The organism is Thermogemmatispora tikiterensis (assembly GCF_003268475.1).
In the GTDB taxonomy this organism is placed as follows: domain Bacteria; phylum Chloroflexota; class Ktedonobacteria; order Ktedonobacterales; family Ktedonobacteraceae; genus Thermogemmatispora; species Thermogemmatispora tikiterensis.
The window spans coordinates 2,692,654-2,775,420 of record NZ_MCIF01000002.1 but is presented as its reverse complement, the minus strand read 5'-3'; the positions used below and the strand labels follow the sequence as shown (position 1 = coordinate 2,775,420).

57 protein-coding genes, 2 tRNA genes and 1 pseudogene (1 of these 60 only partly in view) are annotated in these 82,767 nt (G+C 59.9%); 19 read left to right on the top strand and 41 right to left on the bottom strand.

Annotation, left to right across the window (positions count from 1 at the left end; all coding sequences use genetic code 11):
• From A4R35_RS24295 to A4R35_RS11205, 6 genes and pseudogenes are all read right to left on the bottom strand, one after another.
• Positions 1-343: pseudogene (locus A4R35_RS24295) on the bottom strand (ABC transporter substrate-binding protein); the annotation flags it as partial.
• A gap of 257 nt (positions 344-600) precedes the next feature.
• Positions 601-1,473 carry an SAM-dependent methyltransferase gene (locus A4R35_RS11225; protein ID WP_112429377.1) on the bottom strand — a complete coding sequence of 291 codons (873 nt, stop codon included), beginning with the start codon at positions 1,471-1,473 and terminating at the stop codon, positions 601-603.
• A gap of 289 nt (positions 1,474-1,762) precedes the next feature.
• A complete protein-coding gene (locus tag A4R35_RS11220; RefSeq protein WP_146747190.1) occupies positions 1,763-1,993 on the bottom strand; it encodes a hypothetical protein in 231 nt (76 codons plus the stop codon).
• Between the two features lie 229 nt (positions 1,994-2,222).
• Positions 2,223-3,113, bottom strand: coding sequence for an ABC transporter permease (locus tag A4R35_RS11215; RefSeq protein WP_112429373.1), 891 nt, complete (start codon positions 3,111-3,113; stop codon positions 2,223-2,225).
• Positions 3,110-3,901: an ABC transporter ATP-binding protein gene (locus tag A4R35_RS11210; RefSeq protein WP_112429371.1), complete on the bottom strand. Its 792-nt coding sequence runs from the start codon at positions 3,899-3,901 to the stop codon at positions 3,110-3,112. Before A4R35_RS11210 ends, A4R35_RS11215 begins: the two co-directional genes overlap by 4 nt.
• Before the next feature lie 371 nt (positions 3,902-4,272).
• Entirely contained in the window at positions 4,273-5,136 is an 864-nt protein-coding gene (locus A4R35_RS11205; protein ID WP_112429369.1) for a class I SAM-dependent methyltransferase, read from the bottom strand.
• Between the two features lie 523 nt (positions 5,137-5,659).
• On the opposite strand from A4R35_RS11205, the gene A4R35_RS11200 reads away from it, so the two are divergent.
• From A4R35_RS11200 to A4R35_RS11185, 4 genes are all read left to right on the top strand, one after another.
• A complete protein-coding gene (locus tag A4R35_RS11200) occupies positions 5,660-6,166 on the top strand; it encodes a hypothetical protein (protein ID WP_112429367.1) in 507 nt (168 codons plus the stop codon).
• 194 nt (positions 6,167-6,360) lie between these two features.
• Complete coding sequence (locus A4R35_RS11195) at positions 6,361-7,476, top strand: methyl-accepting chemotaxis protein (RefSeq protein ID WP_112429365.1); 1,116 nt, start codon at positions 6,361-6,363, stop codon at positions 7,474-7,476.
• Between the two features lie 302 nt (positions 7,477-7,778).
• Positions 7,779-8,708 carry a J domain-containing protein gene (locus A4R35_RS11190; protein ID WP_112429363.1) on the top strand — a complete coding sequence of 310 codons (930 nt, stop codon included), beginning with the start codon at positions 7,779-7,781 and terminating at the stop codon, positions 8,706-8,708.
• Between the two features lie 106 nt (positions 8,709-8,814).
• Positions 8,815-9,768, top strand: coding sequence for a dihydrodipicolinate synthase family protein (locus A4R35_RS11185; protein ID WP_112429361.1), 954 nt, complete (start codon positions 8,815-8,817; stop codon positions 9,766-9,768).
• A gap of 162 nt (positions 9,769-9,930) precedes the next feature.
• Here A4R35_RS11185 and A4R35_RS11180 read toward each other — a convergent pair whose 3' ends face one another.
• Together A4R35_RS11180 and A4R35_RS11175 are read right to left on the bottom strand one after the other, a co-directional pair.
• Entirely contained in the window at positions 9,931-10,839 is a 909-nt protein-coding gene (locus tag A4R35_RS11180; RefSeq protein ID WP_146747189.1) for a zinc ribbon domain-containing protein, read from the bottom strand.
• Positions 10,840-11,225: 386 nt separating this feature from the next.
• The gene (locus A4R35_RS11175; RefSeq protein ID WP_146747188.1) at positions 11,226-12,047 is read right to left on the bottom strand and encodes a hypothetical protein; all 822 of its coding nucleotides are present in this window, start codon (positions 12,045-12,047) and stop codon (positions 11,226-11,228) included.
• Positions 12,048-12,659: 612 nt separating this feature from the next.
• On the opposite strand from A4R35_RS11175, the gene A4R35_RS11170 reads away from it, so the two are divergent.
• Both A4R35_RS11170 and A4R35_RS11165 read left to right on the top strand, forming a co-directional pair.
• Positions 12,660-14,795 (top strand): GAF domain-containing protein, encoded by a 2,136-nt coding sequence (locus A4R35_RS11170; protein WP_146747187.1) that lies wholly within the window; start codon positions 12,660-12,662, stop codon positions 14,793-14,795.
• Positions 14,796-14,928: 133 nt separating this feature from the next.
• A complete protein-coding gene (locus A4R35_RS11165; protein WP_189361676.1) occupies positions 14,929-15,429 on the top strand; it encodes a response regulator transcription factor in 501 nt (166 codons plus the stop codon).
• Here the strand turns inward: A4R35_RS11165 and A4R35_RS11160 are convergent.
• The 3 genes from A4R35_RS11160 to A4R35_RS11150 form a co-directional block, all read right to left on the bottom strand.
• Positions 15,426-16,580, bottom strand: coding sequence for a serine/threonine-protein kinase (locus A4R35_RS11160; RefSeq protein WP_112429351.1), 1,155 nt, complete (start codon positions 16,578-16,580; stop codon positions 15,426-15,428). The genes A4R35_RS11165 and A4R35_RS11160 overlap by 4 nt on opposite strands.
• 258 nt (positions 16,581-16,838) lie before the next feature.
• Positions 16,839-18,167: an FHA domain-containing protein gene (locus tag A4R35_RS11155; RefSeq protein ID WP_112429349.1), complete on the bottom strand. Its 1,329-nt coding sequence runs from the start codon at positions 18,165-18,167 to the stop codon at positions 16,839-16,841.
• A gap of 107 nt (positions 18,168-18,274) precedes the next feature.
• A complete protein-coding gene (locus A4R35_RS11150) occupies positions 18,275-19,489 on the bottom strand; it encodes a protein kinase domain-containing protein (protein ID WP_112429347.1) in 1,215 nt (404 codons plus the stop codon).
• Positions 19,490-19,872: 383 nt separating this feature from the next.
• On the opposite strand from A4R35_RS11150, the gene A4R35_RS11145 reads away from it, so the two are divergent.
• Entirely contained in the window at positions 19,873-20,691 is an 819-nt protein-coding gene (locus A4R35_RS11145; protein WP_189361674.1) for a TIGR01458 family HAD-type hydrolase, read from the top strand.
• Between the two features lie 39 nt (positions 20,692-20,730).
• Here the strand turns inward: A4R35_RS11145 and A4R35_RS11140 are convergent, their stop codons facing one another.
• The 8 genes from A4R35_RS11140 to A4R35_RS11100 form a co-directional block, all read right to left on the bottom strand.
• A complete protein-coding gene (locus A4R35_RS11140) occupies positions 20,731-22,017 on the bottom strand; it encodes an FHA domain-containing serine/threonine-protein kinase (RefSeq protein WP_189361672.1) in 1,287 nt (428 codons plus the stop codon).
• Positions 22,018-22,089: 72 nt separating this feature from the next.
• Positions 22,090-23,406, bottom strand: coding sequence for a glycosyltransferase 87 family protein (locus tag A4R35_RS11135; protein WP_112429341.1), 1,317 nt, complete (start codon positions 23,404-23,406; stop codon positions 22,090-22,092).
• Between the two features lie 8 nt (positions 23,407-23,414).
• Entirely contained in the window at positions 23,415-24,566 is a 1,152-nt protein-coding gene (locus A4R35_RS11130; protein ID WP_112429339.1) for a glycosyltransferase family 4 protein, read from the bottom strand.
• A 4-nt stretch (positions 24,567-24,570) separates the two neighbouring features.
• On the bottom strand, positions 24,571-25,737 hold the full coding sequence (locus A4R35_RS11125) for a glycosyltransferase family 4 protein (RefSeq protein WP_112429337.1): 1,167 nt from the start codon (positions 25,735-25,737) through the stop codon (positions 24,571-24,573).
• Positions 25,721-26,911, bottom strand: a complete 1,191-nt coding sequence (locus tag A4R35_RS11120; RefSeq protein ID WP_112429335.1) for a glycosyltransferase family 4 protein — start codon at positions 26,909-26,911, stop codon at positions 25,721-25,723. Before A4R35_RS11120 ends, A4R35_RS11125 begins: the two co-directional genes overlap by 17 nt.
• 453 nt (positions 26,912-27,364) lie before the next feature.
• A complete protein-coding gene (locus tag A4R35_RS11115; protein ID WP_112429333.1) occupies positions 27,365-27,709 on the bottom strand; it encodes a histidine triad nucleotide-binding protein in 345 nt (114 codons plus the stop codon).
• 93 nt (positions 27,710-27,802) lie between these two features.
• On the bottom strand, positions 27,803-28,342 hold the full coding sequence (locus tag A4R35_RS11110; RefSeq protein WP_112429331.1) for a hypothetical protein: 540 nt from the start codon (positions 28,340-28,342) through the stop codon (positions 27,803-27,805).
• Positions 28,343-29,259: 917 nt separating this feature from the next.
• On the bottom strand, positions 29,260-32,364 hold the full coding sequence (locus A4R35_RS11100) for a helicase C-terminal domain-containing protein (RefSeq protein ID WP_189361670.1): 3,105 nt from the start codon (positions 32,362-32,364) through the stop codon (positions 29,260-29,262).
• Between the two features lie 410 nt (positions 32,365-32,774).
• Here A4R35_RS11100 and A4R35_RS11095 point away from each other — a divergent pair, with 410 nt between their 5' ends.
• Positions 32,775-33,485: an NUDIX hydrolase gene (locus tag A4R35_RS11095; protein ID WP_170293056.1), complete on the top strand. Its 711-nt coding sequence runs from the start codon at positions 32,775-32,777 to the stop codon at positions 33,483-33,485.
• Positions 33,486-33,587: 102 nt separating this feature from the next.
• Here A4R35_RS11095 and A4R35_RS11090 read toward each other — a convergent pair whose 3' ends face one another.
• The 3 genes from A4R35_RS11090 to prfA all read right to left on the bottom strand — a co-directional run bounded on the left by A4R35_RS11090 (position 33,588) and on the right by prfA (position 37,336).
• A complete protein-coding gene (locus tag A4R35_RS11090; protein WP_112429323.1) occupies positions 33,588-34,424 on the bottom strand; it encodes an HAD family hydrolase in 837 nt (278 codons plus the stop codon).
• 353 nt (positions 34,425-34,777) lie between these two features.
• Positions 34,778-36,016, bottom strand: a complete 1,239-nt coding sequence (locus A4R35_RS11085) for a pyridoxal-phosphate-dependent aminotransferase family protein (RefSeq protein WP_112429321.1) — start codon at positions 36,014-36,016, stop codon at positions 34,778-34,780.
• A 219-nt stretch (positions 36,017-36,235) separates the two neighbouring features.
• Positions 36,236-37,336, bottom strand: a complete 1,101-nt coding sequence (gene prfA, locus A4R35_RS11080; protein WP_112429319.1) for a peptide chain release factor 1 — start codon at positions 37,334-37,336, stop codon at positions 36,236-36,238.
• Positions 37,337-38,323: 987 nt separating this feature from the next.
• On the opposite strand from prfA, the gene A4R35_RS11075 reads away from it, so the two are divergent.
• Positions 38,324-39,004: a YtxH domain-containing protein gene (locus tag A4R35_RS11075; protein WP_112429317.1), complete on the top strand. Its 681-nt coding sequence runs from the start codon at positions 38,324-38,326 to the stop codon at positions 39,002-39,004.
• Between the two features lie 157 nt (positions 39,005-39,161).
• Here the strand turns inward: A4R35_RS11075 and A4R35_RS11070 are convergent, their stop codons facing one another.
• Positions 39,162-39,863: a histidine phosphatase family protein gene (locus A4R35_RS11070; RefSeq protein ID WP_189361668.1), complete on the bottom strand. Its 702-nt coding sequence runs from the start codon at positions 39,861-39,863 to the stop codon at positions 39,162-39,164.
• A gap of 2 nt (positions 39,864-39,865) precedes the next feature.
• Positions 39,866-40,912 carry a phosphotransferase family protein gene (locus A4R35_RS11065; RefSeq protein ID WP_189361666.1) on the bottom strand — a complete coding sequence of 349 codons (1,047 nt, stop codon included), beginning with the start codon at positions 40,910-40,912 and terminating at the stop codon, positions 39,866-39,868.
• Positions 40,913-41,357: 445 nt separating this feature from the next.
• Here A4R35_RS11065 and A4R35_RS11060 point away from each other — a divergent pair, with 445 nt between their 5' ends.
• Positions 41,358-43,589 carry an ATP-dependent Clp protease ATP-binding subunit gene (locus A4R35_RS11060; RefSeq protein ID WP_112429311.1) on the top strand — a complete coding sequence of 744 codons (2,232 nt, stop codon included), beginning with the start codon at positions 41,358-41,360 and terminating at the stop codon, positions 43,587-43,589.
• Between the two features lie 156 nt (positions 43,590-43,745).
• Here A4R35_RS11060 and A4R35_RS11055 read toward each other — a convergent pair whose 3' ends face one another.
• Together A4R35_RS11055 and A4R35_RS11050 are read right to left on the bottom strand one after the other, a co-directional pair.
• On the bottom strand, positions 43,746-43,925 hold the full coding sequence (locus A4R35_RS11055) for a hypothetical protein (RefSeq protein ID WP_112429309.1): 180 nt from the start codon (positions 43,923-43,925) through the stop codon (positions 43,746-43,748).
• Between the two features lie 34 nt (positions 43,926-43,959).
• Complete coding sequence (locus A4R35_RS11050) at positions 43,960-45,363, bottom strand: MmgE/PrpD family protein (RefSeq protein WP_112429307.1); 1,404 nt, start codon at positions 45,361-45,363, stop codon at positions 43,960-43,962.
• A 126-nt stretch (positions 45,364-45,489) separates the two neighbouring features.
• Here A4R35_RS11050 and A4R35_RS11045 point away from each other — a divergent pair, with 126 nt between their 5' ends.
• Both A4R35_RS11045 and A4R35_RS11040 read left to right on the top strand, forming a co-directional pair.
• Positions 45,490-45,903, top strand: coding sequence for an ArsR/SmtB family transcription factor (locus A4R35_RS11045; RefSeq protein WP_112429305.1), 414 nt, complete (start codon positions 45,490-45,492; stop codon positions 45,901-45,903).
• A 174-nt stretch (positions 45,904-46,077) separates the two neighbouring features.
• Entirely contained in the window at positions 46,078-47,310 is a 1,233-nt protein-coding gene (locus A4R35_RS11040; protein WP_189361664.1) for a sensor histidine kinase, read from the top strand.
• A gap of 199 nt (positions 47,311-47,509) precedes the next feature.
• On the opposite strand, the gene A4R35_RS11035 is transcribed toward A4R35_RS11040, so the two are convergent.
• Positions 47,510-47,890, bottom strand: coding sequence for a hypothetical protein (locus tag A4R35_RS11035; protein ID WP_112429301.1), 381 nt, complete (start codon positions 47,888-47,890; stop codon positions 47,510-47,512).
• Between the two features lie 327 nt (positions 47,891-48,217).
• Positions 48,218-50,908: an ATP-dependent DNA helicase RecG gene (gene recG / locus A4R35_RS11030; protein WP_223258299.1), complete on the bottom strand. Its 2,691-nt coding sequence runs from the start codon at positions 50,906-50,908 to the stop codon at positions 48,218-48,220.
• Between the two features lie 303 nt (positions 50,909-51,211).
• Here recG and A4R35_RS11025 point away from each other — a divergent pair, with 303 nt between their 5' ends.
• The gene (locus A4R35_RS11025; RefSeq protein ID WP_112429300.1) at positions 51,212-51,889 is read left to right on the top strand and encodes a hypothetical protein; all 678 of its coding nucleotides are present in this window, start codon (positions 51,212-51,214) and stop codon (positions 51,887-51,889) included.
• A 264-nt stretch (positions 51,890-52,153) separates the two neighbouring features.
• Here A4R35_RS11025 and A4R35_RS11020 read toward each other — a convergent pair whose 3' ends face one another.
• From A4R35_RS11020 to A4R35_RS11010, 3 genes are all read right to left on the bottom strand, one after another.
• Entirely contained in the window at positions 52,154-53,038 is an 885-nt protein-coding gene (locus A4R35_RS11020; RefSeq protein ID WP_189361662.1) for an NAD-dependent epimerase/dehydratase family protein, read from the bottom strand.
• Between the two features lie 266 nt (positions 53,039-53,304).
• Complete coding sequence (locus A4R35_RS11015; RefSeq protein WP_112429296.1) at positions 53,305-54,498, bottom strand: ArsA family ATPase; 1,194 nt, start codon at positions 54,496-54,498, stop codon at positions 53,305-53,307.
• A gap of 389 nt (positions 54,499-54,887) precedes the next feature.
• Entirely contained in the window at positions 54,888-55,124 is a 237-nt protein-coding gene (locus A4R35_RS11010) for a hypothetical protein (RefSeq protein WP_146747185.1), read from the bottom strand.
• A 641-nt stretch (positions 55,125-55,765) separates the two neighbouring features.
• Here A4R35_RS11010 and speE point away from each other — a divergent pair.
• Entirely contained in the window at positions 55,766-56,698 is a 933-nt protein-coding gene (speE, locus tag A4R35_RS11005; protein ID WP_112429292.1) for a polyamine aminopropyltransferase, read from the top strand.
• Positions 56,699-56,930: 232 nt separating this feature from the next.
• Here the strand turns inward: speE and speD are convergent, their stop codons facing one another.
• The 7 genes from speD to A4R35_RS10970 form a co-directional block, all read right to left on the bottom strand.
• The gene (speD, locus tag A4R35_RS11000) at positions 56,931-57,293 is read right to left on the bottom strand and encodes an adenosylmethionine decarboxylase (protein ID WP_069804310.1); all 363 of its coding nucleotides are present in this window, start codon (positions 57,291-57,293) and stop codon (positions 56,931-56,933) included.
• A gap of 588 nt (positions 57,294-57,881) precedes the next feature.
• Entirely contained in the window at positions 57,882-60,356 is a 2,475-nt protein-coding gene (gene leuS, locus A4R35_RS10995) for a leucine--tRNA ligase (RefSeq protein ID WP_112429290.1), read from the bottom strand.
• Positions 60,357-60,799: 443 nt separating this feature from the next.
• Positions 60,800-60,872, bottom strand: a tRNA-Ala gene (locus A4R35_RS10990).
• Positions 60,873-61,223: 351 nt separating this feature from the next.
• Positions 61,224-61,296 (bottom strand) — tRNA-Ala (locus A4R35_RS10985).
• A 92-nt stretch (positions 61,297-61,388) separates the two neighbouring features.
• Positions 61,389-62,792, bottom strand: coding sequence for a polysaccharide deacetylase family protein (locus tag A4R35_RS10980; RefSeq protein WP_189361660.1), 1,404 nt, complete (start codon positions 62,790-62,792; stop codon positions 61,389-61,391).
• 477 nt (positions 62,793-63,269) lie between these two features.
• The gene (gene gnd, locus A4R35_RS10975) at positions 63,270-64,289 is read right to left on the bottom strand and encodes a phosphogluconate dehydrogenase (NAD(+)-dependent, decarboxylating) (protein ID WP_112429286.1); all 1,020 of its coding nucleotides are present in this window, start codon (positions 64,287-64,289) and stop codon (positions 63,270-63,272) included.
• A 585-nt stretch (positions 64,290-64,874) separates the two neighbouring features.
• Entirely contained in the window at positions 64,875-65,369 is a 495-nt protein-coding gene (locus tag A4R35_RS10970) for a hypothetical protein (RefSeq protein WP_112429284.1), read from the bottom strand.
• Positions 65,370-66,312: 943 nt separating this feature from the next.
• Between A4R35_RS10970 and A4R35_RS10965 the strand changes: the two genes are divergently transcribed.
• Positions 66,313-67,995 carry an NAD(P)/FAD-dependent oxidoreductase gene (locus tag A4R35_RS10965; protein ID WP_112429282.1) on the top strand — a complete coding sequence of 561 codons (1,683 nt, stop codon included), beginning with the start codon at positions 66,313-66,315 and terminating at the stop codon, positions 67,993-67,995.
• A 243-nt stretch (positions 67,996-68,238) separates the two neighbouring features.
• Entirely contained in the window at positions 68,239-69,816 is a 1,578-nt protein-coding gene (locus A4R35_RS10960; protein ID WP_112429280.1) for a protein kinase domain-containing protein, read from the top strand.
• 230 nt (positions 69,817-70,046) lie between these two features.
• Here A4R35_RS10960 and A4R35_RS10955 read toward each other — a convergent pair whose 3' ends face one another.
• From A4R35_RS10955 to A4R35_RS10950, 3 genes are all read right to left on the bottom strand, one after another.
• Positions 70,047-74,243: a tetratricopeptide repeat protein gene (locus A4R35_RS10955; protein WP_112429278.1), complete on the bottom strand. Its 4,197-nt coding sequence runs from the start codon at positions 74,241-74,243 to the stop codon at positions 70,047-70,049.
• Positions 74,244-75,872: 1,629 nt separating this feature from the next.
• The gene (locus tag A4R35_RS24290) at positions 75,873-76,028 is read right to left on the bottom strand and encodes a hypothetical protein (protein ID WP_189361652.1); all 156 of its coding nucleotides are present in this window, start codon (positions 76,026-76,028) and stop codon (positions 75,873-75,875) included.
• 423 nt (positions 76,029-76,451) lie between these two features.
• Positions 76,452-80,579 (bottom strand): DUF6788 family protein, encoded by a 4,128-nt coding sequence (locus A4R35_RS10950; RefSeq protein ID WP_112429276.1) that lies wholly within the window; start codon positions 80,577-80,579, stop codon positions 76,452-76,454.
• A gap of 935 nt (positions 80,580-81,514) precedes the next feature.
• Here A4R35_RS10950 and A4R35_RS24285 point away from each other — a divergent pair.
• The 3 genes from A4R35_RS24285 to A4R35_RS10930 all read left to right on the top strand — a co-directional run.
• Positions 81,515-81,679 (top strand): hypothetical protein, encoded by a 165-nt coding sequence (locus tag A4R35_RS24285; RefSeq protein WP_189361650.1) that lies wholly within the window; start codon positions 81,515-81,517, stop codon positions 81,677-81,679.
• A 40-nt stretch (positions 81,680-81,719) separates the two neighbouring features.
• Positions 81,720-82,643 carry a PP2C family protein-serine/threonine phosphatase gene (locus A4R35_RS10935; RefSeq protein WP_112429270.1) on the top strand — a complete coding sequence of 308 codons (924 nt, stop codon included), beginning with the start codon at positions 81,720-81,722 and terminating at the stop codon, positions 82,641-82,643.
• Positions 82,644-82,719: 76 nt separating this feature from the next.
• A protein-coding gene (locus tag A4R35_RS10930) for a sigma-70 family RNA polymerase sigma factor (RefSeq protein WP_112429268.1) crosses the window boundary here: on the top strand, positions 82,720-82,767 show its beginning. 996 nt of this gene lie beyond the right edge of the window; only the first 48 of its 1,044 coding nucleotides appear in the window; the start codon lies at positions 82,720-82,722; its stop codon lies beyond the right edge, outside the window.

Genomic DNA, 82,767 nt, shown 5'->3' with positions numbered 1-82,767 from the left:
GGTCAGCATCGATGCGTGAAACGAGGAAGGCTTCGGTAACCAGGCCGCCGATGGCGACGTCGATGGCCCCGGAGTGGATGGCCTCAGCCATCTGGGGGCTGGTTGGCTCAGTCTGGAAGGGGACGGGATAGACGGTGAGGCCCTGAGCCTGGAAATAGCCTTTGTCGAGAGCGACGAAGTCGGGCAGGAAGGAGCTGGAGAAGGCATCGATGGCCACCTTCAGCTTCATATCGTCGCTGGCGCTGCTAGCCCCCAAATTCAAGTTGCAGCCACTGAGCATGACGCTTATCAAAACGAGCAGGCTCAAGGCGGACCAGAAAAATCTGGTTCCAAAGGATTGCATAACTCTCTTTATCCTCCGGTATCAGGATTCCCGAGTTTGACCTCGGCTATCGGTTAATGAAGTGAGCAAAGTCTAGCCCAAGCCTCTCTCGACCTGCCGGTCTAAGAAACCGACTTGTCCAGACCTTGCTCCCAGCCCTGGGCTGTATGCTCGCGGCCAGGTAACAGGCTGTTTCAGCTGCCTGCTCCAACTGGAAGACTCGCTCCGCTCGTCAAGCGGGCTGGCTACCTGATTTGGAGCTAGTCTCCAGGCCAGCCTTACTCTCCGGTGCGAGTACCTTCTTTCCTCGCCGTAACAAATAGATGATAAAGGTTCAGCAACTCGGGTGTCAGCTCTTCTTTGGGAATAAAAGGAAAGACAGGTCGATCGTACTCGAGCGCTTTGTAGACGCTATAGACGACGGTCGCCTGCCAGCCATAAGAGCCAAGCAGAGATACAGGGTCGTCGATAGCGCCGAGCCAGGGAGAGCCTAGGCTGGCGACCAGCTTCGTGCGTACCTCCAGCAAAGGAGACTTGAGCATAGCGCTGTGTACAGAATCGAAGCCAAGCCAGCTGCCGGGGGCTGTCAGATTGCTAACCTGGCTAAGGAAGTTCCTGATTTGTTCTTCTGAGAGGTAGAACAGTAACCCTTCTACCAGCCAAATCGCTGGGAGGTTGGGATCATAGCCGGCCTGCACGAGAGCGTCCGGCCATTCTGAAGCTGCCAGATCAACGGCCAGGCTGCGTCGATCGCACAGGGGGCGGGCGCCGTGCCTCTGCAAGACCTCCTCTTTGTACTCAAGGACCATTGGCTGATCCAGCTCGAAGAAGCGTGTACCCTCCGGCCATTCCATACGGAAGGCACGGGTATCTAGTCCTGCGGCAGGGAGGACGATCTGCCTGATGTCTTCCTCATGTACCAGTTGATCTAAGCAGTCGTCGAAGAAACGTGTGCGGACAATAATAGGTGCCCCGTGATCCTTAATCAGGAGCCGGCGTCTTTCCCCTTCCTCGGTAGCCAGGACGGCAGCCCAGGGATCATTGAAGAGGCGATCCGGTCGTCGGCTCTCGAAAGCGCGGACGGCTGCGGTCATAAAAGCGCTTGGGCCAATAAGCTCCTTGGGCGTTGGCGAATAAGCTGTCTCGGACATCAATGAGGTCTCCTTTTCTCCTCAAGAAAAATTCAGGCGCTCGAACGCCGGCAGAGGGTGATTGCCTACCATCCGATCAACCACTCAGCCGGACATAAGCAGCTCGAAAGTAGATCCTTCAACCCTTCATCTGCAGCCTTTGGTCATGGTGCCCTGCTCTGGCAGAAGAGCAGCTTCTGGATGAGCATTTCGGACACGACGGACTTGAAGATGAAACTGGGTCACTTCAGATCGGAAAGCGGAACCGTAGCAGTGAGCGGTCAAGACCTGCTCCTCTACTCCCATTGTTCTATACACTGGGCCTGAAGCCTTGCAGTGCCTGGACAGCAGTCTGATTATCTACGAGCTGCTGATAAGGCGGAGCGCTAGTAATCAGACCTGCTTTGATATCGAAAGCTACCACTACGTCATAGGCATGTTCATCGGCAACTGGCGTAGCTGGATAAGCATGTTGCAGAACCTCCTTGTCCGCTGCTATTGTCTTATCATCAACCTGGGTATCCTTTTGCAAAATCTGCATCGCCTGATCCGGGCACTTTTGAATGAAGGCCAGAGCCATTGCGTCAGTAGCAACCCGTACTCTGGGCCGAGCCACAGCTAGCGAAGTCCACCGCAGCTATTACGAACGCCAGAGCCGCACAAAGCCCGCGGTATGTCAGAGAAGATCGCTTCATTGCCTCTCTCCGATCGGCAGGGAGGCGTGCTCAGCAGCTCCCGGGAGAAAAGCGACGTCTTCCCCACGCTGTTTCTCAGGATTGATCAGAGCTGCTGAGTTTGAGGCCTGCCTTCCAATGGGAAGTCTTTCGATCGATGAGGTTCACGATCGCATTCAGCAGTCCTGCAATGAGTGTCAGGACCAGCAGCGCGGCAAAGATGCCGGCGGCATTAAAGGATTCGCCGGACGACTGGATCAGATAGCCGATGCCGTGGTTGGCCCCAATCTGCTCTGCCACAATGGCTCCGATCAAGGCATAGGGAATGGCCACATGCAGGCCGGTCAGCACTGAACCAGTAGCCGAAGGAAGGATCACCTTGAAGATCACGTCGCGCTGCCGTCCTCCCATCAGGCGCACCGCATCGACCAGGTGCTGATCGACATTACGCACGCCGTTGAGGGTATTCAAGAAAATCAGGAAGAAGACCGTCACCGCTGCCAGCACGACCTTCATTGGGATCTCGATCCCCAACCAGAGAATGAAGAGCGGTGCCAGGGCAATCTTTGGGATACTATTCAGCGCAATGATGAACGGGTTAAAGATCCGCTCCAGTGTCGGCTGCAGGCCGAAAAGAAATCCCAAGAGCAAACCGCTCACGATGCCGAAGAGCAAGCCGAGCAGCGTCTCCTCCAGGGTCACAGCGGTATTAATGATAAGCGTACTCTCATACCAGGGGTCTCCGTCGCTGAGCCAGGTGATAGTCTGGCGGAGAATGGCCAGCGGGTTGCTTAGAAAGGAAGAATCAAGGATCGTCCCCGAAGCGAATTGCCAGAAGAGCAGGACGCCTACCACTAGCAGCAGGCGGGACCCGTAGATCAACCATTGCTGACGCTGCTTGCGCTGCTGGGCCTGTTTGACCAAAGCTGAAGGTCCAACAAGAACAGACCTCGACGGCTCTGACCGGAACTGGTTCACCAGGCTCATAACTTTACCTCCTGCCTCTGCACTTGCAGACGGGACTCCATGAGGGCATCCCAGAGGCGCCGGTGCAGGTTGGTAAACTCCGGACGAAAGCGGATGTGGAAGGCATCTCGTGGACGCGGCAAGGTAATCGGCTCGTCTGCGATGATGTGGCCTCCCGTGCCGAGGACCACCACACGATCACCCAAGATAATGGCCTCCTCCAGATCATGCGTCACAAAAAGCACGCTGGAGCGCTGCCTGGACCAGAGCGAGAGCAACTCATTTTGCAGCTCCAGACGCAACTGAGCATCGAGCGCTCCGAATGGCTCATCCATCAAAAGCGTTTCAGGCAGGGTGACCAGCATTCGAGCCAGGCTGGCCCGGCGCAACATGCCGCCCGAAAGCTCGTGAGGATAGAGCTTCTCGAAACCTTCCAGTCCGACCAGGCGAATGAACTCGGCAGCGCGCCGGCGCCGCTCCGAAGCAGCGATCCCCCTGATCTCCAGAGGCATTTCGACATTACGCTCGACCGTTCTCCAGGGCATCAGGGTGTCTTTCTGAGTCAAGTAACCCACTTCCAGTCGGGGCCCACTGATGGGAACCCCCTTGTAGTAGACCGTTCCGGAATCGGGTGGCAGCAGGCCAGCGACGATATTGAGGAGCGTCGTCTTGCCGCAGCCGCTGGGGCCGGCGAGCACGACAAAGCTCCCGCTCTCGATTTCAAGATTCACATTGTGCAAAACTACTATCTCTCGATCATTCCGAATGAATGACTTACTAAGCTGTTCTATATGTATGACGATGCTCATTGAGCTACTCCTTTAGAACCTGGAAGAGTGGCAAGTATAGCTAGCGTGCGCTCTCCAGGCCAGGCACCCTTGTGCCCTTGCATGACCCTTGGCCACAACGGTCGACATCTAGGGCCAGCGTCCTGATAAGTCGCTGAGCCTGCGACAGAGCAGACCGGTGGCTGTCGATCTCATCCTGTCTATCTGGTCTGGACTGATTGCATGGCACCCCGTGGCCAGTGACAGGGCAAGCAGTAACGCGAGCTTTTCCTCTCCTCATGAAGTGGAAGTTCCAGTCTTCTGCTGGGCCGTGCCCTCTGGCCACTCGTAGAGGCTGAGCAGAGGTTGGCGAGCGAGCTTACTACTCCTTCCTTGCTTATCCTTTCTTTTCTTTATAGTCTTAGTGGCTCCTCTGAAGGCAGGCGTTTGGCGGTAACGAGCATGTGATAAAGCTTCTCGGTCTCAGCGTTGAGAGCCTCGGGGGCAATGAAAGGAAAGATCGCTCGTCCATACTCGTACCCTTTGCGTGCGTTGGGCACAAAGCTGGCCTGCCAGCCAAAGGAGGCCAGGAGTGCGACCGGGTCATCGATGGCCCCGATCCAGGGAGCCCTATTCTTCTTTGTGAGCTGGATGCGAGAGCTGGTCAGGGGAGAAGAGAGCATCGCGCTGTGGATCGCATCGAAGCCGAGCCAGCTCCCTGGGGCTGCCAGGCGGCTCAGGCGGGCGAGCAGCTGGCGAGTCTGCTCCAGGGGAAGGTAGAAGAAGAGTCCTTCTACGAGCCAGACCGAAGGAAGCGCCAGCTGGAAGCCAGCCTGCTGCAGCTGGTTTTCCCAATTGGAGGAGGTCAGGTCGACGGCCAGAATCGTGCGTTGGCAGCGTGGCTGAGCCTGATGGACCTGAAGCCGGGCCTCCTTATAAAGGACCACTGCGGGTAAGTCAAGCTCGAAGAAACGGGTAGCTGGGGGCCAGGTGAGACGGAAAGCTCGCGTATCGAGTCCGGCGGCGAGGAGCACGATCTGACGCAGCCCCTCCTCGTGAGTCAAGCGTTGTAGCCACTCATCGAAATAGTGTGTACGTACAACGATCGAGGCGCCCCGATCTTCCCCTTTCTCGAGAATACTGAATCCCTCACGGCTGGCCAACAAAGCGGCCCAAGGATCGTCGAAGAGACGATCTGGTCGCTGGCTCTCGACGGCGCGTGCTGCCGCTGTCAGGAAGGCGGTCACGCTGATGCGCTGGTGTGTCGAATCAAGCATATCTATCACAGGGTTCTCCCAGTGTGTCGTTTCTGCCACAATCTAGAGATAATAGTCTCTATTGCCAGAAACAAGGAAATTTGTATAGTGAGAAAGGCTTAATAAGCGCTGTCACATATTTAGCCGTTAGCATCACCGGGAGGCCCTCAATGGAAGAGCTTATTCTGACTGAAGAGCTTGACTTATATCTTTCACTGGATCTATGATATAAAGCCCTGTCAATACCTCACTGGGTAGAAGGCCCCAAAGAACCGGGCATCTCTATCTATGAAAGGATAGTACCTTCTAAGGATTTATGCAATATTTGCCCGGCATTTTTATATAATCTTAATATTTGAGGATGCCATCATCTGTTAAAATAACTAAGCGAGGAGTCGGCTCTGTGGGAAGAACCCTATACGCAGCACCAGGAAGCGGTTACCGTCTTTCCCCGAATTGTGGAGCTCTGTGAATCGAAGAAGGTCAGGAGCCTGATTGTGCCAGGCTCCTGGCTCCTTGTTTGCAACAGGAAGAGCCTTGATCGATGTATCGCCTGGACTTTGAGACAATGAAACAGGTCATGCGCGAACATCGCAAAACCGGACTCCTCTATGCCGATCTCCCCTCGGGAGTCCCGGGGATGCCGGAGCCATGCCGTGTTGAGATCATTCTACGTGCAGGGCAGATTGTTTCCTGCTTCTTCGTTGGCAAGAGTGGGAGGCGTCTGAAAGAGGAAGACGCTTCGCCAAAGCTCGCACGCCTGGGAAAGCTCGACTGGACTTTTATCCCTCAAGAGGAAGTTCCCATTGAGTCGCATGCTGTGTCCGGGCAGGTGAGAAACACGCCCACAGGGCCTTCAGCTTTCCCGCAGCGCCTGCTGCATCTGGAACAGTGGCAGATGGTTGGCTGGTCGCGCATGCATCGCATGGTCTTTGCTCTCGCTGACGGAACCCGTTCTGTCGAGAAAATCGCTGAGATTCTCTCGACCTCTCCCGAGGCGGTGCGTGCTGTTCTGCGTGATCTCCAGGCGATCGGTGTGATCCGCCTGTAGCGCCGTGAGAGGGAGATCTCGCGATTAGCTGAGCTGGCACTGCCAGGCACAAAGACGCAGCCTCCTAAGCAGAGATGGCTTTCTGGGAGAAAGGTGCCTGATGCGCTTTTCTTTCCCAATGCATATTTCCTTGCTGGTTGCCCAGCTATTCAGTTCTACCTGTCTTGCGAAAACAAGGAAGGAAAGGCTTCCCTATGAAAAGGATCACCGTTGCTGATCTCGATACCCAGAGTACTGATGCGGAAGTGCCCAGTTATCTGGCCTCCGACCACCGTGAGAATCGCTGGCTGCGTTGGTGGTATCGGCTGGCCTCACCGGCGATGCCGCCGGCCTCGGCCTCCTTCCAGCGTCGCGAACTCTTCCGGCGCGGGCGGACTGGCAGTCAGATCCTGCCCGCCCTTTACCTTCTGCTCATTGTAGCTCTTCCTGCTGGCTTTCTCGGCACCAATTTCTACCTGGTGCCCATCGTCATCGCCTGTTTCTTTATGCTGGTTATTGCGACGGTTCTGAACCGTCTTGGCTTTGTCAATGCGGCCGGCTTCGTTGTGGTTTTGACCTTTATGTTCTTCCCCATCGCCGATATTGTGACCACCCCTGGCGGTATCAACATGATGGATCTGCCGGTTTTTGGCATGCTGATCCTTCCATTGGTCTGTGCAGTCTCCTTCCTGGCCCCCTGGTGGGTGTTCGTAGTTGCTCTGATCAACTGTCTCTTTACCTTCTTTGCCCTGACCCAGCTCCCCCAAACACCCGAGCTGATGGGTATGCTTGAAATCAACTTCACCGGCATCATTAGTCCTATCCTCATCAGCCAGATAATCATCTCGGTCGTGGCCTATGTCTGGGTTAGCAGCACAGTACACGCTCTGGCACGTGCCGACCGCGCGGAAGAGATCGCTCGTCTGGAACATGACCTGGCCCTGCAGGCTGAGGCCGCTGCCCGGCAGAAGGAGCAGCTGGAAAACAGCATTCAGAAAATCGTGGAGACCCATACCCGGGTGGCCAACGGTGACTACAGCGCTCGCGTTCCGCTAACAGGCGACAATGTACTCTGGCAGATCTCTGGCTCCCTCAATAACTTGCTGGCTCGCATGCAACGCTTGCATCAAGACTCTGCTGAACTGCAGAAGATGAAACAGGGATTCTATCAGCTGCGCGAGGAAAACAGACGTTTGCGGGAGGCCGTGCTGGCCCTTCAGCAGCTGCGCGAGGATGAGGGTCGCTCGCGGGGAGCCTCGTCCACTCTCTCGCAGTTTTCGCCCGACGATCCCAGAAAGCTGATGTGGAACACCGGCGAAGAGCGCTTCTGAAGGCTGCCTTGCCTCTGACCAGGACTGGATTCTCCTCCCGTTGTTTACCTGCTATCTCTTGCGGCCCTTGGTCCTGTGTCACCTGAGGCGGCATGAAGACTGGCTTGATAGCGCCTGCCCCGGCTGATGCTCGTTGGACGCAACTGCGCTCAGATCCTCTCTGGGTCAGGTCGGCCTGGGTCGGCCTTCTGAAACTGAAACAAAGGCATGGCTCAGGCGTATCTTCTCTGTGGTATCATACGTACCGTTAGTAAAAAACCGGGCGGCATGCTCCACGAGCTGGATGCTGAGATGGGCACCCGATGAGTTCTTTTGTCGACTACTATGCTGTGTTGGGGGTAGAGGCCGGCGCCTCTCCCGCTGAGATCAAGGCTGCTTTCAAAAAGTTGGCGCTTCGCTATCATCCTGATGTCTATAAGGGCGAGGATGCTGAGGAGCGCATGCGTCTGATTCTGGAGGCCTATCAGACGCTCAGCGATGCTGAACTAAGGCGAGCTTACGATGAGCGTCGCCGGCAACAGCTTGGCCTGGCAAGAGCCGATCACTCTCCGCATGCGGAGAGTGAAGGCTCCAGCTCTGCTAAAGCGGCTAAAGCTGAGGTTTCCCCGCAGGCCCGTCGCGATCGCCAACGCCATTATGATTTCCCCGCGCTGGATGGCCCGGCGACCATCTATCTAGGCCAGATCATCTATAGTCTGGACGCTAAGCAGGCGGCCACCTTGAGAGAGCAGGGGCTGCTGCGCGGCAGCGTCAGCGGTGGCCAGGCGCGCAAAGATGGGGCGCTCCACCTGCGGCTCTCGACGGCTGTAGGGGCACCAGAGGGTGATGTTTGCCATTGCCATCGCTGTCACCATCGCTGGTCTGCTCCCGCGGGAGTAGTATCGGCTCCAGCTCAGAAAGTGGCCTGTCCACGTTGTCAGGCCTATGACTGGGCGGAATATCTGCTATTGCGCTGTGTTCACTGTCGGGCTGTCTTCGAGAGTGAGCAGATTCGCTATGAGATCGGCGGCTATCGCTACGGTGGGGGCAGACTCTGTCAACCCTACGAGCTTTTTCCGCTCTGCCCTTATTGCGCCCGTCCTCAATGGTGTCCTGCTGAGGATGCGCGCCTTGAGCGGGAGCGCGCAGCGGCAGCGCGACGGCGTGGTCTCTCTTTTCTCCTGGCGCTGGTCTTCCTTCTCGCGGTGGTTGCGGCACTGAGCTTCATGGCGCTGACCACTCTCATCCACTAAGGGGGGCCGACCTGGCTCTGGTTGCTGCATGCTCCGAGCCTCTTCCTCCCCGCCGCCCAAGGGATTCGGCCAGTAGTGTATGGCCTAGCAGAGGGAAAGAAGAGACATGTCTGCCTTGCATTTACAGGGGATTTATCCGCCGGTTCCGACGTTCTTCACTCCCGACGAGGAGCTTGACCTGGCGACGCTGGAGGGCCACCTCCGCTGGCTGGCCGAGAGCGATATCGCCGGTTATGTGGTTCTTGGCTCGAATGGAGAAGCGCCCCACTTGACCAGCGAGGAGCGCGAACAGGTCATTCGCACGGCACGTCAAGTCATTGACCAGCTGGACCACCCAAAAGAGATAGCTCATCCCCGACTCCAGTTGCTTGCCGGCTGTGGAGAGCAGTCGACGCGGGCTACCATCGCTGGCTGTGAGCGAGCGGCTCGAGCGGGGGCCGATGCTGTGCTAGTGCTACCCCCTTTCTATTTCCGTGGGCGGATGACTGGAGCAGCGCTGCTGGCGCATTATCGGGCAGTCGCTAACTATTCTCCCCTGCCCGTTGTGATTTACAATATGCCAGCCAATACGGCAGGTCTGGACATAGAGGCGTCACTGATTTGCCGTCTGGCCGAGGAACACCCCAATATCATCGGCCTCAAAGATAGCGCTGGCAACATTGCCAAGCTGGCTCAGATCGTTGACCAGCTGGATGCCAGCCGTCCCGATTTCGCTGTGTTAGCTGGCAGCGCTGGCTTTCTGCTACCGGCGCTGGCTGTCGGAGCGCGGGGAGGAGTACCGGCCTTGGCCAACGTTCTGCCACAGCAGGTTTGTCGCGTCCAGACTCTTTTTGCTTCCGGCTGTCTCGAAGAGGCCCGCCGCCTACAAGCTCGCCTGGTAGCACTCAATGCCCTACTGACCACAACCTACAGTGTAGCCGGGCTCAAGGCCGCCCTGCAGCTGCTCAGGGGCTATGGAGGCCAGCCACGCTCGCCGGTCTTGCCCCTGGACGGACAGGAACTCGCCCAGCTGAGGGCCGCCCTGGCTCCTTTTGTCAGCGAAGGCCTATCCAACGACTAGCCATTCTCCTCGCCGGACTCAGGTTGAGGAGCGGAACCGCAGGCGTACACTTCTCCGCTGCTGCTGATTGGCTGGACAGAGCAGCCAGGCTCACGGGCGGGAGGTGCGCTACTCGCTCGGCAGATCGAGCGCTGTAGCGGCCCACGCCCGTCTGAGCCCGAGTTAGCTGCTCTCCTCGACAGTGAAGGTGGCCACCTGGGCGAGTTGAGCGTCGCTGCAGTCAGAGGTCGTGCACCAGTAGATCTCGACCGCTCCCTGACCAGCCAGGTTGTAATAGCCAGCGAAGTAACCTGCGTCGTAGCTTGGTTTCACCTGCAATACTTTATTATCAAAGGCGTGTACATTATTAAGATACCATTTAGCTACCATGTAGCCACTACTGCCACTTTTTATCTCAAAAGCGGCATAAATGGTTTGGTGCGTTTTAAAGGTTGAGGTTAGATGAGTTGGCGTTACATCGTTCACCTGATCGGCCATCTGTATCTTAGTGACGATGGCACTGGCCGAGGTAGCAATGGGCGAACCGGATGGTGAGGGACCTTGCTGGTTAGAGGGGGCCGAGGTGGTAGGAGCCACGGTGGTCGTTGGAGTCAGCAGGCTACTGGCTGTGCCCTCCTCTGCCGAAACTGTCGCAGCGATAGCGGTGGCAGTCGCATTAATACTGCTAACGACACTATTAGAAGCATTACGTGCTATAATGAAGAAACCGCCACAGCAGGCAGCGACGATGACCAGCAGCACCGCGCCGACGATGAGCAGCACCTTGCCGAGGTTGCTCTTGCGTGGTGGAGTAGGAGGTGGGCCGTAGGGGCCTGGGCCGCCAGGTACATAGGGTCCTACGGGGGAAGGACTATAGGGATCGGTAGGCATGCCTGACGGGCCATAGGGAGAACTCCCCTGGGGGCCGTAGTTAGTAGCCGGCGGCGGAGGGGGAGTCCCCTGGGATGGAATAGCGGCCACAGTAGGGTCATAGGGGGTCTGGCTAGCAAGGTTATAGGGTGTAGGATTGCCACAGACCGGGCACGAGGCGGCTCCTGTAGGGAGCGCTGCCCCGCAACGATTGCATTGCATGGGAAAACCTCCTCACTCAAGTAGACCAGCAGCCGGTGGGCGTTCATCAGGACCAAAGCTGTACCGTGGTCCAGGAACCGCTGAGACGCTGGAGACGCCCGCCTGGGGCATTCCTTCTCCCGACTTTAGCCTGACCCTGGCCTGCCTCTCTGCTCACCGTCCCTGCTACTTTCCCTTTTCGGCTCACCCCCCGGCCTGGCTTGCTGCTCTCTCACTATAACACGCGTCATCGCGGCTGCCAGGTGGCTGCTTCCAGCCACCTTTAGAGAAAACGCTGGCAAGGGGATCATTTTGCGACGGATTTACTCCTTGCCGAATCAGAGGCAGGTGAGAGGCCGGCCACCACACCAAGTTACCGGGGCAGGGCTTCCGAGCAAAGCAACCAGTCATCCAGCCACAACCGTAAAGGTAACGTGCTGGGCCAGGACGCGGTCCGTGCATTGCGTTGTGCTTGCCCAATAGAGATCAACGCTTCCTGTCCCAGGCTGACCATAAATGGCATAGGAGTAGCCAGTTTGGCTGTAGGGCCTGACAGGGAAAGCAAAGTTAGTCACACTATTCCCATTGAGATACCAGTAAACGCAGACAGCACCTGCCTGCCCATGTGGATGGAGAGCAAAAGTGACGTAGATGGCTTGATTGGTCTTAAAAGTTGTTGTCACCTGGCTAGGCTGGCCCGTCTGTGTATTGACGGCACTGGCCAGCTGGGGCTGATCAATATAAGCCTGGCCGGGCAGCGCTGTCGTGGAAGGGGAGGCGGTAGCGCTGGCCAGCGGTGTAGCCGGGCCGTTACGGCTTGCCGTGGCGCTCACTGCGTTCTGCAAACTGGTGCTGCCTCCGGTGGGGTTTATCACCATATTGGTGGCCATGAACCAGACAAAGAGCAGGATAATGGCAGCCGTCACCAGGCAAGCGGCTGAAGTGAAGAAGCCCAGGCGCACATGGCTGGGACGATAAGAAGGAGCAGTGAAGGCTGTGCCCGCCGTGGCTGGAGTAGCAGGCGAGAACTCCTGCGGGGACGTACCTTGCTGAAGTGGAGTCCCGGGGAGCCAGAGCGGCGTTTGTGGTTGGGGCGGTTGTTGTACCAGCTGGGGCTGGAAGACAGTGGTTGGGCTGGCGGGATCGACGTCGTTCCAGTCTCCACCTCCTGGCGGCAGCGGAGTTGGCTGAGGAGCCGGCCCGGGCTGAGGCCAGCTCGGGAAGGGCATTTGTTGAACAGAAGTTGGGACTGACCCTGCGCTGCCAGGCTGGGCCTGGGGCATAGGGGTCGGGACAGTTCCCCATTGGTATTCAAAGGGCGCTGCCCAATCAGGGGCCAGAGACGATGATGATGGGGGGACCTGGCCCAGGACAGAGCCACAGCGGGGGCAGCGGCTATCTGTCCAGGTTGGCGAGAGTGACAGGCCGCAGTGCGAGCACCTTCTCATCGGTTGTTTCTCCCATACATGCTCACGAGTGATCTCAGCGTTATTTCCCGTTACTTTTTTAGTAACGGTCGAAGGATGAACCAGCGGGCGGCTCTTCCCCTGAAAAGGCTATCAAAGACAGGCCGTGGGAAGGCCCGCTGGAGGGAAAAGCCTGGAGAAGACCAGACAGCTATATACTGGCCGCTATCTATGATATAATGTGGTTCAAGTTCGTAGCGGTCGCTGCTGAAGTACCACGGGCAGAGGATAGCACATCTCTCTGAAGCAGAAAGGTCGGATAAGACATCTGGCCTGGTTGACCTGAGAATATCTGGTCCTCGCCCTCAGAGGAAAGGGCGCATCTTCCATCCGTGGCTTGCAAGAGAGGCAGTAACCAGAACAGGGTGACAGGACGTGTCGCAACAGTGTGAAGTGGAGCAGGTGCTTGGTCAACACCTCTCACGGTTACAGATATGCTTACAACGTGCCTCCGGCGCAAGCTCTGGTCCCGAAGAAGGGAGCGATGCCTGGCTGTTCTTGCAGGCGCTAGTGGGAGAAGATGAAACCGGGCTGCAGAGTCGCTTTGAGCGCTCGGGGCGCTGGCTGGCGGAGCAGGGGGGGAGATTAGATGCCCGCCTGGAAGCCATGCAGGTCTATATCGATGCCCTCAGCGAGGAGTTGCAGGCTATTTTTACTGACCAGCCCCAGTTGCTGGCCGCAGCGCTGGCACGCCTTTACCGGCTCCAGTCGACCTGCTCGCTGGCGCTGACTCATGGCTATCAGGAGGCGGTCAGCCAGATTGCTGACGAACAGCGGCGCGCCTTGGAGCGCAATAGCCGGCGTCTCCTGGCTCTGCAGCGCATCAACGGCATTAACAACTCCAGCATGGATCTTGATCAGACGCTGGAGTTGACGGCGCGCATTGTGGCGGAGGAGCTACAGGTCTCGCTGTGCGCGATCTTCTTTTACGACGAGTTGCAGCGCTTGCTAACGCTGCGGGCGACCAATGGCCCGCGCCCGCTTGGGGGCATGCATTTCACCTTACGTCTGGGTGAGGGATACAGTGGCTGGGTGGCTGATAAAGGCCATCCCCTGTTGGTTCGCGACGTCATGGGCGACCCGAACTTTGCCGCTGAGGCCACCACCTACGATACAGAGTATCACGGCTTGATGGCACTCCCGATTATCTTCTTCGGCTCAGTTGAGCGCCTGATTGGGGTCATCAGCGTGCAGTCGGAGGAGCCGCGTGACTTCACGCCCGACGAGATCAACTTTCTCGAGGTGGTAGCGGGGATCATTGCCATCAATGTCGAAAATGGGCGCCTCTACGAGCAAACCGATGAGCAGCTGCGGCGCAAGGTTCACGAGCTGGCGACTATTCACCGTGTCACCACTGTCATTGCGCGCACCTTGAATCTCGACGAAGTGTTGCAGATGATCACCACTCAGGCGGTGCATCTCAGCGGCGCCGAGCGCTCATGTATCTTTGAGCTGGATGCCGAGACGCAGACACTGCACATTCTGGCCCACTATGGCTTGGGCGGCAGCCAGATCCAGCAGGCACGTGTCAAAGTAGGCGAGTGCTGCGCAGGGCGTGCCGTCCAGACGGGGCGCCCGATTATGCTCGTCGACTGTTTCCAGCAGGATGAGAAATGTTTTCTGCGCGCTGACCCCTTCATTTCGTCTGAGATCCACTCGGTTCTTTGTGTGCCACTGGAAGTAAAAAGGAAAGTTTTGGGATGTATCTGTATCTATAGTAGCCACAGGCATCTGCTAAGCCCTGAGCAGATGCAGCTGGTGGTGACCTTTGCGAATGAGGCCGCCATTGCTATTGAGAATGCGCGCCTCTATGAGGAGACGCGGCGCGGTCTGGAGCTGAAGTCGATGCTCTTGCGCGAGCTGCACCACCGGGTCAAGAACAACCTGGCCACAGTGGCCGGCATTCTCTCACTACAGCGCCGGCGGACACGCTCGCCCGAGGTTGGCAATACCCTGGCCGAGAGCGTCAATCGGGTCCAGGGACTGGCGGCCACCCACGATCTGCTGGCGCATGAGGATCTTAGTGAGGCGCGAGTTGATGATATTGCGCGCAAGATAGTTGGTGTAGCCAGCGCGAATCTCAGTCCACCGGATGCTCATATTACCTTTAAGGTTGAGCCGTGTCCGATCGTGATTCCCTCTCGGGCGGTCACGATTCTGGCCCTGGTGCTCAATGAGATGGTCTCGAATGCCATTAAGCATGGCATGGCTGATCTGACCGAGGGAACGGTGTTGGTGCGGGGACGTGAGGAGGAAGGCATGGTTGTGGTCGAGGTCATTGATACGGGGAGAGGGCCGAAGAAGCCCCTGGAGGAAGAAGAAAGCGGTGAGGGGCTGGGCCTCTCGCTGATTCGCAATTTGCTTGCTGATCTGCGTGGGCGCTTCAGTCTACGGCGTGTGACCGAGCTTGATCCGCCGGCTAACACGCCTGGCCTCAAGCCGATCTGTGGAGGCTATACGGTGGCGGAGGTGCGCTTCCCCTTGACACGCACGCATGCTCTCGCCTCGTAAGTCGCGTAAGCCGCGCAGGTAAGCTGGCTTATTGTCTTGTCTTGTGCCAGGCTGGTCTTTCCATCAAAGGATGCTGGCCGTGGCTCCTCATGGGCCTTTTCTGGCTGCCCCGCGGTTGGGAGAAGGTGATGACATGTCTGTTCAAGAGCGAAAGCCGAAAATTCTCATTGTTGAGGATGACGAAGCTATTCTTCATGTCCTCAGTCTTTTTCTGTCCTATGCTCACTTCGAGGTACGTGGGGCGCGCAGTGGGAAGGAGGCAATGGAGCTGGTGCCCAGCTTTGGCCCTCAGCTGATCGTGCTCGATCTAAACATGCGGCCTATCTCTGGCTGGGAGGTACTGCATTGGCTGCGAGCCAACAAGTTTAGTCCCCCCATTCGTGTCCTGGTATTGACCGCCTCAACTCGCCTGAGCGAGCAGGTGCGCGGCCTGGAGGAGGGGGCTGTCGACTATTTGACCAAGCCGACACAGCCGAGTGTTCTGGTTGAGCGCATTCGCAGTATTCTGGCCATGAGCGACGAAGCGCTGCTTTCGCTGCTCCAGAAGCGTCTGCTGCAGCAGCGGCGTGTTCTGGAGCAGCTTATTCAGCCTGGCAAAGATGAAAAGGTGAATGTTTCTATCAAGGTGCATTAAACAGGGACGGTGGAAAGAGCGTGTCCACAGGCGGTACAGAAGCGGGTACTGGCCAGGTGGATACGCCCGCAGCCAGGGCACTGATTGATCGGGCAGCCGCAGCGAGTACAGTAGCGCATGTGGGGTTTATTGAGATGCTGGCAATTTGGGCAGAGATAGCCAGTTGTACGTGGTTGGGCGGCTCCGGGCGCGACAGACTGGCCCGCTGAAGCGGCTGGGGCTGCCTGAGCAAGCTGAGGAGCCGCTGAGGCGAAGCGCTCCCTTGGATAGGCTGGTTGATAAGCTGGCAATCGACCAGTAGCGTGGAGAGCCAGATCGAGAGCATCGGCCAGCTCGCTGGCTCGTTGGTAGCGCTGGGCAGGGTCCTTCATCAGGGCCGTCAAGATCACTCGTTCCACCGGAGGGGGGAGAGTGGGATTAAAGCGGCTTGGTGGAGATGGTGGCTCGTAGAGGTGGCTGTGAGCCAGAGCTGGATAGTTATCGCCAATGAAGGGCGTGCGTCCGGTCAGAGCCTCATAGAGCATCACGCCCAGTGCATAGATATCGGCTCGTCCATCGATCTGCCCGCCCATACATTGTTCCGGGGACATATATTCAGGGGTGCCGACGCCGGCGCCCGGGCGTGTCAGCTGTTCATGGCTGCTTGCCAGGACCTTAGCGATGCCGAAGTCTGAGAGGATAGGGCGGCCTGAGCGATCCATCAGCACATTGACAGGTTTGACATCGCGGTGAATAATGCCCTGGTCGTGGGCATAGCTGAGGGCATCGGCAAGCTGGCGAAAGATGTGCGCTGCCTCAGCCAGGTCCATCGTCTTCCCCTGGGCGCGGAGCTGGTCGAGCCGCTGCTTCAACGTTCCCCCGTCGACCAATTGCATGACGATGTAGAGCAGCCCGTTATACTCGCTGGCGTCGTGGACTGTCACGATATTGGGATGAGAGAGGCGAGCGACCAGACGGGCTTCGAGGTTAAAACGCTCGACGAAGCTGCGGTCTGCAGCGTACCAGGGCGGGAGCACCTTGATGGCGACCTCGCGATCCAGATTTTCCTGTCGGGCGCGGTAGACGCGGGCCATGCCGCCCTGGCCCAGCGGGGCCAGAATCCGATAGTTTCCGAGTGTTGCTCCGATCAGCTCATCGTGTTGTGGCTGCACAACTCACCCCATTGAGGAGGGCACCCTGGCGGCGGCTGCCGGGCCGAGAGGCCAGCAACCAGCCGTGGCATCCGAAGCGATGCGGCGCGGCGGGTGCCCGACCGATGTGACACACGTTCCGAGCCTGCCTGACCTGGTGAGAGGGAGGCAAACCCGGGGCCGAAGAACCGAACCAACAAGCCAAACCCAAGAATACCGAGCCAGACTGAACGAAGCCAGCCAGGCCAGGTGACAGTACGCTAAGCCACAGATCTGTCATCAACGTTTGGCGAAGACAAGCACGGTTTGCCCAAGCTGGATCTTATCCCCTTCCTGGAGCGGATAGGGCTGGTACTTGGTGATCATCTGGCCGTTCAGCCGGGTCCCGTTGGCACTCCCCTCATCCTTAAGGGCATAATTGCCATTGCCCATATTGATGATCGAGGCATGCAGGCGAGAGACGGCCAGATCCTCCAGGAAGATATCGCTTTCGCGACTGCGCCCGATGCTGAGCGAGTCCTTACGGATCTCGTAGACGCGACCGGCCTCTTTCCCTTCTTCAACGCGCAAGATACCGATCCGAGCCTGCGGTCCCGTCGTGCGCAGCATCGTCTTATCGGCTTCGGAGAAGGCGGCGGGTGCGACCTCCTGGGGTTGGCCGAACTGGCCGGGCTGGCCAGTGGGGCCGGCGGGAGCAAAGCCGGGCAGAGAGACGGGCTGTTGAGCCTGCTGGGGCTGCTGCCAGGGGTTGCTGGCGGGCGAAGCCGGGGCTGGTGTGGCAGGGACCTGCCCCATCATGCCAGCGCCTTGCGGGGGCTGCAGTCCCTGGCCCCAGGGCTGAGCGGGAGACGCGCTTTGGGACTGAGCCTGGGCCCAGGGATCGGCGGCAGCGGGTTGTCCTGTTTGCCCGCTCTGACCCCAGGCCGGCATCGCTGTTGGGCCAGAAGGCGGCTGTGGCTGCTGTGACAGACCCCAAGGTGCGGTGTTACCGCTCTGAGGGGCAGTCTGACCCCAGGGGTTCTGAGCCCCTGCTGGCTGCTGGCTCTCCCAAGGCGGGACTGGGCCGCCGGGTGGGACATTATCCCAACTGGCACCCGAGGAAGAAGGTGTGCCCTGGGGCTGAGCCTGCCCGGGGGGCATTCCCCAGGGAGCGCTTTGCGCTTGGGCGCCCCAGGGAGACATCGGCTGAGCTGGTTGCTGAGCCTGGGGCTGTGCGGACCAGGGCGCTGCCTGGGGCTGCGCTCCAGCGGCTCCTGCGCCACCCCATCCGCCTGGCTGCTGAGCCGGGCCCTGGGCGCCCCAGGGCGAGAACGGAGACTGCTGCTGAGGCTGGGCCATGCCCGGGCCAGGGCTTCCCCATCCGCCCGGCTGCTGTGACTGGGCTGGCTGGCCCCAGAGCTGATCGGGAGCGTTCCCCATCGCTTGCTGGCCCCATCCTCCTGGGGCGGCCTGGCGCTGCCACTCTGGTGCCTGAGCCTGGGCGGCGCTCGTCTCCTCATCGCGCTTCTTGCCGCTGCTGCGTATCAGCAAGATGGCCCCCACGATCAGGATGATAACGACGACCGCTGCAATGACGAGGATGAGCGGACTCGATAGTAGATTATGCATACTGGTTCACCCCTCCGAGTTGTAGGAGCTGCCTGGCCGATCCACATGTCCTGGCGGAGAAAGCGACCGCGTGGGCCGTCCCTACAACTGCAAAATAGCGTAATAGCTCAGCGCAGTTCAAAGCGAACCTCGACGCTGCCGAAGCGAAGAATATCTCCATCCTTGAGTACGTGCTCCTCATGCGGTGCAAGAACCACTCCATTTAAGCGGGTTTTATTGAGAGCGTTCAAGTCTTCAACGGTAAAAGTACCATGCTGATTGCGGATATAGGCATGCCGTCTGCCAACTGTCTTATCCATTAGATTAATCTCGGGGTAAATCCCCAGAATTGGATCGTGGCGACCGACGACCATTTGCTCACCGGTAAGAGGAAAGACCTGGCCCGTGGCGATGACGACCAGGCGAGCCTGTTTTTGAGGAGGTATGCGAGGAGGAGCGGCGCGCTCTCCCTCGGGAGGCTCGGCACGCTCATCAGCGCCTACCTCATGAACGCGCTGCTGTAGCTGCTCTAAGGCGGCCAGGAACTCCTGAGGAGTCTGATAGCGTTCTGCGGGCGCCTTGGCCATCGCCTTCTGGAAAAACTGGTCCATCTCCGCCGGCAGCTCTGGCCGCTGCCGGCAAATCGAGGGCACTTTCTCATTCATGTGCTTGATGACGATATCGACTGCTGTCTCACCCTCAAATGGCGGATGGCCGGTTAGCATTTCAAACAGGACGGTGGCGACCGAATAGAGATCCGAGCGGGTGTCTGCCGAGCGTCCGCTCTCGGCCTGCTCGGGCGCAATATAGTAAGGAGTGCCCATGAACATGTTTGAGCGGGTCAGGGTGACCGTCTCGCTGCTGCGTGCCAGCCCGAAGTCAGTGATTTTGACGACATCCTTCGTGTTAATGAGGATGTTCTGCGGCTTGATATCGCGATGGACCACACCATGCCGGTAGGCGACGTCCAGACCCTCGACAATCTGATGCGCGTAGTTGAGCGCTCGCGAGGGCTTCAGCGGCCCATAGGTGATCGTATGGTACTTGAGATTCTGCCCATCGATGTAGTCCATCACGATAAAGTGCATGTTATGATCTTCCCCATAGTCGATGATACGCACAATATGGGGATCGCTCAGGTGCAACAGGATGCGGGCCTCACGCTGAAAGCGGGCCAGCAGCTCGCTGTCTCCCGCCAGCTCGACATGCAGCACCTTGATGGCATAAATATGGTTGTTTTCGAGGTCACGAGCAACATAGACGGTGGCGAAGTTGCCCCGCCCTCTTTCGTCAATCAGTTTGTAGCGACCCTTGATGACACGCCCGATCATGTCACCGTCCATGGCGCAATCTCCTACTTAAAGGCTATTCCTCGCGGCTATTATAGCATCATTCCCTGTCTCGTGTCATTGGTACGTGGCTTTTTTCATTGCTCCCATCTCCGGGAACCTCTGCTGACAGGCCGGGCAAGATACGATAACAGGTTACTCTTCGAGTAAAAGCACCAGCACTTCTTGCTGCGCAGGCCAGGAACGCATATAGTGATAACGAAGGCTCTCCGGCGTTGCAGAGCCTCACGCTCAGGAGATCTGCGGCGAAGAGGCCATTTTCGAGGAAGAGAGTGTATGCACTCTCCACTGTAAAGAATGTCTGTTTTCTTATCAGTAGGGAGACTTCTACAGTGTCTAGCTTTATTTGATCAAGCCTGATGAGAAGGAGATGCCTGATGAGGACTGTCCGCGGTGTGCTGCTGGATATCGATGGGGTGCTGCATGTGAGTATGCGGCCAGTTGAAGGCGCTGCCGAAGCGCTGCGCTGGCTGGAGCAGCATGGTTATCGCTATGCTTTTGTAACCAATACGACGACAATGGCTCGCTCAACGCTGGCCCAGCGTCTCCAGGAGATCGGGCTGCCGGTCTCCGCTGAGCAGCTGATCACGGCTCCGATGGCCACCGCGGCCTATTTGCGCCGCGTCTATCCTGGCAAACGCTGCTGGCTGCTCAGCAAAGGCGATACTGCAGCTGATTTCGCGGGCATTGAGCTGGTTGATCCACTCAGGCCGGACGACGTGGAGAGGGAGGATATCGCTGCGGTAGTGATCGGTGGAGCCGAGGAGTTGCTTTCCTACGAGAATATGAATCGGGCCTTTCGTCTGCTGATGGCCGGCGCCGATCTGGTAGCCATGCACAAAAATCTCTACTGGCGCGTGAGCGATGGGCTGCGCCTCGATAGCGGGCCGTTCGTCTTCGCCCTGGAGCTGGCCTCTGGCAAACAGGCTGTGGTCATTGGGAAGCCAGAGCGGGCCTTCTTTGAGGAGGCCGTGCGCTTGCTGGGAACGGCGCCGGAAGAGACGCTGATGGTAGGCGACGATCTGGTCAACGACGTCCAGGGGGCCAGACGAGCTGGCCTGCGGGCACTGTTGGTCTGCACTGGCAAGCATGGGCCACATACGCCTCTGCTCAAGGAGAGCCGGCCTGAAGAGCGTCCCGAGGTGCTGCTGCCCTCGGTGGCGGCCTTGCCTGACTATCTTGCTGGCCAGGGCTGAAGCAGAGGGGACAGGCGAGCAAATGGGCCAATGAGCGAGCTAGCTCGCTGCCTCCTCTCCCTCCTTATCCGCCGTTGGAGCCTGGTGGCCGTTGATCAGCTCGAAGCGCATCTCAATATTGCCGAAACGCAGGATGTCGCCGTGATTGAGTGCTCGCTCTTCACCAGGCGGCAGAAAGCGGCCATTGAGACGGGTGCGATTGCGTGAGTGGAGGTCCTCAACGGTAAAGGTGCCCTGACGATTGCGGATGCAGGCATGGCGCCTTCCCACCATCTTGTCAGCCAGGCTGATATCGGGATAGAGATTGCGCACGGGATCACGTCGCCCGATAATCATCTCCTGGCTGGCCAATGGGAAGGCTTCCCCCGTGGCCAGGTGGACGAGTCGGGCTGCGGCTCGGGGCGCTGCTGTCTCGATCACTGTGCTTTGCTCGGGGAGGGCCAGCGGACCGGTTGAGGAGGGGGGCAGGCTGGCTGACTGGGGATGGCTGGCCATGACGCGGCGCAGGTTGTGCAGCGCCTCGATAAATTCCTGGGGCGTTTGATAGCGCTGCTCGGGTCGCTTGGCCAGGCCTTTTTGGAAAAACTGATCGACGATAAGAGGAAGATCGGGACGCAGCGGTCGTAGCGCTGGAATAGGCTCGTTTTTATGCTTGATAATGAGCTCCATCACGTTGTTGCCCCGATAGGGCGGTTTTCCTGCCAGCATCTCGAAAAGAATGGCCGCCAGCGAGTAAAGGTCAGAGCGAATGTCTGCCGCGTGGCCACTGTCGATCTGCTCAGGAGAAATGTAGTAGGCCGTGCCCATGAATTCGTCAGTCTCAGTGATCGTTGGGGTGTCCTTGGCGCGAGCCAGACCAAAATCTGTAATTTTTACTTCGCCCCGGTTATTCACCAGGATATTCTGTGGTTTGAGGTCACGGTGCACAATGCCGCGACAATGAGCCGCCTCTAGTCCAAGGGCAACCTGCTCAGCGTAGGCCAGGGCTGTTTCCAGGGGGAATGGACCGCGGCGCTGCATAATGGCGCGCAGGTTGTGACCATCGACATAATCCATAACAATAAAATGGACCTGTCCATCCCAGCCGTAGTCGATGACATGGACGATGTGGGGATCATCAATACCTAGCGGCAGCGAGGCTTCACGCTGGAAACGCTGTAAGATCTCCGTATTGCGCAGAAATTTCTCATGAAGCAGTTTCACAGCGTACAGATAGTTAGTTTCTAAATCACGAGCAATGTAGACTGAGCCAAAAGCTCCCTCTGCGATCTGGTCAATCAGCTTGTATCTTCCTTTGACTAAATAGCCGAGAAATGCGTCATCCATAGAAACAGCTCCTCCTCCTGACTGGCCTGACCACTCGAGCGACGCGACCATCGCTGCGTCTGTTTCACTATATCATAACGCCCGGTGGAGACCGAAGCCAAACTGACCAAGGGTGGCCGCGAGCACAAGGGCATTGCGCAGCAGAATAAGCTCGAAGAAGCCGGGCAGCGTCAGCGCGACCTGGGGCGCGCTAGACGGGTCGGCCAGGTGAGGATAGTAGAGAACATAGATTGAGCTTGTCAGCAGGCAGATGGCAAGCCAGATCAGCTGCCAGGAGCGAGCGCGGGCTGGGGTGGTACGACTCAGGGTAGAGCTCACAACCAGGGGAATGACCCAGAGGAGATATTGCGGACTAAAGACCTTCCCGGTGGTGATGAGCAGCAGCAAGAGAGCGAGCATACTCTCCCAGAGGTCGAAGGCACCTTTGTATTGCAACCAGAGCGTAAGCAAGAGGCCGATACAGAGCAGGCCCGTCAGGAGGAGACTCACGGCGGGCGCCAGGGGACTGGCAACGTTGAGGGAGCCGTAGCTGAAGAGGAGCTGCAGCGGTTGGCCGGCGCCAACCAGGCTGCTCAGCCAGAGCAGGCTCGCGGCCAGCGATTCGATCTGGGGAGGGCGCTGACTGAAGTAACGCAGCGGCTCCAGCAGCGCACCCTCGGGATTGAACAAGGCGAAGAAAGTGCTGACCATTACCACGGTTGCTGCGAAGAGCAGCAGATGGCGCCAGCGCCAGGAGGCAATCTTCTTCAGCGGCTGCTGACCAGCGTTGAGGTGCTGCTGCTCGGCCAGAAAGAGCACTGGCAGGCCCAGCAGGGGATAGAGCTTGAGGAGCGTGCCGCTTGCCAGGGCGAGGTAGGCCAGTGTCCACCGCTCACGCTGGGCTGCCAGCAGACAGACCAGAACGCAGAGGGAAGGCAGCAGATCATAGCGTACCTGAAGGAGAGGTCCTCCTCCCAAGAAGAGCAGCAGTGCACCGCCCAGGGCTGCCTCCGGTGAGACGAAGCGATACAGAAGCCATAGCAAAACGGAGGAGATAGTGAGCATCAGCAGAGCAAAGGTCAGGGTATAGTAAGGAGGTGGGACAAGCAGTGGAAGGGAGAAAGGCACAATTGTCAGCGGAGGATATTCCTGGGGCAGAATATGAAAGGGGGGTTGGACTCCGTGGAGCGGGAGGAAGGTGCACTGCTGCGCCGGAAGCCAACGCAGGGCTGTGCTGCCGAACCAGAACAGCAAGGCATAGCACTGATAACGTAGCAGGTCAGTTGGTGCCAGAAAGACCTGCCAGGCGCTCTCGACGAAGAGCGCAGTGCCAAGCAAGAAGAGCAGCCAGGGAGCTGGCCGCCGGCGCAGAACACGTGTCCAGAGGAGAGCGGAGCGTCGCATTGCCATCGGGCCACTCAAGAGACAGAGGTCGGCGTTGAGGCGGCAGCGTCGCGTTCAGCCAGCATCTCCAGAAAAACCTCGTACGTCTTGCGGGCGATTGCCTCCTGCGTATAATTCTGCAAGATATGCTGGCGGGCCTGGCGCGCCAGACGCTGATAGAGGTCCTGATCCTCAAGCAGGCGGCGCACGCACTCAGCCATAGCGCGGGCATCGCCCTCGGGGAAGATCAGGCCGCCATCGCCTACTGTCACAGGGATCTCGCCCGAACTAGAGCCTACCACGGGGACCTCACAGCACATGGCCTCAGCCATCGAACGCCCGAACTGCTCCATCCAGTTGGGGCGTGTCAGTGAAGGCTGCAGCAGCACATGCATCTTGCGCATTTCGTCGGACACCTTATAGCTTGGCAAGCTACCCAGGAAGGTCACGCGTTCGGCCACGCCCAGGCGCTGGGCCATGCGCTCCAACTCATCGCGCAAGGGTCCGTAGCCAATGAAGACCACGCGGCAGCACTCTGGCAGCATCGCCAGGGCTTCGATAATCAGCGGTACCCCCTTTTCCTCTTTCAGGCGGCCCACGTAGCCCAGGATAAACGGCTCTCCCGGTTGGTAGGGCCGGCGTTGAGGATCGGGATAGTGCAGGCTTGGCTCGGCCCCGAACTGGGCAATCAAATGAATCTTGCCCTTATAGCCCTTGCGGCGCAGTACCTCGCCTGCTGCCTTGTTGCAGGCCTGAGCGTGTTGGGCTTGGTGGTAGCAATACAGCTCAAATTGCCGGAAGGGAGGAGGATAGCGGCGATAAAGGTTTTGGAACGTCGAGAAAATGGGCAGCGCCCCATAGCGTCGAGCCAGGCGGATGGCCTGGTAGGTCGCGAAATTATACGGCTCCTCATCGATATGCACAATATCGGGGCGCACGCGGCGCATAATACTGCTGAGCTGAGGATAGTAGTGAATATGGAAATGGCCATTGAGCGCCATAGGCGTCACGATCAGCTCATAGCCCTCCAGGTAGACCCGTTCCAGCTCCTGCTTGCTGCCATCATCGGCCAGCCAATAAGGAGGGGTCACAGCGATCAGCTCGACACCGGGGCACTTAGCCAGCTCCTCCAGCTTACGGTGAGAAGTGCCGGCGACATAGGCCTTAGAGATCGTCAGAACGCGCATTGCACTAAGCTCTCTCCAGCGATAAAGCTGCTTCATAGGCGGCCAGCGTCTCGCTTGCGGTCCGTTGCCAGCTAAACTGCGTAGCGCGGCGCAGCGAGCGAGCGCGCAGGTCTGCCTCAAGTCTCATATCACTGAGAACAGCATACATTGCATCCACGAGGGAGTCCAGATCGGTAGGATCAACGCATAGAGCTGCGTCGCCTACGACCTCGGGCAGCGAAGTCCGATTCGAGCAGACCACGGGGGCGCCGCAGGCCATGGCCTCCAGAGGATCGAGGCCGAAGCCCTCATAGAGCGAGGGAAACACGAACAGGCCGGCGCCACTATAGAGAGCGGCCTTATCCTCATCACGCACGAAACGTACAATCACCTTATCGGCGATGCCCAGCTCGGCGGCCACCGGACGGGGATCGGGGAAGCGTGGGCCGCGCTGGCGGTCGGGATCGCCCGAAATCAAGAGGCGCAAATCTGGCTCGCCCAGGCGCTCGTAGACATGGGCAAAGGCGCGCACCAGCTGCGGAACATTCTTACGGACATCCAATCCCCCGAGGTAGAAGACATAGCGTTGATGCTCGGCCAGGCCGTAACGTGCGCGCGCTCTGGCCAGTTGCTCGGGGTCGTGCACCGGGCGATACTCCTCGCCGGCGGCCTCGTAGATCACGCGGATGCGCTCAGGAGGCAGCTTCAGCGTTTCGACGATATCGCGCTTGGCATGCTCGGAGACCGTAATAATCAGGGTAGCGCGCCGCACTGTGTAGGAGATGAGTCGCATATAGGCCTCGATCCTGGCCCCGGCACGATAAATGGGCATATGCCAGGGAATCACATCGTGCACCGTGACGATGACTGGCATGGAGGCCCGCCACGGCGGCGCGAAGTAGGGAATATGGAGCAGATCAACGCCGTGGCGTCGGGCCGCGCGTGGTGAGGTCATCTGCTCCCAGAGCAGTTTTTCAATATTCTCGCTCCGGGCCAATAGAGAGGGGACGGGAACCGTGACGTAGCGCATTTGGGAAGGAGGAGTGAACGGCAAAGGCTCGGGGCGGGGTCCCAGAAGGACATACTCATGGCGCTGATCAAGCGTGGTCAAGGCCCTGAGCAGGTGCAGCAGATATTGGCCACTCCCGCTGGCGGGGTGGCGGAAGAAGAGCGCATTAATGCCGATCCGCATAGGAAGCCTCCAGCGTAGTGAAGTCCGTGAGGCCCTCGTAGAGCTTCTGATAGACCAGGAGCATTTTACGTGCCGAGGCTTCCCAGGTATAGCGTTTCGCCTGCTCAAAGCCCTTCTGCCGCAGCTCTTCACAGAGCTGCTGGTCTGCGAGCAGGCGCGTGATCGCGGAAGCCAGGGCCTCGACATCATAAGGATCGACCTTGAGGGCGGCCTCGCCAACCACCTCGGGCAGCGAAGAGGTGTTCGAGGTGACCACGGGGGCGCCGCAGGCCAAAGCCTCCAGGGCGGGCATACCGAAGCCTTCATAGAAGGAAGGGTAGGCGAAGACATCGGCCATGCTATAGAGCATCACCAGGTCGAGGGTGCTCACATGCCCCAGAAAACGCACCTTCTCCGTCAGACCCAGGCGGACCACTTCCTGCTCGGTCTCCTCATAAAGCCAGCCCGGGCCACCGACGATGACCAACATTTTCGGGCGCGGCTTGTGTTTCAGGGCCTGATGGAAAGCGCGGATCAGACCCAGATGGTTCTTGCGCGGCTCCTTGGTCCCCACCGTCAAGACGAAAGGGTGTTTCAGGCCATACTTATAGCGTGTGGCCTCCAGCAGCACAGGATCGGTCACGCGCCGGAAGGCCCGACCTACCCCAGGGGAGATAATGGCCATCTTTTCGGGAGGGGTTCCCAGATACTTCGTGAGCGTGTGAGCCGAAGCCTGAGAGACCGTGGCGACCACATCAGCGGTGCGAGCCGCGCGAGGGACCACCTCGCGCAGGTAGGCGGCCAGTGAAGGAACAGCGTACTGGGGATACTCCAGGAACGCCAGGTCATGGATAGTCACCACGGTTCTTGGACGGCGGCCAAAGCGGCTGAAAGGCGGCAGGACAAAGTCCGGACCGTGGTAGAGATCGACAGGGCCGGTGAACCAATTCGCGTAGGGAGGGAGCTGCCAGCGATACCAGATAATGTTGAGGTAGCGCTCAGGAATAGGAATACGCCGAATCGTCACATGCTCAGCTTGAGGGAAAGTACGTCCCTCCTGGGGGGGCTGGCTGCTCAACAGGACATAATGGTTCACCTGATCTTGAGCGAGCAGGGCCTCAACCAGGCAGCGGATATAGGTCCCGATGCCTGCCCCCTGCCTGATAGCCGTCGTGTAGTCAATAGCAATGCGCATAAAGACATCCCTGGCCTTTGTAGAAATCTTACCGATGGATTCAGCGCTGCTCGGCCCGTGGTGCCAGCCTTCGCTCAGACCCGGTAGTTGCTTGGGCGCTTGTCTGTTCCTCTTACTCAGCTTGGCTCGTCTGGGCGGTTCATTCACAGCTTTGCCTGCCTCTCTATTGGCTGATGAAAGAGGAGCCAGAGACAAGGCATGCGAGAGGAGGCCAGAGAGCGAGACCGGCTTGCCAAAGGCCGGCGATCCTACCGCGGGGCCGTAGAGACCCAACCCGAAGCAACCCACCTGTTTCCACCAGCTCGCGGAACAGTAACGACTCGGATTGGCTCAGTCAAACCATGCCGAAATGACGAGAGGGGCGAGAGGCCGCGGTGATGCGGAGCCAGGCCAGGAGGCGCTGGCGATTCTCGCCCCAGAGTAAGCCGGACCGGGCCGGGCCGGCGCGCAGGGCTAGCCGGGCGGCCAGCCGAACGGGCGCCCGCCCAAGAGATGGAAGTGCAGATGAAAGACCGATTGTCCGGCATCGGGTCCGACATTGGTCACAAAGCGGAACCCGCGCTCGGAGAGGCCGAAATCCTGAGCGAGCTTGTTGGCGACGACAAAGAGGTGGGCGAGTAAGGCCCCATCCTGCTCCGTCACCTCCTTCATCGAAGCCAGGTGGCGCCGCGGAATCAGCAGCACGTGATGGGGTGCCTGTGGATTGATGTCCGCAAATGCGACGACCTCAGCATCCTGATAAAGGATCTTGCTCGGGATCTCGCCGTTGGCGATCTTGCAGAACAGACAGTCTTGCATAGTTGCCTTCCTCAAGCCAAGAGCGGGCCGGGGCTGTCTGGCTCAACCGTGCAGGCAGAAGAGCAAGCCAGGAGCCAGCCCGGCTCTTGCCGATTACTCCTCCGAGGTTGGCTGGCTCTCGGCGGCGTGCAATGTAGATTCGACGCTTCCCGAGCCAGCGCTCTCCCGAGGGAGAGAGACGGCCTCGGGAGTGGGCGAGGTGACCATCATAGTACCTGCCGGCAAGGCTGGCACCGCTTGCTTATTGTCCCCGGCCTGCAGGCCCGTTGTCAATTCCTGAGTATGCAGGCTAGGATCATTGTACTGCGGCAGCTTCAGCTCCTGGCGGATGAGGCGGATCGCCTGGTAAACCACAGCGGGTTTGAGCGAAAGCTGCTGCGCGATGGTACGATGGACGCCGATTGGAGGTACAGGGAGAAACGGCTCATACAGGGACCGGATCTTCGCCAGTTCTTCGCTGTTCCCTCGATAGGGCTGGACCTCCCACCAGCTTGGCAGCCCCTCGCGCTCGCGCAGGGCCTTAACGATCTTCTTTACTGCCGATTTAGGGATATTCAGCTCGTGGGCAATCCGCGTTCGGATGCCGTCAAACTCAACGGGCTGGGCCAGCTCCTTGTAGCGTGCTTCGACCAACGCTATCTGCTCCGGAGTAGGCACGAACGGGGCCGGCGGAGGCGTTTTTTCGCGCTTGGGCTTGACCGACTGTGGGAGAGGCTTCGCTGCTTTTGCGGGCTCCTTTGCCTGTCGATGATGATGGTGGTGGGCGGCCTGGCTCGATCCCGGTCGAGCGCCTCCTTTCCCGCTAGGGCCGAAGCTGGGGCCAGAGCCAGCACCGACGGGTTTGGAGAAAGGACCGGTCTGACGGGGGCCGCGCGCCGGAACGCTTTCCACGGGAGAACGTGGACGCTGACCCAACGAAGAGTAACCGCCGCGGAAGAGAGGACCCCGGCGCTCTGCTTCCCAGTACTGGGCGGGGCCACGTGGCCCTGTCCACTCCCGTTCCCGTTCTCGCTCCCGCTCCCGCTCTGCGCGTAGAGGGCGCTCCGCAGGTCGTGGCCGTGGACCTTCTCGCCCCGGGTGACGCGCATCGGCAGGAAGGCGAGAGGCTGGCCCCTGTGGTGATCTGGAACGCACAGGTGGCTCCGGCTCACTGACCTTGATATCCTGCAGATGATCAAGCCAATGGTTCGTCCCTCCTGGAGAGCTGGGAGGCCGCGGGGGTGGTGGCACTGGGCGGGGCGCGCTCACCGGTCGCTGTGGTCCTGTTTTGGTGACCTGCTTCTCCCTCCGCGATTTCTGATTACACTCAGGGCAAAGGGCTTCTTTAGCATTAACCGACTGGAATCGCTTGCCGCAGTTGATGCAGCGCATCTTGACTTTGCTCATGCAGTTCTCCCTGTACCGCTGGATACAAGAACTTCTCTCACTCGCGTCGGAATGCACTTCCTAGTATAGCAGCTTTACCCGGAGCGTCAATTGTCTTAGAAAAAGATCCTGTTTCCCCATTGATATTGCCGAGTGCGCAATAATGCCTAGTACCGGAACATCTGTCAATTGTCCGCTCCCAGGGAAGGCTGACGCCCATTCTGGAAAAAATGGTAAACCTCTTCCAGCCGATCGGTGCGACGGGCGGGCGGTAGGGCATTCAAAATCTGCCGGCCATAGCTCTTGGTGTAGATACGGCTATCGAGAATGGCCATCACGCCGCGATCCTCGCGTGTGCGCAGCAAACGGCCCAAACCCTGTTTGAGGCGCAGTACGGCCTGGGGGAGAACGTAGGAACCAAACCAGTTCTCGCCGGCCTCTTTCATGAGCGCGACGCGGGCGGCGTGGACCGGGTCGTCAGGCGGGTCGAATGGCAGCTTATCGATGACCACGAGCGAGAGGGTTTCGCCGGGGATATCGACCCCTTCCCAGAAACTCTTGAGACCGAAAAGAACTGCAGGCTCCGCTTTAAACTGGCGCAGCAACTCGTTGCGTGGCCAATCGCCCTGGCGTAGCAAGCGGAAAGGCACGGCACTCGCCTGCAGCAGCTCGTAGACTGCGTCTAGCATGCGCTGACTGGAGAAGAGTAAGAAGGCGCGGCCCTGAGAGGCGTTGACCAGGTGCAACATTTCGCCGGCGATAGCCTCGGTATAGCGTCGCACGGCTTCGCCTCCACCATAAGCTGGTTCGGGCAAATGGCGCGGCAGGTAAAGCAGAGCATTCCGCTCGTAGTCAAAGGTCAGGGGAAGAATCCGTTCCTCTACCTCTGGCATATCCTCGTAGCTGAGGCCGATGCGCTGTCGGAAATAAGCAAAGTGGGGACCCTTCTCCTCGGGCCGCAGTGGGTGTGGCCCGGTAGTAGCCAGTGTGGCCGAAGTGAAGATGAGGACCGGGGTCTTGAGCAGCTTCTCGCGCAGCCAGGAGGTCACATCGAGCGGAGCCGCTGAAACCTCGATATGATTGCCACGCTGTCCTGGTTGTGGCGCACGTTCCAGGTAATAGACATAACGTTCGGGTTGATTGACGGAGAACACGATGCGAATGTGCTCGGCCAGATTCTGCGTGCGCTTGAGCAGCCGATCGTAGAGCGTGCTCTCCTTTTCCGGCAGATCGCGGGGGCGCTCCTGACGCAAGGAATCGGCGAGCTGGGCGATGACGGTCGCCAGCTGCAAGCCCTCCTCCAGTGGTTTCTGCAAGTTCAGGCGTGAGCCGGATCCACAGGAACGAGCCAACTGCTCCAGGCGGTGCCAGGTTGTGAGCCAGGCACGCTCGGCCTCATCCTGGAGGCTCAGGCGACTATGCTCCTTCAGCATGCGCTGGGCGAGCAGCGTTCGAATCTGGTTGGGACTGATGGTGATCGTGAAGGCGCGCGTGGCCTCCTCTTCAAGGTGGTGAGCTTCGTCCAGCACGATGACATCCCGCTCGGGGAGCAGGTGACCCTCCAGGGCCGCATCGAGGAGCAGCAGCGTATGGTTGACCACAATAATCTGAGCTTGCTCGGCGCGCAGGCGCATCTGTCGAACATAGCAGTCGAAGAAGAAAGGGCATTTGCTCCAGGCGCACTGATCACGCTCGGCCACGATACGGCTGCGCAGGTCGGCAGAGAGAGGGAAATCAAGGCTCTCGATATCGCCGTTGAAATCGGCGTCAGGGTCCTGGGTCAGCTCGTAGAGACGGCGGAACTCGCGATTCTTGGTGTAGAGCTGCAGGCCAAGGCGCTCGTTCTCGAGGCGATCCAGACAAATGTAGTTTCCCATGCCTTTGACCAGAGCCGCCTCGAAAGGCTTGATGTGCTGCTGGACGAAAGGAATATCCTTGTAAAAGAGCTGCTCTTGCAGCGCTTTGTTGGCGGTGCTGATGATAGCTACGCGGCCAGAGCGAACAATGGGAACGAGGTAAGCTAGCGATTTACCGGTCCCGGTTGACGCTTCGAGAATGGCATGGTGTCCTTGTTCCAGGGCACGGGCCACAACCTCGGCCATAGCGATTTGGGGAGGCCGCTCTTCGTAGCCTGGCAGACTGCGCGAGAGAATACCGCCCTGGCGCAGATCGGCCCGTACGACGGCCAGGAGACCTTCCGCTTCTTCCCCCTCTGCAGGCCTCTCTCCCTTCGGCAGGGCTGTACCAGCGGGTGCAGTTTCCCGGGCCAGTGTCCTGGAGGGAGCAGCTGGGGCGGGATGAGCGGGAACAGCGCTGGTCGGTAGCGGTAGCGCTGAGGCTGCCCGCTGCATGACAACAGGGCTGATCTCGCTGGGCGATGCCGTCAGCGCCGGAGAGGGAGATTGAATAGTTGGTCGCTCGACCGGACTCTCGCGCTCTTGCACCAGGTAGAGATGAGGCAGGCCCTTGATGGCGGCCAGACAGGCATCGGCGAAAGCGCGCACATGAGGGAAACGCTCGGCGGGATCAAGAGCCAGTGCCCGCAGGAGAACTGCCTCTAGCTCTGCTGAAATGCTCGGGTTCAGGTCGCGCGGTCTGATCAGCAACTGGCGTTCCTGTTGAGATAGCAGTTCTGAGGCCGTCCCTCCCTCGTAGGGCGGGCGCCCGCAGAGCCAGTGATAGACCAGGGCCGCCAGGGCGTACTGATCGCTGGCCAGCGAGGGAGTGCCGCGCAGATGCTCCGGGGCTTTATATGGCAGGGCCGCGGGCTCGTCGTCATACGTCAGGCTCCCATGGCGGCAGGCCAGAGCAAAGTCGGTCAGCACAGCATTAGCAGGCTCGCCAAGGATGCAGCCCGTGTAGAGATTACCGTGCAGCACCTTGCGCTGGTGAGCCACATGGAGGGCATCGCCAATAGCCAGCAGCACCGGCAAAATTTGATCAGGGAACAGGCGAGGCTGTTCTTGAAAATAGTGCTCGATGCTCTTGCCGGGCAAGTCATGCAACACGAGATAACCGTAGAGCCGATCGCCGGCGGGCTGGCTAAAGAAGCCGTAGTCTCTCACCGAGGCGATGGTGCGATTGCCAGAGAGCCTCTTGAGCTGGCGCGCTCGTTCCTGAAACAGCTGCTGGTCGGCCTCGGTAAGCAAGGGGAGAGCACTGACCTTGATAAAGACCTCAGCACGGGAGCGTTTCGTCGGCTGACAGCGGTAAAGGGTGCCACTGGCGTTCTCCTTGATTTTCTCGGCGATGGTGTAGGAATCGATCTGGTGCAAGTCTAGACCTGCCATCAATGGCTCTCCCCCACAACTGAACAGATGTTTGTGCTGCCTGTGCCAGTATATCACAGCCGTCGTCAGGGGACAATGGCGGCCCGACTGGCGGCGATGGGGCCTGGGGCGTTCCTCTCGAACTGGGAGAGCCAGCCACTCTAAGCGTTCCCACTTGACAGAAGTGCCGGAGTCAGCTATTTTAGCGTAAACGAGACACGCATTGTGAGGAGCGTGGCACAACACGCAATGGATGAGCGAGCGGGCACCGGGGAAAGGTGCACGCTTCTCGCAGCGGCTACCTGACCCAGAGACCGACGCATCTTGCTCTCGCGCCGCCATCCTGAGTGTGGCCTCTTTTCACCACTGAGCTGTCTCCTGGCTTTCTTACCTTATTCCAGATGACAACTATGGGTGAGCAGAACGAGCAGATGAGCAGTGGGCAAAGCCAGAAACCGAGTGCAGAGGCTCAGGCCCATCATTATGACCCCTCGAAGTATGAGCGGCCATCGGTGACCGTTGACGTGGTGATGATGAGCATTCGCCAGTCAGATCTGCAAGTGCTGCTGGTCAAACGGCGCTCCTGGCCGTATGAGGGCATGTGGGCGATCCCTGGGGGCTTCGTGCGCATCGATGAGTCGCTGGAGGATGCAGCCAAGCGTGAGCTGCATGAGGAGACTGGTGTTCAGGACGTCTATCTAGAGCAGCTCTATACCTTTGGTGACCCTGGTCGTGATCCGCGCATGCGCGTGATTACAGTGGTCTATTATGCCCTTCTGGACTCGGAGCGCTTGCAGGTGCGGGCAGCGGATGATGCCAGTGATGTCGGCTGGTTTTCGATGTACAATCTGCCGGAACTGGCCTTTGATCACGCCAAGATCCTGGCCTATACGCTCCAGCGTATTCGAGGCAAGCTGGAGTATACGACCATCGCCTTTAACTTGCTGCCAGAGCAGTTCACGCTGCGCGAGCTTCAGCGCGTCTACGAAATCATTCTTCACCGCAAGTTGGATAAGCGTAATTTCCGCAAGAAGATTCTCTCCACCGGTATTCTGGAGGATACCGGAGCCAAGAAAATGGAAGGAACCCACCGACCCGCCCGTCTCTATCGTTTTAACCCGGCGGCTGTTGCACGCCAGTAGGGCGGGACGGCGGGAGCTAGCTGAGGAGGCGCTCGCATCTTGCCTTGTCGTTGCAGCGCTTCCTTCCCCACTCTGGAGAAAAAGTGAGATCTACCCCTGCCGTCAGGGCCTGTCTGGCTGTTGCTGTGCTCCGTCCTGGTCCTTCGTCGCGGCTTGCAAAGCCAGCGGAGCCTCTTCGTCACTCTGGCCTGGCTTAGAGTAGCCTGGCAGTTCAAGCAGCGTCAACAGCTCTGTCAGTGAATGAATGAGGATACAGTCGACATCGTGGTTGCGCAAGCGGTGGGAACGGTCCAGCAGCACGGGTGTAATGCCGGCTGAGCGAGCGCCGAGCACATCATGGATGTAGGAGTCGCCGATGTGCAGCGTGTAGTCAGCAATAGCATTAGCGCGCTGGAGGGCCGTTTCATAGAGAAGTGTCGATGGCTTGGCGTAGCGCGCGATTGCCGAGACAATCACGCAGTCGAAGAAGCGTGTCAGGCGGTGACGGTGCAGGATGGAGTTGAGGCTGATGCCCCAGTCTGAGATCACGCCCAGGGTATAGTGATGTTGTTGCAGCACTTCCAGTGTGGGCACGACGTCAGGAAAGACCTCCCAGCGCGTATGCGTCGCGAACTCCTCTGTGATGGCTCGGGCCAACTCGTAGAGACGCTGCTCGCTGCGCTCATCGACGGCTTGACGCAGCATACTGACGTAGTAACCCAGCCATAGCTCATTGATAGCCTGCTCGCTGGCCCAGATATGGCGGTTCAGGCGAACCTGGCGGTAGAAGAAATCTTCCGCCTCGATCAGGCCCTGCTTGAGGCGTGTCAGGTCGACGCCCAGGCCAGCGCGCTGACAGACCTGCTGACAGATCTCAACAACCGAAGGATAGGGCTGCAAGAGAGTCTGGCCAGCGTCAAAGAAAATAGTGCGAATTGCCTGGGGTTGCTCAAGACGCATAGTTACCTCTTTTCCAGTCTGCTCGCGAGCAAGTTGGCGTTATCGTGCTGGCTGCCGGCAAGCCCAGACAAGAGCCTGCCCACTCACCTCACCTTGTGACTGCGGAAGCGACCATCTTCGCCGCCGGATGGACTCCTCGCAGTTTCCTGGTTCCCCAATCTGTGGGAGGCTACTGGTGGGACTGGACGGCGAAGATTGAGGCGCTGCCGTGCCGTGCCATCAGCGACTCACAAGCGATCTGGCCCCCGTCTTCGGCCAGGGACTGCAGGGTGGGTGGTGCAGGAGAGCAGGCTCTCTCTCCTCTAGCTTGCTCACTGGCATGCTGATCAGTATATCCGATCAGCTTCCCACTATCAGGCGTGCTCGGAAGCCTGATCTGCCTGGCTGTAGACTGTGGCTGCGGCGCTCAGGGCTACCCCAGCCTGAACTGGCCATCCGTGCGAGGGCAGGAGCTGCTCAAGGGCTGCCAGAACTGTCTCGACGTTCTTCCGGCAGGCATTATAGCCCATGAGTCCGATGCGGAGCAGATGGCCTTTCAGAGATCCGAGGCCGCCGCCGACCTCGAGGCCGTAAGCCGTCAGCAGTTGCTGGCGCAGTTGATTCTCGGAAACCGAAGGGGGGAGATTGACAGCAGTCAGCACGGGCAGCTCGTAGCCGGGGCGCGGCAGCAGGGTCAGGCCCAGAGCTTGCAGACCGGCACGCAGCGCCTGCCCATGAAGACGGTGACGCTGCCAGCGGGTCTCCAGCCCCTCTTCCAAGACAATGCGCAGGGCCTCGTGCATGGCAAAGAGCAGGTTGCTGCAAGCCGTATGATGATAGGCGTGATCGCCGTTCCAGTAGCGTTGGAGAGCCAGTAGATCAAGATAATAGCTCTGCACCGGTTTGCGACGTCGCTTGATCACCTCAACGGCGCGCCCATTGAGGGTCACTGGTGCCAGGCCAGGAAAGGCTCCAAGGCACTTCTGGCTGCCTGCATAGCAGGCATCGATCTTCATCTGCTCAATATTGATGGGAATGCCGCCCAGACCAGAAACCGCGTCAACAACGAAGAGTGCCTCGTGTGCGTGGGTGATCTGCTCCAGTTCTTCCAGCGGCTGGAGCAGGCCCGTCGAGGTCTCCGCGATGGCCGTGGCGAAAAGCTTCGCTTCGGGATGCCTGGCGAAGGCTGCAGCCACCTGCTGCGGATCGAGTGGCTGCCCCGGCTCGCTCTCTACCAGAATGACATGAGCCCCGATCCGCTGGGCAATTTCAGCAATCTTCCCGCTGAAGAAGCCCAGGCTCCCGGCAATGAGCGTATCGCCCTCCTCCAGGAGATTGCAGAGCACGGCCTCAGCTCCCGCGAAGCCTGAACCGGAGACGCAGAGCGTCAGCTCATCCTGCGTCTGAAAAACCTGGCGCAGCTGGTCTGCGATCGCACCGAGCGTATCAAGCAGAAAAGGATCGAGGTGCCCAAGCTGCGGAGCGGAGGCTGCGCGCAAGACTCGCGGGTCGACGTTGCAGGGTCCTGGACCGAGCAGCAAGCGGTAAGGAGGATTAAGTTCAGAGAAAGTTCCCTGGGCTAGAGAAGTTTGACCCGGCCGTGGTGGAGTCATCGAAGAAAAAGCCTACCTTTCACTCAGAGAAATAGCATGACCATACCCTCACCATCCTCATTGCCCTGCGCTCTTCACGGAAGTAGAATAGCACATCGTGGCCATCCTTGTTGGAAGGCTGGACTGATGCCCAGGCCCGGAGAGAGGGCTGAAGCAGGCGGAGTAGCAGGGGTAGAGAGGCGTGCGTGCCTGAGACAATCAGCCCCCTGCTTCCGCGGTTTACTGGACGGTGGCAGGCTCTTCAGCAAAGAGGCGCTGCAAGCGATCGGCTTGGTCGGCGGCGATCAAGTTATCGATGAACTCGTCCAGCTCGCCATCGAGCACGCCCTGCAGATTATAGCGAGTCAGACCGATGCGGTGGTCGGTCACGCGATCCTGGGGGAAGTTATAGGTCCGAATCTTCTCGCTACGATCGCCCATCTGTACCTGTGAGCGGCGCGCTTTCCCCAGTTCCTCCTGGCGACGAGCCTCCTCCAGGTCCCAAAGGCGCGCTTTCAGGACCGAGAGTGCTCGCTCCTTATTCTTCAGCTGCGACTTCTCATCCTGGCAGGTTACCACCAGGCCGGTAGGCAGATGGGTAATGCGCACCGCCGAGTCGGTCGTATTCACGCTCTGGCCGCCGTGGCCCGTCGAGCGGAAGACATCGATACGGATATCGCTCTCCTTGATCTCGATATTAATTTCCTCGTCGGCCTCGGGGAGCACGATCACCTTAGCGGTGGAGGTATGGATGCGCCCGTTGGCCTCGGTCACGGGGACGCGCTGGACGCGATGGGTGCCTCCCTCGTATTTCAAGCGGCGATAGGCCCCTTTGCCACGGACCAGGAAAGTGATATCTTTGATCCCTCCCTGATCGGTCTCGTTCAAATCGAGAACCTCGATCTTCCAGCGGCGCTGCTCGGCATAGCGGCTATACATGCGGAAGAGGTCGGCGGCAAAGAGGGCGGCCTCCTCACCACCGGCGCCGCCCTGGATCGTCACGATGGCGTTCTTCTCATCCATCGCATCTTTGGGCAACAAAGCCAGCTTGACATCCTCGGTCAGCTGCTCGCGGCGCTCTTTCAGGCGCGCAATCTCCTCGCGCGCCAGCTCGCGCAGCGCGGGGTCGTCGCTTTCGCGCTCCAGCTCCTCGGCCTCCTCCAGCTCTTTGAGCGTTGTGCGCAGCTGGTAGTATTTCTCAACGACTTCTTCTAACTCGGCCTGCTCACGCCCGTAGCGTTGGAGCAGAGGGACATTGCTCAGAACCTCGGGCTGGGCCATGAGCGTATTCAGTTCCTCGTAGCGATTGGCCAAACTTTCAAGCTTCTGCATTAAATCCATAGGTGATCCCTCGCTGACTGGCTGGTACTAATCTCGCGGCAGGGCTGCCCTGGTGGGCCAGGTGTTGGCCTGGCAGCTTTGCCGCTCCGCGTCTCTGGGCCTCTTGCCCCTGCAGAGTGACCAGCCTGACCGGTGATCATGCCGCTATGCATGCGCGCCCGGCATCGCGTTGCAAGGACCAACCTGGCGCGCTGTGCAGAGGATCTCGGCAGGAGAGCAGTTCAAGCAGCTTGTCACGCTGACACATGCAGAGCAGGCATGGCCCTGTTCTGTTCTGAGCAGAGAAGGAAGGTGCTACCCGGCAGCGAGCAGGTAGCTCTCAGCGCCAGTAAGACTGGCGCGACGGGCAACGGATGATAGACGCGGAAGATCGCGCATGATGACAGACAGGAACAAGCCCTTTTCATTGTATTATAACACAGCGGCGCCGATCTTTCTGACAGCTCCCGAGTGGTTGCTGCTATTGGCAAGCATCTCTATACTCAAAAGTGTAAAGCCTGGGTCGGACCAGGGTCAGACGAGAGAAAACAGGGTTCCTGGTCGAGCCGGGCCAGGCCCAGTGAGCGCGAACCAGAGGAGGTGAGAGCAGCTCTCTGCCCGGCTTAGAGCGATATCGGATATCGGGGCCAACGACAGTCTGGCCTCAGCTAAGTAAGGGAGGAGAGAGACTGAAACGCTGGCGAGATGGCTCTCCCCCTAGACAGGCATCTTGTGCCCGAAGGGGATGAAACTTGCCGTCCTATCGGATCGTGCCAGGAGCAGGTTCTCTACTCGTGCCAGCGGGCGCGCCGGACGAGATGGGTGCGTGAGGTGAGCGGGGGTCAATGAGCGGCGTGGCCGGCCCTGCTCGCTCATTTGCGCGCAGGCAGCGCGGCGTTCGGTGAGGAACCACTTGCTTCCTGCCGACGACAGAGTAGGCATCAACAGCGTGAAAGAAAGAAAAGAAAAGAAGGGCCTGTCTACAGCGAAAGGATGTGATGAATAGCGATGGCGAAAGGTAATGGCTTTGCGCCAGTAACAGAAACCCTCAAAGAAGTCCGTGCGCGTACAGCAGACATGGCGCGCACCGGTCTCTCAACCGTCCAGGACAACGTGCAGACCGTGCTAGAGCCGCGCCGTCGGCGCCTTCTCCTGAAGCGCCTGCGCGGGGGACTGCGTAGCACCTCGGGGCGTGTTGAAGATCAGCTTCAGCAAAGGCGTCAGGCCCTACAGCGTGTCTGGCGCGGCAGCCGCAAACCGGTTAAACGTTCGCTAGAAGAAGCCCAGCGAGAGGGTGGTCGTCTCAAGAATCTGCTCAGCGAGCAGTTCAGCCTGCTGCTGGGAGCGCTGGCGGCGGGGCTGGGTCTTCTCCAGGTGGCCGTCGAGCGCAGTATGCGCGATGCTCGTGGCAGGCTGGAGCGCGCGCGAGGCAATCTGGCAGAAGCGCGCATCGTCTGGCAGCAAGAGCGCGAACGACGAGCCCGCCGCCGCCGCCGTGCTCGCCTGCTCTTCCGCATCGGCCTGGTGGTCGGCATCGTCCTCGCTCTCCTCTTTGCGCCGCGCCCCGGCCAAGAGACGCGGCGCCGTCTAGGTGGCTATCTCCGCAACGTAATTGCCTTTTTCCAGTCGCGACCATTCGTGCGCTCCGAGTCGGAGAGTGCCGAACACGTACCGCTCAACGTCCGTTAAGGCTCTTCAGTTGAAGTTCCTGCGTGAACGGAATGGAACGAAACTGCCAGCGTGGCGAACAGAAAGGGCCGGCCTCTGCCAGGCGGACCTTCTTTCTGTCCGCCACGCCTGCCTGCTACTCGTCTCGTCAGCGCTTCCTTCCCGTCTGGTGAGTGGCTCAGCGCCGCTGCAGGTGGCAGATATCGTTCAAAGCAAAGAGCACGCGTTGGGTTCCAGCCACACGTACCACTGTGATCGAAGTATTGGCTGCCGGGAAGAAGAAGTCGCGCTCCAGGCCTAAGACCTCAGCTACATAGGCATTGATTACTCCACCATGCGCAAAGGCGATCACCCGTCTTCCAAGATGGGCGTTAGCGATCGCGTCCAGCGCCTGGACCACGCGCGCCCGGAAGACCTTGGACGGCTCGCTGCCCTCGATGGCATCCCAGCTGCCAGCGGCTCCAGCCAGGCGGATGATATCCATCTGGCGCTCTTGTAGCGTGCGGGCCAACAGCTCTAGATTATCTTCCTCAGCGGGTAATGGACGCACCATACCGAGCCGGATCTCTTGCAGGTCGGGGACCACGATGGGCGTTAAACCCAGACGCTCGGCCAGAGGAGCTGCGGTCTCGCGGCAGCGGCGCAGGGGGCTACTATAAATAGCCGCGAACTCCAGGCCGGCCAGGCGCTCGGCCAGAGCCAGGGCCTGCTCCTGGCCTTTACGAGACAGAGGAAGATCATCGTAGAGACCGCCCGGGATCAGCTCGTCTGCGGGAGGGAGCGCATCGCCATGTCGGACCAGGAACAGCTCGGCGGCGTGAGAGCGCCGTAAGAGGAAAGGATCATCTAGCAACAAGGGAATCTCCTCACCAGCATTCACCGTCAGCGTCCTCCGCTGCTGCTGCGATGACAGACCTCCAGCGCCCGTCGAGCCAGGGCTGGAATACCCGCCTCCAGCTGCTCAAAGAAGGGGTCGTCGGTGGTGCCGGCCCGGTAGCGGGCGTAGCTGCCCTCCAGCAGAATGGCCAGCTTCCAGATTGCCAGCGCCTCATAGAAGTCCATCTCGCGCACAGAGCGCCCGCTACGCTCAGCGTAGTATTCCTTCAGCTCGTCGCGCGTCATAAAACCTGGTTGCTCCATAACGCGCCAGGTCTCGGTATCGAGGGCCGGCGGTGGGTCGCCAGGCTCGCGCCAGAAAGAGAGCAAGTAGCCGAGATCGGCCAGCGGATCGCCGATCGTCGCCATCTCCCAATCGAAGATCGCCACTACCCGCGGCTCATGCTCCGCATACATCACGTTATCGAGGCGATAGTCGCCGTGGACAATGGTCGACGGTCCAGAGACGGGCAGATGGGCCTTGAGCCACTCCGTCACCATATCCAGCTCGGGCAGTGGGCGCTGGCGTGAGCGCTCTAGTTGACCGATCCAGCGGCGCAGCTGGCGCTCCAGATAGCCAGTAGGCCGGCCAAAGTCCCCCAGGCCCACAGCTTGCCAGTCGACCGCGTGTAACTCGACCAGCGCCTCGATCAAGGCCCGACTGATTGCCTGGCGGCCCGCCTCATCGGCGCCATAGGGAGGGAGCGTATCGCGGATGATGTAGCCGTGAACCCGCTCCATAAGGTAGAAAGGGGCTCCGATCACGCTCGTATCCTCACAGGCCAGAAGCACGCGCGGCGTCGGCACCGGGCTGTTGTTGAGCGCCTTCAGGACGCGGTACTCGCGCAGCACATCATGGGCAGTGGGCAACAATGGACCGCGCGGGGGCCGGCGCAGCACCCATTGCTGATCGCCGCGTGTGATGTAGAACGTCTCGTTGGAGTGTCCTCCGCGGATACGCTCGATCTGCAAGGGCAGGTCCTCGCCCGGCAGCTGCTCGGCCAGGTAACGGCGGAGTTTTTCCTCGTCTATGAGAGGGGGGAGTGTGGTCATACTGCCTCCTTTGTCTACGAGCCTGGGATTCCCTGCAGGGAGCTGCATACAGGAACATCGCTATATATGATAGCGCGCACGCTCGCGTTTTGGCCAGGCAGACATGTGCAGGCATGGAGCAAGCCGGGTGGCTGGGGGAATATTTGAAGCTGAAACTTCCGTTCTAGATGGTGACGAGAACGAGGCAAGGAGATTGCCAGACTGTCTAGTCTCGTTCCGCTCGTGGAGAGATGCGAGAGGGAAGGAATTTGGGAATAAAAGGGCGGGGCCTGGTGTTATTCTGGGTAGTTAGCAGTCAAGAGTGGCGAGTGCTAGACAGCAGTGGAAAACCTGTGCTATAATGCTGGCAATCACCCGCGCAGATTGCTAAAATTCCCGGGGATGAGAGAGAGCGGGGCGCTGGAGACCGGAGCTGCCGCTCCCCCGGTTGAGTGAGGAGCCTGGAATGAAGTGTGAGCGATGTCATAAAAATAACGCCAGCATCAGCGTCGATCTGCTCGTGGAAGGGCGCCATGAGCGGCATTATCTCTGCCAGCAGTGTGTCGATGAGCTGATGCGCTCATCGATGAACCAGGCGGGTAACTTCTTCGGGCAGGGCTTCCCGGCGGCGGCCTTTGGCTTCTTCAACGGCCATGAGGCGGCTAACGGGCGCGGGACCAGGACTGCTGAGCGTCAGGCCAACAGCAACAGCAAGACGCCGACGCTGGACCAGTATGGGCGGGACATCACGGCGGAGGCAGCGCAGGGGAAGCTTGATCCGGCGGTTGGGCGTGAGCGTGAGCTGCGTCGCTTGATCACTGTCCTGGGTCGCCGGCAGAAGAACAACCCGGTGCTGATTGGCGAGCCAGGTGTGGGTAAGACCGCCATTGTTGAGGATCTGGCGCGGCGTATCCACGCGGGTAACGTGCCTGCCCCATTGCGCAACAAGCGCATTGTGGCGCTCAACATCGGCGGTATGATTGCCGGCGCAATGTTCCGCGGGCAGTTTGAGCAGCGCATGAAGGCGATCCTTGATGAGCTGCGGCAGGCGCCGGATGTCATCCTCTTTATCGATGAGCTACATACCGTTGTCGGAGCAGGTGCGGCGGAGGGCGCGGTCGGTGCGTCGGATATGCTGAAGCCGGCGCTGGCGCGCGGTGAGATCCGTTGTATCGGTGCGACGACACTTGATGAATATCGCAAGTACATCGAGAAGGATGCGGCTCTTGAGCGCCGCTTCCAGCCGATCATGGTCGATGAGCCGACGGTGGAGGAGGCTATCGCCATGCTGCGCGCCGTGCGGCCCAACTACGAGGCCCATCACGGCGTGACGATCCCGGATGAGGCGATCGAGGCGGCTGTCAAGCTCGCTGATCGCTACATCAATGATCGCTTCTTGCCCGATAAGGCCATCGACGTCATGGATGAGGCTGCTTCGGCTCTGCGCCTGGAGGCCCTGGAGAAGGGCATCGTGAGCCCGGCGATGATTACGGAGCTGGAGCAGCAGCTGGCCGATATCCAGGCCAAGAAGGAGGCGGCGGCCAATGCCGAGGACTATGAGCGCGCGGCTCTCCTGCGCCAGCAGGAGCTGCTGACGCTCCAGAAGTTGGAGAAGGCTCGCTCTGAGGCCGATGCCTCCTTCCAGTTGATCGTGACGCCGGAGCTGATCGCTCAGGTGGTCGAGAACTGGACGGGCGTCCCAGTGACGCAGATGATGGAGAGCGAGCGCCAGAATCTGCGCGATCTGGAGGAGCGCCTGCGCAGGCATGTTATTGGCCAGGATGAGGCCATTAACGCGGTGGCTCGTGCCATCCGCCGCTCACGGGCGGGATTGAAAGATCCGAAGAGGCCGATTGGTTCCTTCCTCTTCCTTGGCCCGACGGGCGTTGGTAAGACCGAGCTGGCCCGTGCTCTGGCGCGTGAGCTGTTCGGTGGCGAGGAGAATATGATCCGCCTCGACATGTCGGAGTACATGGAGCCGCATACGGTCTCGCGCCTCTTCGGTAGCCCTCCCGGCTATGTGGGCTATGAGGAAGGCGGCCAGTTGACCGAGCAGGTGCGGCGTCGCCCCTACAGCGTGATCCTGCTGGACGAGGTGGAGAAGGCCCATCCCGAGGTCTTCAATGCCTTGCTGCAGATCCTGGACGATGGTCGCCTGACCGATGGTCAGGGTCGCACCGTGGACTTCAAGAACACGGTGCTGATCATGACCAGCAACGCTGGCACCAATGAGCTGAGGAAGGCGGCGCGTATCGGCTTCATGCCGATCACTGGCGGCGGCGAGCGCGCGGAGCAGTACGAGGCGATGCGCGAGAAGGCGCTTGAGGGCCTGAAGCAGATGTTCCGGCCCGAGTTCCTCAACCGTATCGACCAGATCGTTGTCTTCCATTCGCTGGGCAAGGACGAGCTGTACCGCATCGTCGATCTGTTGCTGGGTCAGGTGCGTGAGCGCCTGCGCGAGCAGAAGATCGAGTTGGTGATCAGCGATGAGGTGCGCGGGTTCTTGCTGCGCGAAGGCTACGACGAGGAATACGGTGCGCGTCCTCTGCGCCGCGCTATTCAGACGCACATCGATGATACGCTGGCCGATGCCCTGTTGAACGGTGAGATCGCCTCGGGCCAGACGGTGCGCCTGGTGCTGCGCGATGGCCGCGTGGTGGCCGAGACGGTAGTTCCTGAGCCTGAGCCAGCTGCCTGAGAAAAGCCTGGCATCTCTATTCAAGGCGTCCATCGATCCCTCGATGGGATCGATGGACGTTTTTTTATGCTTGTACCTGAGCTGTTGGCTGGTCGTTTGGGGGACGTTGCAGTAAGAAATGCTGATAGCCGTCGCCGATCCTTTCCTCCTGAAGGATCAGGCCGACAGCGGTAAGCCAGATCCGCACTTGCTCCAGGGTGGGATAGGAGTGATAGCCGCCGTGATGGGCATATTCGCCAGGGATGAGTCGCGATCATAGGATGGCGCCGGTTGATCGTAACGTTCGGCGGTCAGGCGTCGCCGTTCCTGCAGCCAGACGGTGCGCTCTAAGGTCACTGCTCTGCCTCCCTCTCTGTTCTCTGGTAGGCTGCTAAAGCAGGCTGGACCACGAAAAGTGCCTGAGCTGATCGAGCTGGCGAAGGTACCTGATGAGAGCCTCGCGCCTGGCGTCGTCCTCGATGGCGGCGGAGGCCAGCTCATGGAAGCGCTCGGCCAGTTGTTCCTCGCTCAGGGGATTTTCAGGATCGCCGAGCGGGTAGCGCACGCTGGCGCTGAAAACCTGGCCATCGTCCATCTCCACACTGGCCGTAGCGCGCCACTCGGCTGGGTAATAGCGGTCTAGCTCGGGATCGCTCTCGCAATCGACGCGCTGCATCAGGGCGCGGATCTCAGGGTGCTGCAGCCAGGTTTCGCGGAAGACATTCAGGCCGGCCTGACCAGTGATCAGGGCTACGGCGGCCCCGAAAGGCATGCTGAACTGGGCGTCGACGACGTTGCCAGGCCGCCGCTTAGCCTCAATGGGGTCGGCGACCAGGCCACGCCCGGCGCTCAGCACACCGCAGCGTACGCGGCGGATATGGCGTGGGTCGGGGGCGTGCTGGCGGCGAATGGCCAGCAGGCAGTCGATGGGGCCATGCATATAGCGACAGCAGGCGTAGGGCTTGAGCGAGACGCGCAGAATAGCGAAGTCCTCTGCGCCGGTGGGTGGCTGCAGCTCCGCTGGAAAGCTGGCATCAGAGTAGGCCCGCAGGAAGCCATAGCGTCCACTGAAAATCTCCTGCGGCCCGCGAAAGCCAGCGGCGGCCAGGCGCGCGGCGGTGATGCCGGCGTGGGCACTCCAGCCGGGGTGCAGGCGTTTGGTCCAGGCCCCGTCATCGAGGTAGGCTAACGAGCCAGCCGTCATGCTACCGGCAATGCCCAGGGCTTGCGCTGTCTGCTCCGCTGTGAGACCCAGCAGGCGGGCGCTGGCAGCGGCGGCGCCGAAAGTGCCGCAGAGAGCGGTTGGATGGAAGCCGCGGGAGTAGGCCGAGGCGGGATTGAGGGCGGCGCCGAGGCGCAGCGTGATCTCATAGCCGGCCACGACGGCGGCGTAGACATCGTTGATAGGGGCGGCCAGCTGTTCGGCCAGAGCCAGCGCCGCAGGAAAGATCGCCACGCCCGGATGCAGCGACGAGCGGTTCTCAACGTCGTCCATTTCCAGGCCGTGGGCGGCCACACCGTTGACCAGGGCGGCCCAGGCAGCTTCGGCCCGCTCACCGCGTCCTAGCAGTGTGGCCCCAGGTCTGTCAGACGATAGACCAGCCCGCGAGGACTGTACGACTCCCATCGTCACCAGCAGTTGATAGGCTGCCTCGCTGGATGGGAGCCGTGCGCCGCCCAGAGCGACAGCCACATAGTCAAGTAAAAGATCGCGAACTTTGGTGCGCACTCGCTCAGGCAGGGCCGTCCCTTCCAGCGAAGCGCAGAAGCGTGCCAGCGCTTGCGTTGCGCTCATAGAGCACCTCGTCTCTTTCTGTGGGTGGTTCCTCGTGTAATAGAAGAGGTGACTTCCACTCCCTCACCTGCTATGCAGATCAACATTCGATTCTGATAATATCTCATCTAAAGTAGAGGTGTATAGATGTGTGCTCGTAGATCGGAGGGATCGTCGTCTGAGGAACCGCTGGAGGAACTACCAGAAGACGTCGAAGCCTTCATTGACTACTTTCTTGGCACGATGTGCGACCCCAGCCGTCGTCAGATTCTGGCCTTGCTGGCCGCGCCGGCTGTGGAGCGCGAGAGGCCGGTCGAGATGCGCTCGGGAGAGATTGCCAAAGCGCTGGGGCTGGCTCACGCCACGGTCTCTGGCCATCTCCGTCAGCTAGCGCGTACAGGACTGCTCGGCTCGCGGCGCAGTGGTAACGAGGTCTATTACAGCGTACGCAATCACTTGCTAGTGCGTGCCTTTCATGATCTTGTCGAAGCTCTCTATAAAGAGCATCAGGAACGCTTCAAAGGGAAAAAGGAGTCTTCTGAAGACGATAGAAGTGCTTGAAAAAGATCTAATAAAGGACTTCCAGACTGGCTTGTAGGACAAACGGATGAATGAAAGGATCAGGCGCTCGCCTTCTCTTTGAGGGGGCGGGCGTATCTGCTTTGCCCAGACTGTCGGGGAATGCTATACTGCACAATGAATGACAATGAACCTGGGCAGGAGAGACCGACGGTCATGCAAGCCACACGTGTCAAGGAAGGTCGCAGACCACTGATTCTCATGCGTCTTCGCCAGAGCGCGGAAGTGCGCAAACTATACGCCGCGCGGGTGCCCTGGTGGCGGCGCGCCCCGATTGGTTACCTCCTTTGTATTCCTATTGTGGCCTGTGGATTAGGGATCGTCTATCTGGAGCATCTCTTGGCGCTCCACATCTATGTGCCAGACCTGCCGCTAGTCCTGCCGGTGCTTCTTGTAGCCTTGCTATGGGGAGTGGGGCCGGCCCTTTGTGCTGCTCTGCTCTGCACCCTGGCGCTCATCTATATTTATGTGCCCCCGCAAGGGGCCTTGATGGTCTTGCCGCGCGTCCAGTGGGCGGCGGACAACATCGACAAGCTCGCCGAGATCATGCCTTTCTTTCTGATCGAGGTAGGCATTGCCATTATCGCCGGCCAGCGCGAGTCGGCGCGGCGCCGTGCTCTGCTGGCTGAGCTGGAGGCCCAGACCCGGGCCCAGGATCTAGAGCAGCTCAACGAGGAATTGAAACGAGCCGATTTGCTCAAGGACCATTTTATCTCGGTGGCCTCACATGAGCTGAAAACTCCCATCACCACCATTCGTGGTCAAGCACAGATTGCCCTGCGGCGTCTCACACGTGTGGCCGAGCTACCACCCGAGCTGGAGAATATACGCCTGGCCTTGCAGAAGATCGACGAGCAGACCTATCGTCTCAGTGCGCTTATCGATGACATGCTGGCCCTGAGCAGCATTCAGGCTGGCAAGCTCAAGCTGCGCCCTCGTCGCTGCGACCTGGTGGAGATCTGCCGCGAAGCGGTCGAGGATCAACGTCTCGTCTCGGGTCGTACGATTACCCTCTCAACTCCTGTAGAGAGCCTCATAGTCGAGGTTGACTCCGATCGCCTCCATCAAGTGCTGACCAACCTCCTCAGCAATGCCATCAAATACTCGCCCGAGCAAACCCCTGTAGAGGTCAGTCTGGCCTGTCGAGATGGTCAGGTAGAGATCCGCGTTCGGGATCATGGTCGCGGCATCCCTGCAGATCAGCGGGAGCAGATCTTTCAAGCCTTCTACCGGACGCCCGAGGCTCAGGCCTCGCCCAAAGATGGCTGGGGCTTGGGGCTGGCCATCTGTAAGGATATTGTGGAGAGGCATGGTGGGCGCATCTGGTGCGAGCCGGCTCCTGACGAAGGTACGGTCTTTGTCGTGGTTTTGCCGCTGAGTCAGGGCTGACCTTGCTCGTCTGGTGTCTGTCTGTCTCTCTGTCTGTCACCTGTGGTCAGCCCCACCCAACAATGGTCCAGGAGGTAGCTGGAGAGCAGGGCCGGCCTCCGCTGAACAGGAGCGAGGCCTATATCGCTGCGCTCGCTGGCAATGCGCTGAGGTGCCTGCTCCTGTCCGCCGGATCTCAGGGCGGCGAGGTCACGAGTGGCTAGCGGGCGGCGACACCGGCACTGGCCCGGCGGTAGCGCGCGGCGCCCATCTCGCCAGTACCGATAGCCAGCAGGGCGACCAGCAGGTGCACGACCTGGATAATCCAGTGTGAAGAGTTCAGTAGCCAGGAATTCTGCATCAGCCCAATGATCGGCAAGAGCAGGCCGACAATAACAGCCAGCACTGCGATCGCCGGACTGCCACCACGCACCAGAGCCTGCCCGATACCGACCACCCACAGCGCGAGCACGACCACAAAGCCAAGCAACATGTGCAGCGGAACCAGCTGGGCAGCGTTACCTGTCCAGAAGAGCACCCCAAGAATGAGGGCTAGCAGTCCAGCAATGCGCAGAACGAAGGAAGCGATCTTAATAGCCATGCAATTCTCCTGCAAACGGCGAAAGTAGTTGCAGAGGCTTCCCTGTTAAGCTGAGTGGGCGCAGCTGATGTGGGCACCAGTCGCCCACGCAGCGGACCTTGGGGAAGGCACTCTCACTGTGTGGCAGGGGCAGCCAGGCCGGATGCGTCCCTTGAGAAGGGGCAATGGCGGCTTGCTCCTCGCCACAACTAGAATCATAGCATTTCCCAGGACGGGAAGAGCAATGCACCAGGGGCTGACAGCCGCCGTCGGGGCGGGGGGGTCAGGCCGGCAGCTGCCGGCCTGGAGCCGTCCAGGCAAGGCAAAGGGGGTACCCACCAGCACCCGCTAGTGCGGAATGAAGGCTTGCCAGAAGCGGCTCAAGTGTTCCCGCAGCGGCGCGTGCTCTGGACGCCGCAGGTAGGGATCACTGGCCCAGAGACGCGCCGCCAGGGTGCGTGTCTCCTCGATCAGGCGTGTATCGTTGAAATCGGCGATACGCAGCTCAGGCATCCCGCTCTGGCGTACTCCAATGAAATCGCCCGGACCACGCAGGCGCAGGTCGTGCTCGGCCAGCTTGAAGCCATCATCGGTCTCCTGGAAGATTGCCAGGCGCTCGCGGGCCTGTGGTCCTGCATCGGCGCTCAACACATAGCAATAGGATTGATAGGCGCCGCGTCCGACACGACCACGGAACTGGTGGAGCTGCGAGAGGCCGAAGCGGTCGGCATCTTCGATCACCATGACGGTTGCATTAGGCACATCGATGCCCACTTCCACCACCGAAGTTGCCACCAGAATATCCAGCTCATGATCGCGGAAGCGTCGCATGACTGCATCCTTCTCTGCGGGCTTCATTCCGCCGTGCAGCAGGCCCAGTCGGCGATGGGGGAATACCTCGCGGCTCAGCCGTTCATATTCGGCAGTGACCGCTCTAGCGCTCAGGCTCTCGGACTCGTCGACCAGCGGGCAGATAATGAAGGCTTGTCGGCCCTCAGCGAGCTGTTGCTCGATCAGACGATAGGCCTCCTCGCGGCGGGCGCCGGTGCGCCAGCGCGTAATCACCTTCTGGCGGCCCGGCGGAAGCTGATCGATGACCGAGAGATCCAGGTCTCCATAGAGCGTCAACGCCAGCGTTCGGGGGATCGGGGTGGCCGTCATCACCAGCATATGAGGATGGTAGCCTTTCTGACGCAGGGCCTCACGCTGTTCCACGCCAAAGCGATGCTGCTCATCGATAATCACCAGGCCCAGGCGCTGGAAGGTTACATCGTCCTGGATCAGGGCATGGGTACCAATAGCCACTGTTGCCTCGCCGCTCTCGATCGCCGCTCGTCCAAGGGCACGCTCACGGGGACGCAGCCCGCCGGTCAGCAGCACAGTGCGGATGCCGAAGGAGGCGAGCATCGCGCCAATACTGCGCGCATGTTGCTCGGCCAGAATCTCGGTCGGGGCCATAATCGCACCTTGATAGCCGTTGAGAGCGGCCACAAAGAGAGCTGCCGCGGCCACCGCCGTTTTGCCAGAGCCGACGTCGCCTTGAAGCAGACGACACATTGGCTGACTGCGACTGAGATCGCCCAGGATCTCACAGAGTACGCGGCGTTGGGCTGCTGTGAAGCGGAAGGGCAGTGTGGCCTCGAAAGGGCGCTGGTCCGCCAATGGGGCCCACAGAGTTGTGCCTGACTGGGGATCAGCGTTGTGGGCGGCGGCAGTAGCCTGGGCCTGGACCGCCTCGCGCTCTGCGGCTGTTGGCTCGATGAAGACGCGCTCCAGGTCGACCTTGAACGCCTGGCCGCTGGGTAGCTCGCGCTGCCAGCGCGTTCGACGCTCCTGCATGCCGAGCTGGATCAGAAACAGCTCATCAAAAGCCAGACGGCGCCGGGCGGCGGCGAGCAGCTCCTCATTGGCTGGGTAGTGCATCTGGGCGACGGCCTCCGACAAAGGCAGCAGGCCCGCAGCCTGACGAATCAGGGCCGGCAGGTGATCTGGAAGCAGGGCCGCATAGCGATCAACAACCCAGCGCGTCAGGCGGCGCATGGTACGGGCTGTCAGGCCCTCGGTGAGCGAATAGATGGGGACAAGAATGCCTGTATTGAGCAGCTCGCCTTTCTCGGGCAGCTCATGGCTGCGCACCGTGAAGGTAACCTTGTTGCCGAAGCGCTGCTTGACTCCGGTGACAACCAGCCACTCGCCGCGCGCCTCGGAAAGCTGCTTTTGCAGATAGGGCTGGTTAAACCAGACTGCGCTGAGCCGCCCGGTGCCATCGCTGAGAGTGGCCACCGTGCGTGTACGCCCGCTGCCCGTGCGGCTCGTCTTGACCTCCCAGATCAGGCCACGAGTAGTGACCAGCTCATCGAAGGGTAACTCGGCAATACTGAGCAGCTTGCTATAGTCGCGGTGCTCACGTGGGAAATAGAAGAGCAGGTCGCCAACCGTGCGGATACCCAGGCTACGCAGGCGGGCTGCGACCGTGGGGCCAACGCCATGAATGGCAGAAACGTCTGTCGTCAGCAGCGTCAAGGCGGCGTGACCCGGCGAGCTGTTGCTGTCCAGGGCGATGCGGTCCAGTTCGACTTCCTGGCGCTCGCGTCCTCCGCGACTCCCTTCCGATGGCTTGCTAGAGCGCACTGCCGCTGTGGAGGTTGTTGCTGTCGCTAAACGCGCCGACTCTCCGAGCGCCTCGCCGGGGCGCGCTGGCGCTACAGGCTCTGAAGAAGGTGGCCGGCTGGGGGCGGCGATCTGCTCTCTCTCCAGCTCGTTCAGGAGGGCTAAAGCAGCCCGCAAATTGGCTGCACGCTGCATCGGGTCCTGCTGACGATAGCCCTCTAAACAGGAGGCCAGGCGGTAGAACGGGCGCAAGTCGCGTCCTGACGCATGGCAGACAGGCCCGATCTCATCCAGCCAGCGTTTCACAAAGGCTTCCAGCCCACCGGGCTTGACCGCCTGGTCTTGATGATTGGTATGCTGTTCATGCTGAAGCACTTTGCGGGCGCGCTCGATATATGGCTTGAGTGCGGTGCTGGCTCCTGTTGTCATACGTTGACGCTACTGCTTGTTTCTTGAGAATACTGCTGCTCACCTACTATAGTCGCCGCTGCCCTGGAGTGTCAAGGCCTCCGGTCTGAGGCGACCTCGTATTGCTCAGTTGGCCCTGGTCTGATGAGGAGGCAGGCGGCGGTGAGCATTGTGTGTCGAGTAAAATGATGCCGACCCTCTGACTCTGGTGGGCCTATCTACTAAAGGTGTTGCATAAATAGTACCTATTGATCCTCGGGGCCGAATGGGCATAATATAGGGGCTATGAGCCTGCAAGATGCTTCTGGAGGGAAAGCAAGAGAGATGGCACTGATCGGACCTGCTGCTGTGGTGGGTATTTTCGAAGAGCGGAGTCAGGCGGAGCAGGCAGTCGGAGAGCTGAAAGCTGCTGGTTTCCGAGACGACCAGATTACCAGGCTATCGCGTGAGCCACTCAAGCTGCAGGAAGCTGGTCCGGCGGAGCGGCTACTGGAGCGAGTGAGGGCCAGATATAACCTGCCGGTGCTTGGGGCTATTGTGGGAGCCATTGGCGGAGGGCTATTCAGCTTCATCGCCTCCTTTGCTCTTCCCCTGGCTGGCGTACAGATCAGCGGGGGGCCGGTGATCGCCTTGCTCGAAGGTCTTGCGCTTGGAGCCTTGGGAGGGGGTTTTCTCGGGACCGTCATTGGTCCCTCTTTAGTGGGAGCGGGGCCGGGGCCGCGTTACGCGGATACTGAGGCGCTGCCGGGGCGCACCATCGTCATGGTCAGAACGCTGGAACGTCAGGCCGAAGCAGCCTCCATTCTCTGCAAGTATGGAGCGCGCAACGCTCTGGTGCCACGGGCCACAGAGACCGCCGCTATGGCAGCCCTGCGCCTTGCCAGCCCTGGCGGCGGTGCGGAAGGTACGGCCAATCCTGGCAGCGAGGGGGCGAGGAGCGGGCTGGAAGGAGAGGGCATAACGGGCCGTGGCACGGAAGTGGAAGCGCAACGAGGCGAGTAAGGACCTGCCATCGGAGCCGGGCGAGAGCGGGCGAAGGCTTGCTTCGCGGCGCGGCCTATTATTAGCTCAGAGAGAGTGATTCTGGCAGAGTCCGGGACGGGACAGGGGCAGGACAGGGGCAGCTGCGAGGCAGCGAACTGCAGGCGGCCACTGCCAGAGTCGCTGCTCCTGGCCTGGCTCCTGGTGCTCGGTCGGCCTTCTTCTGTCCTGCCCGGGCGGTTCGGCTCAAGTGTGCAAATTGCCTTGCTGCCTGGCGGGCGCCTCTCACTGCTGAGCGGGGACCACATCCTCGTAGATATCGTGTACTGGCTGCCAGCCGAGCACGCTGCGGGCGGCCTCATTGCTACAGCGAAACGACGGGGGACAGGGCATTGAAAGATCGCGTGGAGGAGGGGGCACCTGCAGCAGAGCGGCGATGTGGTCTACATACTCCCCGTAGCGGACCGGCGTCGACACGATATTGAAGATGCGTCCCACTGCCGCCGGCTGTAAGGCCGCAACGATAGCCGTAGCCATATCGGCCACGTGAATCGGCGAAATAAAGTTGCTCCCGTCGCAGATCACCACGAGCTGCCCCTCGCGCAAGCGAGAGACCAGCGTATCCTGGGCGGTTCCACGACCGACGAAGCTGCCGCCGCGCAAGATACACCATCCCAGCTCGGAGGGATCGACGGCCTGCACCATCTCCTCCATTGTGATCACCGGTCGGCAGACCGTGGCGCGCTGCGGCGAGCGATCGAGCGGCGTTGTCTCGTCAAGCCAGCGCTCGCCGCCATCGGGGTAGGCGATGGCGATGCTCTGCTGGATATAGTAGCGGGCCTCCGCCGCACGTGCTGCTTCCAGCAGCAGCCGGGTGCCCTCGGTGCGCAGCCGGGTGGTAGGCTCCCAGGCTGAGGCTTCAGTGGGATTGCGCGGGATCGCCGTAGCGATATGCACGACGGCGTTACAACCGCGGACCAGGGCGGGGAGCTGCTGCGCTGTGGCCTCGGTCAGGAGGTCGCCGCTGACTAACTCAACTCCGGGGGCCCGGATCTGCTGCCCCCGTTCGGGCGAACGTACGAGCGCGCGCACTGTATGTCCCTGCTGGAGTAAGCGAGGGATAAGCGCGCGCCCCAGAACTCCTGTTGCACCGGCAACAAAGACCTGCATTGTCCTTTCACCTTTCTCTGGTGGCTTGGCTTCAAGCCTTGCTGCTCTCGCCCAGCCGCTAGCGCCAGGCAGGTACGAGTAGGTTGTTTGCAATGAGCAACGCTGGTGTCGCTGGTAGGTCGGAATGGAAGGCCGCCCGCTGCCGAAGAGCAAGCGGGCGCGCATAAGTGACCAGAGCAGGGGCCAGCCGACCCGCTTTAACCCTGACCTGGCAGGCCGGGCTTTGCCTGAGCGGGCGAGAGAACGAATGAAGATGATGACTCCGCTCAGGCCGATTTCTCGTGCTCCGACTCTGGCTGGCTGGCGGGCGGCGCAAAGTGGATCTCCAGAGCCTTATCGACAAAGCGTGCCACCGTTGCCTCCTGGCTGGCCAGAACAGCGGGCAGAGGGATATCGCGCTTGAAATTGCCGATCTCGATGATCATCTCATCTCCTTTTTTCGTCATCAGCACCTTCTCCAGCTCGACGTGAGGAAGAGGAAGGCGCAGGACATAATGGCCATCCTGCTCAATAACCTCCTGAACAGGCCCGCGATAAAAGACCTGCGTCGGGTCCTGTTCACCGAAGATGGCCTGGGCCAGCTCGGCCAGACGCTCGATGCCGAGGGGTTCCTGGGCGTAGTAAGGGGCCTCCCAGACGGGTAAGGGGGCGAAGGTCTGTTGGATGTGGCGACGAAGCTTCTCCTGACTCTGATACATCTGCTGCATAAACTGATCCTGGTAGGGACCGGGCGGTAAGACGCGATTACAGACCACGCCGTCGATGGGATAGCCGAAGAGAGCGAGATAGGTTTCTGCGCGCAGCGCCTCCTTGATCACCATACGTTCTGGGTTCACGACTGGGCGATAAGAGCTAACAGAGGGATCGCTCAGCACACTGCGGAGGGCGTTGACGCGCTCGCTGAGCAACTGGATGGCATCCAGGACCTCTGCCGATGGAAGGAAGGCCTTAATCAAGGGGCGTGCCAGATTGAGCGTAGTGCTTTGCAGGCCAGCGATGCGCCCGGCATACCACTGGAAGGTATCGGGCATGCTCAGCAGGCGTACCGTCTCGCCAGTGGGGGCGGCATCGATCACCACCACCTCAAAAGCGCCGTCGCGGGCATTGCGGTAGATATTAAGCAAGCTAACAATTTCATCCATGCCGGGGATCAGAGCCAGCTCCTCGGCCATGATACTGTTCAGGCCCTGAGCGCGCAGGAGAGTGCTCAGCGTGCTCTGCAATTTTCCCCAACTGCGTCGCATCTCATCGAGCACATTCACCTCCTGGGCCCATAATTGGGGGGCCAGCTCGCTCGGTTCCGAGGTCAGAGGCTGTTTCAGGCAATCGGCGAGACTATGGGCCAGGTCGGTACTCACCACTAGCGTCCGTTTGCCGAGCTGGGCTGAGCGTACAGCGGTAGCGGCAGCCACCGTCGTTTTCCCCACGCCACCTTTGCCGAGATAGAGAATCATTCGCATAGGAGCAAACCTTATCTTCCCTCGTCGGATGTGCTGTCCTTATTATATGCTCTCAAAGGCCCAGTCTGGCGGCGCGAGGTATCTATTCTAGAGGGCGGCGCCTGGTCAGACGGCCTTTTTTCTGTTTCAGCAATTACTACGTTAGGCGGCAGGGCCAAGTTAGAAGGAGATAAGAGAGAAGGAAGCAAAACGGCGAGCAGGCAGCCGCAAAAACAAACAGACAGCCAACTCGCCGGAAAAGAAGGCCTCTATCGTCACGTGCCTGCCCTTCCCTCTGAGGCGGTCACCGCATCGCTACCCTCGTACCCGCGGGCCTGCCTGCCAGGGGGGGCAGGTGGCAGCGAGGCGCATCTTGAGCGCGTCTCGGGTGGACAGGCGGACGAAATAAGCTACAACTCGATTTTGCCTTGGAGGAACAGCATTCTGATAAACTCCAGGCGACGGACGATCTCCATACGATCGCTTCCTCCGCTCTGATACCACTGGCGCAGCCAGAGCAGGGACGTGACCTCATCCTCAGTGAAGCCCTGGCGCATCAGCACTTCGCCCTCGTCGGTCAGCTGGCTGAGCGTCGTGTCGCACGGTGTTTCAGGTTGCCGTTCCTCATCGATCCGTGGATTCATCATGCTCTCTCTGTCCTCACGTTCAATCGCTCGCTCACTCACTCACTCACTCACTTGCCGGGCCTCTATCCCACTTTGCCCATGTTGTGCAGGTGCGGTGACTGCTGTTGCTCATCAATTATAGCGAGAGAAGAGCAGCAGACGGTCAACGTTTTAAATAAGGCGAGACCTGGGCCTCTGCACAAGTCCTCTCATTTTATAGTAACGCTTTTCATCCCTCACTTTGGCATTTCCTCCGCAGCAAGGGAAAGCGGAAATAGCAGGCGCGGCTCTCTGCCCCTTGGCCCGGGAGCGCCCAAGCGGCGCGCCGGGTGACCTCTGGCGGTTCTCGCTCTTATTACGATTGAGGCCCCGCACAGGTTCCATCTCTAGCGGTGGTCTGTGCAGCGAGCGGGTCCAGCAGGGGGGCACTGCTCTCGCTTGGCTGCCGGGTGATGGGCGAGCAGGGCGATGAGGCAAGCAGGACTGTGGCAGGAAGTGCAGAATAGCAGAGGCAGAGGGGCGTGAATATGCTATAATAGTTGCCGGGACTGGAACAGCTTGGGAGCGAGGAGTGGCTTCAAGCCGCACTTCACTTCTTTTCATCAGATCCTCTCCTCTATACTTTTTATCTCACAATATCTTAGGAAGTTGAGGGGTGAATTATGCATTTGATGAAGCAGATGCAGGCACAGAACTGGCTCATAGATTTCCGCGGGGGCACGCGTGCCAACATGTACCGCGTACTCAAGACGGTTGTTGCCACCAGGTCGCCGTATCAGGAGATTCTGATCCTGGACACTATTGGCTTTGGGAGAGCGCTCTTTCTGGACGGCATTCCGCAGTCCTCGGCTCTCGATGAGCATATCTATCACGAAGCGCTCATTCATCCAGTCCTGGTAGCGCACCGGCAGCCCAAGAAAGTTTTCATTGTCGGAGGAGGAGAGGGAGCCACGTTGCGGGAGGTGCTGAGGCATAACACCGTCGAGCGTGTGGTGATGGTAGATATTGACGACACGCTGGTAGCCCTGGCCAGGGAGCATCTTGGTGACTGGCATCAGGGGGCCTTTGATGATCCTCGCGTTGAGCTGGTGCATGCTGACGCGCGGGGTTATCTAGAGAAGACCAGCGAGACCTTTGACTGCGTCATTGTCGATGCCACTGACCCATTGGAGGGTGGGCCAGCGGCTCTGCTCTTCACTACCGAATTCTTCAAGCTGGCCAAGTCCCGTCTCAATCCGGGGGGGACTTTTGGCATGCAGGCCGAGGCGACCGACATTGGGGTTTGTGAGGCGCATGCCTCCATCATCAAGACCCTGAAGCAGTGCTTCAAATCGGTGTTTTCCTATCAGGCGATGGTTACCTTCTTTGGCCTGCCCTGGGGCTTTGCGGTGGCCAGTGACGAAGACATCGCGGCGCGCTTTACGCCGCAGGTCATCGCGGCCACGCTGCGAGAGCGGGGGTGCACCAATCTCAAATTTTATGATGTTGAGTCGCACCAGCACATGTTTGCCCTACCCAAGTACGTGCGGGAGGCCATTGAGGACCCGAACGTTGGCATGATCATTCGTGACGACCGCGTTCTGGTGGTGGAATAGAAAAAACGCCCACCTGAGCCATGCCCCGCTCAGCTTCGGCGCGGGGCATGGCCGTGAGCGTTTTCTGCGCCGAGGAGCCGACCCCACCCACAGGGATGTTCTCCATCCTCCCCTCGTTCCCTTTCCTTCCTCCTCCCTTCCTCTCTCTCACCTTCGCGACGACCCGTCCCTGCGGACAGGCAGGTGGATAGCGGGCAGGCGGACAGGTTTGGTGGATGAGCGGAGGGCGGAATTAGCGGGCGAGCCGGCGAGTTTCGACCTTACCTGGCTCGAAGAACGAGACGAGCGCGGCGTGGATGCGTTCAGCGGCGTCGGAGTTATCCCGCTGGTAGTTGCAGATGTAGACTTCCAGCGTCGCGTAGCCCAGCTCTGGCCAGGTATGGATAGCAATATGAGACTCAGCCAGGGCGATCAGACAGGTGATACCGCCCCCATCGAACTGATGACAAAAAGCTCCCAGTTGCGTGAGATTGTGCTCTTTCGTCATCCTAGAGACGGCTGCACGCAGCTTCTCGCTATCCAGCTGAGCCATCAGGTTCTTGTCGCACGAATACAGTTCCGACAAGATGTGCTTTCCAACCGGAGGGGGTGCCATCGATTCAGAAACGCTTCCTTTCCTGAATTAATGTACCACTTTATTAGCCCTGGTCGGTGCAACCAAACTCTATGTATCGCCAAATGCGATATTGTTGAGGTGCGTTGGTGAAAGCAGATATATCAGCCCAGATGGCTCCAGGGCGTTTTGTCACAGCGGCCATACTAGTTTAGCACATTTCTTCCCCCATGACAATGGCTGGGCTTTCGGCCTCTGCTTGAGGTCGCCTAGTGTCTCTGTAGGCCTCTCAAATGCTCTGAAGCCCTCTACCGTCTGTCAGATCATAGGTCAGAGGAATAGGGAAAGTTGAGGAAACGGTCAAAAAGAGGCTCCCAGAAAAAGATGGCCGTGATGTCCAAACTGGCATCACGGCCACAGGTAGGCTGATTGCTTGCCCGGTGCTTGCCTTTGCCGCTGTGAAAGAAGATCAAGGCACCAGCCTCCAGCCTTCTTCCATAGTTGGCTCTGCTGGCTGGGCCTGAGTGCGTGCTGCGGCTTGGGCGACCGTGGCAGAGGCAGCAAAGGCTATCAATATCAATCAATAGCTATGGCGCTCGGCTACGAACAGCGCGCGGCCTGGGCCGGGATCTAAGCGGGGCGCGTGACCACGTTTGCTATGCGGCCAGGCACGTAGATGAACTTCTCCACGGAAGCATCGCCGATATAGGCGGCCACGCGCGGGTTGCTCAGCACCAGCTGACGGATCTCCTCCTCGGGCGTCTCGACTGGCACCTCCAGGCGTTCGCGCACGCGCCCGTTGACCTGCACCACCAGTGTGAAGGTCTCATCGTGTGTCAGAGCCTCATCGTATTGTGGCCAGTCGGTCAGATGAATGCTGCCCTGGTGGCCGGTCATTTCCCACAGCTCCTCGGTAATGTGAGGAGCCATTGGAGCCAGCAGCTGCATCATAGTCTCCAGGGCCTGGCGATAGGCGGCGGTGCGAGCGACCGGATCATGCTGCTGCTTGATCAGGGCATTGTTCATCTCCATCAGCGCAGCCAGGGCCGTATTGAAGCGGAAGTGGTGCAGATCCTCGGTGACGCGCTTGATCGTCTTATGGCGCAGGCGCTCGATCGCGCGGGTGGCCTCGTTCTCCTCCTCGCTGACGGTGCCGCTGACCCAGCTTTCCGTCACCAGGTTCCAGACGCGGTTCAGGAAGCGCCAGACGCCTTCCAGGTTCTCGGCCTTGAAGCTCCCCCCCTGATCGAAGGGGCCGATGAACATCATGTAGCAGCGGACCGTATCGGCGCCGTACTTCTCGACATACTTATCGGGAGCTTCGACGTTACCGCGCGACTTCGACATCTTCTGGCCGTCGGCTCCCAGCACCATGCCCTGGTGGTACAGGCGCAGGAACGGCTCATCGAAATGCAGGTAGCCCATGTCGCGCAGGGCCTTGACGAAGAAGCGCGCGTACAGCAGGTGCATGGTGGCGTGCTCAGCGCCACCGACATACTGGTCGACCGGCAGCCAGCGACGGATGGCCTCCTGGCTCCAGGCCTCCTGATCGTTATGCGGGTCGGCGTAGCGCAGGAAGTACCAGGACGAACAAATGAAGGTATCCATAGTATCGACCTCGCGCGTTGCCGGGCCGCCGCACTTGGGACAGGTCGTATTCAGGAACGCCGGTTCGTAGCGCAGAGGAGACTCGCCCGTCGGTTTGAACTGAACATGCTCAGGCAGGTAAACGGGCAGCTGATCCTCGGGGACGGGAACCGTGCCATCCTTGGGGCAATAGATGATCGGGATCGGGGCGCCCCAATAGCGCTGGCGACTGATCAGCCAATCGCGCAGGCGGTAGGTCACCTTCGACTGGCCAATGCCCTGCTCCTCCAGGTAGCTAATCACGCGGCGGATGGCCTGATCGGCGGGCGTGCCCGTAAAGGGGCCGGAATTGATCATCGTGCCATAGGCTGTCTTCGCCTCGCTCCAGGTTGCCGGATCGCTCTCCTCCTCGCCTGGGGGCAGGATCACCTGACGGATCGGCAGACCAAACTTACGGGCAAACTCGAAATCGCGCTGATCATGGGCGGGCACGCCCATCACGGCGCCCGAGCCGTAGCTCAGCAGCACATAGTCGGCAATCCAGACCGGCACGCGATCGCCGCTGACAGGATTGATCACGTAGCCACCGGTGAAGACACCCGTCTTTTCCTTCTCCGTGCTCAGGCGCTCGATCTCTGTCATGCGACGTGTACGCTCGACATAAGCCTCGACCGCGGCGCGCTGCTCGGAAGTGGTCAGGCGCTCGACCAGCGGATGCTCCGGTGCCAGTACAAAGAAGGTGACGCCATAGACGGTATCAGGGCGTGTAGTAAAGACGGGGATCTCAACGCGCTCTCCGTCGATCTCGGTGAAGAAACGGATCTCTGCACCCTCGCTGCGTCCGATCCAGTTGCGCTGCATCGTGACCGTCTTCTCGGGCCAGTCAATGCCATCGAAGCGCAGCAGCTCCTCGGCGTATTTGGTGATGCGCAGCAGCCACTGCTCGATCTCCTTACGGATCACCGTACTGCCGCAGCGTTCGCACGTGCCGTTAGGCAGCACCTGCTCATTAGCCAGGGTCGTATTGCAGCCGGGGCACCAGTTGGCGGGGGCACGAGTGCGATAGGCCAGGCCGTGCTTATAGAACTGCAGGAAGAGCCACTGAGTCCATTTATAGTACTCGGGCTGGCAGGTTACGACCTCGCGCTGCCAGTCCCACTGAGCGCCCATCATGCGCAGCTGCTTGCGCATGCGTTCGATGTTGGCCATTGTCCAATCACGGGCCTGGATGCCGCGCTTGATAGCGGCATTTTCGGCGGGCAGGCCGAAGGCATCGAAGCCGATGGGCTGCATAACATTGTAGCCCAGGCGGCGCATGAAGCGGCCATAGGCATCGAACGGCGAATAATTGTACCAGTGGCCCATATGCAGATCGCCGGAGGGGTAGGGGAACATCACCAGATGGTAGAATTTGGGCTTAGGCGAATCGTCCGGCGCGTGATAGATCTGCTCCTCCTCCCAGCGAGTCTGCCATTTTGGTTCAATTACCTTTGGATCATATTTTGTGCGCGTGATCATTGCAGGTGTCCCTCCCCTGATAATCGGTCGGACCTGATCAGGCACTGCGGCCAACAGCAGGAAAGCAGAGGCAAAGCGAGCTGACATCGTCCATCGGTGTGCGAAGCCAGCCCGAGGCGCACGCATGAGAGCGGAAGCGCTTATTCTGCTGCTTCACCTGGTTTTCTCTATCTCCCTGGCTGTCGGGAGCTGTCTGGCTTGTAGTGAGTGGCCCTGCGTCTACGGCGGTGGCTCAGGCGGGAGCGGCAGCCGAAAGTGGGACAGGCTGCAGCAGCATAGACACAGGACAAAAGGCGACAGCGACAGACCAGGAAATAAGCGATGCAGTAGGGAGTGAGCGTAGCAATAAAAAAACCTTTCATCCGCTCGGGACGAAAGGTTTTTCCGTGGTACCACCCTGTTTCCAATCACCATCGGTAGCTTACTGCGGAGCTGAAGAGAAGTGGACCTGAGGGGACTCGAACCCCTGACCTCCTCCATGCCATAGAGGCGCGCTACCAACTGTGCTACAGGCCCATCTACAACAGACGCTTGAGAGCGTCTCATCAAGAATTCTTCACTCCGCAGTGCCAGGTGACTGGCACTCGTTCATTGCTGTAACGGGCATACCGACAGGTGCTACTGACTCCCGAGGCGTTCGCACCTGTTGCTCACAGGCGAGTTCGGTCGTTATCCCGTATAGCCTTGCACCAGCCGGCTACTCTCTGGACGGGTCTCGCGACCTACTACTCCTGCTCATCGCCAGGTTTATTCTCTTCCCGCTGCCCTTTTACTATAGCACAAAGCTTTGCGATTTGCAAGGGGGGGGAGGAAGGCCCTCCTGCGCTTGCTGCCCGTTGAGCTGAGCTGTGCTGTGCTGGCAGCGGGTGGAGATGAGGGGACTCGAACCCCTGACCTCGACAGTGCGATTGTCGCGCTCTACCGGCTGAGCTACATCCCCATGCCTTTGTGTTGGCGACTAGAATGATAGCACATCTGAGGGTGAATTGTAAAGACCCTTTTCTAGGGGATCTCCCAATTCACCCATTCGCTCTATGAAAACGCTGGTAGGCTAGCGATAAATTCCGCCAGGTTTTCGCGTCCGTCGACGCGGATGCGCAGCAGAGCGAAAGGCCGGGTGCTTTGCTGGAGCCAGCCGGTAAGGCCGGGATCGGTGGTGGCACCAACGTAGCCATCGGCGGCCAGCATGGTGGTGATGCGGGCCTGTTCGAGAGAGGTCCCGTGGCGGAAAGGCTCGCCGCTGGGGTAACAGAACTGCTGGATGGGGATGCCGAGGTGCTGCTGCAGGGTAGCCTGTGACAGCTGCAGCTCCTGCTGAGTAAGCTGAGGATCGCCGACGACGATCCAGCCCAGGCTGATGTGATGCACAGTATGTGAGCCAACCTGCATGCCCTCAGCGAGCAGGTTGCGGATCTCTCCCCAGCTCATATAGCCCGCGTTTCCCACGACACCGGTGATGATGTAGAACGTGCCAGTGAAGCCGTGGGCCTGCAGCAAAGGCACCGCGTAGCGATAGACATCCTCGTAGCCATCGTCAAAGGTGAGAATAATGGGGTGCGGAGGCAGCGGTGCGTCAAAATAGAGGGCGTTGAAGAGCTGGTTGAAGGTGATGGTATGGTAGCCGTGGCTTTTGAGATAGTCGAGCTGGGCGGCAAAGTTGCGCGGCGTGACGGTCAGGCTGTAATCGAGCAGATTGTGAGTGGGTGCAGGTGAGACGTGGTGATACATCAGGATGGGCACCGCAACGCTGCGGGCGGCTGGCTGAGGCGGTGGTAGAATAGGTGCTTCAGGATCAACCGGTCCGCCAGCGACTACATACCAGTGCGGCTGCTCATTGCCCTGGCTGGGGCTGGCCTGGACGATGAAAGGCAGGTTGCGGTAGATGCTCGCCGGGTGAAGGTCCTCGGGCGGTACATTGGTTTCCTTGCTCAAAGTGGCATCGGGAACGAGCTGCAGGGAGACCGGAACAGTGAGGGCATCACTGTAGCTCGTCATGGTCTCTGGATCGATCCAGCGACTGAGTCGGCTGGGGAGTCCCAGGCTGAAGCCCTGCAGAGTGTAATGGGCAAAGCGCGCCTGCCAGAAGTGAGCGAAGGCTTGTTCGTCGGGCCAGAGGGCGCGCCGGGCCGGTGCCAGGAGCGACCACATAGTGGCGTAGTCATGATGCAGAAAAGCGGTCAGATAGCGCTGGGCCAGGACGAGCACTTGTTGCTCGTTGGCCGCCTCCTGCGGGCGCTCGGCGATAAAAGTAGCGGGGTTGCGTTGAGCCTGATTGCCGCTCTGACTGTTGCCGCTCAGCAGCGCATAGAGACCCCAGGCAAGGACGGCGGTGGCGATCAGCAGCAGAGTGAGGAGTCCAGCCAGCAGCATGGCCCGGGGCGAGGCCGGACGATGGCGCTGCCTCCTGGAAAGTGGCTGGCTCGCTGGTTGGGCCATTTCTGGCCCTGATAGGGCTGCTCCCGTTTCCCTCGGGGAGGCGTAGCCTTGTGACTCGTGATTGCTGGTGTATCTCATGGCTAAGAACCTGTGCGTGTTGTGTGTTCCTGCCTATAGCTGTACATGACCGTCCCCTCATTATACCAGAATCTAGGTAAAAATACCTATTCAAGAGCGGCAACTAGAGCACAGCCGTAATGAAATACGCCGGTCAATGATGAGGTTAAAAGAGCGGTTCATATTCTCTTGGAGGACATGAGGGCTTTAAGGAGGCTTATCACCCTGAGATGGAGGCGGAGAGAAGAAGAAAGGGCAGGAAGGCTGGCTCCGCGAGGCAGCGGGCCAGCCTATCCCGGAGCCGCGGGCGAATATGGCAGCGACTGCCGGCGGGCGGCGGCCCCGGCGCGCATCTCGCGAGATAGGCGGGTGTGGCTGCGCGAGAGGAGTCAGGTCTGGTGGAGGCGGTGCCTGCCGGGGCTAGCCTTGCTTCTCATGGTGGCCACCGAACTCAAAGCGCATGGCCGAGAGCAGTTTGTCGGCAAAATCTGCCTCGCCGCGGGAGGCAAAGCGCTCGTAGAGAGCGGTGCTGAGCACGCCGGCGGGCACGGCCTCATCGATAGCGGCTTTGATGGTCCAGCGTCCCTCACCTGAGTCGGAGACGCGTCCCGCAAACTGGCTCAGATCGGGGTCTGTGAGCAAGGCGTGGGCGGTCAGGTCGAGCAGCCAGGAGGCGATGACGCTGCCGCGGCGCCAGAGTTCGGCGATATCGGCCAGGTTGAAGTCGTACTGGTAGTACTCGGGATTGCGCAAAGGCGTCGTCTCGGCGTCGATCTCTTCGGGATGCTTGCCGATGTTGGCGTGGCGCAAGATGTTGAAGCCCTCGGCGTAGGCGGCCATAATCCCGTACTCGATGCCATTGTGCACCATCTTGACAAAGTGACCGGCGCCGTGTGGGCCGCAATGCAGATAGCCGTGCTCGGCGGTACCGCCAACCTGCTCGCGTCCAGGGGTACGGGAGGCGGCCTGGAGACCGGGAGCGAGGGCTTCAAAGAGCGGTTCGAGCCGCTGAACGATCTCGGCCTCGCCGCCGATCATCAGGCAGTAGCCGCGCTCAAGGCCCCAGACGCCGCCGCTGGTGCCGACGTCCAGGTAGTGGATGCCATGCTCTTTCAGGGTGGCGGCGCGGCGAATGTCGTCCTGATAGAAGGAGTTGCCGCCATCGACGACGACATCGTCGGGAGAGAGCAGCGGAATGAGCTGTTCCAGGGTGGCATCCACGGAGGCGGCGGGAATCATCAACCAGACAATGCGGGGCGGCTTCAGCTGCCCAACGAGTTCTGACAGGGAAGTAGCTCCCGCGGAGATAGCCCCCTCTTTCAAACGCTTCTCCACGGTCTCAGCGTGGCGTGCGTAGCCAATGCATTTATGGCCAGCCCTTTGGAGCCGCAGGGCCATATTGGCTCCCATGCGTCCAAGCCCGATAAGACCAAGTTCCATGTAGCGATCCTTTCTTTTTCTGTCTTTCTTCTCTAGCTAGCGAGATTGGTGTTCTCCGGGGTACGGATGGAGAGGCAGGCGCGGCATGCTCTGGTCTGCCTGATGGGAGTTCCCTTCTGAACGGCAGACGGCTGGATGCCGGGCTAAAGGAAGAGCAACACAGCGCCGCCTGTCCATCGCTAAGTGTACCATACTGGCACTGGGAAGTGAAAAGAGGAGGGCTGGTTGTGACGCTGGGAGAGAGGACCAGCCTGGCCGCTCCCAGGGGCCGAAGGCCGGCGAGGGAAGAATCTCAGTGAGGAGGTGCTCCCTGGCAAATTGCCAGGGAGCAAAGGGCAAGGTAAGTCACTGCTGTAGAGCTGTCGCAGGGCTGTGCGTGCCTGATCTGCTCTACCGCAGGTCAGTGATCCTGATTGTTCTCATCAGCGCTCCTTGTTGAGCGCCACTCGTGACCAGCTGGCTGAGGAACTGGCTTCCTCTGGCAGACTGGGAGGCGAGATTGCCTGCGCTGCCAGGTCCAGCGAGGGCAAGGGTTGAAAGCCAGGGTCAGAGGAGGGGTCGGCGCCGGGGCTCTCCCTGACGCTTTTAGCCGCTGGGGCGCTGGCGCGTTCGGCGCATCAGAACATAGCCCGTTTCCAGGATTGAGAAGATATCGATACCGAAGGCGTACAACTTCATGCGCGTGCGCGAGAGGACGTTGCGTACGGGGCGCATCTCCTGGTCCCAGACGCCTTCTGCCTGGGCCAGGCTCAGGCGTCTTCGGCAACGCTCAACCTCGGCTTCTGTGATCTGGCCGTTGGTAAAGCTGGCGAGGAGGACTTCGTAGGGACAATAGTGGGGGTAGGCTTCCAGTAAGGGGAGCAGCACACAGATTTCGCTGTTTGTGAATTGCTGCTCGGCGATGAGGTGGGGCAAACCCTCCTCGCAGGCGAGCTGGGCCAGGGTGCCGAGAGTCAGATTGAGAGCGAGAAGATGCTCAGGAGGGAGCAAGTCGGGCAAGGTGAAATGGCGTATCTCGGTAGGTGCTTCTTGTGAGGGACGCGGGAATGCTTTAGTCATACGCAGAGAGGTCTTCTGCATGGCACGCTCCTTCTGGCTGGATAAGATAGCTGCTGACGGATGGACCAATTGGCCGAACTAAGCCCGCGCCGCGCCGGGGGCCTGTGATGGCTTTGTGTCACCTGGTTGCTGCTGGAGCGCCCGGGACGTTCTCCCCTCTTCCCGCGTCAAGGCCAGCGCAGTTCGTCGCCGGGCCGCGGACCCCTCTTCCGCTGGCGCTTGCTTGTTTGCTGGCTGGCTGGCTAGCGAAACGGCTGCCCCTCTTCAGAGGAGCAACAGGCCCTGCACTGCGAGAGCACTATGGTTTCTGCACGAAAATAACGCTCCTTTCCTCGTGCTGCTTCCTCACAGAGACTTCTCGCTCCTTAGATGCTGCTCTCTACAGAGGACGAACGAGCGGCGCAATGATCAAATGCAGTCTCGGGGGCGCGCTCGCTGCCGCTGGACCAGCGCTGCGGTGAGCTGGCCGTTGTCATGAGAAGCATGGACTGCTTCGATAGGTGCTGTACAAAGAAACGCAATGATATTCAATGTCTGATATATTTCGTTCCTTCCATATTTTACAGTACCAGATAATCGCCCAAAAATCAATACCTGAATTGGCTTTTTTGCTTCTCATGCCGTAATGATGGCTGCCTTTCCTGCGGTGGAGGGGAGTGGACGCTGGGTATAGGATATTCTGGCTATTTGCCCGGGCTGCACCCGCAAATTGGGCAATTTTGTTCCATACTGCTTTCGGTATCAGCTTTTCAAAGTCAGCAGGCAGCTGATCGCTCAAAGGTCAGCCTCTCTCAGTGCCCCTCCCTCTTCTTCCTGTTCTTCCATCCTGGTTATGTCGACTGATATCGATTCCATAGCTTCATGCTGGAAGAGCTGCTTTGCTGCCAGGGTATGGGGTATGAGAGACGATTGCTATTAAATGGATGATACAGACTTAATTCAATAGGAAAGGTGCGCTTCAACCATGCGGAAGACCGCCCTGCCGGCCTGGTTCGGCGATTCGCGAATACAAGCCAGCGCGGACATCGTGATTGTGGGGAATGGGATCGCCGGCCTGACTGCTGCAATCGAGGCTCGCCGTTTTGCGCCTGATGCCACGATTCTGGTCCTGACAGAGCAGTGCTATCCGACGATTCACACGCCGGCGCTGCGCCAGGTTCTCTCTGGCAAGGTGGGTCGGAGCCAGTTGCTGGCCTATCCGGAGGGGACGGAGCAAGCGCGGGGGATCAAAGTGGGGGTGGCGCGGGTCGAAGTGATCGATGCGGTCGAGCAGAGGCTGCTGCTAGCGCGTGGGGGGGTAGTCCACTATGGGGTACTCCTCCTGGCGACGGGTAGTGTTGCCCGTGGGTTGCCGAAGGATCTGCCCGGCGCTGCGCTAGATGGCGTTCTGACGTTGCATCGTCTGCCCGACTATCTTGATGTCAGGCGCCGGCTACGGGAGGTCCGTGATGTGGCGGTGATCGGTGGTGGTGTGCATGGAGCCGAAACTGTCATGAGCCTCTTGCACCTGGGCAAGCGTGTTCACTGGTTCATTCGCGGTGCCTACTGCTTGCCGCGCCTGCTCAATCGAGCGGCAGCTGAGCTTGTTCTGCGGCACGTGGAGCAGGCAGGGGCGCTGGTTCATCTGGAAAGCGAGGTGATAGGCTTTCTGGGCAGTGTGGGAGAGTTAGCGGGGGTTGCCACTGCTGACGGGCGTATTATTCCTGCGCAGCTGGCGCTGATTTGTACGGGAACGCGTCCCGCGCTCGATCTGGCTGCTCGTTCCACGCTGCCTCTTGTCTATGAAGAGGAGCAGGGCATCCTTGTCGATGAGCGGCTCTGCACCAGTGTCCCGGCAATTCTGGCTGCGGGCGATGTGGCCGCCTGGCGGCATCCTCTGAGTAGTTCCTATCGCTCGCAACCATCCTGGCATGCGGCTGTCCTTCAGGGACGAGTGGCAGCGGCGACCATGACGGGACAGATGATGGCCCCTGTCAGTGGGGTGGTCGGTGCTCCCTGGCAGGCCACGCGGCTGGGTTCGCTCTCGATCCTGGCTGTCGGCGATCCCTTAGCGGAGGAGGCGGAGGTAAAGGTCCTGACGCGGCATGGGAAGCAGAGTTACCATCGCCTGGCGCTGGCTGGCGATCGTCTGATTGGCTATCTCGCGCTGGGAAGAGCGCAGCCCGACGCCCTGGCGATCAAGCGTCTCATCGATGAGGCCTTACCGGTGGCGGCGATCCAGGATGCTCTGCTCCGAGGCGACTTTGATGCGCGTGCCTACTTTGCGCGGCTTCGCTCGTCTAAGCTCTACACCCTAACGGCGCCCGGGCGGCTGGCGGAGCGTACATTGGCGACCTCCCGGTGTGCGCCCTCTCTGTCTCCTCCGCTGGGCACGACGGCTGCGGTGGCGGGATGGCAGGAGCCGCCCCAGGGCGGTGAACCCTTCCTGCAGGGAAGCGTGTCAAGAAGGAGGCCCCAAACTGAGCCACTACGGAGATTGATCCCTGCGCAGCATGGTACCAACGCGACCAATGCCGCGGGTTCTGGTTCACTTGCTGATCCTGATTCTTGGGCTGGGAGGCCGGAGCATGAGCTGTGGCCGCGGCGGCTTGCGCTGCCGGCCTCCCTCTCCCAGCCAAACCCGCATCCGCTGCGATGTTGTCAGTAGCCAGGCGCCAGCGCCTGGCGCGAAGGTGTTCCTCTCTGAGGTGATGCAATTTCCTTTCTGACTGGGAGGTGCCCGGGTGGTTGGTCTGGTCCGGCGGTGTGATGGCTCAACTGGTGACGGCTGCTAGTAGGCGCCGGCTCTGTGCTGACCATCCTGGCGTTATCCTGGTGATCCACCGCGCGCTGACCGGTAAGCAGGGATGCCGGTCGTTCACACTTCCATACATCAGGGGAGGATGATCTTATGCTGTGTCCACGTTGTCACGCTCAGTGGGATGGAGAGCGACGAGCCTGTCTGCGCTGTGGCTTCGTGTTACCTGTGGCCGGTGGGGACGCGGTGGCTCGTCAGGGAGAGCAGGAGCAGCCGCGTTGGTCGGCTGGAGCTGAGGCGAGAGTGCCGCACTGGCATGTTCCACGAGTGACCCCTGTTGCGGGAAGACATGCTGGTAGGCAGCAGCCTCCCGTTCCGCCGGTATTGGTGAGTGAGGCCCCGCGCTATCAGACGCCAGCTGAGCAGCTACGTCAGCATCGGCCCTGGCAGGCTGCTGGCGGTGATGGGCGCCGGGAACCGACGACGCTTCATGACCAGCGCCGCACGGATGAACAGCAGCCGGAGCGGGAGCGCCACGGGATGGGCCGCTCTTCTGCGACGCCGCCGTCGACGGCTGAGGGGCTGCGACCCCTGCAGGCTGGCGAGCTGCTCCAGGGGGGGCGCTATCGTCTGGCTGAGCGTCAGGGGCGTCATGAGTGGTTGGCGGAGTCTTACGAGGCGTTCTGGTTGGCACATGATGCCCGTCGAGGCGGGGCGCCGGTCCGCATCTGTGAGTTTGTCCTACCGCGTGAGGATAGTCGCCTGCGGGGAGCGCTTGTACGTTCCGCTGCTTCTGCTCTTCATACGGCGGGACGTCATACGCAGATCCCTACGCTGCTCGATGTTTTCTCGGAGGCGGAGCGTGATTTCTTCGTCTTCGAGCATGTTGAAGGGGAATCCTTGTTGCTCCGTTTGCGTCGACGGGGACGGCCACTCAGTGAGCAGGAGGTGGTCGAGTGCTGCCTGCAAATGGTAGATGTCCTGGAGTTTCTTGCCAGCCAGACCCCCCCGATTGTCCACGGTTTGATCCGGCCAGACTACATTATTGCTGGTCGTACCCGTTCTCACTATGTGCTTACGGGCTTCTCGGTGATGCTGGCCTCGGGGGCGACGCAGTTTGTGACTGGTATGGCACGCTCGCAGCTCTCGCCCTATACCGCTCCTGAGCTGACTCATGGGGTAATCGATAGTCGCATCGATTTGTATGCTTTGTTGGCTACGGCCTACCATCTGGCCACGGGCTGCCCACCGGCAAGGAGTCAGGGCCGGATTCCTCCAGCTCGTCAATTGAATCCGGCTCTCAGTCCAGGTTTCGAGGCCGTCTTAGCAAAGGGCCTCTATTCGGGGCAGGGGCTGCGGCCAGATCTCTCGCAGCGCTATCAGCACCCTGCCCAGTTGCGGCAGGCTCTCACCGAGAGAACGACGCAGCCGGAGGCGCCGGCCCCGGTGGCTGAGTCTCTTGCGGTATCCTCGCAGCCTGTAGTCTCTGAGCTACGTCCGCCGGCGACCGAGCCACTAGCGGATGCTTCTGAGGACTCTCTTCAAGGGCATCCGCTCTTGCAGTCGCTGGCGCCGCCGGATCTGCTCCAGTCTGAGGAGTCGCTGCTCCCTGCGCCTGAAGAGCTGCCTCCCCTGCCAGATAGCAATGATTATCAGCGACTGTTGCTCTGGGGGATAACACTTTTTCTCTCGCTTGCCCTGACTATCGCGCTCGCACGTGGCTGGTTCTGATCAGCTCGGCCTGCGGGTGACAGGCGGTTGGAAATGTGGAGCGTTGGGGACAGCGTCTGTCTGGGCTGAGGCGCTCGATCGCCTTGCTTGGCTGGTGCTCAAGTGCAGGTCTTGCCGGCTGCAGGTAGCTGGCGAGGGAAAAAGAGTAAAAGGAGAAGGCCCGGCTCACAGTATAGAAGCCGGGCCTTTGTTCTGCTGAGTGGACTTGTTCGTCTGGCTGATGGCTCTGCTCAGAAGCGTGGCTCTCCTGATTGGAGTTGAAGGAGGTCAAGAGTGGCTCCGCACTCGCTGAGGATGCCCGTGGCCTCACGGCGATAGTTGAGGGCCTCGATCTGACGTGTGGGGCTGTGGTGCAGAAGCATCTGGGCATAGGTGGCCCGGGTGCGGGCATAATGCAGCCTCATGCCGCGCTCTTGGAAGATGCGCAGGGCCTTCTCAAAGTGTTCTTCTGCGCGGGTGCGGCCCTCAGTGGTTCCCGACTGGGCGGAGATGCGAGCGAGTAAGGCCAGGGCCTCCCCTTGGGTGATGGTCATATTGGTGGTGCGCGCCTGTTCAAGGATGGCCTGAGCCTGGGACTGCGCGCGGCTGGTTTCACCCAGCAGGAGGTTGATCTCGGCCAGTGTCAATTTCCCCTGGGCTTCGACATCGGCGGTGATGCCTGATTGGGCTAAGGCAAGCCGTAGTGCTGCTCGTGCTCGTTTAAGCAGCTGTTGTCGCAGTTGCTGACCTTTCGCACGCTGTTCTGATCCTGCCGCGGCCTCTCGGGAGAGGATGATTTGCAGCAGGCGCACCTGTCCGAGGCGCAGGTGGGCCAGGCCGACCAGGGCTGAGCTGATGCAGGGGCTGCTTTTGATGGCTCGCCCGATGGTCAGGGCCTGGTAGAGGGCCTGGCCGGCCTCGCTTAGCTGCCCTCGGGCTTGCAGGACGCCTGCCAGGTAGCCATTCCAGTAGCTCAAGTAGACCTGGTCTTTCCCTTGCTCGCCCTGGGCGATAGCTTGCCTGAGATAGCGCTCAGCATCGTTGAGGTCGCCCGTGCGCTCTGCAATGATGCCCAGGTTGCTGAAAACGACGGCCATCAGGGGCAGGTCGCCTACCTTGTCGGCCAGCTCCAGCGAGCGACGGCAGTAGGCCAGCGCTTCTTCATGATCGGCGCGGTGGAGCAGGACGTGGCCGATGTTGCAGCAGATGTGGGCGATTTCTCGCTTGTGACCGAGTTCTTCGGCGAGCTGCAGGGCAACGTGTAGGTGATGCAGGGCCTGCTCATGGCGACCGGTGTTGATCTCCAATGTGCTTAAAAAACGATGTGTACGGGCCAGGCCGATAGGATCACCGCTGATAAGGGGAGTGGCGGGCCGGGTCTCTGGCGCTGCTGGCGCTTCTCTGTCTCCACCTGTACGGGCGAGTGGAGCCGTTGGACGGCTATCACGCTCCTGGGTGCTGCGAGCGGAGAGGGCTTCGAAAAGGCGCAGGGCCTCTTGCCCTTCCTGGCGAGCTTCGGCGTAGCGACCTTCGTCGTTGTAGATATAGCCTCGTAGATAGCGGAGCGTTGCCCAGGCCATCCCCTCTTCGATGCCCGCTGCGCGTAGTCTGGCTGCGGCCCGATCACAGTAGTCGTGTGCTCGGGCGAAATCGCTCATATAAAACCAGGTTCGGCCAATCTCAGTGAGCAGGCGGGCCTCAAGTTGTGTCTGATAGAGTGGGTCGCTTGCTTTAGGTATGCGGCCTTCCTGTGCAACATCAAAGGCACGTTGATAGAGCTGACAGGCCTCGGCGTAGTGCCCCTGAATGCGGATACATTCGGCCAGTCTCCCCAGGAGATAAGCGCGGCGGTCATAGGGGAGAGCCTGAGAGCTACCTGTGGGCGAGTTGGGGCTGCCGAGCTGAGGGAAGTGCTCGACGGCGATCCGGTAAAGGCGGGCCGCTTCAGTGTAGGCGGAGAGAGCGTAGGCCGCTTCTGCTGCCAGCGAGGCATAGTGAATGATCTGCTCGGGCGGGCCACCGCCAGCAACGAGGTGATAGGTGATCATGGCGGCGCCTTTCTCTTCGTGGCCGGCATAGAGCTGGCGCAGCGTCTCTGCGGCCCGTCGATGGAGCAGGACGCGCTTCATGCCCGACATGCTCTCGTACAGGTGGCTGGCGAGCAAGGGGTGCCAGAAGTGATAGCTGATGTGGCTACCGCTACTGGTCTCGCTGAGGACGCCGGCCTGCAGGGCTTCGTCCAGGAGATCGAGGACGCGCTCCTCGTTGAACGGCTGTGGATCGGCGGCCTCCAGAGCGCACAGGGCGTCGAACTCGAAAGAGCCACCAAGGATGGCAGCATCGTTGAGGAGGCGTCGGCAGTGGCGGCTGAGCCGGTTGAGGCGCATGTCGAGCACTGCGGTGATGGTTTCGGGCAGGCGCTGGAGGCCAGCCTGGAAGCTGCTCTCCGTAGGAGAGAGCAGCTGCATCTCAATGCTGCGAGCCAGTTCCTCGGCGAAGAAGGGGTTGCCGGCAGCGTGCGACTGGATGAAGCGCTGGGCCGCCGGGGGCATGTGGCTGACGATCTGGGCGATCTGTTCGTCGGTCAGCGGTGGCAGATCGAGGGTGATGACGCCGTGCTCGCGCTGCAGGTGAGCGATAAGTGTCTGGAGCACCGTATTGGCGGCCAGATCGCTATCGCGGCAGGTGCCGATGAAGAGCACAGGGTAGCCTGCCAGGCGCCGGACCAGATAGCCAAGTAGCTCACAGCTGCTGGCGTCGGCCCAGTGGAGGTCGTCCAGGACGAGCAGGAGGGGGACCTGCCGGCTGACGCGCATGAACAGTTCTTGCAGGGCTTCTTTGAGACGCTGCTGCTCCTGCTCTGGTGGCAGGGGGGATGGTGGTGGCAGTATCTCGTAGAGTTCTGGCAGAATGGCCCCCAGGGGGGCGTAGAGGGTGGGATGCTGTTGAATCTCCTGAGTCAGCCAGATGTCCTGCGCTGTGATGCTCCGCAGTGGCTCAATCCAGAGGCGGTAAGGGATAGCGCTTTCTTGTTCGTAGACGCGGCTCCAGATGACGGTCCAACGGCGTTGCAGGGCTTCGCGGCTGAGTTCCTCGGCCAGGCGAGTTTTGCCAAGGCCAGGGGCGGCGACCAGGACAGCGTACTGGGGTTGTCGTTGGGTGGCTGGAGGCAAGGTGGCGGTGCTGCCGTTGCGGGTGGAGCTAGGGCCAGTTGTCACAGAGGTCAGCTGCTCTAGTGCGGTGGTGGCAAGTTGCTCTGTGTCGGTCAGTAACTGGCGTAAGACGGCCAGTTCCTGATCACGTCCAACCAGAGGACTGCGATGGGTGCGCCCGATCTGGGGCGTAGCGGGGGTGGAGATGAGAGTCTTCTCCTGTGAGGCCGGCGGGAGCGCCGGGTGGGTTGGTTGGGTCGCCGGTGTTGGCCGTGGTCGAGGGAGAGGCTGGTTGGCACAGATAGCCTGGTAGAGGGCCTGGACTGCTTCAGAGAGGATTGTTTCATGGCTCGAGAGGAATTGCTGGTATAGGCGGATAGCCTCGCTGCGGCGGCGCAGTCCTGCCAGACAGTACATGGTCAGGGCCAGGGCCTCGCCGTCACCGAAATCGCTTGCTAAGAGGCGTTCGAGCAGTGGCAATGTCCCAGTAAAGTTGTCGCGGCTGAGGCGCAGATCGACCAGGGTCAGCAGGGCTTGACGCCAGTGCCAGCGCAGGGCCTCGCGCCGTCTGGTCAACTGGGCGGGATAGGGTGGCGCTGTCCAGCCGGCGAGTAGATCCCCTTTGTAGAGGCGGAGGGCTTCGTCAAGGAGGCTCTCACGCAGTGGCTCGTCGCTGCAGCGCGAGGCGTGATCGAGTAGTTCCTCGAAAGCGTCGGCATCGATCCAGAGAGTTTGCTGCCCGGCAAGGCTGAGTGCCTCTTCGCTCTCCTGGAGAAATGTAGGGGGCGGAGGAGCGCCAGGTGGGGTCGACGCTAAGGGGGTGGCAGTGGCAAACCAGTAGCGTAGGTTGGCGGCTGCGCGTTCGAGGCGCCGATTGGCCTCGCTGGGGGGGAGATCAGGCCAGAGGACAGTCAGGGCCTGGCGACGTGGAAGCTGACGCTCTGGGCTGGAGATGAGCAGAGCCAGGAGGGCGCGACCGGCGGGCTGGAGAGCGGGGCGTCCGCTTCGTCGGGCGATGCGCTGTTCTTCGGCGGGACGTTCCAGGCGGAAGTTTCCCAGGAGGTAGAGACGTCGCAGCGGAGGCTGGCCTGGCTGACCGGCTATGATCTCTTGTTGTTCGACCTGAGCCAGCGCCTCTGGAGGCAGGCTACGGCCAATGTAGGTGCGTGTGATCTGACCGCCCTCGCTGCGATAAGCATACCAGTAAGGTCCATGCCCGCGCCCCTGGCGACATTTTTTACACTGTGGTTTGCCGCAGAAACTGTATTGACGATAGTAGGTGACCTTACTGTTCATCGCGCGCACTCCTTGCCTCTACGCAAGCTTGCTATTGGGGAGGTGAGCACAGAAGCGGCCAGCAGCCCCGGAGAGTCTGCCGGGAGAGGCCTGGCCTGCGAGCGTTGCACTCTTGCTGATGGCGCGTGTAGGGGCCACCGGGCAGTCCTCCACAGGCTCTTTCGCCGGGCGGGGGCGAGACAGTGGCTGGGTGGCTGCGCAGGCTCCGGCTGAGCCTGGAGGCTTGCTCTTACCCCGGGAATCCCAAACGCTTTCGGGGGGGGACGGTGGTGGTTGGTAGCATGAGGCGGCTGATGTAGCTGGCCGCTTGCTGACAAAGCAAGACCATCCCCGGCCTGCTCTGCTCTGGCGGAGGAGCGCGTTCTCTCCCCGTGCTCCAGAGCTGGTCTGGTGAGCTGGGCAGGAGAGCACCGGAGTGCTGCAGGTATCGCGCAACTGTGGCGCTGGTACCTGGTTGGGTCATCTGGCGCCGCCGTTACTACACGCATGCGCTCTGCTGCTCCCTTGTCAACTGGCCTGGCTTACTCGGCATCGGGCACCCTGTAGGGCCATCGCAGATGTGAAGCGGAGCCGCTGCCTGACCACTGGCCAGGCCGGCCTGATGCATCCGTCTAGCACGCTGAGTCTGCTCGCTGATCTTTTGCAGGACTGCTGCAATCCCGGTGCTGCCGCGGGACAGAGGCTTCGGGAAAGGCTCGACGGGTAGCTCTCTCCCTCTCTTCTGAACGAATCCCCAGAAGGCCGCACTTTGCAAGGTAGGGAGTAGCTAGTCACAGCTAAGATTACCCGATAAATATCGGTGCTTCAACCTGACCGCCAATTGAGACCGCTGGCAAGCGGCGCGGGAGGTCGACCTCTCTATGCGAGCAACCGGTGTTTCTTATTATAGCTCATGAGGTGCGATCTGTCAGGCAATGCTCACTCCTGGTAGCAAGGAGAGACTGCTCAGGGTTGCGGCAGGCTATGGTTAAGATTCAGAGGGATGAAGACGGGTGATAATCTAGAGAAGGAGAAAAAGATGCAGAAGGTGGGCCGGTCAGCGCTGTGGCTTCGAGGGGTTCAGACCGGGGGAGGCTGACCGACCCTTTTATCGACAGGCGGGCCAGGCAGGTGCGGCTGGTGCATCAGCGGGCCGGAGTGATACTACGGGAGGTGGCCGTAGTTCGTGGCCCGCTGGCCGTGGCACCCTGCCGGGGGCCTGAGCTAGCTCGCCATGTCTGCGATTGCCACGAAGGTGCGCCGATTAGTCGAAGTGAGACATCAGACGCTTCCTTTCTCAGGGACGTTACTCCGAGAGGGGCAACAGGTTGCGGTATCTCGACCGGATCGCTTCTTTGCCCTCTCGGGCCAGGGTTATCAGCGGCCCGTGATGATTATGTGGGCCATGAATGGGCGGCTGGGTTGACTGCTTGGGCCGGAGCTGCTGGGGCTGGGACTGCTACGGCTATGGGCTGTGGTGGAGCCATCTGCTTGACGGTCACCATAGCTCGCGGTCGTCACCAGCTCCCCCAGCTCGCTGCCAACCCAGCCGCAGGACCAGCAAGCTACAGGCATAGACGAAAGCATTAGCGTGAATGCTCGCTTGCGGCTGAGCAGCCGGCTCTCTTGGGCGAGAGAGCCAGCTGGCGATTAGGGACTACCGCCCCATTGGAAGCTGGGAGCGCTCAAGATATGGGTGATGGCCTGGTGCTCAATCAGCGCCACCGCGCTCACGGCTGCGAGTACGAGTAGCGCCAGCAGAACGATCAGGGTCACCAGTTGTTTCTTGCTGAGAGCGATCTGCATTGTGTTCCTCCTCGGCAGCGTGTCAGGTTGACTGGAAAAGAGTACGACTGGTCTTACTGTCTGGATAGGAAAGGCTGAGGCCGACTCCCTACTAGCTAGTCTAGGCTGGCTCACCTCCGACTCCGAGCAGCTGGAGCTTGGAATAAGCTTGGTCACTGGTAAGAGCTATCTTGTCTCTTACCGGGCCTGCTCAGTTTTGTCATCAGTATCGTACCCTATCTTGATGGGGTCGTGCCTCGAGTTTTCACCTGAGTAGAGGGGCAAATAACATAGTGAGTGGAAGAGGGACCTATCAGAACTATTGGATGTAAGAGATACCTTCTGCTGCTGGCCACTATTGCTGGGCAAGTGTCAGAGAGCCATAGACCTGGTTCAGAGGGTCTGCTTGCTTTGAATCCGGCACGCTAAGTTCTACTTTCCAGCCTATCTGAGGTGTTTCAGTAGATAATGTGATGCCTGGTAAGAAAGCATGTCATGACAATTCTTAAAAATGCTCAAAACGTTGTTTAGATGAGGAGAAAATATAGAATTTAGCATATTGCTCTTGCTATATATATTAGATAACACTGCTATAGTGTATATAGAATAAGCATATTCTAATATGAGCCTCTTCTCATAGAGATTATTTAAGGCTTTGTTGATCTGATTTTCTGCCTGAGTATCTCCCCCTTGTAGCAGGAGGATAGCTCCCTGTAAAAATTGGGCTTTGGCGAACTCAAGAATCACTTCTTGCTCGTTTAACTCCTCCAACAGCTCCTTGACTAGCTTACTGGCCTCCGGAAGCTTACCCAGCAGGAGAAGGACCTGAGTTAATACCAGTTTCCCCTCAATGAGAGTTTCTGATTCGAGTTCCATGACGAGTGCGCGCTCCAGGATCAGTCGTGCTCGCTCGAGGCAATACTTTGGTCTTTCATCTATACTTTCACGGCTGGGGGGCTTGTTAGCCTGTGCTGGTCTATGGGCCAGCTCATACATTGCCTGGGTCAGCCGCATGTTACCCAGGGCTACAAGTGCAAAGCCGAGACAAGGTGGAAGATCAAGGGAGGCGCCCACGGAGAGAGCCTTTCTAATGCTAAGGACTGCCTCCTGGCTCTTCATTCGCCTCTGCAGGATAGTAGCTAGGAAGGCGTTCCAAAGGCAGAAATATGTCTTATCGCTGGCCTTATCGGACATCCTCAGACTTCGCTTAAGCTCTTTCTCGGCTAAATCCAGATCTCCCAGCCTGGCGGCCAACAGACCAAGGTTGCTGGTAATCACGGCCTGCAGCAGGGTGTCTCCCAGCCTTTCTGCATGCATCAGGGCCCGACGGAAGGAGGCCTGCGCCGCTTGGAATTGGGCTTTGCTCACATATGTGTGACCGATATTGCAGCAAGCTGCAGCGATATCTCTGTAACGATTATATTGTTCAAATATAGTAATGGCCATTTTTAGATGGTAGAATGCTTCTCTCTTCTTTCCAACGCTATTTAGGATCGTTCCCAGAAGTCGATGAGTAAGAGCTATATCAATTTGGTTTCCCATCAGGCTGGTGTTAATGTTGGTTTGTCTAAGCGGCTTATCCAAAAGCAGCCTGAGATCTGCCTGTTCCAGATTCTGCTCAAACAGCTGCAGTGATCGATTGGCCTCCTGTAGGGCCAGTGGGTAATCTCCCGATCTCCATGCGATATAACTACGTTCCCGATGAATACAGGCCCAGGCGGCGCTCTTCTCGATGTGGGCCTGTTGAAGGATCTGCGCACTTCGCTCACAACAGCTTAGGGCCTGTGCACTATTATTCGCATCGTACCAGGTCCAGCCAATCTCGACCCAGATCATCGCCTGATACTGGGCCTCGTAGAGGGCCTCCTCTGGGGTCGCCGGCTGGCGCAGATAGTTGCGCACCTCCAGCAGACGCTCGTAGAAATGACGGGCCTCTTCGGGCCTGCTTTGCATCCGCAGCGAATAGGCCAGCAGCTCGTACAGATCCGCCAGGTGCAGGCGCTCCTCCTGGCTCCAGGAGGCCAGCGGGCGCCCCTGAGACGCCTGCAGCAAATACTGAATCGCCAGGCGATAATAGTACTCGGCCTCCCCATAGGACGACAGCGCATAGGCATGATCGCCCGCCAGCTCCGCATAACGCCTGATCACCGCCGCCTCGCCACCGCCCTTCACCAGATGCTGCGTAATCGTCGCCGCCCCTTCTGCCTCCCGTCCCGCGTATTTCTGCTGCAGCACCTGTGCCGCCCGTCGATGCAGGCTGGCTCGACGGGCCCCCGACAGCCGCTGATAAAGATGTAAACCTAGCAACGGATGCCAGAAATGATAGCTGATACGCGTCCCTGCCCCCTCCTCTACCAGGACACCCTCACGCAGCGCCTCCTCCAAGAGATCGAGTAATTTCCCTTCATCGATACCACTGCCGCCCAGCTGCTCTAGCTGCAGCACCTCCCCAAACTCAAAGGCGCCCTCCAACACCGAGGCATTGCTCAGCAAACGCTGGCAGGCCGGACTCAGACGGCGCAGGCGCAGATCAAGCACCGCCGCAATCGTCTCCGGCAGCGGCAGCGCCCGCCCAAGCTCCTGCTTATGACCGCCACTTCCCTTGTCGATCAGCAGCTGCTCTACCAGCTCCGGGCCTGCGCCGGCCAGCGTTCGCGCCAGCTCCTCAGCAAAAAACGGATTACCGCCAGCCTGCTTCTGAATATAGTGGACTAGCGGCTCAGGCAAATGGGCCACCAGCGAGGCGATCTGCTCCTCGCTCAACGGCGCAATTTCCAGCCGCAGCGCCACCTGCTCGCGCTGCAGATGGGGCAGCAGCGTCCGCAGTGGGTGCGCCTCCGGCAGCTCCGTATCGCGGTAAGTTGCAATGACCATAATGGCGCGCTGCTGCAAATGGCGCACCAGATAGGCCAGCAGCTCGCAGCTACTGGAATCGGCCCAGTGCATGTCATCCAGCACGATCAACAGAGGCGTACGCTCGCTGATCATCGTCAACAGATCAAGAGTGGCCTCCCAAAGACGGCGCTGCTCATCCTCGGGCGAAAGGGGATTGGCAAACTCAACATGGGGCAAAGCGTTCAACTCAGGAAGGAGAATACTCAGAGGCTGATAGAGCAGAGGACGATGACTGATCTCCTGGATCTGCCAGAAGCCGCGGCTCTGGGCATTGCGCAGCACCTCTGTCCAGGGCCGGTAGGGAACATTGCTTTCCTGCGCGTAGACCCGACTCCAGGCGATCGCCCAACCGTGTTGCTGCGCCTCGCGTCCCATCTCCTCCGCCAGGCGCGTCTTGCCGATTCCCGCTTCGCCGGCCAGCAAGACGCACTGTGGTTGGCGAGGCTGATCGAAAGGCGAAATCAGAGCGCGCCGGCGATTGCCCAGGCGAACACGGCGTTGCTGCTCACACGTCTGCATCACCGTACGCAGCGTCTCCAGCTCCTCTTCGCGGCCCACCAGCGGACTCTGATGCTGGCGTCCGACCTGTGCCTGCGAGCGCCCATCGCGTCCCTCCTGGCTGCGGCCCTCCACATCCAGCAGCGATGTCAGAGGCACTGGCGGCAGCCCCCTGACACTGACTGAGCCGCGGCGCACCTCCTCATAGAGCCGGCGCGTCTCAGCCAGCGGGGCTATGTCATGCGCGCGCCGTAGCGCCTCGACCAAACGGTGGTAGACGCGCATTGCCTCAGCTCGTCGACCCAGGGCCGTCAAAGCGATGATCAGGCGCTGCACAGCGGCCTCATTCGTATCATCTGCCGCCAGCAGACGGTCCATCGGCTCGATCACCGCAGCGTAAGCCTCACGAGCCAGACGCAGATCGGCCAGCTCCAGCAAAGCACCCATCCAATGACGGCGCAACATATCGCGGCGCGTCACTACCCACGGCACATCTGCCATCTCCGGTAGCAAATCGTTAGCATAAAGAGCCACGGCCTCCTCAAGCAGATGCTCGCGCTCGGAAGCCGTGCGCTGCTCCTCATGAGCCTGAGTCAGCAAACGCTCGAAGGCATCGCTATCCACCCAGATCTCGTGCTGATCGGCTAGTACCAGTCCCTCATGTTCAGTACGCAGCAAATGAGAAGCCGAAGCCCGAGGGAGCGAAGGCTCCAAAATACGACGCAGCGCATGCACTGTCCGATCAAGTCGGGCGGCAGCGGTCTCTGGGTCAAGACCTGGCCAGAGCGCTTCCATGATCTGTTCGCGGCCCAGCTTGCGCCCTGGGCTCAGGAGCAAGAGGGCGAAAAGCAGGCGCTGCCGCTGGTGATTCCACGGGGCGGCTTCCACGGTCTGCCAGTTGCGTCCAACGCGGCGCTCAAGCTCAAAGCGACCGAGCATCGAAACACGGAGCACAGAGGGATCATCGTCCTGGGCGGGCCGCCCGGCAATCCAGGTCTGGATCTGCTCAGGCTGAACATCGGGCGGTAAGGTCTTCCCAATATAGGTACGCGTCGTGCGGCCATTCACCGTCTTGTAGGCATACCAGTAGGGGCCATGACCAATGCCCGTGTTGCATTTGTGGCAGCGCGGCTTGCCGCAGAAACTGATTTGTTGATGGTAAGTCACTTTTGTGCTCATATGATGATCCCCTGATGGCGGTTTCAACCTGTCTCAGGACTGTGCTTTGCTGGAGATAGAGCTAGACTGAACTGCGCAAAAGGAGCTTACTGGGACGCTTTGATTAACTCCCTCATTATAACTTATACCCGATTGTTCGCAAGCTGGCAGCAGGAGCGGGTCAAAAGGATAGCGCCCTTTCCTCGCTCTCTTCACCTGACAACGCTAGCGCTCACGGTGCCTGCAGAGAACAGGGCACTGGCGATGCTGACGCCGCTCACGACCCTTTTGCATTACATCACGTGTAGAGGAGCAGAGCCTGACACCTGACAACCGGAGACAAGCCCAGCGCTGAGCGGCGGCCAAGACACTTCAGAGACAAGACCCTGGCTGTATGTAGGACCGGACCCCCGAGGCAGGCTTGAGAACGAAGAACCGGCCTGCAACGATCAGCAGGCAAGGCACACACTCTACGCTTTACATAAGACTGGTATAAGACAAAGCAGGAGAATATCTTCTACTGAAGTCAGCTCCCGTGGTAGCTGCGGCCCTCTATCCACCTGCTCGGCAGCAGAAGCCTGAGACACGAATCATGCTGCTCAAGGGCCTGGATTACTCCACTGCGAGGTATACATCTTGCAATTCTGGGACGCCTGTCGAGAGAAGTCGCAGCATATACTCTTTCACTCAGGGACCTCGGCATTCGCCCATCGCACCACTCCCTAATAATGGGCCTTTCTGGCAAAGACTCTGGGCAGCCGAACGACTTCCTAGCAGGAAGATGGTGAGGAGGTAGGAAAAACTGCCGATCGGTATACTGCCCAGTGTCAGTGAAATCCTTGTCTGTCCTTGTGTTCTTCTGCGCGCCTGGCGCGGTTAACGAGGGAGGAAGACAGCCCATGTGCGAGAGCGAGGTTGCACGGCTGCGATCGCAGATTGAAAGAGAACTGGAAGCCATGCAGCGCGGTCTTTACGGCCTGGCTCTGGGGACCGCCCGCCACGAATTCATTCGGAGGCGCATGGCTCATCTTGGGCGCTACCAGCAGCGACTCGCGGGCCAGGTAGGAGAGGAGCAGGCCATGCAGCTGATGTATACCCTCTATGTCCAGGTAGTGGGCTAACAGGGGCCAGCACGCACGTGAGGAGGCGGAGACGCTGACTATGAAAGAGCAGCTGCAGTCAGAGTACGAGACGCCCCTGTTGGCACACCTGCAGGCTCTCCCAGGGTTGGTGAAAAGACAGTTCTCGGGACGCAGCAGATCGCCGTTGCGTCGCTGGCAGCGCGATTTGCCCCTGCGCCTGGATGTGGGTACGGCCTGGCACCAGGGCGAGGGTCGAGGACTCGGCCCCAACGGGGATCGCTTGATCACCCTGCAGGGAAGCTGTATTTGTAGTGAACGCTTGCTTCCCTTCGGCCTTTTTGTAGTGGCCGATGGACTGGGCCTTGGCGATCGCGCCTACGATTTGGAGGCAAGCAGCCTGGCTATCCAGGCCCTCTTGCATTTCGTCCTTCTGGGGCTGGCAGGCTCCCGCCAGCTGAGCGAGGAGCTGCTGCCGAAGCTGCTCGTCGAAGGCGTCAGACGCGCGAACCAGGCTGTCTATCTTCGTAGCATAGAGACATGCGCATACATGGTGACAACACTAACGGCTGCCCTTGTGGTCGAACTGACAGCCTATATCGCCAACGTAGGCAACAGCCGGGCTTATCGTTATCGAGAGCGTGACGGGCTGGTGCAGATCACGCGCGACCACTCCCTGGCGGCGCGCATGGTTGAGACCAGCGTCCTCACCTCAGAAGAAGCCCAACGTCATCCCGAGCGCCGGCAGCTCTACCGCGGACTTGGCAGCAAAGCCACCGTCGACGTCGACTGTTTCAAGCTCGGCCTTCAGGTCGACGATCGCTTGCTGCTCTGCTCTGATGGCCTGTGGGAGGTTGTCCAGGATGCCCAGCTGCTAGAAATCCTCTGCCGGCCCAGCCTGTCCTCGGCTGAAATCTGCAATCTGTTGGTGACTACGGCGCTCGACAACGGTGGCCTTGACAACATCAGCGCAATTGTGGTGCATGTTGCACCCATAACTGCCTGATTGCTAAAATAGTGATATTTGTTGATGGAAATCAGCAACATATTTCTTGAAACAGAGTAAAGAGAGGAGTGTACACATGGTCAGTGTCTTGCCTCGGACCACAGCCACCACCTGCCTTGTCATT

What these genes read in the sequence shown, in the direction of transcription:
- A4R35_RS11045 (WP_112429305.1), top strand. Translation starts at nt 45,490, where the DNA reads ATGTGTGCTCGTAGATCGGAGGGATCGTCGTCTGAGGAACCGCTGGAG.
- A4R35_RS24290 (WP_189361652.1), bottom strand. Translation starts at nt 76,028, where the DNA reads ATGCAGATCGCTCTCAGCAAGAAACAACTGGTGACCCTGATCGTTCTG.
- gnd (WP_112429286.1), bottom strand. Translation starts at nt 64,289, where the DNA reads ATGGAACTTGGTCTTATCGGGCTTGGACGCATGGGAGCCAATATGGCC.
- A4R35_RS10950 (WP_112429276.1), bottom strand. Translation starts at nt 80,579, where the DNA reads ATGAGCACAAAAGTGACTTACCATCAACAAATCAGTTTCTGCGGCAAG.
- A4R35_RS11185 (WP_112429361.1), top strand. Translation starts at nt 8,815, where the DNA reads ATGTCTGCCTTGCATTTACAGGGGATTTATCCGCCGGTTCCGACGTTC.
- recG (WP_223258299.1), bottom strand. Translation starts at nt 50,908, where the DNA reads ATGACAACAGGAGCCAGCACCGCACTCAAGCCATATATCGAGCGCGCC.
- A4R35_RS11040 (WP_189361664.1), top strand. Translation starts at nt 46,078, where the DNA reads ATGCAAGCCACACGTGTCAAGGAAGGTCGCAGACCACTGATTCTCATG.
- A4R35_RS11175 (WP_146747188.1), bottom strand. Translation starts at nt 12,047, where the DNA reads ATGCCCTTCCCGAGCTGGCCTCAGCCCGGGCCGGCTCCTCAGCCAACT.
- A4R35_RS11135 (WP_112429341.1), bottom strand. Translation starts at nt 23,406, where the DNA reads ATGGCAATGCGACGCTCCGCTCTCCTCTGGACACGTGTTCTGCGCCGG.
- A4R35_RS11200 (WP_112429367.1), top strand. Translation starts at nt 5,660, where the DNA reads ATGTATCGCCTGGACTTTGAGACAATGAAACAGGTCATGCGCGAACAT.
- A4R35_RS11140 (WP_189361672.1), bottom strand. Translation starts at nt 22,017, where the DNA reads ATGGATGACGCATTTCTCGGCTATTTAGTCAAAGGAAGATACAAGCTG.
- A4R35_RS11120 (WP_112429335.1), bottom strand. Translation starts at nt 26,911, where the DNA reads ATGCGCATTGCTATTGACTACACGACGGCTATCAGGCAGGGGGCAGGC.
- A4R35_RS11065 (WP_189361666.1), bottom strand. Translation starts at nt 40,912, where the DNA reads ATGACCACACTCCCCCCTCTCATAGACGAGGAAAAACTCCGCCGTTAC.
- A4R35_RS11085 (WP_112429321.1), bottom strand. Translation starts at nt 36,016, where the DNA reads ATGACTCCACCACGGCCGGGTCAAACTTCTCTAGCCCAGGGAACTTTC.
- A4R35_RS10970 (WP_112429284.1), bottom strand. Translation starts at nt 65,369, where the DNA reads ATGCAGAAGACCTCTCTGCGTATGACTAAAGCATTCCCGCGTCCCTCA.
- leuS (WP_112429290.1), bottom strand. Translation starts at nt 60,356, where the DNA reads ATGATCACGCGCACAAAATATGATCCAAAGGTAATTGAACCAAAATGG.
- A4R35_RS10965 (WP_112429282.1), top strand. Translation starts at nt 66,313, where the DNA reads ATGCGGAAGACCGCCCTGCCGGCCTGGTTCGGCGATTCGCGAATACAA.
- A4R35_RS11180 (WP_146747189.1), bottom strand. Translation starts at nt 10,839, where the DNA reads ATGCAATGCAATCGTTGCGGGGCAGCGCTCCCTACAGGAGCCGCCTCG.
- A4R35_RS11190 (WP_112429363.1), top strand. Translation starts at nt 7,779, where the DNA reads ATGAGTTCTTTTGTCGACTACTATGCTGTGTTGGGGGTAGAGGCCGGC.
- A4R35_RS11020 (WP_189361662.1), bottom strand. Translation starts at nt 53,038, where the DNA reads ATGCAGGTCTTTGTTGCCGGTGCAACAGGAGTTCTGGGGCGCGCGCTT.
- A4R35_RS11060 (WP_112429311.1), top strand. Translation starts at nt 41,358, where the DNA reads ATGAAGTGTGAGCGATGTCATAAAAATAACGCCAGCATCAGCGTCGAT.
- A4R35_RS11015 (WP_112429296.1), bottom strand. Translation starts at nt 54,498, where the DNA reads ATGCGAATGATTCTCTATCTCGGCAAAGGTGGCGTGGGGAAAACGACG.
- A4R35_RS11095 (WP_170293056.1), top strand. Translation starts at nt 32,775, where the DNA reads ATGAGCAGTGGGCAAAGCCAGAAACCGAGTGCAGAGGCTCAGGCCCAT.
- A4R35_RS10955 (WP_112429278.1), bottom strand. Translation starts at nt 74,243, where the DNA reads ATGAACAGTAAGGTCACCTACTATCGTCAATACAGTTTCTGCGGCAAA.
- A4R35_RS11090 (WP_112429323.1), bottom strand. Translation starts at nt 34,424, where the DNA reads ATGCGTCTTGAGCAACCCCAGGCAATTCGCACTATTTTCTTTGACGCT.
- A4R35_RS11130 (WP_112429339.1), bottom strand. Translation starts at nt 24,566, where the DNA reads ATGCGCGTTCTGACGATCTCTAAGGCCTATGTCGCCGGCACTTCTCAC.
- A4R35_RS11155 (WP_112429349.1), bottom strand. Translation starts at nt 18,167, where the DNA reads ATGCATAATCTACTATCGAGTCCGCTCATCCTCGTCATTGCAGCGGTC.
- A4R35_RS10980 (WP_189361660.1), bottom strand. Translation starts at nt 62,792, where the DNA reads ATGGCCCAACCAGCGAGCCAGCCACTTTCCAGGAGGCAGCGCCATCGT.
- A4R35_RS11210 (WP_112429371.1), bottom strand. Translation starts at nt 3,901, where the DNA reads ATGAGCATCGTCATACATATAGAACAGCTTAGTAAGTCATTCATTCGG.
- A4R35_RS11145 (WP_189361674.1), top strand. Translation starts at nt 19,873, where the DNA reads ATGAGGACTGTCCGCGGTGTGCTGCTGGATATCGATGGGGTGCTGCAT.
- A4R35_RS11225 (WP_112429377.1), bottom strand. Translation starts at nt 1,473, where the DNA reads ATGTCCGAGACAGCTTATTCGCCAACGCCCAAGGAGCTTATTGGCCCA.
- A4R35_RS11115 (WP_112429333.1), bottom strand. Translation starts at nt 27,709, where the DNA reads ATGCAAGACTGTCTGTTCTGCAAGATCGCCAACGGCGAGATCCCGAGC.
- A4R35_RS11205 (WP_112429369.1), bottom strand. Translation starts at nt 5,136, where the DNA reads ATGCTTGATTCGACACACCAGCGCATCAGCGTGACCGCCTTCCTGACA.
- A4R35_RS11010 (WP_146747185.1), bottom strand. Translation starts at nt 55,124, where the DNA reads ATGATGAATCCACGGATCGATGAGGAACGGCAACCTGAAACACCGTGC.
- A4R35_RS11100 (WP_189361670.1), bottom strand. Translation starts at nt 32,364, where the DNA reads ATGGCAGGTCTAGACTTGCACCAGATCGATTCCTACACCATCGCCGAG.
- speE (WP_112429292.1), top strand. Translation starts at nt 55,766, where the DNA reads ATGCATTTGATGAAGCAGATGCAGGCACAGAACTGGCTCATAGATTTC.
- A4R35_RS24285 (WP_189361650.1), top strand. Translation starts at nt 81,515, where the DNA reads ATGCAGCGCGGTCTTTACGGCCTGGCTCTGGGGACCGCCCGCCACGAA.
- A4R35_RS11025 (WP_112429300.1), top strand. Translation starts at nt 51,212, where the DNA reads ATGGCACTGATCGGACCTGCTGCTGTGGTGGGTATTTTCGAAGAGCGG.
- A4R35_RS11035 (WP_112429301.1), bottom strand. Translation starts at nt 47,890, where the DNA reads ATGGCTATTAAGATCGCTTCCTTCGTTCTGCGCATTGCTGGACTGCTA.
- A4R35_RS11125 (WP_112429337.1), bottom strand. Translation starts at nt 25,737, where the DNA reads ATGCGGATCGGCATTAATGCGCTCTTCTTCCGCCACCCCGCCAGCGGG.
- A4R35_RS11195 (WP_112429365.1), top strand. Translation starts at nt 6,361, where the DNA reads ATGAAAAGGATCACCGTTGCTGATCTCGATACCCAGAGTACTGATGCG.
- A4R35_RS11220 (WP_146747190.1), bottom strand. Translation starts at nt 1,993, where the DNA reads ATGCAGATTTTGCAAAAGGATACCCAGGTTGATGATAAGACAATAGCA.
- prfA (WP_112429319.1), bottom strand. Translation starts at nt 37,336, where the DNA reads ATGGATTTAATGCAGAAGCTTGAAAGTTTGGCCAATCGCTACGAGGAA.
- A4R35_RS10960 (WP_112429280.1), top strand. Translation starts at nt 68,239, where the DNA reads ATGCTGTGTCCACGTTGTCACGCTCAGTGGGATGGAGAGCGACGAGCC.
- A4R35_RS11050 (WP_112429307.1), bottom strand. Translation starts at nt 45,363, where the DNA reads ATGAGCGCAACGCAAGCGCTGGCACGCTTCTGCGCTTCGCTGGAAGGG.
- A4R35_RS11165 (WP_189361676.1), top strand. Translation starts at nt 14,929, where the DNA reads ATGTCTGTTCAAGAGCGAAAGCCGAAAATTCTCATTGTTGAGGATGAC.
- speD (WP_069804310.1), bottom strand. Translation starts at nt 57,293, where the DNA reads ATGGCACCCCCTCCGGTTGGAAAGCACATCTTGTCGGAACTGTATTCG.
- A4R35_RS11215 (WP_112429373.1), bottom strand. Translation starts at nt 3,113, where the DNA reads ATGAGCCTGGTGAACCAGTTCCGGTCAGAGCCGTCGAGGTCTGTTCTT.
- A4R35_RS11150 (WP_112429347.1), bottom strand. Translation starts at nt 19,489, where the DNA reads ATGGACGGTGACATGATCGGGCGTGTCATCAAGGGTCGCTACAAACTG.
- A4R35_RS10935 (WP_112429270.1), top strand. Translation starts at nt 81,720, where the DNA reads ATGAAAGAGCAGCTGCAGTCAGAGTACGAGACGCCCCTGTTGGCACAC.
- A4R35_RS11075 (WP_112429317.1), top strand. Translation starts at nt 38,324, where the DNA reads ATGGCGAAAGGTAATGGCTTTGCGCCAGTAACAGAAACCCTCAAAGAA.